Below are 115,343 nucleotides of genomic sequence, written 5' to 3' on the forward strand. Positions count from 1 at the left end.
GATGCCCCCGTCACCACGACCTCCCTCGTCATGGTCACCCATTGATTCAGAACATGATCAAAAACGCAACTGTAATGATAGTCGTCGGCGCCCAGTTCCAGCCCCAGCACACGGTCGATCGCGCTGTCGCGCGCGGTGACCATGATCACGGCTTGCGTAAAGCCCTCGGCGCGCAGCGTCCAGCACAGCGTCAGCCCATCCCCATCGGGGAGATTGAGGTCCAGGACGACCACATCGGCACATTGTTCGGCGAGTGCTTCCCGCGCTTCCGCAACGCTGGCGGCAGCGCGCACGGCATGGCGTTCCCGTTCAAGCTGCTGCACGATCAGCGCACGGAGATCGGCATCGTCATCGACGACGAGAATGTTGCCGGTCGCTCCGACTGGAGTTTGGGTCATCGGGTGCATGTAGCGTTATCCTGCCTGGACGTCCCGCGCCCGATACATATCGATACAGACACCGACCGAGTGTTACGCGCGCCGGCTGCCGAGTACATGAAAAGCTACGCATTGTCGCATGCGCCTGGGGAAGGGGGGCGATAGGGCACGCACCATGCCTGTACCCGCCTCCTGTCGCGCGCTTGCGCTCTGCGTCGCCCTCGCTGCCTGTTCGTCGGGCCAGCCCTCCGGTCTCCCGCCACAGGGGCCGGTGGAGGTTGGCTATGTTACGCTTGCTGGTACGTCCGCGCCGGTTTCGGCCGAGCTGACCGGGCGCGTTACCGCGCAACTGACGGCGGACGTGCGGCCGCAGGTGGACGGCGTGATCCGCCAGCGCCTGTTCAACGAAGGCAGCTTCGTGCGCGCCGGTCAGCCGCTCTATCAGATCGATTCGCGTAGCTACAGCGCCGCTCGGGACCAGATTTCCGCCCAGCTCGAAAGTGCCCAGGCGGCGCTGGCTTCGGCGGACGCAAAGGCAAAGCGCTACGCAACGCTCCACGACGTCGATGCGGTCAGTCGCCAGGACATCGACGATGCCATCGCGAGTGCCAGGCAAGCGCGTGCGAACATTCATCTGTACGAGGCCAACCTCCGTTCCGCGAAGCTCAGCCTTGAATATACGCGCGTGCTGGCGCCGATTTCCGGCCGTATCGGCCGATCGAGCGTGACCCCCGGCGCATTGGTTACCGCCTCGCAGACCACCGCACTTGCGACGATCCAGCAGCTTGACCCGATCTATGTCGATATAACGCAGTCCAGCGATCAGTTGCTCGCCCTCCGCAAGCGGCTCGCCAATGGCAGCCTGAAAAAGGGGGATATGACGGTGCGGCTCAAATTGTCGGACGACAGTTACTACGGGCCTGCCGGCACCATCGAATTTTCCGAAGTGTCGGTGGATGAGAATGCCGGCACGGTAGTGCTGCGTGCGCGCTTCCCCAATCCGGACGGCGTGCTGATGCCTGGCATGTTCGTGCGCGTGGAAACGCCGCAAGGCGTGGTACCCGACGCGGTGCTCGCGCCGCAGCAGGGCATCAGCCGCGATGCCAAGGGCAATGCTTCTGCCCTGGTGCTCGACAGCAGTAACAAGGTTGTGCAGCGGTCCGTGACCACGCTGAAGGCGGTGGGTAATCAGTGGATCGTCACCGATGGCCTTAAGGCCGGCGATCGGCTGATCGTGCAGGGGACCGACAAGGCGATGCCCGGTGCGACGGTGAAGGCCGTCGCCGTGAAGATCGGCGGCTGATCCGATGGGCATCAGTCGCTTCTTCATTGGACGCCCGATTTTCGCCTGGGTGATTGCGATCGCGATCATGCTGGCCGGTATCGGCTGCATCTACAGCCTGCCGATCGCGCAATATCCCGATATCGCCCCGCCTTCGATAAGCATCAGCGCGACCTATCCGGGCGCGTCCGCCGAAACGCTGGAAAACAGCGTGACCCAGGTGCTTGAGCAGCAGCTGACCGGGCTCGATGGGCTGCTGTACTTCTCGTCCACGTCCAGCAGCGCCGGCAGCGTCACCATCACCGCGACCTTCAAGAAGGGCACCAACGCGGATACGGCGCAGGTTCAGGTCCAGAACAAGGTGACGCAGGCAACCTCCCGCCTGCCGACCCAGGTGCAGCAGCAGGGCATCACTGTTCAGAAATCCAATGCCGACTTCCTGATGGTCGTCGCCTTGTATGACACGACGGATCGCGTCACGTCGGCGGACATTGGCGATTATCTCGTCAGCCATTTGCAGGACGATCTGGGCCGCGTGAACGGCGTGGGCAAAACGCAGGTCTTCGGTGCGCAATATGCCATGCGTATCTGGCTGGACCCTGCCAGGCTGGCTGCCGTCAAGCTGATGCCGTCGGACGTAACCAGTGCGATCACTGCGCAGAATGCCGAGGTTTCCGCCGGGCAGATCGGCGCGCTTCCTGCAGTGAAAGGGCAGATGCTGAATGCCGTCGTGAAGGCGAAATCGCGCTTCACTTCGCCCGATCAGTTCCGCAACATTGTCGTCAAGACGCGTAGCGACGGATCGGTCGTACGGCTTTCCGACGTGGCGCGGGTCGAACTTGGGGAGGAGGATTACAGTTCCGACGCGAGGCTGAATGGCCATCCCGCTTCCGGTCTCGCGGTCCAGCTTGCCCCCGGCGCCGATGCGCTCAACACCGCGTCCGCCGTGCGCGCGCGTGTCGAACAGATCGCCAAGGGAATGCCGGCCGGCTTCGCCGTCGCCTATCCGCGCGACAGCACCGATTTCGTCAAGCTCTCGATCAAGGAAGTGGTGGAAACGCTGCTGATCGCTGTCGTGCTCGTCGTGCTGGTGATGTACGTCTTCCTGCAAAGCTGGCGCGCCACGCTGATCCCGGCGATCGCCGTACCCGTGGTGCTGCTCGGTACCTTCGGTGTCCTTGCCGCATTCGACTATTCGATCAATACCCTCACGCTGTTCGGCATGGTGCTCGCCATCGGCCTGCTGGTCGACGACGCGATCGTGGTGGTGGAGAATGTCGAGCGGCTGATGCAGGAGGCCGGATTAAGCCCGCGCGAGGCGACGATCCGCTCAATGGACGAAATCGGCTCCGCGCTGGTCGGCATCGCGCTGGTGCTGTCGGCCGTGATGTTGCCGATGGCGTTCTTCGGCGGTTCCACAGGCGTGATCTACCGGCAGTTCTCGATCACCATCGTCTCGGCGATGCTGTTGTCGGTGGTGGTTGCACTCATTTTGTCGCCTGCGCTGTGCGCCACGTTGCTCAAGGCGCCGCACCAGGATTCGCAGCAGCACGGCCTCTTTGGTCGGTTCAATCGCTGGTTCGAGCGGATGACCAACGGATATCTGCGCAATGTGGAGCGCGTTGTCGGTCGGCGCTTGCTGCACCTGGGTGTCTACGCGGTCATTGTCGTCGCGATGGTTGTGCTGTTCGTCCGGCTTCCCACCGGCTTCCTGCCGACCGAGGACCAGGGCGAGTCGATGGTGATGTTCACCCTGCCGGCGGGAGCCACGGCCGAACGCACCGACGCCGTGCGCGAGCAGATCCAGCAATTCTATCTCGGCAGCGAGCGGAAGAATGTGGCAGCAGCCATGATGCTGACCGGGTTCAGTTTCTCGGGCAGTGGCCAGAATACCGGCATGGGATTCGTTTCGCTGGCGCCCTTTGACGAGCGCACCGACAGCAAGAATAGCAGCACGGCGATCACCGGTCGGGCGATGCGCAGCTTCAGCCAGATTCGCGATGCCCAGGTCTTCGCCATGGTGCCCCCGGCGATCAGCGGACTGGGCCAGTCCAACGGCTTCACCTTTGAGCTGCTGAACACCAGCGGGCTGAGCCGAAGCGCCTTCGAGGCGCTGCGCGACAAGCTGATCGCTGCCGCGAACCAGAGCTCGAAGTTGAAGCAGGTCCGCGCCTCGACCTTGGCGGATTCCCCGCAGTTGCGCGTTACCATCGACGAACCGAAGCTGGCCGTGCTCGGACTGTCCGAAAGCGATGTGAACAGCACGCTCGCGGCTGCTTGGGGCGGCAACTACGTCAACGACTTCATCGATCGCGGGCGCGTCAAGCGCGTCTATGTCCAGGGCGAGGCTGCCGCCCGCATGTTGCCGTCCGATCTGGACAACTGGTTCGTTCGTTCGAGCAGCACCGGCGAGATGGTGCCGTTCTCCGCCTTCGCGACCACGGCCTGGGAGAAGGGGCCGAATTCGGTCTCGCGGTTCAATGGCCAATCCTCCTATGAACTCCAGGGGGAGCCGGCGAGCGGTGTCAGTTCCGGCGCCGCCATGCAGGAAATGATCCGCCTGCAGCAACAGGTTGCACCGGGCACAAGCTATGCCTGGAGCGGGCTCTCCTATCAGGAAAATCAATCGAGCGGGCAGGCGCCATATCTCTACGCAATCTCGGTGCTGGTGGTATTTCTCTGCCTTGCCGCGCTCTACGAAAGCTGGTCGGTGCCGTTCGCAATCCTGATGGTGCTGCCACTCGGCGTGATCGGCGCGGTGCTGGCAGTAAAGCTGCGGGGCCTGGAAAACGACATCTATTTCCAGGTCGGCTTGCTCACCACGATCGGACTTGCCGCCAAGAACGCGATCCTCATCGTCGAATTCGCCGAAGCCGGGCGGCTTGAGGGCAAAAACCTGGTCGAGGCGGCGCTGGAGGCGGCGAAGTTGCGCCTGCGCCCGATTCTGATGACCTCTATCGCCTTTATCGCCGGCGTGCTGCCGCTGGCGGTGGCGAGCGGGGCGGGCGCCCAAAGCCGCATTGCAATCGGTACTGCCGTAGCCGGCGGCATGCTGACCGCCACGGCCATCGCCATCTTCTATGTTCCCATGTTCTTCGTCGTGATCGGCCGGCTGTTCCACCGGAAAGCCGCCCCCCATGGCGAAACGCCCAGCCCCGAGGCCGCATGACCTTTCGCTATCGTCTTCGTACCGTCCTGCTCGCAGCCCCCGTCCTTCTGGCGGGCTGCGACATGGCACCGCATTATGTTCGCCCGGAACCCGCTGTGGCCCCTGCCTGGCCGAGCGGGGCCGCATATGAAGCGCCTGCGCCGGCCGAGCCCGGCTTAGCGTGGCAGTCGCTCGCTACCGATGCCCGGGTCCGCGCGGTGGTCGAGCGAGCGTTGGCGAATAACCGCGATCTGCGTGCCGCGCTCGCCAATGTCGCCTCGGCGCGCGCCCAGTACCGGATCAACCGCGCTTCCCAGTTCCCGACGCTCTCGGCCAGCGGCTCTGACACGATCGTCGAGCAGAAGGGCGGCTCGTCCGAGAGCTACAGTGCCAGTGCGGGCTTCAGCGGGTTTGAGATCGACCTGTTCGGTCGGCTGAAAAACCAGAGCAAGGCGGCGTTCGAATCGTATCTGTCGACCCAGTCGGGGATGCGCTCGACGCGGCTTACCATCGTGTCGGAAACCATCACCGCCTATGTTACCCTCGCCGCCGACCGCGACTTGCTGGCCGCGGCGAAGGAGACAGCGGCGAGCGCGGCCCGCACTGTGGCGCTGAACCAGTCGCTGCTCCAGGCCGGCCTGGGCACCGCCGCCGACCTTGAAAGCGCCAAAACCGTGCTGGCCCAGGCTCAGTCCGACATCGCCTCCTACACCACGCAGGTGGCACAGGACCGCAATGCGCTAGAACTGCTCGTCGGCGCGCCGGTGGAGGAGGCGCTGCTGACCGCGACGCTCCTCGATCTCGACGCCAGCATCGCGGTGCCACCCGCCGGTCTTTCTTCCGACGTCCTGCTGCAGCGCCCCGACGTGGTTGAGGCCGAGCATAGCCTGAAGAGCGCCAATGCCAGCATCGGCGCGGCGCGGGCGGCGTTCTTCCCCAAGATCAGCCTCACGTCGGCCGTGGGCCTCGCGAGCACGGCGCTCTCCGATCTGTTCAAGGGCAGCGCGAGCAACTGGACTACAACACCCAGCGCCAGCATACCGATCCTGGGCGGTGCGAACAGCGGCAACCTCGCTTATGCGCGGGCCCAGCGCGACTATTACTTCGCCAAATACCAGAAGGCCGTGCAGAGCGCTTTCCGCGATGTTGCCGACGCCTTGGCCCGGCGCGGCACGATCACGGATCAACGTGCTGCACAGGCCCGGTTGCTGGCCGCCGCAGAACGCAGTCTGACGCTGGCAGATCGATCCTATCGTGCGGGTATTTCCGCTTATCTGAATGTCCTGACGGCCCAGCGCACGCTCTATGCCGCGCGCCAGGCGGCAATCTCGACGACCTTGGCGGACCTCAGCAATCGCGTGACCCTTTATTCGGCACTGGGATCAGACTCGTCGTTGTGAACCGGTCAAGAAGTGCGTTGGCGGCAATGCATGCTTCCAACGGGGGCCGTTCTGACCAATTTTCTTGACCTCGACGCAGTTTAGGAACGTCGGCTTGCGCGGCAATGTGAGCGGTATGATTGCATGAATCAAATCATGCTTTTGTATATGGAATGGAGCGTATATGGAAATTTGAGCGTGCGGAACGTGGTTTGAGCGGCATCGGCATGCGCTTCTGGGCCATTGAGGGGGCGGCAAAATGATAGGATCCAGACTAGTGCGGTCGCGATTCTGTGGGTGGGCGATCGCCGGTTGCGTGGCATTCGCCACGACGACGACCGCAATGGCCGAAACGGTTACAGTCGCCAGTCCGGACGGAAAGGTTCGAGCGATCCTGTCGGACGACGGCGGGAAGCTGCTGTATCGCGTCACCATGGACGGGCGGTCGATCCTGGACTCTTCGCCGATCGGGATGCGGGTCGACGGTGTCGAGCTTGGCGATAACGCCCATGTCAGAAGGGTGCAGCGAACCAGGGTCGACAGAAGATACCGCTTCTTCGGCGGCAAGGTCGAAGCGATCGACCGCGCCAATGTTGCCAGCGTTGTGCTTGCCACCGGCCGAATGCGGTTCACCGTGGACGTCCATGTCGCGGATGACGGTGTCGGCGTGCGCCTGCGCCTGCCTGCAAAGGCCGGCCGCAGGATCGAAGCGGATCGTTCTGGGTGGAAGCTCGCCGCCGCGGATCCGCGCGTTTGGTCGACCAAGCTCGATCCGGGTTATGAAGAAATCTATGCGGCCACGACGCTGAGCCAATTGACCGGCCAAGCGCTGGGTATGCCGCTGACCGCGAGGATCGACCGCTATTATGTGACGATCAGCGAGGCAGCAGTAGTCCATTACGGCGACATGAGCATCACGCCCAACGCCGCCGGGTTACTCCAGGGCAGTCTCTATGCTGATCCCCAGGGCTGGACGACCGATGACGCAGTAACCCAGCCCTGGCGCGTAACCATTATCGCGCGCGACCTCACCCGGCTGGTCAACACCACGCTGATCCAGAACCTCAACCCGCCCCCTTCGCCGGCGCTCGCCAAGGCGGATTGGATACGGCCCGGCGTTTCCAGCTGGCAATGGCTGGCGATCGGCGCACCGAAAGCAGGCGACCAGCATGACTGGATCGATTGGACGCGGCAGCTCGGCTATCGCTACTATCTGATCGACGACGGTTGGGCCGACTGGAATCGCCCGTGGGAAACGCTGGCCGAGACGATCCGCTACGCAAGGTCGCAGGGTGTCGACATCTGGGTCTGGGTGCACAGTAAGCAGATGTTCGATGCCGCCCAGCGCCGCGCGACGCTGCGCCGCTATGCGGACATGGGGATCGTCGGCGTGAAGGTCGATTTCCCGGAGCAGGCCGACCATCGCTGGGCGACTTGGTATGAGGATTTCGCGCGCGACAGCGCGGCGAACAAATTGATGGTCGACTTTCATGGTGCGATGAAGCCGACGGGCACCGAGCGGACCTGGCCGAACGTCCTGAGCCGGGAGGGCGTGCGGGGGCATGAGTGGCAGATCACCCGCTACAACCGCGTGCTGCCGGGCGACCACGACACGATCCTGCCCTTCACGCGCTACGTGGTCGGGCCGGGCGACTATACCCCCACCGTCTTCGAGCCCAGGGAACTGCAGGGCAATAGCTGGGCGCACGAACTGGCGCAGTCGATCCTGTTCACCTCCCCCTACCTGTCGATGGGCGGGCATCCGCGCAGCTATCTGGAGAACCCGGCGATCGACGTACTGAAGGCCGTTCCGGCCGTTTGGGACGAGACCATCGTCCTGCCGGGCAGCGAGCCGGGCCTAATGGCGGGCTTCGCCCGGCGGCACGGCAAGGACTGGTTCGTCGCGGTCATCAATGGAAAGGAGGCGCGCCCGCTGAAGGTCGATCTCCGCTTCCTGGGCGCGGGCCCCTGGAAGCTCGTCTCGCTGGCGGACGATCAAGGGCGGCAGGATGCGTACGATCGAACCGAGCGTACGGTGCGCGCGAGCGATTCCATCGACGTGAGGCTCCGCGTGCAGGGCGGCTATGTCGGGTGGCTGCGCCCGGCACGCTGACGGCATAACCGATCGCGTGGCGATGTGGCCGCGCGCGTTCGGCATCTCTTTTCTACCCCGTCCTAAACGCGCCGAGGCGGTGCATGGAGGTTCGATCCTATTCGTAGCGCAGCGCGCGGGCGGGTTCGGCGCGGGCGGTGCGCCAGGATTGGCCGATGACGGTCAGCACGGCGATCAGCACGGCGATGGCCGAGGCGAGGAGGAAATAGCCCGGCGACAGCGCGACCCGGTCATCGAAGGTCGATAGCCAGCGCTGCATCGTCACCCAGGCGAGCGGCCAGGCGATCAGATTGGCGAGCAGCACCGGGCGGAGGAACTTGCCGACCAGCAGCCTGAGCACATCGCCGGTGGAAGCGCCCAGCGCCTTGCGGATGCCGATTTCCTTGATCCGCCGTGTCGTGTCGAAGGCGGCCAGGCCGTATAGGCCGATACAGCCGATCAGGATCGCCAGCCCCGCGCCCATGGTGAACAGTCGGGTGCGCTGCACGTCGGCGCGCTGATATTGCTCATATAGTTGCTGGTCTACCGTCACTGCCTGATAGGGCGCATTGGGCGCGATGCGGCGCCAGATCGCTTCAAGCCGGTCAAGCACCGCCTGCCCATCGCCGGTATAACGTGCGGCAAGAACGGGGTTGGCGAGGTGACTGGAACGGGAAGTATAGACCTGCGGCTCGATCGGATCGCGCGGGCTTGTGAAGCGCAGGTCGTCGACGACGCCAATCACCGTAACACTCGCGTCGCCGTCGCGCAGGGTGCTGCCCACCGCTGCAGCCGGGCTCGCAAAGCCAAGCCGCGCGACGGCGGTGCGGTTCAGCAGGACATTATACGCCGTCTTCAGGGCGCCTTCGGGCAGTCCGGGCCCGACGCTGGCATCGTCAGCGGCAAAGCGTTTCATGTCGGGCCAGCGCCCCGCCAGTAGCCTGGCGCCATAGACCTGAAAGAAACCGGGGCCGATTTCATCCTGCATTGCACTCGGGTCGTGGCCGACAGCGCCTTCGCGGTGCATCGTCGCGATGCCGAAGGTGCCGTTGCCTCCCGCTGCTATCGACGACTGGGTGACGGCGGTAACGCCCGGTACACGGGCGAGCGCGGCTGCTAGGTCATGGCGCTGGGCTGCGTCCAGGGCTTCGTCCCCGAACGAAGGCACCATCACCAGCCCATCGCGCCGAAAGCCGAGATCGGCCTGTTGCAGGTGCCGGGCCTGGGCGAAAAGCACTGCAGTACCGATCATCAGCGCAATCGCGATGGCGAATTGCAGCACGACCAGCGTGGTGCGCAGATTTCGGCCCGCGCGCCCGCCGCCCGTGGTTCCGGCTGCGGCCAGCACGGCGGCGGGTTGGAAACGCGACAGCACAAAGGCGGGATAGAGGCCGGCAAACAGACCAACCACGCCAATCAGCGCCAGTGCGGGCGGGACGATCGAGTCACTGCCCCAATAGGCGATGCGCAGATTGGTACCGCCGATGCTGTTGACCAGCGGCAGCGTGATTTCCGCCAGCGCCAGTCCGATCAGCGTGGCCAGTGCAGCAGTTGCGGTGGCTTCGGCAAGAAACTGGCCGATCAGCGCGGAGCGGCTGGCGCCCAATACCTTGCGGACTGCCACTTCGCGTGCGCGCAGTCCGGCGCGTGCCGTGGCAAGGTTCACATAATTGCCGATCGCGATCAGCAGCGCGAGCAGCCCCACCAGACCCAGCGCTGTTACGACCGCCTGGTCGCGGCCCTCGCGGAGGTGCAACGAGTCCAGCGGCAGCAGTTTTTGCCGCAGTCGCAACAGATCGGGCGGGCCGGTGAAATCCGGGTTGGGATGGCGGTTGTTGAAGTCGGTGATCTGCGGACGCAAGCGTTCTGCGGCTGCCTTGTCCGCCAGATGCAGAAAGGTGACGAGCCCCTTCGTCTTGCGGCCGAACAGCGGCGTGTCCGGCATCAGACGGCGATAGATTTCGCTACGGTAGCTGAGGCTGGCCGGCAGGTCGCGGATCACTGCGCCGACGCGGACCACGCTTGTCTTGCCGTCCATCGTCAGGGTCAGCGTCCGCCCGATTGCCGGACCGCCAGGCAGATAGGTGCGGGCGATGCGCTCGGTGATCACCGCGCCGTCAGGCGTGCGCAGCGCCGCCGCGGGATCCCCCGCGACGACGGGCAACGGGAAGAAGATGAAGTAGTTGGCGTCGACATGACCGATCGGTTCGGCGACGCTGCCATTGCCCAGCCGGACGGCGGCCTCGCCCTGAAGCAGCCGGGTGCCCTCCAGCCCCGGATTGTCGGTCTGGAGCATCGCCAGCATTTCGCGCCGATTGGGGATGTTGACCTCCGGCGCACCGGAAAACTGCATGGTCCGCTGGACAATCCAGGTCTTGTCCCAGCCCGGCAACGCATGGTCGAAGGTCGTTTCGTAGTGGACGAACAGATAGAGGATCAGGAATACCGCGACGCCCAGCGCCAGCCCGCCGATATTGACGAGCGTGAACAGCTTGTGGCGCGAGAACGAGCGATACAAAGCGAGCCAGGCGAGGCGATGCATGGAGGTCCGATCCTATTCGTAGCGCAGCGCACGGGCGGGTTCGGCGCGGGCGGTGCGCCAGGACTGGCCTATGACGGTCAGCACGGCGATCAGCACGGCGACGGCGGAGGCCAGCAGGAAATAGCCCGGCGACAGCGAGACCCGGTCATCAAAGGTCGACAGCCAGCGCTGCATCGCCACCCAGGCGAGCGGCCAGGCGATCAGATTGGCGAGCAGCACCGGACGCAGGAACTTGCCGACCAGCAGCTTGAGCACATCGCTGGTGGAAGCGCCCAGCGCCTTGCGGATGCCGATTTCCTTGATCCGCCTTGTCGTGTCGAAGGCGGCGAGGCCATAGAGCCCGATACAGCCAATGAGGATCGCCAGCACCGCACCCATGGTGAAGATGCGGGTGCGCTGCGTGTCCTGCTCGTAATAGCGCTTGTACAAATTCTCTTCGACGGTGCGGCCCTGATAGGGCTCGGCAGGGGCGATGCGCTTCCACGCGGCTTCGACGGCGTCACCGAACTTCCCGGGATCGCCGGCATAGCGGATCGTTGCGAAGGCATTGTCGAACGGCCGGCTGTCATAGCGATAAACGACGCTGCCTGCCGCCTCGCGCGGGCCGCGGAAGCGCAGATCGTCGATGACGCCGATGATCGTCATCGGCCCATTGCCTTCCAGCGGCTTGCCGATCGCATCCTGCGGGCTGCTGAAGCCCAGCGCGCCTACCGAGCTGCGGTCGATCACCACACTATAGGGGTTCTTGCCGCTGATATCGTCGCGCTTGCGCAGCGCCAGGTCGTCGCCGGGATGCGCCTTGTCGAACCAGCGCCCGGCGATCAGCCGCGCACCCATGGTCTCGAAATAGTTTTCGCCGACCGCGACGTGCATCATCGAAGGCTTGCGGATCGCTTCCTGGCCCGGTCGGTTCATCGTGGTGCGGTTGGTCATGTCCTGCGAGCCGGGCGCGTTTTCCGCCATGGTTACGCTGACGGCACCGGGCAGCGTGGCAAAGGTGCGGAGCAGCGCCGTCTTCTGTTCCGGTCGCAGCGAGGAAGAGACGAAAGAGCGGACGACGTACAGTCCGTCGCGGCGGAACCCCAGATCGGCGGTCTGGATGTGCCGGGTCTGGGCGATCATCACCGTGGTGCCGATCGCGAAGGCGATGGCGATCGCGAACTGGAAGATTACCAGCCCGGCGCGAACCCGGGCACCGGCCCGCCCGCCGCCGGGCGCACGGGCCGAGGCCAGCACCGCCGCCGCGCGAAATCCCGCCAGCACCAGCGCCGGGTAGAGGCCAGCGATCCCGCCCACCAGCAGCACGAGGAGGACCAGCGGCAGGACGATGCTCTGGTCGCCCGCATAATGGATCTTCAGCGTCAGGCCGCCGGCGGCGTTGATGAGGGGGAGTGCCAGTTCAGCGAGTGCGAGGCCGATCAGCGCGGCGAGCGCCACCGTCGCCACTGCCTCGATCAGAAACTGTCGGATCAGCGCGCGGTGCGTGCCGCCCAGTACCTTGCGTACCGCCACTTCGCGGGCGCGCAGTCCGGCGCGGGCAGTAGCGAGATTGATATAGTTGACGATGGCGATCAGCAGGGTGAGCGCGCCTACTGCGCCCATCGTCGTCACCACTGTGCGGTCGGCAGGATCGAGCAGGTGCAGATCGGTCAGCGGCAGGAGCGACTGTTCCCAGGCAGTCTTTGGAATATCTGGGCCGTAGACGTGCCGATCGGCGAAACGGTGCAACTCGGTCTGGAACGCACTTGCGGCAGCGGCGTCGGGGAAACGCAGCAAAGTCGTCAGCGACGTACTGCCCCAATGGTCGAACCACTCGCTGGCGAAGCGTCCGCGATTGACCGGCACGAAGATTTCGGAGCGGTAGCTCTGGTCCTTGCGCATATCGGCGATCACGGCGCCGACCCGGTAGTTGTACGTTCTGGAGCCGATTCCGATGGTAAGCGTGCGCCCTAACGGCGACGTGGTGCCGAAATAGGTGCTGGCGACGCGCTGGGTGATTACCATGCTGTCTGGATCGGCCAGCGCCTGGTTGGGATCGCCGGCGATGACCGGCATCGGCATCAGCTTGAAGAAGTTGGTGTCGACGGCGACCAGTTCCTCACCGGCTACCACCGCGCCTTGATGGATAATACCGCCCAGCGGCCAGAAGCGGGTGCCGACCAGTTGCGGATAATCGGCGTGGAGATGGTCCAGCTCCGCACCCATGGTGTAGGGATTCGGATCCTCCGAAACCCCTTCTATATGGTAATGTTCAGTGATGACGTAGAGCTTGTCCGCGCCCGGAATCCACCGGTCGAAGCCGGTCTCGAACCGCACGAACAGGTACAGGACCAAGAATACCGCAATTCCCAGCGCCAGTCCGCCGATATTCAGCGCGGCGAACAGCTTGTGGCGGGTGAGGGAGCGATAGAAGCTGGTGAAGGCAGACGTCATGGCGTCACTCCCGGTTCGCGGGTGTTGGAGAGATGGCGGAGCAGGGCGACGGCAAGGAGCAGCAGCACCAGCACCGTCAGGGCGCGGTCGAGCTTCACGCGGCCCTCCGGACGGCGGACAGAATCCGGCCGTCGAGCATATGCACGGTGCGCCGGGCGATATCGGCGTGGGCGGGCGAGTGCGTCACCATCACGATCGTCGCGCCCTCGGCGTTCAGCCGGGTCAGGATGTCCATCACCTGCGCGCCATTTTCGGTATCGAGATTGCCGGTCGGTTCGTCCGCGAGGATCAGCTTCGGCTCGCTGACGATCGCGCGGGCAATGGCGGCGCGCTGCTGCTGGCCGCCCGATAGCTGGTGCGGGTGATGGTTGCGGCGATGGGCGATGCCGACCCTGTCCATCGCCGCGTCGACCCGCTCGCGCTTCTCGCGGGAGGGCATCGAGCGATAGGCAAGTGCTAGCGCGACATTTTCGGCGATGGTCAGCTCGTCGATCAGGTTGAAGCTCTGGAACACAAAGCCTAGCCGGTCGCGGCGCAGCTTCGCCAATTGTGCCTCGGGCACCTTGGCGATGTCCTCGCCCTCGAACAGATAGGCGCCGCTGGTCGGCCGGTCGATCGTGCCGAGGATGTTGAGCAGCGTCGACTTGCCGCAGCCGGACGGACCCATGATCGCCAGGAACTCGCCCCGCTCCACGTGCAGGTCGATTTCGGCGAGCGCGGTCGTCTCGACCTCATCGGAGCGGTAGGCGCGGTGGATGGACTTCAGTTCGATCATGGCGGGGCTCCTTATCGGATGAGCAGGGTCTGGTAGGGGGCGTAGGTGGCGAGCGGGCTGGTGACGATGCGGTCGCCTGGGGCGAGACCGCTGGTCACTTCGACCTGGTCGGGATTGCGGCGGCCGGTGGTGATCGTCCGTCGCACGGCCCTGGCATCGCTGGTCAGCACGAAGGCGGTTGTGCCGCCGGCGTCGAGCCAGCCACCGGCAGGGGCGACCACGGCGGGGCGGTCGGCACCGAGCGTAAGGCGCACGTCGAGCGTCTGGCCGCGGTTGAGGCCCGTCGGCGGCGCGCCGGCAAAGCCGAGTTCGACGCGAAAGCGCCCTTCCGTGACCTGCGGCAGTACCTTGATGACGGTGAGCGGAATAGCGCGACCATCGAGATCGGCGACGGCGTTGAGGCCGTTGCGGACGCGGCCGAGATAGAACTGGTCGATATCGGCGGTCAGCTTCCAGGCATGTTCGGAATCGACCTGCCCCACCGTGTCGCCGGGCTTCACCATCTGCCCGGGTTGCAGCGTGAAGGCCGTGAGCCGGCCTGCAACCGGCGCGCGCACCACCAGCGCCGCGAGGCCGGCGCGCGTCATCGCGAGGCTCTCGCGCAGCTCGCCGGCCGTCGCGTCGACGCCGGAGGACTGGTCGGCGAGCATCTTGTCGGCTTCCTGCGCGCCCTTGGTGAGCGCGGCGAGGCGGGCGCGCTGATACGCCACTTCGTCGCGCAGCGGCGCCAGCGCGGCGGCTGTGACGATCTGCTTGTCGAACAAGATCTGCTTCTGGCGCAGCAGCGCCTCGGCCTTGGCCAGTTCGTTGCGGGCGGAGGCGATGTCGCGGCCGGTCTGTTGGCGGCTCTGCTGGATCGACAGGCGCTGGGCGCTGATCGAACTGAGCTGGCCGGCGATATTGGCCGAGCGGCTGGCGACATCGAGCGCGAGGTTGGGATTGGCCAGCCGGGCGAGGGGCGCGCCGGCCGCGACGGACTGGCCATCGCTGGCAAGCAGCGCCTCGACCTGACCACCGCTGACCGCCGTGACGTACACGGTCTGGAGCGGTGCCACCTGCGCGCGCAGCGGGACATAATCGGCAAAGGCGGCGCGCGTAACCGGGGCGGTGCGGATCGTCGCGGCATCGACCGCCAGCGATCCGGAGGCGGGCATCCACCACCAGAGCAGCGCCGCCGCCAAAACGACCGCCACACCGATCGCGCCGCGCAGTATCAGCTTGCGGCGACGCGCATGGGGGCGCTCGATCCGGCGATCCATCGCTGCGCCATTGTTCGGGAGAGAGGGGGCTTCCATGTCCGGCAGCGTACAGCAAGCGCACGTTCGCAGCTAAATAGATGATAATTTGTCATAAAATGGAAGTGGCTGGCGCTTTGCCCGAACAGTTGGCAAGCTAGTGTTCGATTCCGAACACTTGTCAGGAGCCGTCAAGCCCGTGTCCTCCGAATCACCGGTCATCCTCGTCATCGACGACGATCCGGATATCGTCCGCGCGGCCACGCTGCTGCTCGAGCGGAACGGCATGCAGGTGATCGGCGCGGCTGATCCCGATGCGGCATGGGTGCGGCTGGCGGAGCGGCCGGTGGATGCGATCCTGCTCGACCTCAATTTCGCGCGTGGGCGAACCAGCGGGGAGGAGGGGTTCCGCCTGCTCGACCGGCTGATCGCGGCCGATCGCAATGCCGTGGTTGTGGTGGTCACCGGGCATAGCGGCATCGCCGTGGCAGTGCAGGCGATGCGCGGCGGGGCGAGCGATTTCGTCATCAAGCCGTGGAGCAACGAGCGGCTGCTTGCCACGGTCGACCGGGCGGTGGCGTTGCGCAGGGCGCGGCTGGCGGCGGCGCCCGCCATGGCCGGGGAAGAGGCGCTGTTGTTGCTGGGTGAGGCGCCTGAGATCGAGGCCGCGCGCGCGCTGATCGCTCGGGTGGCGCCCACTGATGCGGCAGTGCTGCTGACCGGTCCCGCCGGGAGCGGCAAGACATTGGCGGCGCAGATGCTCCACCGCGCCTCCTCGCGCGCCGAACGCCCGCTGGTGACACTCGACGCAGCGGTGGCCGATCTGGCGATGATCGAGGCGCGCGTCGCTGCTGCGGCGGACGCGACGCTGCTGATCGAGGAAGTCGACCGGCTCGCTCCCGCCCTCCAGCCCGAACTGGCGCGGCGGCTGGCGGGTATCCGCGTGCTCGCCACCAGCCGGCTGGACCGCGGCGGCCTGCGTGCGGCGCTGATCGACGATCTGCGCTTTCGGCTCAACACGGTGGAGATTGCGATGCCGCCGCTTGCAGGACGGGACCAGGATGCGGTGCTGCTCGCGCGGCACTTTCTGGCGCTGTTCGCGGGTCGGTACGGCCAGCCCTTGCGGTCGCTGACCGACGAAGCGGCCCGTGCGATTGCCGCCGATGCATGGCCCGAAGGCGTACACGGCCTGCGCCAGGTGATCGAGCGGGCGGTGCTGCTGGGTGGCGGTGCGGTGATCGACGTCGCGGCGCTGGGGCTTGCGCTGGAGGCGGACATGCTGGAGCCGCGCGCGATCAAGGCAGATCTGAACCTCAACCGCAGCGAGGCTGCCCTGGTGGCGGCGGCGCTGAAGCGTCACGCATTCAACGTCAGCCGGGCGGCGGCCGAACTGGGGCTGACAAGGGCTGCGCTCTATCGGCGGATGGCGAAATATGGACTCTAGGCGGTGGGCGGCGCTGCTGCGCGGATTGTTGCTGATGTTGGCCGGCGTGGCGCTGTCGATCGGCTGGCAGCGTGGGCTGTACGCAACGGCGCTGGTGGCTGCGCTGGCGGCACTCTGGGCGCTGGCGACCGGGTGGGCCGATGCGCGCCCGCCCTTGCCGCAACCTGTCGCGGCACCGCCGCCGGTGGACCGCGCCCATCGCGAGCGGCGGCTGACGGCGCTGCTCGACTTGTCGCCGGCGCCGATCGTGACGCTGGACGGCGACCGGCGGCTCTATGCGATCAACCGCGCCGCGCGACGCCTGTTCGGGGCCGAGGATCTGGTGGCGGACCCACCGGCCGGGCTGGTCGAAGCGATCTCAGGCGAGCAGGTCGGACGGGCCGCCACGGTGGCGCTTGGCGGCCGCAGCTATGCCCTTACCAGCAGCGATTTTGCACTCGGCGGGGCGCAGAGCAAGCTCGCGGCGCTGATCGATATCGATGCCGAACTGAAGGCCGCGGAGGCGGCGACATTGCGCGACCTGGTGCAGGTGCTCAGCCACGAAATCGTCAATGCGCTGACCCCGATCGCGTCGCTCAGCCGCACCGCGGCGGATATGCTGGAGGACGATACACCCGCCCTGCCGGCGATCCGAGACGCGGTGGGAACGGTGGCGCGCCGCGCTGCGGGGTTGCAGCGTTTTGGCGATGCCTATCGCTCACTGGCGCGTCTGCCGGCGCCGACGATGGGCAGCGTCGAAGCCAGCGAACTGGTCGCCGATCTCGCCCGGTTGTTTGCCACGCGCTGGCCCGGGGTGGTGCTGAACCTGACGGCGGCGGGACCGCATATGCTGTACGCCGATGCCGATCAGTTGAGCGCCGCGCTATGGGCGCTGTTGCAGAATGCGGCCGAAGCGGTCGGGGACGGCGGGCACGTAGAAATCCGGCTGCTCCGCGAGGCAGGCAGCACGCTATTCCGTGTGGAGGATAACGGACCGGGCATCGCCCTTGCCGATCGTGGTGCGATCTTCCGCCCCTTTTTCACTACCAAGGCGCAGGGTAGCGGCGTCGGTCTCGCGCTCGCCCGGCAGATATTTCTGGCGCATGGCGGCGATCTGCTGCTGATGGAGGGGCAGGGGGCCTGCTTTGAAGCCCGGCTGCCGCAGGTGCCGGCGGGGGGATAAGGGTCGCGCCGGTGTCAGTCGGCCGGTTTCCATCGCAGAAAATAATGGGTTGGAAATTGCGATTCGGATTGGCTGAAGCCGTGACGCAGATAGAGCGCGCAGGCGCGGGGATTGTCGCGTGCGACATGCAGGCCGATCGCTGCCTTTCGTGTCGCTGCATTGCCCTGAATCCAGCCGATCAGCGCGCTACCCAGGCCCTTGTTGCGCGCAGTGGGCAACAGGCTGATTTCCATTAGTCGCCACTCCCTCCCTTGCCGGTCGAGCGATAGCCGGCCGATGGGTTGCGCAGAGTCTGCAGCCGTGATCACCCAATAGTCCGCATGCGGGTGCTCGCGCAGATAATGGCAATGCTGCAGCCGGAACTGATCGGCGACGAAGGCAAGCTTTTCCGCCGACCCCCATGGCACGGCGGCGAGGTCCGGTGCGCGAAGGGCGCTATAGAGCTGAAGCAGGAACGGCAGGTCGGCCGTGTCCGCGTGCCGGAGGCAGAGCGCCGACGGCAGCGGGGCGTCCTCGGCGGATGAGGAATGCTGCGTTGGAAAGGGTGGAAGGCTAAGCGCGTCTGCCTGTTGCGCCATCAGGATTACATCCGTTTCCGTTCCATCGGCTTTTGCTGAAGCGGTGGTTGCGGCAAACTAGTCGCGACTAGCCTATAGAGAAAAGAGGAAGACGATGCGCCTCGCAACGCCCGAGGATTTCGAACCATGGGTGGGGCGTGCGGTGCGGGTGAACACCGCACCGCATCCCGTCGAACTCGTGCTTGCCGAACTGCGGCGGATGCCGCCGATCATCGGCGCCGATTTTCGCGAACCCTTTTTGCTGCTCTTCGAATCGCCGTGGGATGTCGTGTTGCTCGACGAGACCTATGAAATCGATTGTGGCCGTGGCGGCCCGCACGACATCCATTTGTCCCAGTTGCTGCCCAAGGGGCCGACACGCCGTTACCAGGCGCTCTTCACCTGACTTTTCCGCGCGATCGGCGGCGCGTCAGGGCTGTTCAGGCCAGACGCCCGCCGAGGCGATGATCGTGGTAACGGCGAGGAACGGCTGCATCACCGAAATCGGCGCGCTGCTTCCTGCCGGGTTCACCGTAACTGCACCGGTGATGCCCGAAACCTGACCGGAAACGCCGTCCAGCGCCACGGGGGTGAGGCCTGACGCTTTGGCGGCGGGCACATAAAATTTGGGACTGCCGGAGGCCGAGAATACCGAGCCGAGATGTGCTCCCGCCTCCGGGGCGGCCACCTCATTGGCAAGGGTAGAGCCCGCCAGTGCGGTGAGACGCCCGGTAAACTGGGGCGAGCCAGTCGCGGCAAAGGTCGCAGTGTGGTTGTGAGCCGGAAGCTGCGCCTGGCTGAGGGAATATTGCTCAAGGCCTCCTTTTGCGCCGACAACGTGCGGTGTCAGGCCCGGGCCACTTCCGGCGCCGAGGAATACGCGCCCGCGCGCATCCGGCAGCGCATAGTCCGTGACGCCATTGCCGCCAAAACTGTTGCCGAGCAGGGCGAACAGCGCCTGATTCTGGCCGACCTTCAGTATCGTGCCGTCGCAGTTCATCCAGTTGACGGGTGCATATCTGAACCCGACCTGCATGATCTGCCCGATAAATGGATCCATCGTCATCTCCCTCCTAAAAGACACGGGCGACCATAGCCCGCCTGTAGAAGCGTTTGCAGGAAATGTAGAGCCGTAATGGATGTAAAATAAAAAACATCCAGAAATAGCCACTTATGTCACAGTTGTACGAATGAAGCGTGCTTGGATTGTGCTTTGAGTTGTCTTGTGGTGTTGAGGGAAAATCGCCGAAATGGCATGATTAAAGGGGGGTAAATCGGGAATGGTGGTGATTTCCGGACTTATAGGTCTGTAAGTTGTTGTCATCGTTTCGGATTGCCGTGCGTGCATATGGGGGTGAGATGCAGGTTGAGGCCATTGTCGGCGCATATGCGGCGATTTTCGCTCGTGGCTGGCGCATGGGCAGGGCCTTGTTGGTCCCGGCGCTCGCCGCGACATTGCTGGCGCCCGCTGCGGCCCAGGCGCAGAGCACCGGCTGTGCGGCTGTAAATAATGGTCTGATGGATCTTACGGGGAGTATCTCGTCAGGAAATTTTAGCTCCAATAATGCATCTCTTCATGATTCTTCGTATTTGATGAATTTCATGCGGGCGAGTTCTTCGTATCAGTCTATTCTGGATAGTAATAATGGTGGAGTTTTTTCAATTTCATATATTAATGGGTATTCATTTTATTCAGGGGACATTATAAATTATAGCGTTAATGTCAGTAATTTTTCCGGGACGTCCGATCCTGATGTTTTTTATGCTGGCGTGAGAGTGGAGAGCGATCCTCTTCCCAACTACGATGTTAATGACGCTTCGATAGCGAAAATCGGACAGGGCGGCCCCTACACAGGAAGTTACACGCTCGGCAGCGCCGTAAGTCTTCTCGGTGTCGGCGTGTATGATGGCCGCGGTGCCGGTACCGCAACCATCCAGATGACGGTGACCTGCACGCCCGCGGGCTGGACGGCCCCGTCGCTGGGCGTCTCCATGACCCATTCGGGCACGCCCTCGCAGGGCGGGACCGTGGATTATACGATCACGCCCAGCGTGAGCAGCGGCTCCTACACCATCGGCAATCTCACGCTCGCCCTAAGCATTCCCAGCGGCATGAGCTTCAACGGCGGGACGGGCACGGGCTGGAGCTGCACCTCGACCAGTTGCACCTATTCGAACAGCGTCGCGAGCGGGAGCAGCGGCAATCCGCTGACGCTGCGGCTCAATGTTGCCAACAATGCTGCCGCCAGCCTGACGCCGGGCGTCACTTTGTCCGGTGGCAGGGCCAGCAATTCGCCTTCCGCCAGTGACACGACCACGGTAACGCCCCTTGCGAGCGCGCCCACGGTGACCGGGGTGGCGCCCACTTCCGGTGCGACGGCGGGTGGGACGTCGGTCGTGATTACCGGCATGAATTTTACCGGCGCGACTGCGGTGAAATTCGGCGCCACGGCGGCGCCCGGCTTTACGGTCAACAGCGCGACACAGATCACGGCCACGTCTCCCGCACTTGGCGCCGGTACCGTGGATGTGACCGTCACGACTCCGGGCGGTACCAGCGCGACCAGCGCTGCCGACCAGTTCACCTATGTGGCGGTGCCGGCGGTGCCGACGATCACCACCACCCCGCCTTCACTCGCCAATATCGGCAACGCGATCTTCCAGTTCACGCTCCCCAGCGGCACTGCAGAATGCGCGATCGACGGCGGCAGTTTTGCTGCCTGCACCAGCCCCAAGACCTATACCGGGCTGGCCGATGGCACACACAGCTTTCAGGTGCGTGCGACCAACGTTGGCGGAACGAGCACTGCGGCCAGCCATAGCTGGACGGTCGATACCACTGCGCCGTCGGCGCCGGCGATATCGGCGCCTGCAAATGGATCGACCCGGCTGGTCTCGCAGCGGACGGTTTCGGGTACGGCAGAGGCATCGAGCACGGTCACCGTCTATCTCGACGGCAATGCCGACGGCACCGCCGTCGCGAACGGATCGGGCAACTGGAGCTACACCTTGTCCGCGCTCACCGCTGGTAGCCACAGCGTGAAGGCGCGCGCGGCCGATGCTGCGGGCAATGTTTCGGTGGATTCCAGCACCAGCAGTTTCACGGCGGTCGCTGTCTTGAGCGCCACACGGAGCATAAGCGCGGTCGGACTGACGACCGGCACGGCTACGAGCGTCCAGCCGATTTCGCAAACTGGCGGCCAGGCGCCTTTTACCTACGTGATCAGCGGGGGAATTATACCGAGCGGTCTCGCTTTCAACTCCAGCACCGGCTTTCTTTCCGGTACGCCGGAGACGACGCTGGGGGTGACGACCTTTGCCGTCACCATCACCGACGCGCTGTCGCAGACCGCGTCCAACACCTTTACCCTGGAAGTGACCGGTCCGGTGGCTCAGTCGATCAGCTTCACCTCCACCGCGCCCGCTTCTGCAACGGTCGGGGGCGCGACCTATACGCCTGCCGCGACCGCGACGTCGGGCCTGACGGTCGCGTTCTCGGTCGACTCGTCGAGTTCGGGGGTCTGTTCGATCAGCGGCGGCGCAGTGAGCTTCACGGGCGTCGGCACGTGCCGCATCAACGCCAACCAGGCGGGCAACTCAAGTTACGATCCGGCGCCGCAGGTGCAGCAGAGTTTCTCTGTCGGCATCGGCAGCCAGACCATCGCGTTCACCTCGACGGCACCTGCCGGCGCCAAGGTGGGCGGTTCCGCCTATAGCCCTGCAGCTACCGCCAGCTCAGGCCTGGCTGTCAGCTTCACGGTCGATTCAAGCAGCAATGGAATATGTGCGTTGTCCGGCGGTAGCGTTTCGTTCACCGCGCCGGGCACTTGCCGCATCAACGCGGACCAGGCGGGCAACGCCAGCTACGCTGCCGCGACGCAGGCGCAGCAGACATTCACCGTTGCCAAGGGCGACCAGACGATTACGTTCGCGGCCTTGTCCAACGCCGCGCGGTCTGCGTCCCCACTGACGCTCACGGCTACGTCGAGCGCGGCGCTGACCGTCAGCTTTTCGAGCACTACCCCCGGCACCTGCACCGTTTCCGGCACCACCCTGACGCTTGTGGCGCTTGGGACGTGCACGGTCGCGGCCGATCAGGCGGGCAACGGCACCTGGAATGCTGCGCCGACCGTCAGCCGTAGCCTGACCGTAATGCCCGAGACGCTGGTGCTCACGTCAGGCGGCCCGACGGCCAGCAAGGTAGGGACACCCTATATTCAGAACAGCATCGCGACCGGCGGTGTAGCGCCGTACAGCTTTGTGGTGACGGCTGGAACGCTGCCACCAGGTCTCAGCCTCAACAGCGTTACGGGTATCGTGAGCGGAACCCCGACTGCGGCAGGTGCCTTCAGCTACACGATCACCGTATCGGATGCCGCCAGTCCGGCGGTCACTGCAACGGGCGCTGCAGTCTCGGGCACGATGGCGAAGGGCGACCAGACCCTGAGCTTTACTTCGACGCCTCCGTCGCCCGCTGTCATTGGCACCAGCTACACCGTAACCGCGACGTCCAGCGTCAGCCTGCCCGCCAGTTACGCCATCTCGCCTTCGAGCAGCGGCATCTGCACGATCAGTGGCAGCAACGTCAGCTTCACGGCCGGAGGCAGTTGCGTCGTCGTCGCCAGCCAGGCGGGGGACGCCAATCACGAGGCGGCGACGCCGATCAACCAGACGATCACTGTCGCTGCGCCGCCCGTCGCCGCCAACCGCACCGGGGTGGCAGTCGCCTATAACAGCTCGGGAACGGCGATCGATCTTTCCACCAGCATTACCGGCGGCGCCCACAGCGCGATTGCGGTTGCAACCGCGCCTGCGCATGGCACGACCAGCATCGCGGGCGACGTTATCACCTATGTACCTGCCGCCGGCTATTATGGTGCCGACAGTTTCACCTTCACCGCCACGGGCGTGGGTGGCACTTCCGCCCCGGCGACGGTGTCGCTGACGGTGGCGACGCCGGCCGCGCCGACTGCGGCCGCGGTGACCGCGGCTGTGCCCTACAACAGTAGCGGCCAGGCGATTACGCTGCAGCCCGCCGGAGTCTATTCGAGCCTGGCGGTCGTTACGGCCCCCGCGCATGGTGCGGTGACGATCAGCGGCACAACGGCCACCTATGTGCCGACCAGCGGCTATTATGGTGCGGACAGCTTCACCTATACGGCGACGGGCCCGGGCGGTACCTCTTCGCCGGCGACGGCCTCTGTCACGGTCAGCGTGCCCGCCGCCCCGGCTGCAGCGACCGTTACCGCATCGGTGCCCTATAATAGCGGCGGACAGGCGATCACGCTGCAGCCCGGCGGAGTCTATTCCAGCGTGGCGGTCGGTACGGCACCTGCGCATGGCTCCGTTACGATCAGCGGGACGACCGCGACCTATGTGCCGACCAGCGGCTATTACGGCGCCGACAGCTTCACCTATATAGCGAGCGGTCCAGGCGGTAGCTCGGCACCGGCAACCGTTTCGCTTACTGTCGCGACACCGCCGCCGCCGGAACCGAAGCCGACCAGCGCGGCCGCGACAGGCGCGATGGTCGAAGGCGGGTCGAGCGTTGATGTCAATCTGGGGGCGCTGGTTTCGGGCGTGTTCGATACGCTCGAAATCTCCACCCCGCCGGCAAATGGCTCGGTCACGCTGATCGGCCCTGGCACGTCCACCGCCAAAGGCGGACTGCGGGCCCAGGCGGTCAGCGGCTGGACGGCGACCTATCTGCCAAAGGCAGGCTTTGTCGGGGAAGACAGCTTCGAATTCGTTGCGGTTGGGCCGGGCGGCCGATCGGTGCCGGCGACGGTCACGATCACCGTCGCGGCGGTCGCGCCGGTCGCGCAGCCGAAAAAGGCGAGCGTCGGCGATGCGCAGTCGGTTTCGGTCGATCTGACTGCGGGGGCGACCGGCGGCCCGTTCAGCGGCGCGACTATCGTGAGTGTCACGCCGTCTTCGGCCGCCACCACCAGCATCGAGCAGATCGGTGATCCTCTGTCGCCAAGCTATCGATTGAATGTGACGACGAAGCCGCATTTCAACGGCACGATCCTGGTGCGCTACACGCTCACCAATCTGTTCGGCGACTCGCAGCCGGCGGACGTAACCGTCACCGTCACAGCGCGTCCTGATCCGTCGGCCGATCCGGTCGTGCGGGCGCTGTCCGATGCCCAGGCCGAGGCGGCGCGTCGCTTCGCCCGCGCACAGGTAGCGAATTTCATGGCCCGCGCGCAGCAGCTGCACCATGGCGGCGGCGCGACCAACCCGCTGGGCGTGCGGTTCGGTCTGGTCGATCTGCTGCGTGCACGTCGCGAGCCGGACATGACCGGCCATGATGTCGAAATCGCCTTTGCCGACTGGAAGCACGGCCGCACTAGCGACCGTGGCGTCGAGAGCGGCTCGATGGGCGACATGTCCCTAAACGGTCTGCCCGGGGTGCTGCCGGGGCAGCGGGATGCCGCCGGGGGCGACGCTGCAGGTAGCGGAAACCGGTCGCGCCGTGCGTCACGTGGCGGGAGCGGCGAGGAACGGCCGGTCGGTTCGATCGCGCTGTGGTCGGGCGGTTCGGTCGAAATCGGCACGCTCGATCGGCGCAGCAACCGCGCGCGCATCAGCCTGTCGAGCGGCGGCCTGTCGGGCGGTGCCGATGTGCGGATTGCCGAATGGGGCAGTGTGGGTATCGGCGGCGGCTATGGCAGCGACATCAGTCGCATCGATGGCCAGGCAGCCCGCGTCCGCAGCGATACGAAGGTCTATGCCGGCTATGGCAGCTTCGAGCCGCTCGACGGCACCTTTGTCGACACGATGGTCGGCCATGGCACGCTCGATTTCCGCACTCGCCGCACGATCACGGCCGACGGAAGCATCGCTTCGGGCAGCCGCAACGGTGACATGACCTTCGGCGCGCTGTCCTTCGGCGTCGACCGACGCGAGGGCGGGGTGCGCTGGTCCAGCTATGGCCGGGTGGAATTCCTCGACGGTACGCTCAACGCCTATACCGAGACCGGGTCGGATCGGTATGCGCTGCGCTTCGATGCGCGTCGCATCCATTCGCTCACCGGCGCATTGGGCGGGCGAGTCGAGTTCACGCGCGATCTGGGCTTTGCCAAGATCAGTCCGCGGTTGGGTGCGGAGTGGCTGCATGAATTCCGCAGCGCGAGCCTTCAGACGCTGGATTATGCCGATTATGACGGTCCATCGGTCTATGGTTTTTCGACCACTGGCTGGAAGCGCGAGCAATATCAGCTGACGGTCGGCGGGCGATTATCTACGCTGTCGCGCTGGATGCTGGACATGGAGCTCGGCATTCGTGGCGGCGTGGGTGAGCAGACCGGCCAGTTGCGGCTGCGGCTGAGCAAAACCTTCTGAGGAGGGCAGGGCTAGAGCGTTTTCACCTTCAGTGAAGACGCTCCTCCTCTTCGGAGGGGGGCATTTCGGAGGCGTTGACCGTAACGGTCAACTTGAAAATGCTCTAGGCGCCTTCGCTCCCGCTTGCGGCGGGCGGAAAGGCAAGCGTGAAGGTCGCGCCGCGCCCCGGCGTGCTGGAAATCGTGAGCTGCCCGCCATGGACTTCCATGATGCGGCGGACGATCGAGAGCCCCAGCCCGGCGCTGTCGGAACGCTGATGGTCGGCGCGCCAGTATCGCTGGATTGCTGCTTCCGGATCAGCGGCGGCGATACCCGGACCGGTGTCGCGCACGGCAATGCAACCGGGGGCCATCACCTCCACGGTAATTTGCGTGCCGGCCGGGGTGTGGCGGCTGGCATTGGTCAACAGGTTCGACAGGGCGATGCTGGCCAGGGTGCGGTTGCCGCGGATCAGAACCTGCGCGTCGGGCGCTTCCAGCGCGATGCTGTCGCCGGCTGCCAGCACGGCCGGCGCATGCTCTGCTACCAGGGCACGCGCGAAGTCGGTGGCGTCGAACCGCTCGAACCGGTCTTCGGTGATCGTCTCAAGCGTTGCCAGGTCCTGCAACTGGGCAACGACATGCGTCAGCCGGTCAATCGAGCCGCGTAGATGCGCCCGCAATGCGGCATCCTCCACCCCCTCAAGTTCGACACGGTGTGCGGCGAGCGGCGTGCGCAGTTCGTGCGCGACATTGGCAATGAATTCCGACTGCTGGCGAAAGCTCGCCTGCAGTCGCACGAGCAGCGCATTGGTCGCATGGGCAAGCGGTGCAACTTCCAGCGGCAGGCCCTCTTCCTCCAGGCGCAGGTCGAGATTGCCGGGTCCGATCGTTGCTGCCCGGTTGGACGCGGCGCGTACCGCCAGTACCAGCCGCCCGATCAGCACGCTATTGATCAGGGGTAACAGCAAGAGGATGGCGACCAGCAACGGATTGTAGCGGCGCACGAACGCATGGACGACATCGTCTAGGATCGCGCCCGGCCCGGCCTCATCCTGGGTAACGATTACCCAGCCGCGCGTCGTGCCGCGCTCGAACGGCATGCTCACGCCGATAAATGCCCCGGCGCGGAAAGGGGTCAGCCGGTTGAGACGCGGCGCCTGCTGCCATGGCACAAGCTCGACATGCGCGCTGCCCGTGACGAACCGACCCGCCGCGTCCGTTATCACATAGGCGCGGCCATCATAGGGTGAGGCATAGGCGCTGGACAGCCCCGACCCGAGCTGCACGCGCGCTGGCCCTGAATTGTGCCGGATCGCGCCGGAAATGACCCAGGCCTGTTCGGCAAGTGTCTGCAACTGATAGCGGCTGACTTCCTTGTGCAGCAACGAGGCGAGCAGGATCGGCAGCGCGACGGCGGCCACCAGGATGGCGCCTAGCTCCAGAACAAGGATTCGCGCGATCAGTGAGCGCGGCCACCATTTCATGGAATGGCTGTACCGTAAGCTGCCGCGCGCATCCATGCCGTTCGCACGGGCTCAGCGCACGCCCGTGGCAGTCCCGGACCGCAAGATGTAGCCGACCCCGCGGATCGTCTCTATCCGAACCGTCGCACCGGCGCCTTCCAGTTTGCGGCGCAGGCGATGTGCCAGTACCTCGACCGCGTTGGACCCCACCGGTTCGCTCAACCCGTACAGCTGGTCCTCGGCAAGCTGCTTGCTGACCACCTGACCCTCGCGGCGAAGCAGCAGCCCCATGAACTGGCGTTCGCGCGCGGAAAGCTGCACCGGTTGCCCATTGACCGTGCAGTCGCCCGATTGGCTGTCGAACGCGACGTTGCCGGCCTCCAGCGCCAGACCCGCCAGTCCGCCCTGACGGCGCAAGACGGCGTGCAGGCGGGCGATCAGCTCCTCAACGTCGAACGGCTTGATGACATAGTCGTCGGCACCGGCGTTGAGGCCTTCGATCCGGTCGTCCAGGCGCGTGCGCGCCGAAATGGCGAGGATCGGGATGGTATTGCGCTCGGCGCGCAGCGTGCGGAGCAGGGCGAGGCCGTCACCATCGGGCAGTCCCAGATCGAGCAGCATGGCCGCATAATGTGCGGCACCCAGCATCTGCCGCGCATCAGCGAACCCGGCGGCATGGTCGCTCTGGATGGCGCGACGTTTCAACGCGCCCGTCAGCGCTGCGGCAAGCGCCAGATCGTCTTCCACCACCAGCAGACGCAATGCCGCCACCCCGTAAGCTGCCCGTAAGCCAAGGGCGCTACTGCCGCAGCGCACCATGAGCAAGCCATTCTATAATTCCCTGCAGATGATGACCCTGGAGATCCGCGCGTGACCGGCGAAACCCCTGAAAGCGCGCTGCTGCCCGAGCCGCGCCGCTTCGACACTGCAGCCCAGTGGCGGCTTCTGGTGCTGATCGTCGGCGCGGTAATCGCGCTGCTCGTGATCGGCTGGGCGGTGAAGTCCGCGCTGACGCCGAAGCCGGCGCCCGAGGCGCCTGCCTCGCCCGATACGTTCAAGCCGACGGCCGACCAGCTTTCGCAGATCCAGTTCGCCACCGTCTCGGCGGGCGCCAATTCGGAACTGCTGCGCGCCAGCGGCTCGATCGCCGCCGACGCCGATCACAGCACGCCGATCCTGCTGCCCTTTTCGGGCCAGGTGCAGGCGGTGCTGGTCGAGCTGGGCCAGCGCGTGGAGCGTGGCCAGCCGCTGCTCCGCATCGCCTCGCCCGAACTGGTCGACGCGCGCGGAGCGCTGCTGACGTCTGGCGCGCAGGAGGCGAGCGCTGTCGAAGCGCTGCGGCTCGCCCAGGCTAATTTTGAGCGGCAAAAGGCGATCTATCAGAGCGCGGGCGGCGCGATGAAGGATTATCTGCAGGCCCAGGCTGATCTGGTCGCGGCGCAGTCGAACGCGCGCACGGCGGCCTCTGCCGCACGCGCGGCGCGCGACCACCTCGGCCTGTTCGGCAGCGCCTCGGGCGAGACGGGCGCGCAGGGCGGCACCGGCTTCGTGGTCTATCGTGCGCCGGTGGCCGGCGTAGTCGCTGACCGCAGCGTTGCGCCGGGCCAGTTCGTCGCTTCGGGTGGCGGTTCGCCGGTGATGACGATCACCAACCCTGCCCATGTCTGGCTGGTCGCGCAGCTCGCCGAAAGCGATGCCGCCAATATCCAGCTGGGCGACGAAGTGACGGTGACGACGCCGGCGCTGCCCGGTCGCGAGTTTACCGCGAAGATCGACTATATCGCCGCCGCACTCGATCCTGCCAGCCACCGCCTGCCGGTGCGCGCGACGATCGCCAATCCGGACGGCGCGCTGAAGCCGCAGATGTTCGCGTCCTTTGTCATTCGCCGCGCCATCGGCGGTGGAGCGGGGGTGCTGGTTCCCTCCGTGTCGATTATCCATGAAGGCGACAATTCCCGCGTCTGGGTGCTCGGTAGCGACAAGGCGCTGCACAGCCGCATGGTGAAGGTGGGCGCGTCCGAAGGCGGCTTTACGCGCGTGCTCAGCGGCCTGCAGTCGGGCGAGCGGGTCGCCACCAAGGGCGCGCTGTTCGTGAACGAGGCGGGCCTCGAGCAATGAACCGCATCGTCGAACTGGCACTGCGCCAGCGTATGCTGGTGCTGACGGTGCTGATCGGCCTGATCCTGGCCGGCATCCTCGGCTTCATGAACCTCAATATCGAGGCCTATCCCGATCCGGTTCCCCCGATGGTGGAACTGGTGACGCAGAGCGACGGCATCTCCGCCGAGGAGATGGAGCGCAACGTTACCACCCCGATCGAAGTGGCGATCGCCGGCCTGCCGCATCTGACGGCGGTACGCTCGATCTCGCTGTTCGGCCTGTCGGACGTGCGCATCCAGTTCAGCTATGACGTGACGCATATGGAGGCGCAGCAGCTGGTGCTCAGCCGCCTCTCGCAGCTTGGGAACCTGCCCAACAACGCCCAGCCGCTCATCTCACCGACCAGCCCGATCGGCGAAATCTATCGCTATCGTCTTACCGGCCCCTCCGGCTATTCGGTGATGGACCTGAAGACGATCCAGGATTGGGTGCTTCAGCGTCGCTTCAAGCGCATTCCGGGCGTGATCGACGTGACCGGCTGGGGCGGCAAGCTGCGCTCCTACGAAGTCCAGCTCGACCGCGACAAGCTGGTCGCGCATGGCGTGACCGTGCCGCAGGTGCTGCAGGCGATCGGCAAGAGCGACGCCAATGTCGGCGGCCAGACCGTCAATTTCGGCGAGCAGGCGGCCATCGTGCGCGGCGTCGGGCTGATTCAGTCGGTGGATGCGATCCGCAACGTGCTGGTCGGCACCGCCGGCACCACGCCGGTGCTGCTGCGCGACGTCGGCACGGTGAAGGTCGGCAACCTGCCGCGCCTGGGTGTCGCCGGCGAAGGGCAGGACAACGACATCGTCATGGGCATCGTCCTGATGCAGCGTGGCGCCCAGTCGCTGCCGACGATCAAGGCAGTGAAGCAGGAGATCGAAACGATCAACTCCAGCGGTATCCTGCCGCCGGGCGTGAAGATCGAGCGCATCTATGACCGGTCGGACCTGATCGGCGTGACGACGCGCACGGTGATGCACAACCTGGTCGAGGGCGTGCTGCTGATCTTCTTCCTGCAATGGCTGTTCCTGGGCAATCTGCGCAGCGCGCTGATTGTCGCCATCACCATTCCGTTCGCGCTGTCGGTGGCGGTGTTGATCCTGGTGATCCAGGGGGAATCGGCCAATCTGTTGTCGCTGGGCGCGCTCGATTTCGGCCTGGTTGTCGATGCCGCGGTAATCATGGTGGAGGCGATTTATCGCCGGCTTGCAGACCGCTCGCATGCGATTTCGGAAGGTCGCATCCACGCGACCCATGCCAATCGCTTCTCGGCGATCCTCCATGCCTCCAGCGATGTCAGCCGCGGCATTTTCTTCGCCGCCGCCATCATCATCGCCAGCTTCCTGCCGCTGTTCACGCTGACCGGCGTGGAAGGGCATATCTTCGGCCCGATGGCGAAGACCTATGCCTATGCCATCGCCGGCGGCCTGCTCGCCGCATTCACCGTCTCGCCGGTGCTGTCGGCGCTGCTGTTGCCGGACAAGCTGCGCGAAGTGGATACCTGGGTGGTGCGGCAACTGCGCCGCGTGCTGGACCCGGCAATTTCGTTCGCGCTGGCCAACCGCGTGCTCACCTTTGGGCTGGCGACCCTGCTGATCGTGGGCGCCTTTGCCACGGTACGCACGCTGGGCGTCGAGTTCCTGCCGCATCTGGAAGAGGGCAACCTTTATATCCGCGCGACGCTGCCGCCCTCGATCTCGCTCGAGGCGGGCGAAGAGGCGGTGAACGGCATCCGCAAGATCATCGCCAGCTATCCCGAAGTGGACCGGGTGGTTTCCACCCATGGCCGCCCCGATGACGGCACCGATCCTACCGGCTTCTTCAATGCCGAATTCTACACGCCGCTGAAACCGGCCGAGGATTGGCCTTCGGGGGTGACCAAGGAGAAGTTGACGGCGGAACTGCAGGCCAAGCTGGCCGCGCGCTATCCGGGCGTCGATTTCGAATTCTCGCAATATATCGAAGACAATGTCGAAGAGGCGTCGTCGGGCGTGAAGAGCGCCAACTCGCTCAAGATTTACGGCGGCGATCTCGAGACGCTCGAATCGATCGCCAACCAGATCAAGGCGCAGATGGCGCAGGTGAAGGGCATTGCCGATCTGGGCGTGTCGGACTCGCTCGGTCAGCCGACGGTGCGCATCGACATCGATCGCGCAGCAGCCGCACGCTATGGCCTGACGCCGGACGACATCAATTCGACCGTTTCCGCCGCCATCGGTGGCCAGTCGACCGGCGATCTCTACGAAAAGTCGACCGACCGGCACTTCCCGATTGTGGTGCGGCTCGATCCTGCGCAGCGCAACGATATCGAGGCGATCCGCCGCATCCAGATTGGCGCGCCGTCACCGAGCGGCAACGGGCTGGTACAGGTGCCGCTGTCCGAAGTGGCGCAGGTGAAGCTCACCTCGGGTGCGTCGTTCATCTATCGCGAGCATCAGGAACGCTATGTTCCGATCAAGTTCAGCGTTCGCGGCCGCGACCTGGGCGGCGCGATCGACGAGGCAAAGGCGCGCATCGCCCGCAATGTGAAGATGCCGCCGGGCTATCACCTCGAATGGGCGGGCGAACTCGGCAACCTGACCAGCGCCGTCGCGCGACTGGAAGTGGTGGTGCCGATCAGCCTGGCGCTTATCCTGGTGCTGCTGTTCGCCAATTTCGGCTCGGTGCGCGACACGCTGCTGTCGTTCAGCGTGATCCCGATGGCGATGGTGGGCGGCGTGCTCGCGCTGGCATTGACCGGAACGCCGTTCAGCATCTCGGCGGCAATCGGCTTCGTCGCCTTGTTCGGCATCGCGGTGATGGACGGCATTCTGGTCGTCAGCACCTTCAACCAGAATGTCAACGAAGACATGGACCACGAAAGCGCCATGGCAGTGACGGTGCGCCACTGCCTGCGCCCGGTGATCATGACCTGCCTTGCCGCCGCGATCGGCCTGTTGCCTGCCGCTGTCTCCAGCGGCATCGGCAGCCAGGTGCAGAAGCCGCTGGCGCTGGTAGTGGTGGGCGGCATGACGCTGGCCCCGCTGCTGATCCTGCTGGTGCTGCCGCCGCTGATCCTGCGCTTCTCGCGGCATCAGGGTGCGCATGGTCACACCCTACGCCGGCAGCATGCCGATGGCACCCCGATGGAGCAGGCATGATGCGTAGCCAGCCGATTTCTCTTCTGTCGCTGGCGCTGCTCGCCGGCTGCACGGTAGGCCCGCACAATGTGTCGGCGCCGGTGCCGATGCCGCCCGCGCGCGAGGGCCAGACCATCGCGCCGGCCAGCGGGCCAGCGCAGCAGCTGGTCGCCGGCGCGGCGCAGATGCCGCAATGGTGGCACAGCTTCGGCAGCGACAAGCTGGATGCGCTGGTAGCGCAGGCCTTGGCGCACAATAACGACCTCGCCACCGCCGAGGCCAATCTGCGCCAGGCGCAAGAACTGGCGCGTGCCGCCTCGGGCTCGACCGGGCCGCAGGTGGACGCCAATTATCAGGCGCAGCGCACGCGCATCTCGCGCGCGTTGTCCGGCCCGCTCGCCGACCAGAACACCTATACCTACACGCTGCATACGGCGCAGCTGACGGTCGCCTATCCGCTCGACCTGTTCGGGGCGGGGCGTAACCACGTCCGCTCGGCGCGTGCCGCAGCGGAAGTGGCCGCGCACCGGCTGACGGCGGCGCGGGCCACGGCGGTTGCCAATCTGGTGCTGGCGGTGATCCAGCACGCCTCGCTGGAGGCGCAGATCGCGGCGACAGAGGCCGCGATCGAAAACAACCGCCAGCTTGTTGCGCTGCTCGAACGGAGGCGCGTGCTGGGCGATATCGGTGAGGCTGATGTTTCGGCGCAGCAGACGGCGCTGGCCACGGTGGAGGCAACGCTGCCGCCGCTGCAGCGCCAGTTGCAGCATCAGGCCGGGCTGATCGCGCAGTTGCTGGGCGAGGCGCCGGGTGGGGCAGGGACCAGCCTGCCCACGCTGGCCGAGCTGCACCTGCCGGCCAGCCTGCCGCTCGCGCTTCCCGCCGACATCGTCGCCAACCGTCCGGACGTTCGCGCCGCTGAAGCGCAGGTACAGGGGGCCGCCGCCGATCTGGGAAGCGCGATTGCCGCGCGCCTGCCCACGGTACAGCTGACCGGCAATGCCGGCGGTTCTGCAACGCGCTTCCTCGACATGTTCAAGGACGGCAACCCCTTCTTCTCACTGATCGGCGGGATCACCCAGCCGGTGTTCCATTCGGGCCAGTTGCTGCACGAGCAGCGTGCGGCGCAGGCGGCGCTCGACGCGGCAAAGTCCGAATATCGCGCCGCCGCGCTGCAGGCGTTCCTCGACGTCGACGACGCGATTGCCGGCCTGCGTACCGATGGCGATGCGCTGGATGCGGCCGCCCGCGCCGATGCGGCGGCCTCGCGCACGCTGGCGATGACGCGGCGGCAGGTGGAACTGGGCGCGCTGGGTACCCTGCAATTGCTGGGAGCCGCATCGGCAGCATCGCAGGCGTCGGTGCAACTGGTGCAGGCGAAGACCGCGCGGCTGAGCGATACGGTGGCGCTGTATTTGGCTTGCGGTACGGACCCCGCCGCCTTTGCAGCAGTGGCGAAATAGGCCCGGTTACAGGTGGCCGGGCTACATGGGGCCCGGTTACATATGGGTTGTAAGGCCGATGCGGACGTTGAAGGGCCGCAGCGGCGTCGTCTGATCGCGCGACCCCAGGGTGAAGGGGTTACCATAGGCGAACTGGTTCGCGTGGCTGTTGGTCAGGTTATTGGCCGTGATGCTGATTTCCGAGCGGTTGAAGCCCACCGATGCCACCAGCCCGGCCGTCCAGTAATTGCCTTGGCTCACGTCGAACAAGTCGCCCGTGCCCAGCACCGAACGGCCGATATAGTCGAAGGACACGCCAATGCGCGGCGAAACCTTGCCCAGCGACCATTGATAGCTGAGCGCGGCGTGGCCCGCGAAAGGCGGCGTTTCCGCCAGCCGTCGGTTGTTCTTCTTCGACTGGTTGGCAATCGGCCCGTTCACATGATTGTTGGTGAACAGGAAGGATCCTTCGGCGCGCAGCCCGAGAAAGGGTATCCAGTCGACATTGCCTTCCAGCGCAGTGATCTGCGCATCGCCGATATTGGCGGTATAGGGCTGTCCGCTCTTGTTGATCAGGTCAGCCTGGATGTTGGTCCAATAGGCGGTGGAAGCGCTGCCCGAAAAGGCGATGCCGGTCAGGCCGCGGCGCAGCTTGCGCACGCCGATCTCGCCCACGGTAATGTCGTCGGGCGTATAGTCCGCAACCCGCCCGACGCCGGTCGCAACGGCAAGACCGCCGGTGCGATAGCCGGTCTGCACGCGTGCGAATACCGCGAATTGCGGGGCGATGCGCCACGACGTTGCCAGCGTCGGATCGATGCGCCGGGTCCGCCTGCCGTGGATGAAGGTAGTTGGTTTGGGCGCGGCCGAGGGGTCGCCATCGATGCGTGCGGCAGTAAGGCGCGCGCCCGCGGTGATCGACAGATTGCGCGTCAGCGCGAACGTGCCTTCGCCAAAGGCCGAGCCCGCGTTGGTGACGTTGGTGACACCGATGATCGATACGTCATTGTTCGGCGCGCCCAGACTGCGCACCAGCACGTCGCTGTCGCTGATAACGCTGAGCCCAACGACCCAGGAGGTGCCGTTGGGCAGCGAGCGCGACAGCCGTGCCTCCTGCGTGAACAGATCCTTGTGATGATCCGGGCTGTAGATGCGAAGCGGCGTTTTCGGGCTGCGCGGGCTTGCGTCGAACTGTTCCTGGGTGCGCAGGCCGGTGATACCGGTCGCGGTCACGAAGTGCAGGCCGCTGTCCCAGTCCTTCGTTACAACCAGCCGGCCGAACAGCAGGCGCGTATCGAAGGGCTGGTCGATGCGCGAGCGTCGCGCGAGCGGGCCTTCGACACGCTCCGCATATTGGCCGTCTTTCGCCTCGATCCACTGGCCCAGCACGCTGGCATCCACGCGCCAGCCATCGCCGGGGGCGACGCGAAGCGCAAGGCGGCCGCCGCTGGTCTCGACACGGTTGATGTTGGATGCCTTGCGCTCGTTATCGCCGATATAGCCGCCGTCACGGGTGTGATATGCGACCGCACGCAGCGCAACGCGATCGGTAAGGATCGGCAGATTGGCCATGCCGGCGCTGTCGAAACCTGTTTCGCCGCCTGCCGTGGCGGTCACGCCCATGCTGGTCGAAACTTCGGACCGCGCAAGGTTCGGTGCATTGGTGGTGAGGCGGATCACCCCGCCAATCGCCCCGGAGCCATAGAGCGTGCCCTGCGGCCCCTCCAGCACCTCCACGCGCTGCATGTCATACATGCGCAGGCCAGGTTCGGGGCCTGAATAGTTGAGCTGGACATCGTCGAGATAGACGCTGGTCGGCGCTTGCGTGCTGCCGTTGAAGCTGCTGTCGGCGATGCCGCGAATGAATACCTTGTTGCGACCGTCGCCCAGCTGGGTGCTTTGCAGGATCGGAACGCTCTGGGTCAGGTCGCTGATCGTGCCCGCGCCGTGCGAACTGTCGGTGGCCTCGGAAACGGTGGTCAGGCTGCCAGGATAGCGCAGCAGGGTGATGCGCTGCTTGCTCGCGGTGACGACCACTTCATTGGGTCCCGCGGGCGGGGGCGGCGCTGCGCTGGCACGTGCCTGATGCCGGGGGTGCGGCTGCGGTGCCGGCCGCTGTGTGCCGCGGACGATGCGATAGGCGCCGCTTTGGGTGATGATCGCGCGATAGCCGCTGCCTTCCAACAGGCGGGCAAGCGCGACGCTGACCGGAAGATTCCCCTGCACGGCGGGGGTGCGGACGTTGCGCAGGCCATGTTCGGTACTGACGATCTCGGCACCGCTCTGGCGACCGAGGCTGGCAAGCGCGGCGTCCAGCGTCGTTGCCGGAATCGAGACGCTTACCTGCTGGGCGTGTGCTGCAACGGGAAACAGAACCGCAAATGCGGCAAGGCAGTAAAGGCGTCTAGCGGCCGGCGGGCGCTTGCTCCGACAATATCCACTGCCCGCCATTGCGTCGCCACGTCGCCCCAGTCAGTTCGGCCAGATGCGGAACATCCCGATCGGCGGACCCGGAAAAATGGACCATGCCGGTAAATGGCCGGTCCGACAACTCGCCCTTCAGGACAATATCCATGCCATAGAGCCGGTGAAGCGTCGCGGCAACCTCCCGCATTGGTTCGCCGCCGAAACTCAGCGTGCCCTGGCGCCATCCACCCACCAATTCGGGTGCGACTTTGCTACGGATGACGGCGTCCCCGCTTTCGCGCGCCGTCAGCGTATCGCCCGGATGCAGCGCCACCGCCGATTCGCCCGGCTGGAAAAGCACTGCGCCTTCCGACACCGCGACCGACACGCGCCCGCTTTCATGCGCGACGTTGAACACGGTGCCCAGATCGCGCAGCGAGACCCCGCCTGCGGTCACGGTGAACGGATTGGCCGCGTCATGGCGCACATGGAACACGGCCTCGCCCTGCTCCAGCGTTGCAACGCGCGCATTGGCATGGTCGAGCTTCAGCGCGGTGCCGCCGCTCATCTCGATCATCGTGCCGTCGGAAAGCGTCACGACGCGCGATTCGCCCGCCGCCGTCGCAACCTGATAGGCGGAGGCGCGCGGCGCCAGCAGTGCGGGGCCGGCAAGGGCCACCACCAGCGCAGCGGCTGCGCTGATGGCGCCGCCAGCATACCAGCGCCAGCGCCGGCCGGGCGCTGCAACCGGCGCATTGTCGTTTCCGGCCACCACCGGTGCCTCCGGGAAGCGGGCGTCGGCGATCATCCGGTCGTCGGCAGCGACGCGGTCATAGGCCGCCGCATGGGCGGGGCTGGCCTCCAGCCATTCGATGAATGCGCCCCACGCGGCATCGTCCGCCTCTTGCAGGCGGAGGTGCCACGCGATCGCTACATCGATCGTCTCTGCCCCTTCAGATCGCACGGTTAGCATCCCTTTCGATCATCTAACGACGTGCCCCCCCGAAATCCGCACCATCTTCGTCCAATCGGTCACGAATTTTTTTATAGGCGCGTTGCAGCAGCTTCTCGACGCCGCTCACGCTAATTCCGAGCTGATCGGCGATCGCGCGCTGGGAATGGCCCTCCAGGCGGAACATGCGCAACGCCGTCGCCATGCGTTCGGGCATTTCCTCGATGGTTTCCTGCACGGTCTGCCAATCGCTCGCGGCGACCAGCGCCCGTTCCGCATCGGGCAGTTCCTCGGCGCCGGGCTGGCCGTCGAGCCACACCGCGTCGCGGGTGCTGCGGCGATGCGCGGCGATGCGGCGATCGGTCGCCAGATTGGCCGCCACGCGATAGAGAAAGGCGGCCGGCTGGGCGATCGGCTGCTGCGCGAGCTGGTCGATCCGCATCCACATGTCCTGCAATGCGTCTTCGGCATCGTCGCGATTGCCCAGTCGCGCGGCGAGCAGCCGCAACAGCATGGGGCGCTGCGCAAGAAACACCGCCTTTAACCCGGCGTCCGTCACCGAACTCTCGTCTCCCGAGGCCGGTCAGGCGGGAAATGCCAGACCTGCTGCTGCAGCCATGTCCGCGATTGGCAGCGTACGCAATAGGTTGGCCTCGCGAATTCGCGCCGCAGCGATGCTATCGTGCGGGCGAAGCCCCGCGCCGGGATGGCACATCACCAGATGGTGGGCGCCGGGACGCCGCAAAAAGCGGGGGAACAGCACGGCATAGTCGCCGGCGAAATCATAATGACCGGCAAAGCTGTCATTGGTCCGCAGCCCCAGGGCAGCGGCTGCGCGGCGCAGGCGGCGGCAATGCCATGCGCTGCCTATCGCCTTTCCCGGAAACGGCCGCCGGAGCATCGCGCCGATGCGATCGGTGCAATCGCGGATCCAGGCGCGCGGCGCGCGGTCGGCAACTTCGGTAAGCACCAGATCGCGAATGCCGGGCAGCGCATGGGCATGCTGGTGCCCGTCGACAAAATCGGGCGCGCGGCCCATCGCGGCTTCGAAGGCGTCGAACTGGGCGGAAATTTCGATGGCGATTTCGACCAGTTGCAACTGCCAGCGGCCTGCCTTGCGTGTCAGCGGATCGATGTCTGGCAAAATGCCGCCGGGGGCCGTCTCGGCCATGGCCGTGATCGGCGCTTCCCCGGTCAATGTCAGGTGCAGGCCGATTTCGACCTGCGCGGGCAGGTCGGCGAGCAGGCGGCTGTCTTTCCGCCAGCCGGGCATCACCGCCATGCAACTGATGGCGTTGACCTTGCCCGCGCTGGCGAGCCCGGCAATGGCCCGGCTGATTTCGGGGGAATAGGCGAAATCGTCAGCGCACAGCGTGAGACGTGGCAAGAACCGGGCTTTCGATGGTCTGATATTGCCGTTCGCGGATGCGATGGCTGAGCAGGCGGCGCTGGCGCAGGCGGCCGGCCAGAAAGCGATAGAAGAACCAGTCACCGGCCCACGGCGCCACGGCGCTGTACAGCAGCCGCTCGACCAGCGTCCAACGGATGGAATCGCGGTCGCGCTCGCGCAGGGAGGGCATACACCACAGCGCCTCGGCATAGCCCATGCTGCCCTTGCGCATCATGCGGTGGATGACTTCATGGTCTTCCAGCACGAAATTCCAGCGGGCCATGTCAAACCCGCCCGCGTCGCGCAGGCTCTGCGTGCAAAAGGCCTGGCCGGCGCCGCCCGTGTGCGACTGGCGCGGCATCAACCGCGCTGCGGCGAGGATCGTCGCTGCCCGGCGCAAGCGCGCAAAGTCGCTCATCGACGGGTCGATATAATAGGCGCCCGCAACCACATGGCCCGGCCGACGCAGCACCTGCTCGGCCATCGCCAGATAATGCCGGGGGTACCAGGTGTCGGCATCGCAGGTAGCGACCCAGCGCGTGCGGACCCAGCTGAGGCCGGTACGCAGCGCCGCCACCTTGCCGATGGTCCGTTCGGTAATCAGCAGATAGTCGAGGCCATGGGCGCGGCAGGCCGCCTCGGCCACCGCCTTGCTGTCATCGGTCGAGCCATTGTCTATCAGCACCAGCGTGAAGGGCACGCTTTGCCGCGAAAGGCTTTCGATCGTGCTGGCCAGATAGTCACGCTCGTTGAAGAACGGGATCAGCACGGTCCAGTTCGGGGTGAACCGGCCATGGCCATCTCCGAAGCGATCCTCCGAAAGATCCAGATACATGCGCCCAACATCGTCCCAAAGTCATTCGGTCGGGCGGGGCGTTTTAGGCAAAGCGAAGGCGTACGCGGCCGCAAGCGTGTTGCGGCCGCGCGCCTGGTCTCCGGCGCCGATTTCCCCACCCGCTACATTGACGATGCAGTCGCGCGGGAACCGCAGCGGCGGGTGCGAAAAAGTTTTCGAAAAGATTAAGGGCGGGGCCTTCGCCCGTCAGACGCCGCCCCCGCGAGGCGCGTTATCTTACGCCGAAATCATAGACCCGGGCGGTCATTGCGCCACCCGGTGCGCCGGCCAGCGAGTAGAGAAAGCCATATTGCCCCTTGCCCAGCGGCGCCTTGGGCGTGACGCGATAGACGCCCGGGCGGACCATTTCATAGCCGAAGGCGATGCGGTCCTTGTCCATAACGCCGGTCTTGGCGCCGGCGATATTGGCACTGCCGACCCGTGCTTCGCGGCGGCCCTTCTTCTCCATCAGCGCGACCAGCGAGAATTCGGCCGGGCTTTTCACGACCGACGCACTGCCCGCCAGCCAGGTCGAGGATTGCATCGCCGTGCCGGGATTGGAGTCGTCGAAGAAGAAATAGAAGACCGGGTTGCCGACCGTCGTAACGGGTGCTTCGCTGCCCGGGATAGCCGCCTTGATGCTCATCGAGGCGATGCCGCCCGTCAAGGCATAGCCGAAAATACCGCCGGTTTTGGCCTGGTTCGACACCGTCGCCTGGATCGGCATCATCTTCGCGCCCGCGCCTTCGCCGGAAAGAACATATACGCCCGACGGGTGCGCCACCATCGGATCGGGCGAATCGAGCGACATGCTGGGCGTCGCCGTGGCGCCCGATGCGCTGACCATCGCGGCGATCACCGGGCCGGACAGCCCCTTCTGCTTCAGCGCGAGGATGGTCGCGGTCGAGGTGTCGAAGCGCGACGGCGACGTCTTGATCTTCGCGACCAGGACTTCATCGGGAAGTCCCGCTGCAGTCAGTGCCAGAATCGTGTCGTTGGTCAGCACTTCCTGCGTGGCAGCAGCGGTTTGCGCCATTGCGGCGGGCGCCGCGGCGAGCGTCAGCGCACTGGCGAGCAGTCGAACGAAATACATGTGTAAAAAATCCCCCTGTTGCGAGCGATAATTGCCTCCCCCGAGGCAATCCGGTTCACCATCGGTACGATTAAACGGCCCATAGCGCGCTGTCGATACTTGGAATGCGCCCGTTTTGATGCTTCCGGTCAGCGATCCTGATGTGTCGATGCTTCGCTCGTTGCGGCACGGAGCAGCTCGCCGACCAGTTTATTGGGGAAGCGCCGGTCGAGCGTGACTGCGTAGAAGCTCTCCGACAATTGCGGCAACCGCACCAGTTCCACCAGTGTTCCCGCCGCCAGCTCGTCGCGCACCACGATCGGCGGCAGCACCGCGAGCCCCACGCCCGCGCGCGCCATCAGGCGGAGCATCGCCATGTCCTCGACTTCGGCGGCGATCTGCGGCCGCACCTCCAGCCCGGCGGCAAGTGCGTCGAAGCCGGTGCGCACGCTGCTGTCTGCGGTCGGCAGCACCAGCGGGTGGCGGCCTAGCAGGGTCGCAAGGGAAGCATCGCCTTGCGCCATGCCCGGGCGGGCGACGAGGCTGACCGGCTGCTCCGCCAGCTTGTGGGCAAGAAAGGGCGTGATCGCATCGCGGGCCGGGGGCTGGTTTGCGAGCACCACGTCAAGCTGCAGCGCCGCCAGCGCCTGCATCAGCTCTGCCGCGCTGCCCGAGCGCAGGATGAGCTCGACATCCGTGCGATGGAGCAGCGGCTGGACAAAACCGATCTGGAAGTTGCGCGACAGCGTCGCGAGCGCGCCGATGCGGACCGCCTGGCGCGCGCGCCCGGTTTCGCGCAGCACGTCGAGCAATTCGTCGCCGGTCGCGAAAATCGCATCGGCATGGTCGAGTGTGATCCGCCCCGCCTCGGTTAGCACCAGGCGGCGCCCTTCACGCTCGAACAGCGGGTGTCCCAACCGGTCCTCCAGCTTGCGAATCTGGGTCGACAGCGCCGATTGCGAGACATTGAGCCGCGCCGCCGTGCGGGTGAGGTTCCCGTCATGCGCCACCGCCCAGAAATAGCGGAGGTGGTTGTAGTTCAGCTCGCTCATTCGTTCTTTTAAACAGAACGAAAAAGCACAAACAATGAATTTTTATCGCGCATTGCCGGTCGCTACCTGCGGTTTGTTGCCAGGGAGAAATGATCGCGTGATGCAGTGGATGATACTCGATGCCGGACCGCTGGCGCTGCTGGGTGCGGCCATAGCGGCAGGGCTGGGGCCGCAGCAGCGGCCGCGCCTTACACTGGGGCTGGTTTCGGGCGCGACGCTGGTTGCCCTGGCGGCGGCGCTGGCGGGGCTGGTGATGCTGGTGCTGCATGGCCCGGCAACGCTGCCATTGCCCGGCGGGGCTGGCAGGGTCTTCGCTGCGCGCGTCGATGCGGTGAGCGTCACCATGGCGCTGCTCGTCGCCTTTGTCGGCTGGGTCGTGGTGCGGTACGCCCGCACCTATCTGGATGGCGAGGCGCGGCAGGGCGCCTTTGCCGCATGGCTGGCGGCGACGCTGGCCAGTGTGCTGCTGCTGGTGACGGCGGGCACGCTGATCCAGCTGGTGCTGGCCTGGATCGCCACGGGGCAAGGACTCCACCGGCTGCTGCTCTTTTACGCCGAGCGCCCGGCTGCACGGCGCGCGGCGCGTAAAAAGGCGCTGAGCGGCGGTATTGCCGACCTGTTCCTGATCGCCGCGGTCGTGCTGCTTTGGCAAGGCCATGGCACGGTCGACATCGCGACGATCCTCGCCGATCTGCGCGCCGGGAACGCGCCCCATGGCACCGCGCTTGCGGCCTGGGCAGTCGCCATCGCGGCGATGATCAAGTCGGCGCAATTCCCGCTCCATGGCTGGCTGACCGAAGTGATGGAAGCGCCGACGCCGGTGTCCGCGCTGCTCCACGCCGGAGTCATCAATGCCGGCGGCTTTCTGCTGATCCGCCTGGCCGATCTGGTGCTGGCGGCGCCGTCGGCAATGGCGCTGCTGGTGGTGGTGGGCGGCTTCACGGCGCTGTTCGGCAGTCTCGTGCTGCCGACCCAGCCGGCAGTGAAGACGTCGCTGGCATGGTCGACGATCGCCCAGATGGGCTTCATGGTCATGCAATGCGGGCTCGGGCTGTTCGCGCTCGCGCTGCTGCACATCGTCGCGCATTCGCTCTACAAGGCGCATGCCTTCCTCGCCTCGGGCGGGGCGGTGGAGCGGATCGCGGCGGCGCGGCGACTGGGCCCCGTCGCCCGTCCGGATGGCACGGCCGTGCTGCTGTCGCTGTTCGGCGCGAGTGTGATCTATGGCGCGCTCGCGATCGCGTTGCAGGCGTGGAACAAGCCGCCCCAGGCGGTGGCGCTGGGTGCAGTGCTGGTGTTCGGCGTCGCCTATCTGATCGTGCAGGGCATGAGCCCCGCTGCGCCCCGGCCGCTGATGCAGCGGACGCTGGGTTTCGCCATCATCGCCACGGCCGCCTATTTCTCGCTGCACACGATCGCGGATCACATGACGTCGGCAACGCTGCCGCCCGTGCCGGCGCCGGGGCCGCTCGGCTGGGTGCTGCTGGTGGGCATGCTGGTCAGCTTCGGCGGCATCGCTGTCGCCCAGGCGCTGCTGCCGCTGTGGCGCGAGCATCCGCTGGCCCGGGTGGTCCGCGTCCATCTTGCCAACGGACTTTATGTCAACGCGCTGGTTGACCGGATTACCGGCGGCCGCAAGCTTCGGAAGGCCTGATCCATGTATCGTCCCGCTTTTGCGCCCCCCGCCGAAGTCACGGCGCCCTATATCGCCCGGGTCCATGCAGCGGCCGACGCTGCTGGCCGAGCCATTCCGCCGCTCTGGCCGCTGGCCACCAGCGTCGCGGTCAACCCCTTTCTCGGCCATGGCGACCGCGGCCTTGCGGCGACATCGGCATGGCTGGCCCGCACCGGCGGTGCGGCGGCGACCATGCCGCTCGACTGGTATCGGGCACAGCTGGCGAGCGGCGCGATCACCGAAGCCGATCTGCGCGCGGCCTGGGCGGCAACGCCCGAGGATGCGCGGCCGGCGGCGCCCGACGCACTGATGGCGATGCTCGACGCGCCGCAGGCGCCGGCCTCGGCGCTTCCCACGCTCGCCGATCTTGCCGCGAATGCGACCGGCACCGACTGGCCCGCGATCCTCGCCGATGCGATCGGCGGCTGGGCGGGCAGCTTCTTCGATGCGGGACAGGCGCTCTGGGCGTTGCCGCACGGGCAGAGCGCCTATGTGAGCTGGCGCGAGGTGGCGGTGCATGACCGCACGCCCGAGCTGCACGGTCTCAAGGGCTTTCGCAGCTTCGTCGCCGCGGCGCCGGCCCATGCGCAGGACGCCCTGGCCGTCAGCGCCGCCCGGCTGGGCGTGCCGGCGGAGGGGCTGCAGCTCTATTTCGAACGGCTGTTGATGGGGATGGGCGGCTGGAGCCAGCTGGCCCGCTACCAGCAGTGGCAGGCCGAACTGGCCCGCGAGCGCAAGGACGTGCTGGCCGAACTGCTCGCTATCCGCCTGCTCTGGGAAGAGGCGCTGTGGACCTTGGGCAGCGACGGCTTGCGCGAAGGCTGGGCGGAAGCCGTTGGCGGCTATGCTGCGCCGATCGTTCCGACGCGCGAGCAGAACCTTGCCGCGCTGCTGCAACACGCCAGCGAGCTTGCCGAGCAGCGGCGCCTTGCGGAAACGCTGGCCGCCGCGCCGGCCCGGCCCGCACCGGCCGTGCCCGGCAGCGCCCAGCTGGTATTCTGCATCGATGTGCGGTCCGAAGTGATCCGCCGCGCAGTCGAGCAGGTTGCGCCCCATGTTCGCACCAGCGGCTTTGCCGGCTTTTTCGGCCTCGGCACCGCGCATCGCCCGCACGCCGCCTGCGATGCGGAACCGCGCCTGCCGGTGCTGTTGCAGCCGGCAGTCTCCAGCCGGGACGGCGGCGACGCAGCCGAGGAACGGCTGGCACAGGCGCTGGCGCGCGGCGACCGTGCCTGGGGACGGTTCAAGCAGGCGGCGGTTTCGTCCTTCGCCTTTGTCGAGGCGGCCGGGCTCGCCTATGCGGCCAAGCTGGTCAAGGACTCGCTGGGCTTGACCAAGCCCGCGTCGGGCGCCGCGCCGGTGCCGCAGTTCGATCCGCCGCTGCCGCTGGGGGCGCGCGTCGATGCGGCCGAGCGCATCCTGCGCGCGATGTCGCTCACGCACGATCTCCCGGACCTGCTGGTGCTGGTGGGGCACGGGGCGGGCGTGACCAACAATCTCCACGCCAGCGCGCTGCAATGCGGCGCCTGTGGCGGCCATTCGGGCGCGGTCAATGCGCGGCTGGTCGCGGGGCTGCTGGAGGACAGGGCGGTGCGGGTCGGGCTTGCCGAACGCGGCATCGTGCTGCCGGCCAACCTGCGCGTGCTGGGCGCGGTGCACGACACGACCAGCGATGCCGTCCGCCTGTTCACCGAAGATGTGCCGGGTGCTGCGGACGACCCGCGCGTGACTGGCTTGCAGGACGCGCTGGCGCAGGCGTCGCTGCTGGCGGGCACCGAGCGGGCAGTGCGCCTGCCGCATGCAGCCGGTGCGAGCGATCTTGCCGCGCGCGGTCGCGACTGGGCAGAGGTTCGGCCCGAATGGGGGCTCGCGGGATGCAGCGCCTTTCTGGCAGCGCCCCGCGCGCGCAGCCGGGGACGCTCGCTGGGTGGCCGCTGCTTCCTCCATGACTATGACTGGCGGCAGGACCGTGACGGCAGCGTGCTCGAACTCATCCTCACCGCCCCGGTCGTGGTGGCGAGCTGGATCAGCCTGCAATATTATGGCTCCAGCGTCGCCCCCGAGCTGTTCGGCGCGGGCAACAAGCTGCTCCACAACGCCGTTGGCGGCGTGGGAGTGCTGGAGGGCAATGGCGGCGTGCTGCGGGGCGGGCTGCCCTGGCAATCGGTGCATGACGGCAATGCGCTGATGCACACGCCCTTACGGCTGACCGTGTGCATCGAGGCGCCCCGCGAGGCGATTGCTGCCGTCCTTGCCAGGCATGACGGTGTCCGCGGGCTGCTCGACAACCATTGGCTGCACCTGCTGGTGCTCGACGATATGGGGCGGCCGGCGTGGCGCTATGCGCGCGGCCTGCAATGGGTGGCGGCATGAAGATCCGCAGCGATCTCGACGTGCGGCTCCGCGCCGCGCGCGAGCCCGAAGTCGAACTGGCGGCGATCGAGCGCCGGATCGACTGGCTGCTGGCACATCCTGGGACAAGCGCTTGGCTGCGACAGGCACTCACCAGCGCAAAGGCGGAAGACCCGGTTGCCGTATCGAACGATGTCGAACTGCTCCGCCATCTGCTGGTCCCGCGGGCGGTGGCCCATGCGATCCTTGCGGCGCGCTGAAACCCCTCAGGCCGGCTCAGGCTGTTTCGCCGCCAGCGCTTCGGTGAAGCGTCTGAGCCACCACATCACATCCTGTTCGTCGACGCCGGCCTTCAGCGCCTGCCAGCGGGCGATGCGTTCTTCCAGCGGCATGGTGAGCGCCTGGCAGATCGCGTCTGCCAGTTCCTCGGCGCTATAGGGATTGACCAGCAGCGCCTGCTCCATCTGTATCGCCGCGCCGGCGAATTTCGACAGGATCAGCACGCCGGGGTCTTTGGGGTCCTGCGCCGCGACATATTCCTTCGCCACCAGGTTCATTCCGTCGCGCAGGGGCGTGACCAGCCCGATCCGCGCGGCGCGATACACGCCCGCCAGCACGTCGCGCGGATAGCCCTGGTTGACATAGCGCAGCGGCACCCAGTCGAGATCGGCATGGGCGCCGTTGATCTTGCCCGACAGTCCCTCCAGCGTGTTGCGGATGCGCTGATAGCTTTCCACCGACGCGCGCGAGGGCGGCGCGATCTGCAGCAGAAACACTTCCTTGCGCTGTTCGGGATAGGTGGTGAGAAACCGCTCATAGCCCTGGAACCGCTCTTCCAGCCCCTTGGAATAATCGAGCCGGTCGACGCCGACGATCATCGCCCGGTCGCCCGCGCTGCTGCGCATCTGGGCATAGCTTTCCTGCGCCCGCTCGCTTTGCGCCAGCGCTTCGAACGCCTTCGCATCGATGCCGATCGGGCAGGCGATCAGCTGCACGCTCTTCAGCCCGATGCGCAGCACGCCATTGGGCGCCACCACCGCTTCCATCTCGGCGCGGGCGAAGTCGATGAAGGACTCCATCCACTCCTCGGTATGGAAGCCGATCACGTCATAGGCGAACAGCGTTTCGATCAGCTCGTGTGCCTGGGGCAGGCTGGAGAGCAGGCGGCGCGGCGGCCACGGAATGTGGAGGAAGAAGCCGATGCGGTTTTCCCTGCATCCGCGCCGGCGCAGTTCCTGGCCCAGCGGGAACATGTGGTAATCCTGCACCCACACCACATCGTCGGGTTCGATCAGCGGGCGGACGGTCTCGGCGAAGCGTTCGTTCACGCGCTGATAGCCCCCGGCAAAGCCGCGCTCATATTCCGCCAGGTCGATGCGGTAATGGAACAGCGGCCACAGCGTGCGGTTGGCGTAGCCGTTATAATATTCCTCGATATCCTGTTCCTCGAGGTCGACCGTGGCGGTGGTGACGCCTTCGCGGCGCTGCATGCTGATCTGGCCGGTGAACTGGTCGGTCTGTTCCCCCGACCAGCCGAACCAGATGCCGCCATTTTCGCGCAGCGCCGCCGCCAGCGCGACGGCAAGCCCGCCCTGCGCGCCGGAGTTGGAGCCATCGGGCGCGCTGACGCGGTTGGAAATGACGATCAGGCGGCTCAACGGATGGCACTCCAGGGCTTGCTCAGCAGGACGGCACAATTGATCATGCCCACCAGCGAATAGGTTTGCGGATAGTTTCCCCACAGCACGCCGCTTACGGGATCGATGTCTTCGGAAAGCAGGCCCGCGGCGGTGCGGCGCGTCAGCATTTCCTCGAACAATTGGCGCGCATCATCGGTGCGGCCGGTAAAGTGCAGCGCCTCGATCAGCCAGAAGGTGCAGACATTGAACGCCGTTTCGGGCAGCCCGAAATCATCCTCGGTGTCGTAGCGCAGCATCGTCGATCCGCGCCGCAGCCCCGCTTCCACTGCCGACAAGGTTCCGAGAAAGCGCGGGTCGTCCGGCGCGAGGAAGCGCATCTCCAGCAGCTGGATCAGGCTGGCGTCGAGATCGTCGCCGGAAAAGGTGGCCGAAAGCCGCTCGCTGTCCGGCCGCCAGGCGCGCTCGATAATGGTCGCGCGGATGCGGTCGGCGCGGTCCTGCCAGAAGGTGCAGCGCTCCTCCAGCCCCAGCGCCTGCGCGGCATTGGCCAGCCGGTCGCATGCCGCCCAGCACATCGCCACCGAATAGGTGTGGACGCTCTGCCGCGTGCGCAGCTCCCAAAGCCCGGCATCGGGCTGGTCGTGCATTGCCCAGGCGCGCTCGCCGATCCGTTCGAGTGCCTCGAAATCCTCGGTGCCGGCGACGCGGTAGAGCCGCTGGTCGAAAAAGGCCTGGACGTTCGACAGGATGATCTGGCCATAGGCGTCGTGCTGGACCTGTTCATAGGCCTGGTTGCCGACGCGCACCGGCCCCATGCCGCGATAGCCCGCAAGGCCGGGTGCCACGCGCTCTTCCAGCGTCGCTTCGCCCAGCACGCCGTACAGCGGCTGGATATGGCCGCCGCGCGACTGGTCGACGATGTTGCGCAGATAGCCGAGATAGGCCTCCAGCACATCGAGCGCGCCGAGCCGGTTGAGCGCCTGCACCGTGTAATAGGCATCGCGGATCCAGCAGTAGCGATAGTCCCAGTTGCGCTGGGAATCGGCATGTTCGGGGATCGAAGTGGTCAGCGCGGCAACGATCGCGCCGGTTTCTTCATGCTGGCACAGCTTCAGCGCAATGGCCGAGCGGATCACCACTTCCTGCCATTCGAGCGGAATGGCGAGGCCGCGCACCCAATGCTGCCATTCGCCCAGCGTGTGCCGCAGCATCGCCTCGATCGTCTCGGCAACGTCGCCGCTGAAGCTTTCGTCCGGCCCAAGGAAGAAGTGGAGCGGCCGCTCCACGCGGAACGGCCGTTCCTCGTCCACCATCCCCACCGGCGCGGTGGTGGTGAGCCGCAGCGCCAGCGGCTCGACCAGGAAGCGGAGATGGTTCGACCCGCCGATCCGCCGCGTGCAGGCATCGCCCCAGCCGCAGGTCGGGCGCAGCTTCACCCGAATGCGCGGACTGCCCGATACCGGCCTGACGATGCGCGCGAACGCGACCGGGCGATAGACGCGGCCCATCCGCTGGAAGCGCGGGCAGAAATCGATCACTTCGATCGCGTTGCCCGCGCCGTCGCTGTGGCGGCTGATAAGGACGGGGGCGTTGCGGGCATAATGCTGCTCGACCTGCGTGCCGCCTTCGAGCTCGATCGCCCAATAGCCGATCTCCGGTTCATCGCCGCCGACCAGCGCCGAGAACAGCGGATCGCCATCGACACGCGGAACGCAGCCCCACACGAACCGACCGGCGCGGTCGACCAGCGCGCTCACCTGGCAATTGCCGATCGGCCACAGGTCCAGATCGTTCATGCGTCGACCCCGGCGGCGGTGGCGAGCCAGTCGAGCACGGCACCGACATCGTCGATCCGGTAGCGCGCATGGGTGGGGCGGGGCGGGCCGACCAGCACGCCGGCACCGCCCAGCGCAGCCACGGCGGCAAAGCCGGGTTCGTCGGTCACGTCATCACCCAGGAATATGGGACGGCCGACGGCGAAGTGGGGATCGGCCATCAGCGCGCGGATCGCATTGCCCTTGTCGCCGCCGGGCGCGCGGACCTCGACCATCATCTTGCCGTGCTGAAGATACAGGCCATGCGCCGCCGCCAGCCGCGCGCCCAGCGCGATGGCGTCGGCTTCGTGCTCCGGCACCGTGCGATAGTGCAGGCCCGCTCCCAGCGGCTTGTCTTCCAGCAGGATGCCGGGCCGACTGGCGGCGAAGGCGTTCATTTCCGCCAGTGCCTCGGCAAGGGCGGCAGGGCGCTCGACGATCTGGCGTCGCCCGTCGGACCAGCGAAACTCCATACCGTGGCTGCCCACAACCAGCGGCGGCCGTTCGCCGAACAGCGCCGCCAGCGGCTCGGCAGGGCGTCCGCTGACCAGCGCGACCCGGCCGTCCAGCCGTTCCTCTATCGCGCGGGTGAGCGCCACCAGCGCCGCATCGACGACAACGGCGTCCGGGCTGTCGGCAAGTTCGACCAGCGTTCCGTCGAAATCGAGGAACAGGCTGGCATGGTCGAGCAGGTCCGCCGACGGCGGCATCAGCAGGTTCTGGTCCCGATCGGGCATGAATCTCCTCGCCACGGGCGCGAGAAGAAGCGTGCGCCCGGCGAGGTTCGTTACGCGCGCACGCCCGTTCCGTTCCCCGGCCCGTCGCTTTCTTGCTGCACCTGCTCAGCCGGCGGAGCGGGGGAGAAGCGCAGCGACAGGCCGTGATACAGCCGTTCCTTCGACACGAGCTGGGCCGTGAAATCGGCGATCAGCGCGGCAGCGAGCAAGGGCAGCATCAGCCCGCGGCTGCCGGTCGTCTCGGCAATGATGATAACGGCGGTCAGCGGCGCGCGGACCACGCCGGTGAAGTAGGCGACCATGCCCAGCAGCACGATCGCGCCGCCGGCCGCGTGCGGGAAGAGCGGCCGTACCAGGTCGCCCACGCCCGCCCCAACCGACAGCGATGGCGCGAAAATGCCACCCGGTATGCCGGCAATGGCGGTGGAAAGCGTCGCGGCGAATTTGGCGGGGGCGTACCACCAGGGGATGTCCGCCCCCGCGATTGCCATCCGCGCAGTGGTATAGCCGGTGCCCCAGGTGAGCCCTGAGGCGACGCCGAGCAGTGCCACCATCAGCCCGCAGGCGGCGGCAAAGGCCAGCTTGCGCCGCCGTATCGCGACCAGCGGCCGCCAGTCCGATCCGCCTGCCGCCAGCATCAGTCGCGCGAACAGCCCGCCGGTCAGGCCCCCCAGCACGCCCGCCACCGGTGCCGCCACCACCGCCTGTGCCAGCGGCAGCGTATCGCGCATCACGCCGAAATAGACATAGTCGCCGGCCAGCCCCAGGCTCGTCATGCCGGCGATCAGCACCGCGGCCATCACCAGCACGGCCATGCGCTGCTCATAGGCGGCGGCGAGTTCCTCGATGGCGAAGGCGACGCCGGCCAGCGGCGTGTTGAACGCCGCCGCCACGCCTGCCGCGCCACCGGCAATAAAGACGGAGGCGCGCAGCGGAACCCGCGTCAGCCGGTGCGCATAGCCCATGATCGCCGCCGCGACCTGCACCGTCGGCCCCTCGCGGCCGGTGGAGGCGCCCACCAGCACTGCGCCGATCGTAAGCACGAGCTTGAGCAGCACGGTGCGCGCCGAGGTAAGGCTCGCCATTGCCCGATCGGGGTCGCGCGTCGCCGCCATCACCTGCGGGATGCCCGATCCGGTCGCGTCAGGGGCGAAGCGGCGGGTCGCCCAGGCAAACAGGGCGAAACCGGCCGGTGTCAGCAGCAGCGGCAGCCACCACCAGCGATGCTCGATTTCGGCAAATCGCCGCGCCGCCCAGTCGGCCGCTCCGGCAAAGGCCAGCGCCACCAGCCCGATCACGATCGCGCCGCCCATAAAGGCAACGCGGCGGCGCCATACCGGCGCAGTCGGCCCGTGGCGTCGCAGCATCGTGCGCATACGGCGGGTGGTCTGTTGGTTCATGCGCGTCCTCAGCCTGTCCCCCGGCGGCGTCTGTAGGGGGGCCGGGTCGAAAGCGCCAGCCGCTCCGGATCAGGCGAGCGGCGCCGCCCGCCGTTCGTCGCCGCGCAGGGTCAGCACTTCCACGCCGCCGGCCGTGACCGCCACCGTATGCTCGAACTGTGCCGAAAGCTTGCGATCGTTGGTCACCACCGTCCAGCCGTCGTCGAGCGTCGTCACCTTGCGGGTGCCCTGGTTGAGCATCGGCTCGATGGTGAAGACCATGCCCTCGCGCAGCATCATGCCCGTGCGGGCGCGGCCGAAATGCAGGACCGAGGGTTCCTCGTGCATCTCGCGGCCGATGCCATGGCCGCAGAACTCGCGCACCACCGTGTAGCCGTTGCGCCGGGCATGTTGCTCGATCGCATGGCCGATATCGCCCAGATAGGCGCCCGGGCGCACCTGCTCGATGCCCTTCCACATCGCTTCCTGCGTCACCCGCACCAGCCTGCGCGCGTCGGCGGAAACCGCGCCGACCATATAGGTCTTGCTCGAATCGGCGATGAAACCGTTCTTTTCCAGCGTGATGTCCAGGTTGATAATGTCGCCGTCGCGGATCACTTCGTCGGCGGCGGGGACGCCATGGCAGACGACATGGTTGATCGAGCAGTTGAGCACATAGCGAAAGCCATATTGCCCCTTGCTCGCGGGACGCGCGGCAAGATCGTGGGTGATGAAGCGCTCGACCAGGTCGTTGACCGCCATGGTGGACATGCCGGCCAGCGGCTGGCGATCGAGCATTTCGAACACCGAGGCGAGCAACTTGCCCGAGATACGCATCAGCGCGATCTCGTCGGGAGTCTTGACCATCTCAGGCGATTGCCAGCCGGGGCGGCAGCGTGTCGATTGCGGCGATCTGCTGGCGGACGATTTCGTGGAACGACAGGGTGGGGTTGGCCTCTGCGAGCATGCCGATCTTCATCCAGAACTCGGCCTGCGCGTTGATCGAGCGGCACATTACCGCGCTCGCGCGGCGCACTTCTTCATGCAGGTCGTCGGCGATTTTCACGATGCCCAAGGCAAGTCTCCAAGGTGGATATATGGATCATATACATTCCATATATCGCCGGATCAACGGAGCCTGCGATCGACGAAGCGACCGAAAGGATGATCGAACCCCGCGGCGGACGAGAAATCCGATCCCGCAAAGGTTGCCGAGGATGGCGGGCGCGGGCGTGCTGCCGCAGTCGATGACCGCCAAGCAGCACCGCAAGCTCGCGGCGCCCGGCAGCGGCGAATAGGCAAGATTCCCCGGGCGGTTGCCAGTCTCCATGCGCAGTGCGAAGGGAACGGAAACGGGTCCGGGGGAGACGCCAGAGTGAAATTGCGATCGCTGCTGTTCGTGCCGGGGGATCGGCCGGAGCGTTTCGCCAAGGCGGCGGCGAGCGGAGCCGATGCGCTGATTCTCGATCTGGAAGATTCGGTCGCGCCGGAACGGAAAGCGGCGGCGCGCGCCGCGATTCGCGAGTGGCTGGAGTCGCCTGATCGCCCGGCGGTCAGTCTCGTGCGGGTGAATCCGTTAGACAGCGATGCAATTGCAGCCGATCTCGATGTAATTCTCGATGCGTGTCCCGACGGGCTGGTGCTGCCCAAGGCTGCCGGTGCCGCGTCGGTGACAGCGCTTCGCGAGCGGGCGGGGGCGGAATGCCCGCCGATTTTGCCGATCGCGACCGAGACGCCGGCGGCGTTGTTCCATCTGGGCAGTTATGGGGCGGTGGCGGAGGCGCTGCTGGGCCTGACCTGGGGCGCCGAGGATCTGCCCGCTGCGATCGGTGCCTCCAGCTCGCGGAACCCGGATGGCAGCTTCACGCCGCCCTATGAAATGGTGCGCGCGCTGGCATTGTTCGGTGCGCATGCGGCTGGCGTGGCGGCGATCGAGACGGTCTATCCCGACATCGCCGACTCGGACGGGCTGGCGGCGTACGTGGCGCGCGGGCGCCGCGATGGCTTTACCGGCATGATGGCGATTCATCCCGTCCAGATTGCCGTCATCAATGCCGGTTTCACCCCCAGTGCCGCCGAAATCGCGCACGCACAGGCAGTGGTTGCGGCCTTCGCGGCGAACCCCGGGGTCGGCGCATTGCGGCTGGCCGGACGGATGATCGATCGGCCGCATCTCGCGCAGGCGCAATCCGTACTCGCCCGCGCCGACGACTGAACCGCCGCGGCCGTTCGAATTTGCTGCAACTGCGAAGGCAGGAAGCATTGGCAGAACTCTGCCAATGTAACCGTTTTTAGTCTGACTGATTTTGTTGCGCCGCACAGTTGCGCAAAGGTTTTCTCTTCTGGCAAATATGGGATTTTTGCTGTTACATGGACAACACACCTTCCCTGTAAATCAAACCTGTCCAACAGATTTTACGCTGTCCGGTTGACAACAAGTACAGTCATGATAGCGATCACAGTGGCAGGGCAGCATTTCTGCTCGCATTGAGAACAGGCTCCAGCACGAACTGGTGCTGGCAGAGGAGGGGACATGAAAAGCTTCGGGAAATCGCAGGCGTTGGTGCGTTCGGCTTCGGTCATCGCAGTGGCTGCCTGCATGTTGGTTCCGGCTGTTGCCTTTGCGCAGGCCGACAACGCTGACAGCGGCGCGCAGGACGCGTCGCAGGAAATCGTCGTGACCGGCATCCGCGCCAGCCTCGAGCGGTCGATCGCGATCAAGCGCGACTCGCCGGGTATCGTCGACGCGATTTCGGCCGAAGACATCGGCAAGTTCCCCGACACCAACCTGGCGGAATCGCTGCAGCGTATCCCGGGTGTGTCGATCAACCGCACCAATGGCGAAGGCTCGCTGGTGACGGTGCGCGGCTTCGGTCCGCAATATAACATGGTCACGCTGAACGGTCGCCAGCTCGCGGCCTCGAACGTGTCGGTGGTCGGCGGCGACGAAAATGCCGACGGCGCGCAGGGCACGCAGCGTTCGTTCGACTTCTCGAACCTCGCGACCGAAGGTGTCCGCACGCTTGAGGTGTACAAGACCGGCCGCGCTGCCGTGCCGTCGGGCGGCATCGGCGCGACGATCAACGTCGTCACGCGCCGTCCGCTCGATCCCGGTGCCAAGGCGGGCTTCACCGGCAGCATCGGTGCCAAGGCGGTGTACGACACCAGCGTCGACGGCTGTCTCAATTGCGGCTCGAAGGTGACGCCGGAACTCTCGGGCGTCGTGAGCTGGACCGATGCGGAGCAGCGCTTCGGTGTCGAACTGTTCGGCAGCTACCAGAAGCGCAACTACACCTCGATCAGCGCGACGTCGAACGACTGGAACATCATTCCGTACAGCACCTTCGTGTCGGGCGGCTTTACCCGCAACAATACGGTGTGCCCGTCGAGCCAGACGACGCTGAGCGCGAGCTGCACCATCGTCAAGAACGCGCCGAGCGATCCCAACCAGCTCGTCGCGATCCCGAACGACAGCCGCTACCACTATGCCGAAGGTACGCGCGAGCGGATCAACGGCCAGGCCGTCGTCCAGTTCAAGCCCAGCGACGCACTGACGCTGACCGCCGACGCGCTGTTCGCGCAGAACCGCCAGCGCGAAACCCGTTCGGACCTCTCCAACTGGTTCAGCCGTCCGTTCGACGAAGTGCATTTCGACGGCAACACCACCGTCGCCACGGCCACCTATCTGCACGAGACGATCAACGGGGTGAAGGACGAGGGCTTCGAGGCCCAGAGCCGCGCGCAGAAGAGCCGGCTGCAGGATTATGGCCTGAATGCCGACTGGCAGCTGGCCAGCAACTTGTCGCTGCGCCTCGACGGCCATTACTCCAAGTCGGAAAGCCTGCCGGACAACCCCAATGGCGTCAGCTCCACGCTGGTCGGCATGGGCGCCAATGTCGTCGCCGCGCACTCGGTGGATTACAGCGGCGGCATTCCGCAGCAGGACATCACCATCGGTTCGACGCCGCTGACGGTGAATGCGGTGGGCAGCCAGGTGGGCCGCACCTATCGCTCGACGCAGGATCAGTCGGTCAAGGAACTCCGCGCCGATTTCGGCTGGGATCTGGGCGGCGGCAGCAAGTTCGACTTCGGTGCGAACTACCGCAAGACCGACATGCGCCAGACCTTTGTCGGCACGCAGCAGACGCTGGGCGACTGGGGTATTTCCAACCCGGGCGACGTGCAGCAGCTGGCGCCGGGCGCGCTCCAGTCCTTCTGCCTCGAATGCAAGTTCGACCAGTATAACCCCGGCAACGACCCGGATTCGAAGGTCGCCTTCCGCGGCGATGCTGCGAAAATCTATCCGATCCTGTCGTCCTATTATGCCGGCCGCGGCAATGCGGTGGGCATCACCAGCAACAACAACAACCGGGTGCGCGAAGACATCTGGGCCGCCTATGGCCAGCTGACCTGGAAGGGTGAAGTCGGCAATGCGCCGGCCCGCCTGGTTGCCGGCGTGCGCTACGAACATACCAAGTCGCGCTCGACCTCGCTGGTCGCGGTGCCGTCGGCGATCAACTGGGTTTCGGACAACGACTTCACCGTCGTGGTGTCGCTGACCAACACCACCCAGTTCGACCAGTCGCACTCCTATGACAACATCCTGCCGCAGGTCGACTTCCAGGTCGAACTGCAGCGCAACCTGCTGGCCCGACTGTCGTACAGCAAGACGATCGCGCGGCCGGATTACAGCAGCCTGTTCAGCGCCACCACGGTGGGCGGTCCGCCGCGTCCGACCAACAATGGCGGCGTTCCCAGCGCTTCGACCGGCAACCCCAATCTGTCGCCGCTCATCTCGGACAATTTCGACGCTTCGCTGGAATGGTATTTCAAGCCGGACAGCTATGTGTCGGTCGCGTTCTTCGACAAGCGGGTGCACAACTTCGTGGGCACCGGCCAGTTCAACTCGCCGCTGTTCGGCCTGCGCGATCCCAGCTCGGGTGCGGCAGGGTCGCGTTCGGGCGATGCGAAGAATGCGCTGAACGGGCTGGGTGCAGACATCAGCGACGTGAACTTGTTCGTCATGTCGGCGCTGATCCAGAACCGCGGATCGGTGGCGGCGGCGACTTCCGAGTTCCAGTCGCACTATAACAACACCACCCGCTCGCTCGACGACGCCTATGTCAAGGCGATCAACAACGCCTATGACCTGAGCGGCAATTCGGCCGACCCGCTCTACAACTTCCAGGTGTCGCAGCCGATCAACAACAAGGACGCCGAAATCTATGGCGTCGAACTGGCCGGCCAGTACTTCCTGGGCAAGACCGGCTTCGGCATCGCGGCCGCCTACACGCTGGTGCGCGGCGATGTCGGGTTCAACCTGGGCGCCAGCCCCGCACAGGACCAGTTCGCGCTGCTGGGTCTCAGCGACACGTTCAGCACCACGCTGATCTACGACAAGAACGGCATCTCTGCCCGTCTCGCCTATAACTGGCGCGACAAGTTCCTGTCGGGCATCAACCGCCAGGGCTCGCGTAACCCCGAGTTCACCGCGCCCTTCGGCCAGCTCGACATGAACATCAGCTACGAGATCACGCCGCAGATTGCCGTCACGCTGGAAGGCATCAACCTGACCAAGGAGAGCGTACGGACCTATGCCCGCGCGAAGAGCGAGCTTTGGTACGCACAGGAACTGGATCGCCGCTTCCTGCTCGGCGCGCGCTTCAAGTTCTGATGGGTTGCTAGAGGCAGGAGAGGGGGAGGGCCGTTGCCATGTGCAGCGGCCCTTTCCGCCTCCGCCAGTCGCTTCGCCGATCGCTTCCGGTTGAGGGGCGCCGGGCTTTCCGCCATGGTCGCTCCGCACGCCGCCGCAGGGGCGCGGCGGTAATGGGTGAAAGTTCATGACTAATCGGGTCGCGCTCGACAATGTGGCGCATCACGACCTCAAGGTGGCGCTGCGCCACGGCGCCGATTTTGGCGACTGCGTCAACCAGATGCTGCTGTTCCCGACCGAGTTCGTCGAGGCGCAGCGCGAATTTCCCATCCTGTTCCGCGACGATCCCGAAGAGGGGCTGCATGCCGTGGCGCTGCTTGGGCTCGACCGCGACGAAAATCTGTTCTTCGACGGGGAGCGCTGGACCAGCCGCTATGTCCCCGCGATCCAGCAGCGCGGACCGTTTTCGATCGGCGTGTCGGCCGACGGCAATACCGATGCCGGCCCGGTGATCCATATCGATCTCGACGATCCCCGCACCGGCGCGCCCGACGGTACGCCGCTGTTCCTGGAGCATGGCGGCGCCGGCCCCTATCTCGACCATATCGTCCGGGTGCTCCAGCGCATCTTCACCGGGATCGAGGACGCGAAGGCGCTCTATGCCAATTTCCAGGCGCTGGGCCTGCTGGAGCCCAATGTCATCGAAGTGCGGCTGAACGACGAGGAAGCCTATCGCATCGACGGTTTCCTGATGCTCTCATCGGAGAAGCTGGCCAGCCTTTCGACGGGTGCGCTGGAGCAGCTTCACGCTGCCGGCCATCTGGGCCTTGCCTATTTCGTCGCCGGCTCGCTCGGCAATATCAGCGGGCTGATCGAGCGCAAGAACGCGCGGCGCGCCGGCCAGTGAACGCCGCGGCGGCGATCGCTAGGCCCGTGCGCACGCTGGAAGGCGTGGCGCCGGATGCGATCCCGTACGACGCGCTGATGGCGGACCAGGCGCCGGTGATCCTGAGGGGCGTCGCCCGCCACTGGCCGCTGGTCCGCGCCGGGATCGCCTCACCCGTCGCCGCGATGGCCGAACTGCGCCGCTTCGATGGCGGCAAGCCGGTCGTCACTTTTACCGGCGCGCCCGAAATCGGCGGCCGTTTCTTCTATGACGCGGACCTGCGCGGCCTGAATTTCGAAGGCCGGCGGATGCCGCTGGCTGCCGTACTCGACCAGATCGTGGCGCAGGGCGAGGGTGGGGATGCGCCCTCGCTCTATGTCGGCTCGACCGATCTCGACCAGTATCTGCCGGGTTTCCGCGCAGAGAATGACGTGGTGCTCAACCACCCGATGTTTGCCGCGCATCCGCCGCTGGCGAGCATCTGGATCGGCACCCGCACCACCGCCACCTGCCATTACGACATGTCGCACAACATGGCGGTCTGCGCGGTCGGCCGCCGCCGCTTCACGCTGTTCCCGCCCGATCAGATCGCCAATCTCTATCCCGGCCCGCTCGAGCCCACGCCCGGCGGGCAGGTGGTGAGCATGGTCGATTTCGCCGCCCCGGATTTCACGCGCTTCCCCGGCTTTCGCGACGCCATGGCGGCGGCGCAGGTGGCGGAGCTGGAGGCGGGCGACCTGCTCTTCTACCCGGCGATGTGGTGGCACCATGTCGAGGCGCTCGCCCCGTTCAACATACTGGTCAATTACTGGTGGAACACCAGCCCGGCCTTTCTCGACACGCCGCAACTGACGTTGCTCCACGCACTGCTCAGCCTGCGCGACCGGCCGGCGCCGGAAAAGGCCGCCTGGCGGGCGCTGTTCGATTATTATGTCTTCGGCCCCGCCGAGCGCGCCGGGGCGCACCTGCCGGATCATGCCAAGGGGCCGCTCGCCCCCATCGACGCGGTGCAGGCGCGGCGGCTGCGCGCGCAATTGCTCAACAGACTCAATCGATAAGGCGAGGAGAGGGACAGTGCGGGACAGGCCGGTGAAGCGCGTGGTGGTCGCGGGCGGGGGCACTGCCGGCTGGATTGCGGCGGCGGCGCTCGCGCGGCTGATCGGCCCGCTGATCGAGATAAGCCTGATCGAATCCGATGAAATCGGCACGATCGGCGTCGGCGAAAGCACGATCCCGACCGCGCGCACCTTTCACCAGTTGCTCGGCATCGACGAGCAGGCGTTCCTGAAGGCGACCGGCTCCAGCTTCAAGCTGGGTATCCGCTTCGAGGACTGGGCGCGCGTCGGCGACCGCTATTTCCACAGCTTCGGCCAGATCGGCCAGGGCAACTGGATGGGCGATTTCCACCATTTCTGGCTGCAGGCACGGACCGAGGGCTGGGGCGGCGAACTCGACGATTATTGTTTCGAACTGCAGGCCGCGCTCGCCGAAAAATTCGCGCTGCCGACCGACGGCAAGAGCCAGATCAACTATGCCTATCATCTGGATGCCGGCCTCTACGCCCGCTTCCTCCGCCAGTTTGCCGAGCCGCTGGGCGTCACCCGCATCGAGGGGCGGATCGACGGCGTCGAGCAGGATGGCGAAAGCGGCTTCGTCACGGCGCTCACGCTCGCCTCGGGCCAGCGGATCGAAGGCGATCTGTTCATCGACTGCACCGGCTTTCGCGGTCTGTTGATCGAGCAGACGCTCAAGGCCGGCTATGAGGACTGGCGCCACTGGCTGCCGACCGACAGCGCGCTGGCGGTGCAGACGAGTTCGGTCGGCCCCGCGGTGCCCTATACCAAGGCGGCGGCACATCGCGCCGGCTGGCAATGGCGAATCCCGCTGCAGCACCGGGTGGGCAACGGCCTCGTCTATGCCAGCAGCCATATGGAGGATGACGCGGCGCGCGCCCTGCTCGAAAGCCGGATCGTCGGTGAAAAATTGATCGAGCCGCGCATCATCCGTTTCCGGGCGGGCCAGCGGCGCAAGCTGTGGGACAAGAATGTCGTCGCGCTGGGGCTGTCGAGCGGGTTCGTCGAGCCGCTGGAGTCGACCAGCATCCATCTGGTGATGATCGCGGTCACGCGGCTGGTCCAGCTCTTCCCGTTCGATGGCGTGGGGGAAGGCGTGGCCGCACGTTTCAACGCGCTGGGACAGGCGGAGATCGAGAAGATCCGCGATTTCATCATCCTCCATTATCATCTGAACCAGCGAAACGATGGCGGCTTCTGGGATCAAGTGCGCACGATGGCGATTCCGGACAGCCTCACCACCCGGATCGAGGCGTGGCGTGATGGCGCCATTGCCTGGCAGGCGGCCGACGATCTGTTCCGCGTCGATAGCTGGGTGCAGGTGATGCTGGGGCAGCGACTGATGCCGCGCGGCCATCACCATATGGCGGCGCTGTTGCCGGACGGGCAGCTGCGCGACGCGATGGCCGAACTGAAGGGCAAGATCGCAACCGCCGTGGCGAGCCTGCCGCCGCATCAGGCGTTCCTCGATCGCTATGCCGCCACGGATATGCCGGAGCCGGTCGCGGTATAGCCTATTGCCCGTGGCTCGCGGCCAGGCCGAGGTCCAGCACGACTGCGTTCAGCCGCCGGTTCAGCAGGTCCGAAAGCCCGGCATCGTGGCTGCGCAGATGGTCGATCCAGACGGAGCTGTCGACCAGGATCAAGCGGCGTCACTTTCGGGGTGACGACGGGGCGGGAGCGCGGCATCCGGCTCGCTGCCGCCCAGACGCGCAAGGCGGCGGGCGCTTTCGCGTTCGATCAGGGCGCTGAGCGCTTCCCGGACGAGGGAAGACTTTTCCTTGAGGCCGGTAAATGCCTGGGCCTTGGCGACGAGCGCATCGTCGAGAGCAATTGTGGTTCGCATCGGCGTTTTTCCTCGCAGGCACGATAATGGCATCAATTGATGCATATTCCAATGCCGGTTTGTAGCATGGGGGAATAGGCGAGGCCGGCGGGGCGGCCGAGCTCTTCCGGTACCGCGCGGGCGCCCGTACACGCTTTCAGGCAGAGGCTGCACCGTTCGTCGCAAATGGGCCGGGTGCGGCTTTACGGAAATGATGGTAAATCAGTGATTTACGATCATCAGCGGGCGGGCCGCCCGATTTGCGCGGCGGCCTGCGGGAACACCCCTGCAGAGGGCGCGCTTTGGCCATGCCCTCGCGAAGGGCTCACTCCCGTGCAGTCGCGATGGCGGAACCAACAGTTGAGAGGGAAGTCATGCGTACACTCACTACAACCTGTTTGACGGCGTTGGCAGCGTCCCTGCTTGCACCCGCCGCGGCTTCTGCCGCTCCGATCCTGGGCGGGGGGACCGCCGTTGACCTGACGGCCGCGCAGACCTTTGCCAGCCTTGGATTGTCGCTGTCTTCCTGGGGAACGGCCAGCATCACCCGGACCAGCAATACCAGCAATCCGGTCGCTACCTTCCTTGTCACCGGCGGCAGCCGCAATGACGCTACCAATGCGCTGCTGGTGGAACATGCCGGCTCTGGCCTGAACTTCAGCTCCGGCAGCAACCTGCTGCAGATCGGCAATTTCGAAATCGATACCGCCGCCGGTCTGGTGCGCGGCACGGCGACGGCCAACGGCACGGCGCTGGGCGTGGTGCCGCTGTTCACGCTGGGCTCCAACCTGTCGCTGGCGCTGACCAGCCAGGCGGCGGGCGCGTTCACCACCGTATTCGGTGCGCCTGACCTGACCGGAACCACGATCGGCAATGCCACGGTGAACGTGGTGCTCGGCGCCTCGGGCGTGCCGGAGCCGGCGAACTGGGCGCTGATGATCGGCGGGTTCGCCATTGTCGGCGCGGCGGTTCGGCACCGGCGTTCGGTGCGCGCAGCCATCGCCTGAGCTGTCGGAACCATGCTGCTGTCCTGCGGGAGGGCAGCACGGTGTGCGGCCGGGCTATTCCATGCCCGGCCGCGCGTTTCATTTTGTTGCAGCGCGGAAAATTTTCGCGATGTGTATTGTTGTATTATATCATAGATGTTAGGCGCTGACGGCAACGCATTAGAAACGCAGCCGGGGTTGCCCTTCATGTTCCGTACCGCTTTGCTTGCTTCCGCCGCTCTCCTCGCTTCTCCGGCCCATGCTGCCCTCGCAGACCCGGACAATGCAGCCGCTCCCCAGACCCCGCAGCAGAACAAGGAGCAGGATGCGGCGATCATCATCACCGCGCCCTATCGCCAGAGCGAGGCCGATGTGCTTTCGGGCACCTCGGTCGTCCGCGGCGAGGAACTGACGCGGGATTTGCGGCCCACCATCGGTGAGACGCTGGCGCGGCAGCCGGGCGTTTCCGCCAGCTCCTTCGGCCCCAGCGCGTCGCGGCCCATCCTGCGCGGCTTTCAGGGCGAGCGCGTGCGCATCCTCACCGACGGGATCGGCTCGATCGACGTGTCGAACACCTCGGCCGACCATGCCGTTATCATCGACCCGCTGCTCGCCGAGCGCGTGGAGGTGCTGCGCGGCCCCTCGGCGCTGCTGTTCGGGTCATCGGCGATGGGCGGGGTGGTCAATGTGATCGACAACCGCATTCCCCGTTCGGTGCCGGAAAAGGGCTATCGGCTCAACACCATTGCCACCTATGGCTCGGCCGCGAACGAGCGTTCGGTGGGAGGTGCCGGCGATGTTGCCGTCGGCAAGCTGCTCGTCCTCCACGCCGACGGCTCCTACACCAAGACCGATGACCTGAAGATCGGCGGCTATGCGCTGACCGATGCGAAGCGCGCCGAAGCGCTGGCCAGTGCCAAGGCCGCGCCGGCCGATCCGATCGACTTCGCCGCCAATGCGGCGGTGCGCGGCACGCTGCCGAATACCGCTTCCAAGACCTGGACTGCCGGTGTCGGTGCGGCGATCATCACAGATCGCGGCAATCTCGGCCTGTCCTACAGCCATTATGACAGCCTGTACGGCGTGCCGATCCGCTTCGCGACCCGGCCCGGCGACGGCCAGGAATCGCCGAGACTCGACGTGGTGCAGAACCGGCTCGATCTGCGCGCCGAAGTCGATGCCGACGGTGCCCTGCTCCAGAAGGTGCGCTTGCGGGCGGGCTTCGCCCAGTACCGCCATTTCGAGCTGGAACCCGATGGCGCGATCGGCACCGCCTTCTACAACAAGGGGCTGGAGGGCCGGCTGGAGCTGGTCCAGGCCGATCATGGCGCCTGGAAGGGCGCGTCGGGCGTGCAATATTTCAGCCGCAACTTCGACGTGAAAGGCGACGAGGCGTTTCTGCCCAAGAGCCAGACCAGCCAGATCGGCCTGTTCACGCTCCAGCAGCTCGATCTCGGCCGGGTGAAGGCGGAGGCGGGCGTCCGCTATGAGCGCACCGACCTGTCTGCCGACACACCTACCGGCGACGCGCGCTTCTTCGCTGGCAAGCGGCAGTTCGATGCAGTGTCGGGCTCGGTCGGCGCCTCGTACGGTATTTCCAGCGCGGTGCGGATCGGCCTGAACCTGTCGCATACCGAACGCGCGCCGTCGGCCGAGGAACTGTTCGCCAACGGCCCGCATGGCGGCACCGAAGCCTATGAGCTGGGCAGCCCCGGCTTCCGGCTGGAAAAGAGCTGGGGGATCGAAGCGACGCTGCACGCGCATGGCGACGGCTACAGCTTCGACAGCTCGGCCTATTATAACTGGTTCTCCAACTATATCTCCGACGCCCAGACGGCGCAGTCGGTGTGCGCGGCGGCTGCGGCGCCCAGCGGGCGAACGGTGGACCTGCCGTGCTTCCAGTTCACGCAAGCCGATGCGCATTATTACGGGTTCGAGGCCGAAGGATCGCTGCGGCTGGCACAACTGGGCGGCTATACGCTCAACGCCGACCTGCTCGGCGACTATGTCCACGCCAATATCGTCGATCAGGGGCCGGCACCGCGCATTCCGCCGGCGCGGGTGCTGGGCGGTATCGAGGCGCAGTCGGACCGGCTGAGCGGCCGGTTCGAGGTCGAGCATGTCTTCACCCAGAACCGCATCGCCGCGTTCGAGACGCGCACCAGCGGCTATACGATGGTCAACGCATCGGTGAACCTGAAGCCCTTCTCCGCCATGCCGGGGACGAGCATCATGCTGTCGGCGAACAATCTTCTGGACGTGAACGCGCGGCGGGCAAGCAGCTATCTGAAGGATTATGCCCCGCTTGCCGGCCGCGACATTCGCGTCACGTTGCGCTTCAGCCTGTAGGCGCGTCGAGCAGGTCGCCGATCGACCCGGCCGGGCTGGCTTCCGGGATGGCGCCCATCGCTGCGCTGATCCGGGCGGGATCGATCTTGGTGGCGGGCTGGGTCAGCATGTCGAATGCCTGCGCGCTGGGCAGCAGCTTGAATGCCGCGCCGTAGCGGGCACGCAGCGCCGTCAGCTTGTCCTCGCGCCCCAGCATCGCCAGCGCCACTGCCTGCCGTAGCACAGCGGCCTGGCCGGGGGCGGTAAGCCCCTTGGGCGAAGGCAGGGCGGGCTCGCTTTCGGTGACGAATGCGCCCCAGTTGCGGTTGCGCCAATGGATTTCGGCGCGGACGCTCGCGGCATCGGGCACGCCGTCCAGCGCGGCGACGGCGGCATCGTCGCGGCCCAGCCGGTGCAGCGCCACCGCCTCGATCCGCTTGCGGTCCCAGCGCATCGCGTCGGTATAGCTGGGCTGTTCGGTATTGCGCAGCGTGTCGAGCGCGCGGTCCGGCCGCCCGGCGAGCACATGCAGCGTCGCCACCTTCACCGAAAGCGGCCCCTGCGCCACGTCCTGCCGCCGCTGCATCAGCTGATATTCGAGCAATTCGGCGGAGCGGGCATAGAGCCCCACGGCCTCCAGCCGCCCGGCCAGTCGCAGCGCCAGCGCGTCGCCCTCCGCACCCGATGGCGCGAGTTCCTTATAGTCCCAGTAGAGCCCCGCCGCCTCGGGCAGGGGCACGCCGCTGTCCGGCGCCAGAATCGCCGACAGCCAGCCCTGGACTTCCGCCAGCATCTGCGCTGCCTCGGGGCCGGGCCGGAAATAGCGGAACAGCGTCGCCGCACAGCGCAGCGCTGCGCGCATATTATGCTGCTCGCGCGCCAGCCCATACTCGATGCGCAGCGCGGTTTCCTCGATCGTGCCGCCGCGCCAGCCGAAGCGCAGATCATCGAGCCGCTTGATCGCCTCGTCCGGGCCGACACGGTGCAGCGCCAGATCGGCCTGGATGCGCGCCAGTTGTGCGCCGGCAATCACTTCGGGGGTGCCGCTGCGCTCGGCCCGGGCAAAGCGCAACTGGCCGCCTTCGGGATCGCCCAGCACCATCAGCGCGCGGCCGCGCAGCAGATTGGCATTGGGGTCGGTATCGGGGAACAGCTTCAGCCAGGCGAGCGCCGGGCGGGCCTGGCCCACGGCGATGGCGGCCTGTGCCGCCGCGAGGGTGAACGGGCGACGTTCATAGCCGGGCCGGCCATTGATTGCCGGGATCGCGCAATTGATCTCGCGCGCGGCGGCGGCATCGTTGCCGCTATGCGCCAGCGCGCGCATCCGCCACGCACAGCCTTCTGCATTGCCCGAAAGTTCGTCGAGCGCCAGCGCCTGCACCGCTTCCTTGTCGCGCGCCATCAGCGTCAGCGCCGCGCCGGTGGCGAGTTGGAACTGGGCGACCAGCGCCAGATCCTCGTCGTCGCCGCGCATCGTCTCCAGCACGCCAAAGGCATCGGCGCCGCGCCCCTGGCGGATCAGCGACCCGGCATAGCGCCAGCGGGCGAGCTGCCGCGTTTCCGGCGTGGCGGAAATGAGCGCGGCCCAGGCCGCATCGTCGGTCAGCTCGGGCCAGTCGCCTTCGCCCTCGATCATGTCCATCTGCGCCAGCTCGGCGGCGAAGGGTGGCAGCGCGGTGGGACTCTTTACAGGCGCTGGTTCGGCAGCCGGCGCTGCCGCCGCGCTGGCGGCAGGCGAGGGCGCGGGTTCGGGCGGCTTGGGATCGGCGGCAATCGCCGCGCCGCTCGCGAGCAGCGCAACCAGCAGGGCGCGCATCACAGACCCCGCGTCAGCAGAAATGCCCCCAGCCCACCACCGATCGCGCAGGCGATCAGGAACAGCAGGGCAGGGACGATCGGCAGGCCGGCCGGCTTGGCCGGCGCAGCATTGCCTTCGATAACGGCATTGGCTGCGCCGGAGGCGCCGGCGCCCGCCGAAGCGCCACCGTTCGCGGCGGCGGCGCCGGTTCCGCCCGGGCGGCGATCGTCCTGGACGACACGAATCTTACCGGGGCGTTGATCGTGACTCATTGGTAATCCGTTAAGCGGTTCACCCCTATTATAGGATGAGTGCGGCCCGGAATCGGCGTGGCCCCAGCAACTTGCGGAGGAATAATCGGTGCGGCACACGCGAACCCTTGCGATGTTCGGCATGGCACTGGCGCTTGCGCCCCTGCCTGCGGGAACGGCACGGGCCTCGGGCGGCGGCGAGGGCGGGGGCGACCTGCATCTGGTGCCGATGGACAAGATGACCGTGCCGATCGTCGATGCCGCGCGCGTCAGCGGCAGCCTCAATTTCAAGATCGTGCTCGACGCCGGCAATGCCGAAACGCAGCAGAAGCTCGGCCAGACCATGCCGGAAGTGCGCGCCGCGATCGTGGCGGCGGGGCTCGAATTCGCCCGGCTCGATGCGTCCAGCCTGCGCGCGGTGGACGTCGCGCAACTCGATCACGACCTGACCGAGGCGGCGAAGGCCGTCGAACCCGGCATCGCCCGCGTATTGATCGTCGAGGTCAGCGCCTCGCAACAGTGAGGTACATATCGCCCCTTCCTGCTTCGCAAGGAGGGGAACACCCCCTCAGGCGTCGATAACTTCCTCGTCCAGCCGTGCCGCATTTTCCTGGATGAAGGCGAAGCGGTGCGCCGGGTTGTTGCCCATCAGCCGGTCGACCAGATCTTTCACGCCTGCCCGCTCCTCATATTCCTGGGGCAGCGTCACGCGCAGCAGGCCGCGGGTGGCGGGGTCCATGGTGGTTTCCTTGAGCTGGTTGGGGTTCATCTCGCCCAGCCCCTTGAACCGGCTGACTTCCACCTTCTTGCCCTTGAACGCGGTTGCCTCGATCTCGGCGCGGTGGGCGTCGTCGCGGGCGTAGAGGCTCTTCGATCCCACGGTCAGGCGGTAGAGCGGCGGTTGCGCCAGATACAGATGCCCCTTGCGCACCAGATCGGGCATTTCCTGGAAGAAGAAGGTCATCAGCAGCGTCGCGATATGCGCGCCGTCCACGTCCGCGTCGGTCATGATGATGATGCGTTCGTAGCGCAGTTGGGCCGCGTCGCAGTCCTTGCGGGTGCCGCAGCCCAGCGCCAGGATCAGGTCGGCGATTTCCTGATTGGCCAGGATCTTCGCCGAAGTCGCGCTGGCGACGTTCAATATCTTGCCGCGGATCGGCAGGATCGCCTGCGTCTTGCGGTCGCGCGCCTGCTTGGCCGACCCGCCGGCCGAGTCACCCTCGACGATGAACAGCTCGGTGCCCTCGGGGCTGTCGGCCGAACAGTCGGTCAGCTTGCCCGGCAGGCGCAGCTTGCGGCCCGAAGTGGCGGACTTGCGCTTGACCTCGCGCTCCTGCTTGCGGCGCAGGCGATCGTCCATCCGCTCCAGCACATAGCCGAGCAGCGCCTTGCCGCGTTCCATATTGTCGGTGAGGAAATGGTCGAAATGGTCGCGCACCGCCTTTTCGATCAGCGCGGTCGCCTCGGGGCTGGTCAGGCGGTCCTTGGTCTGGCTCTGGAACTGCGGCTCGCGGATGAACACCGACAGCATCAGCTCGGAGCCGGTCATCACGTCGTCGGGGTTGAGATCCTTGGCCTTCTTGTTGCCGACCAGATCGCCGAAGCTGCGCAGGCCGCGCACCAGCGCCTGGCGCAGCCCCTGTTCATGGGTGCCGCCATCGGGCGTCGGGATGGTGTTGCAATACCAGCTATAGCTGCCGTCGCTCCACAGCGGCCAGGCGACTGCCCATTCGACACGCCCCTGGCTGTCGGGAAACTCCTGCGCGCCCGCAAAGAAATCGGCCGTCGCGCATTCGCGGCCCGCCACCTGTTCCTTCAGATGGTCGGCGAGGCCGCCCGGGAACTGGAACACCGCCTCGGCCGGGGTATCGTCGGTGATCAGTGCGGGATCGCACTTCCAGCGGATTTCCACGCCCGCGAACAGATAGGCCTTGGACCGGGCGAGCTTGTACAGTCGCGCCGGCTTGAACAGCATGTCGCCGAAGATTTCGGTGTCGGGCGTAAAGGCCACGCTGGTGCCGCGCCGGTTGGGCGTGCCGCCCAGATGCTCCAGCGGCCCCAGCGTCTTCCCCTGGCTGAAGCGCTGGCGATAGAGCTGGCGGTCCCGCGCCACCTCCACCACCGTATCGACCGACAGCGCATTGACCACCGACACGCCCACGCCGTGCAGGCCGCCCGAGGTGGCATAGGCCTTGCCGGAAAATTTGCCGCCCGAGTGGAGCATCGACAGGATCACTTCCAGCGCCGACTTGTCCGGAAAGCGCGGATGCGGATCGACCGGCATGCCGCGGCCATTGTCGGTGATGGTGATGCGGTTGGGCGCGGCCAGCGTCACTTCGATGCGGTTGGCATGGCCGGCGACCGCCTCGTCCATCGCATTGTCGAGGATTTCGGCCGCCAGATGATGCAGCGCCCGCTCGTCGGTGCCGCCGATATACATGCCCGGCCGACGGCGGACGGGCTCCAGCCCCTCCAGCACTTCGATCGAGGACGCATCATAGCTGTTGGCGCCGGGCGCGGCGCCGGCGTCGAAAAGGTCGTCGGACATGCGGAACGTATAGGGGGCGCCGGGCAGGGCGCGCAAGGCGGGTGGAATGCGGACGGTGGTGGGAGGGCAGTAGGAAAAATTTGCCTAGATCGGCCCGCGCCGTTCCGCCGCGCCTAAAATGGGGAGAAGCCCAGCGGAGTCTTTGATGTCCTATCTTCCCGGAACCAGCGAACAGCAGCAGGCGCAGGAAACGGCGGCCCCCGTCGATCCGGCGCAGAGCCCGTTCTTCCCGATCCTCAGCAATCTGGTCGATCGCCTGGCCGACGGGCTCGACCATCCGGAAGTATGGCCCTTGCTGGCGGACGCCGCGCAGCATGACGACGTGGCCGATCTGCGCGACCTGATCGTCCTGCTCGAACCGCAGCAGACGGGCCTGGTGCGCAAGACGCTGAACCTGCTCGGCGGCATGCTCTATGCTCTGTCGGTGGACCGCAATCGCGGGACGACCTTCCTGCGCGAGCTTCTCGCCCAATATCCGCATTGCGCGCAGACGGCGGGCGCGATCTTCTTCGTCGAGCGGTTCGGCACCGAAAAGTCGCCGGACCTGTCCGCCCGCTTCTGCGAGGCGCCGTTCGTCAAGTTCGAAACGCTGATGGACGGTACCGTCGCGCCCTGCTGCTCGATCTGGACGCAACAGCGGCTCGGTCATCTGGAAGGGCAGACGTTCGAGGAAATCTGGAACAGCCCGGCCTCGCAGGCGATGCGCGCCAGCATTCTCGACGGCTCCTATCGCTATTGCAACAAGCAGCGCTGCACGCTCATCAACGAAGACGCGCTGCCGCTGCGCGACGACATCACCGATCCGGTGCTGCGCGCGGCGATCGACGAGAACCGAACCCATATGGCGGAAGCGCCCCGCTGGCTGTTCCTCGCGCATGACGTGACCTGCAACCTTGCCTGCCCGTCGTGCCGGGGCGGCATTCTGGCGGCGGACGAGGCGCAGGAACGGCGCTTCGAGATCATCGAGCAGCAGGTGTTCCAGCCGCTTCTGAATGCCGAGGGGCGTATCCGGATTTCAGTGTCGGGTCAGGGCGATCCCTGGTCGAGCCCGCATTATCGCTCGATCCTGCGCTATCTCGCCGACAACGAACTCGATGTCGATCTGAACATCCACACCAACGCGCTGCTGATGGGCGAAATGCGCTGGGCGCAATATGCCGGGCTCGATCGCTATCGCCCGCTGGTCGACGTCTCGATCGATTCGTGCACGCCCTGGGTCTACGACGTGGTTCGCCGGCCGGGGAAGTGGGACAAGCTCTACCCGAACCTGCAGTTCATCGCCGCCAAGCGCGCCAAGGGCGATTTCTGCGAGTTCCACCTGAACGCGACGATCCAGCTCGACAATTATCATGAAATGCCGGCGCTGGTGCAGCTGGCGCAGACGCTCGGCGCCGACTCGATGCGGCTCTACATGATGCAGAATACCGGCGGGCATCTGGCGGCCGATTTCCCGCGCAAGAATGTCGGCGATCCCGGCCACCCGCTGTACCGCGCGTTCCTCGAAACGCTGCGCCACCCGATTCTGGGTGACCCGCTGGCGCACCTCTATGACGTGGCAAGCTGGCGCAAGCTGGCGTTCGAAACCGAGCTGCCTTCGGACGGACTGGGCACCGAATATAGCCGCGAGGAGTGGGCGGAGGCGATCCGCGATGCCGCGGCCGACCCTGCGCGCCGCGTCGCGCTATGTGCTGCCGGGCGCATCCGCTTTCCGCAGGATGTGGATCTGCTGCGTATCGAAGCCGCCAGCCTGCGCGAACTCGGCTTTGAAGAACAGGCGGGCTATCGCCTGTCGGAAGCCGCCGCACTCGGCGGCGAGGCGGTGCTGGCCGCCTGATGTGAATCCTCCCCCAGGCGGCTGGGGGAGGATTTTGAGGGCTTACCGCGCGCGCGGCGTGCCGAACGGCATCGGCGGGGCCGGGCGACGGTCGCGGCGGGGCAGCTGCGCCTGATAGGCGTGGCCGCAATGCTCGACGCAATAGGGGAAACCCGGGTTCACCTTCTCGCCGCAGAAATGGAAGTCCGGCTCGCCCGGATGGCCCAGCGGCCATTTGCAAATCTTGTCATTCAGGTCGAGCAGCGTCGTCTTGCCCGCAATCGCGTCGCTGGGCTTGGCGGGAACCAGCCGGCGCGGCGGGGCCGGGGCGATCGGCGGAGCCTGCTCGCCCGGATTCTGGCGGATGAAGCCGCCGGGGCCGACCGAGCGGAGCACCGGCTGCGGCGCGCGCGGCTCCGCATCGGCGGCGGCTGCCGGTTCGGCCGGGGCGGCGGGCGCTGCGGGCGCGGGTGCTGCCGGGCGCGGTGCAGGCGCTTCGGCCTGAACGCGCGGCGCGGGCGCCGGCTTGGGCGCGGGTGCCGGTTTCGGTTCGGCCGGCGCAGCGGCCTTGGCTTCGTTCGGCTTCACTGGCGACGGGCGCGAGGGCAGGCCAAGGCGATGGGCCTTGCCGATCACGGCATTGCGCGACACGCCGCCCAGTTCCTCGGCGATCTGCGTGGCGGTCAGGCCGCTGTCCCACATCTTCTTCAGCGTCTCGATACGCTCGTCGGTCCAGCTCACTTCGTTTCCTTCGTCTTGCGGGCGGCTGCGTCAGCGGGTACGCGATCGCGCCATGAGCAGCCACCCCGAAATCGGTTCACAGCTTCCCGAGCCGGGCGTTCCGGTGATTCGCAACGTCAACTGGGGAGGCTTGCGCACCCTCTATATCAAGGAGGTGCGCCGTTTCTTCAAGGTGCAGCTCCAGACGGTGTGGGCACCGGCGGTCACCACGCTGCTCTACCTCGTGATTTTCACGGTCGCGCTGGGCGGCGGCGGGCGGATGCTGGTGCTGGATGGCCGGCCGATTCACTATGCCGATTTCATTGCCCCCGGCCTGATCGTGATGGGGATGCTCCAGAACGCCTTCGCCAATGCCAGCTTCTCGCTGCTGGTCGGCAAGATCCAAGGCACCATCGTCGATTATCTGATGCCGCCGCTGTCGACCGGCGAGATGCTGGCGGCGCTGGCCGGCGGATCGGTGACGCGCGCCTTCTGCGTCGGCGGCACGGTGTGGCTGGCGATGGCGCTGTGGGGCGTGCATGTCTTCCCGGCGCATCTCTGGGCGGTGCTGTGGTTCGGGTTCCTCGGCTCGCTGTTCCTGGCGCTGATGGGGGTGATGACCTCGATCTGGGCGGAAAAGTTCGACCATGCCGCTGCGATCACCAATTTCGTGGTGGCGCCGCTGTCGCTCTTGTCGGGCACTTTCTATTCGGTCGAGAATCTGTCGCCGCTGTTCCGGGCGATCAGCCATGCCAACCCGTTCTTCTACATCATCTCGGGCTTCCGCTACGGCTTTCTGGGCGTCGCCGATTCGCCGATCCTGCTGGGCAGCGGCGTGATCCTGGCGCTGGACGTGGTGCTTGGGCTGGCCTGCTACACGCTGTTGCGGCGCGGCTGGAAGATCAAGAGCTGAATCGCGCGGCGCGAAAAGCGCCACAATGGTTTCACTAGACCGGGCGCCGGCGCGCGCGCTGGTCTATGTTGTTCCCGCAACGAAATGTTCTAGCGGGGGCGGGACTATGCGGATCGTGCGGATGGCGATGGCTGTCGCGCTGGCGGGCTTGATGCTGGCGGGGTGCAGCCAGTCGCGGCCCAAGCCGATTGTCGGCTGCAACTATCAGACGATTCCCCTCAGCGTCGGGCCCGGCGACTGGAACGGGCCGAATGGCCGCAAGGCCGCACGGCTGGCGATGCTCGCCGCGACGCAGAACGATCCCGTCGGGCAGCGGCTGGAACAGCGCCTTGCCGAGCGCCGCGCGCTGAAGGCGTCGCTGCCCAATTCGGCGCCGGGAGACCAGTTTCTGGTGCTCAGCGGCGGTGGTCCGCACGGCGCGTTCGGCGCGGGCTATTTCTATGGGCTCGGCACGCTGCCCAGCTACGATATCGTCACCGGCGTCAGCACCGGCTCGCTTCAGAGCAGCCTGTTGTTCCTCGCCAACCAGCCGGTGCCCGCCGACCGCACCGATTACCGCTGGGTCGACGGGCCGCTTTCGAAGCCCGGGCAGTTTCAGGTAAAGCCGGGCGTCTCGAATGTCGGCGATCTGGTGCTTGCCTATTCGATCGACAAGGAAGCCAATCTGATGCGCGTGCGCACCGGCGGCGCGGTGCTCGGCGCGGTGCTCGACGGGTCCAGCGCCAGCTTCGCGCCGCTGCGCAAGCGGCTGCTGGCGATCATGACGATCGGCACCTTGCGCGAAATTGGTCAGCAATGGACCGAGCAGAAGCGCCAGCTGTTCGTCGGGGTGAGCAATCTCGACGACGGCCATGGCTATGGCATCGACATGACCGAACTGGCGGCGCGGACGCTGTCGACCAACGATCCGGCCACGCTCCAGCAATTGCAGGGCTGTTACGTCGATGCGCTGCTGGCCTCGTCCTCGGTGCCGCCGGGGGTGCCGCCGGTAACGCTGCAGACTGCGAAATCGACCGACATGTATATGGATGGCGGGGCGCGTTTCGGCGTGTTCCTCGATCCGGTGCTGCGCGCGCTGCGGGAGGATGCGCGCGGCACCAACATTACGCTGATGGTCAATACCACGCTCGATGCGGGCACGTGGAGCGGCACCGATCAGCCGATGCAGCGCTGGAGCGCGCCGAGCGCGGCGCTGCGTGCCGTCGATCTGCTCGAAACCCAGGTTTATCTGTTCTCGGTCGCGGATGTCGAACGGCTGAAGGATGTCGCCAATTCGCTCCACATGGCCTATCTCAGCAATGCCTTCATTCCCGGCGGGGAAAATCCCAACGACCATGTGTTTGAGGGGAAGACCTGTTCGCAGTGGCAGGCGATCGACGCGAAATCGCATCCGATACAGTTCGATCCCTGGTACATGGCCTGTACTGCCGATTATGGCCGCTCGCGGGGCGTGCGTCAGATGTGGAATCATGTTGCGCCGTAATCGGGGGCGGCCGGCTGCACACCTTGTCTTAATCCGCGCCGTCTAGCGTCCGCCGCTCCTTTCCGGAGTGTCGCGATGTTTCATGCTTCCCCTGACCAGTTCGACATTGCGCAGGGCGACACCACCTCGCTTGCCGAAATCCTCGGCGCCTTTTCCTACGCGCTCGATCTGACCGAGGGGCAGCCGGCCGGCCATTCGCTGCGCGCCTGCTGGATCGCCAGCCGGATGGCGCTGACGTTGGGGCTGGACGCGGGCGAGCGCCGCACCGTCTATTATGCCACGCTGCTCAAGGATCTCGGCTGCAGCAGCAACGCCGCGCGCATCGCCGAGCTGTATCTGGCCGATGATCGCAGCTTCAAGCACGACTTCAAGCTGGTGGGCGAGGGGCTCGGCCCGACGCTCCGCTTCGTCTTCACCCGCACCGGGCGGGGCGAGGGGCTGGGCGCGCGGGCGCGGGCGATCCTCACCATCCTGCGCGACGGCAGCGCGATCGCGCGCGACCTGATCCAGACGCGCTGCACGCGCGGCGCCGACATCGCCCGCCAGCTCCGCTTCCCCGAACCGGTGGCACTCGCCATCGCCGCGCTCGACGAGCATTGGGACGGCAGCGGCAAGCCGCTCGGCCTTGCCGGCCCCGCCATTCCGCTGGCGGCGCAGCTCGCGTTGCTCGCCCAGATCGCCGATGTGTTCCACGCCGCTGCGGGGCCCGATGCTGCGTGCGAGGAAGTGCGCCTCCGCTCGGGCAGCTGGTTCGATCCCGCGCTGGTGCAATGCTTCCTGTCGCTCGCGGTCGAGCCCGGCTTCTGGGCCGATGTCGCCCATCCCGACCTCGAGGCGCGCGTCCGCGCCTTCGAGCCGGCCGAGGACCGGGTGGCCGTCGATGAAGACTATCTCGACGACATCGCCGCTGCGTTCGGCGCAGTGATCGATGCCAAGAGCCCTTATACCGGCGGCCATTCGGGCCGCGTCGGCCATTATTCGGAACGGCTCGGCGCGGCGCTGGGCTTCACTGGTGGGCAGCTCCGCACCCTCCGGCGTGGCGCGATGCTGCACGATGTCGGCAAGCTCGCGGTCAGCAGCCGGGTGCTCGAAAAGCCCGGCAAGCTCGACGACGCCGAGTGGGAGGAGATGCGCAGCCACGCCGCGCACACCACCGCCATCCTTTCCCGCATCGGCCCCTTGCGCGACATGGCGGCGGTGGCCGGGGCGCACCATGAACGGCTCGACGGGCGCGGCTATCCGCTCGGGCTAGACCGGATGCTGATCGCGCGGGAAGCGCGGATCATCACCGTGTGCGACTTCTACGACGCGCTCACCGCGGACCGCCCCTATCGCGCCGCCATGCCGGTCGAGCAGGCGCTGGCCATCATAGCGGGCGAAGTCGGCAAGGCGATCGACGGCGATTGCTTCGCCGCGCTGCAGGCGCTGGTCATGCATGGCTGAAAGGGCAGGTGTTGACCCTGTCTGGCGGCGGCACTAAACATCCGGTCCGGGCGGTCCGGTAGGCCGCCCTTTTGCGTTTCTGGAGTTTCACCCAGCTTTTTGCTCTCTTTTCAGGAGGTACAGTTCCCATGGCCATCACTCCGCTCATGCCCGTTTACCCGCGGTGCGGTGTGCGGCCGGTGCGAGGCGAGGGCTGTTACCTGATCGGGGAACGAGGGGAACGCTATCTCGATTTCGCCGCCGGCATTGCGGTGAACGCGCTCGGCCATGGCCATCCGCATCTGGTGAAGGCGATCGCCGATCAGGCCGCCACGCTGATGCATGTGTCGAACCTCTACGGCTCGCCCCAGGGCGAGGCGCTGGCGAAGCGCATCGTGGAGCACAGCTTTGCCGATACGGTGTTCTTCACCAATTCGGGCGTCGAGGCGATCGAGTGCGCGATCAAGACCGCGCGCCGCTATCACTTCGCCAACGGCAACCCGCAGCGGCACAAGCTGATCACCTTCAAGAACGCCTTTCACGGCCGTTCGCTCGGTGCCATTTCGGCGACCGACCAGCCGAAGATGCGCGACGGGTTCGAGCCGCTGCTGCCCGGCTTCGCCTATGCGAAGTTCAACGATCTCGACGCGGCGCTGGCGCTGATCGACGACGAGACCGCCGGCTTCCTGGTCGAAACCGTGCAGGGCGAGGGCGGCATGACCGCCGGTACGCCGGAATTCATCCAGGGCCTGCGCAAGGCGTGCGACGAGCACGGCCTGCTGCTGATCCTCGACGAAATCCAGTGCGGGTACGGCCGCACCGGCAAGATGTGGGCCTATGAGCATTACGGCATCACGCCCGACATCATGACCTCGGCCAAGGGCATCGGCGGCGGCTTCCCGCTCGGCGCCTGCCTGGCGACCGAGGAAGCGGCCAAGGGCATGGTCGCCGGCACCCACGGCTCCACCTATGGCGGCAACCCGCTGGCGATGGCGGCCGGCATGGCGGTGCTCGACGTGATGGAGGAGCCCGGCTTCCTCGACCATGTCACCGCGATGGGCGAGCGGCTGCGCCAGGCGTTCGAGCAGATGATCCCCAACCACGACCATCTGTTCGAGGAAATCCGCGGCAAGGGGCTGATGCTCGGCATCAAGATGAAAGAGCCGGCGGTCAGCCGCGACTTCGTCGCCCATCTGCGCGACAATCACGGGTTGCTGACGGTCGCGGCGGGCGAAAACGTCTTCCGCGTCCTGCCGCCGCTGGTGATCGACGAAAGCCACATCGCCGAAGCCGTCGAAAAGCTGAGCGCCGGCGCGCGCAGCTTTGCGGTGCAAGGCCAGAACTGACGCATCGGGGGCCTTCCAGTCCCCCTCACCCTTCCGCCGCTTCGCGGCTCCCTCCCTCTCCCACAAGGGGAGAGGGAGCGGGGATCGAAACTCCCTCTCCCCTTGTGGGAGAGGGAAGGGGCCCGCCGCCAAAGGCGGTGGGAAGGGTGAGGGGGACATGCGAAGGTCTCGCTTTCTTTCAGCATGCTGCCCGACGAGGACCGTATGACCCGCCACTTTATCGATCTCACCGATGCCGGACCTGATGCCATCGCGGCGATGCTGAACGACGCGATGGCCCGCAAGGCTGCCCGCGCCGGCTGGCCCAAGGGCAAGGCCGACGCCGACGCCCCGCTCGCCGGGCATGTGCTGGCGATGATCTTCGAGAAGAACTCCACCCGCACCCGCGTTTCGTTCGACATGGCGATCCGCCAATTGGGCGGCACCAGCATCGTGATGGACGCCGGCTCGATGCAGCTCGGCCGCGGCGAGAGCATTGCGGACACCGCGCGCGTGCTCTCGGGCTATGTCGATGCGATCATGATCCGCACCGACGATCACCAGAAGGTGATCGACATGGCGAAATACGCCAGCGTGCCGGTCATCAACGGCCTCACCGACGCCTCGCACCCCTGCCAGATCATGGCGGACCTGCTGACCATCCTGGAGAATGGCAAGGCGCTGCCGGGCCTGAAGGTGGCGTGGCTGGGCGACGGCAACAATGTGCTGGCCTCGATCATGGAAGCCGGCGGGCTGATGCAGTTCGATGTCGTCGCCGCCTGCCCGCAGGGCTATCAGCCGAGCGACGCCGATCTGGCGCGGGGCAAGGGCCGCGCCCGCGTCGTCGGCACTGCGCGCGAAGCGGTGGAAGGCGCCGACATCGTCGTCACCGACACCTGGATTTCGATGGGCCAGGCCCATGCCGAAACCAAGCTCAAGGCGATGATGCCGTTCCAGGTCGACGAGGCGCTGATGGCGGCGGCCAAGCCCGACGCGAGGTTCCTCCACTGCCTGCCTGCGCATCGCGGCGAGGAAGTGACCGACGCGGTGATCGACGGCCCGCAATCGCTGATCTGGCCGGAAGCGGAAAACCGCCTCCACGCCCAGAAATCCGTCCTGCGCTGGTGCTTCGGCCAGATTTGAATGCGGAAATAATCCTCCCCCGCGAGGGGGAGGTGGCGCCGAACGCGACGGAGGGGGAGGATGCCAGAAACGCTCCAGCCGTCGTGCTGCCGCCCCCTCCGTCAGGCTGCGCCTGACACCTCCCCGGGGGAGGATGACATTCCGACCGTCGCCGCTCGCGCGCCATATCCCCCTCCCGCTTGCGGGAGGGGCCAGGGGAGGGGATGACCCTTGCGGTCGGGCGAATGTTCCCCATATGTGCCGAGTAAAATCAGCAACCACGCTCTTTGTCATCGTCGGCTCAGTTCTGTTGCCTGTCGCCAGGTCGGATGGTCGCCCGCGACGCAATCAGCTAGAACACCCTCCGATTGGAGACGCCTGTGTCGATTCCTGAACCCATTGGTGCCTTCGCGATTGTCCCGCACAATGACCTTCCTGCCGCCATCCCCTTCTGGGAGCGGCTCGGGTTCGAGCGGACGGGCGGCGATACGCAATATGCGATCATGACCGGCTGGGGCTGCGAAGTGCATCTGACCCAGGCCGGCGCCGGCCCCTGGCAGGTGCCCGCCGATCACAACCCGTTCGGCGTGTTCATCCGGACGCCGGAGGTGGACGCCATCGCCGCGCGGGTGGACGATCTGGTTATCCGCCCCGGCGGCGTGCTGCGGCATCGCGAATGGGGGATGTATGAAGTCGGCATTGCCGGACCCGATGGCATGCTGGTCCGGGTCGGCTGGCCGTCGGAGCTGATGCCGGCTTAGGCGGTTCCCATCGCCCGTTGCGGATCGGCCCGGACCCGCAACTTCGATCACCAAAAACGATGTTCGGGCCTAAACTTCCTAAACTTCGCCGCCGCCGGGCGTGCTGCCATCGCGATCACCCGGGGGCTGAGAAGTTTCGAGAAATCAAGCAAATGCAGGCATTTCCGGCAACAGCTTGTCCAGCGTAATGGGATAATCGCGCACCCGCACCCCGCAGGCATTGTAGATTGCGTTCGCCACTGCCGCGCCGACGCCGCACAGGCCCAGTTCGCCCACGCCCTTGGCCTTCATCGGCGAGGTGGTCGGGTCCGTCTCGTCGAGGAAGATCACGTCCTGGTGCGGGATGTCGGCATGGACCGGCACTTCATAGCAGGCGAGATCGTGGTTGACGAAGAAGCCGAAGCGCTTGTCGACCGCGAGCTCTTCCATTAGTGCGGCGCCAACGCCCATGGTCATCGCACCGATCACCTGGCTGCGCGCCGATTTGGGGTTGAGGATGCGCCCGGCGGCGCACACCGCCAGCATCCGCCGCACGCGCACCTCGGCGGTGGCGGCATCGACGGCAACTTCGACGAAATGCGCGCCGAAGGTCGATTGCTGGAACTTCTCGGCAAGGTTGCCATAGTCCATGCTGTCTTCGGCGACGAGTTCGCCGCCCCGGGCGGCCTCGGCAAGCGGCACGGTGCGGTTGCCGGCACGGACCTTTCCGTCCTCGAACACGGCATCGGCCGAATTGAAGCCCAGCGCCGTCGCCACCTTGGCGCGCAGGGCAGTGCAGGCGGCATAGACGCCGGCCGCCGAACTGTTCGCGCCCCACTGACCGCCCGATCCGGCCGAGATCGGGAAGCTCGAATCGCCGAGATGCACCACCACCTTGTCGAGCGGCACGCCCATCATCTCCGCCGCGGTCTGGGCCAGGATGGTGTAGGTGCCGGTGCCGATGTCGGTCATGTCGGTTTCGACCGTCACCACGCCCTGGCCGTTCAGCCGCACCCGCGCGGCGGACTTGCCGTTGAGGTTGTTGCGGAACGCAGCCGCCATGCCATGGCCGATCAGCCAGCGGCCTTCGCGGTGCCGTCCGGGCACGGGGCTGCGCTTTGCCCAGCCGAATTTTTCGGCGCCGATGCGCATGCATTGCACGAGTTGCCGCTGCGAAAAGGGGCGGTTCGGCGCTTCGGGATCGACCTGGGTATCGTTGATCGCGCGGAACTCGATGGGGTCCAGACCCAGCTTTTCCGCCATTTCGTCCATGGCGATTTCCAGCGCCATCATGCCCGGCGCCTCGCCCGGCGCGCGCATGGCATTGCCCTCGGGCAGGTCGAGCACGGCCAGCCGCATCGCGGTCAGCCGGTTTTCGCCGGCATAGAGCAGCCGGGTCTGGCTGACCGCCGTTTCCGGCCCGCCGCCCGGCAGGTCGCCCGACCAGCTTTCATGGCCGATCGCGGTGATCTTGCCTTGCTTCGTCGCGCCGATGCGGATGCGCTGGATCGTAGCCGGGCGGTGGGTGGTGTTGTTGGCGATCAGCGGCCGCTGCAGCGCCACCTTGACGGCCCGGTCGCAGGCGCGGGCGCCCAGCGCGGCCAGAATGGCATCGGCGCGGACGAACAGCTTGCCGCCGAATCCCCCGCCGACGAAGGGCGACATCAGCCGCACCTTGTCCTTGGCGATGCCGAGCGTCCTGGCGACATCGCCCTTGCTCCAGTTGATCATCTGGTTGGAGGTCCAGAGCAGCAACTGGTCGCCTTCCCATTTCGCGGTGGAGGCGTGCGGCTCCATCATCGCGTGCGAATGGTCCGGCGTGGAATAGCGGGTGTCGAGCGTGACCGGCGCGCTGGCAAAGGCGCCGTCGAAATTGCCGACTTTGCTCTCGGCCGGGCCGCCAAAGTCCGGGTTGGGCAGGACGGCATCGGCCATTTCGGCTGCAAGGTCGAAGCGGCCCTTGGTGCGGGCATAGTCGACGCGGATCTGCGCGGCGGCGGCGCGCGCCTGTTCGAAGCTCTCGGCCACCACCAGCGCGATGGCCTGGTGGTAATGCTCGATCTCCGGTCCGCCGAGCAGCTTTGCCGTGTTGAAATTGCCCTTGGTCAGCTTGCCGGCATTTTCTGCGGTGACGATCGCGAGGACGCCCGGCGCAGTCTTGGCGGCGCTGAGGTCCATGCCCGTGATCCGGCCCTTGGCGATCGCCGCGCCCAGCACATAGCCATAGGCGGCCCCCGGCGCGACATCATGCCGCTCATAGGCATAGGGCGCGCGGCCGGTGGTCTTGAGCGGGCCGTCGATCCGGTCGGTGGCCTTGCCGACCACTTTCAGCCGGTCGATCGGATTGGTCGTGGCGGGGGTGTCGAACTTCATGGCTCAGCCCCTTGCGTCGTGCAGTACCGCCGCGAGCGTGCGCTCGGCCAGCGGCAGCTTGAAGGCATTGTCGTGCGTCGGCGTGGCACCGGCGAACGCGATCTTGGCGGTGGCGGCGGCGCCCCTGGGCAGGGCGGCCTCGGCGGCTTCCACGCGCCACGGCTTGTGCGCCATGCCGCCAAAGGCGACGCGGCCGGTGCCGTCCTTCTGGACCACCGCCGCTACCGACACGAGCGCAAAGGCATAGGAGGCGCGGTCGCGGACCTTGTGGTAGAAATGCTTGCCGCCCAGCGGCCTGGGCAGGGTGACCGCCGTAATCAGCTCGCCGGGCTGCAGCGTGTTGTCGATCTGCGGCGTATCACCGGGCAGGCGGTGAAAGTCGGCGATGGGAATGGCGCGGGTGCTGCCATCGGGCTTCACCGTTTCCACCGTCGCGTCGAGCAGCCGCATCGCGATGGCCATATCGCCGGGATAGGTGGCGATGCACGCCTCGCTGGTGCCGATCACGGCGAGCTGGCGGCTGAACCCGCCGACCGCGGCACAGCCACTGCCGGGCTTGCGCTTGTTACACGGCTGGTTGGTGTCGTAAAAATAGGGGCAGCGGGTGCGCTGGAGCAGATTGCCGGCGGTCGTCGCCTTGTTGCGCAACTGGCCCGAGGCGCCGGCGACGATCGCCCGGGACAGCACCGCATAGTCGCGCCGCACCCGGCTGTCGGCGGCGAGATCGGTGTTGCGGACCAGCGCGCCGATGCGCAGGCCGCCCTCCGGCGTCTCCTCGATCTTGTCGAGCGCCAGCCGATTGACGTCGATCAGGTGCGCCGGCGCCTCGATCTCCAGCTTCATCAGGTCGAGCAGGTTGGTGCCGCCCGCGATGAACTTCGCCCCGGGCTTGCTGGCGGCCTGGGCTGCGGCATCAGCCGGGCTGGTCGCGCGGCTATAGGTGAAAGGCTTCATGCCTGCCTCCGCCCGGCGACTTCGCGGATCGCCTCGACGATGTTCGAATAGGCACCGCAGCGGCAGATATTGCCGCTCATCCGCTCGCGAATTTCCATCGCGCTGAGCGTCGGCGCGTCGGTCAGGTCGCCGGTGACGTGGCTGGGCACGCCGGCCTTGATCTCGTCGAGCACGGCAACCGCCGAGCATATCTGTCCGGGCGTGCAATAGCCGCACTGGTATCCGTCATGCTTCACAAAGGCGGCCTGCATCGGGTGCAGGTCTTCGGGCGAACCCAGCCCCTCGATGGTGGTGATGCTGTCGCCGTCATGCATCACCGCCAGGCTGAGGCAGGCGTTGATCCGGCGCCCGCCCGCGATCACCGTGCAGGCGCCGCACTGGCCATGGTCGCAGCCCTTTTTGGTGCCGGTCAGGTGCAGATGTTCGCGCAGCGCATCGAGCAGCGTCGTGCGGCCGTCGAGCTTCAGGCTGTGCGGCGTGCCGTTGACCGTCAGGGATACGGGCAACGGTTCGGGATCGGACGCCATGATGCGGGGGTGCTCCTTTGCGGCAGACGCGGCGGGTAAGGTCGTGGCGGCGGCAGCAGCGCCGCCAACCAGCATGTCGCGACGCGACAGCGCGAAATCGCGTGGTGTTGCCATCGGCTTCCTTCCCTGGGCGTGCGCGCGCCTAAAGCACTGAGTTCCTGAAGTGGTTTCCCAAGCCTGATGGTAGCGGCCGATCGCGGCGTCGGCAAACCTGTCTGTGGGAGCAGGCGCTGATGCCGCAATGCAACAGGTTGCGATTTTGTGTCGCTTGACTTCAGTTGTGTGACGTTTTGTTTCTGGACATGTCCAAAAGGTTGCATTCAATAGCAGCCAGTGCACCTTGACCGCACCACAAGCCCGGCAAGCGGGCGGGCGCGTCAGCTGCGTCCAGAACATCAAAGGGGACAATCATGTCTTTCTCCATGCGACACATATTGCTCGCCTCGACCGTGCTGGTCGGCGCCTTCGCAGTGCCCGCTTATGCGCAAGAGGTTCCGGCCGAGTCGGCCGCCAAGCCGGCCGAGGAAGCGACCGAGGTCGTCGTTACCGGTTCGCGCATCGTGCGCCCCGATCTCGCGCTCGCCAGCCCGGTCAGCGTCATCGGTCAGCAGGAAATCCAGTTTCGCCAGCCGGGCACGGCCGACGATCTGCTGCGCAACCTGCCGGCGATCCGCCCCTCTATCGGTGCGGGGGTCAATAACGGTTCGGACGGCTCTTCGACGCTGAACGTCCGCGGCATCGGCGAACAGCGTACGCTGGTGCTGCTCGACGGCCGCCGACTGGTGCCTTACGGTCTCGACGGCCTGACCGACACCAACAATATTCCGGTCGCGCTGCTCCAGCGTGTCGAGCTCCTGACCGGCGGCGCGTCTTCAACCTATGGTGCAGACGCGGTTGCGGGCGTCGTCAACTTCATCACCAAGCGCGACTTTTCGGGCTTCGATGTTTCGGCCAGCTACCGCATTTCTGAACGTGGCGACACGGCGCGTTTCAAGGCCGATCTCGTCGTCGGCGGCAATTTCGCGGAAGATCGCGGCAACGTGGTTTTCAGCGTCGGCTACACCAAGGCCGATCCGCTGCTGCACCTCGATCGCAGCATCAGCCAGGTGCCGATCAGCTCGACGACCGGGCTGTTCAGCGGCGCCGCCACGGCCCAGGTAACGATCTTCGCGTCGCCCACCAATGCAGCCCTGGGCCTGCCGGCGAGCAGCTTCGGCGCAGTGGTGAACCCCACGACCGGCCTGCTCCAGGCGGCGACCGCGGCGGACACGTTCAACACCAATATCGGCACCTATTTCCAGACGCCGCTCGACCGCATCAACGCCTATTCGGCGGCGCGCTACAAGATTGCCGACGGCATCGAATTCTATGCGACCGGCATGTACAGCCGCAATGAAGTGGCGACCCAGCTCGCTTCGTCGGGCACGTTCGGCAACACCTATCAGCTGGCGCTGAACAACCCGTATCTGCCGGCCGGCATCCGCAACCAGCTTTGCAACGCGCGCAGCATCTCGGCGGCCAATTGCTCGGCTGCAGCGGCAGTGCAGGGCGGCCCCGGCACGCCCGGCTATATCGAAGTGCCGGTGATCGCGCAGCGCCGCTTCACCGAATATGGCCCGCGCGGCAACACCTTCGAATCGCAGATGTTCCAGGTGCAGGCCGGGTTCCGCGGCGACATCGTCAGCGGCCTGAAATATGACGTCTCGGCGCAATATGGCGAGACCAACCAGCATCAGACCCGCATGAACTGGGGGTCGTTCAGCAAGGTGCAGCAGGCCCTGCGCGCCTATCGTACGCCCTCGGGCACCGTGCGTTGTGCCGACACCAGCAACAACTGCGTGCCGCTCAACCTGTTCGGTCCGAACGGTTCGATCACGCAGGACCAGCTGGCGTTCATCGACCTCGACGCGATCATCGACCGCAAGGTGCGCCAGACGGTGGTGACGGGCAGCCTGTCGGGCGACCTGTTCACGCTGCCGTTCGCCACGCACAAGGTCGCGTTCGCGGTCGGCGGCGAATATCGCAAGATCACCGCCGCCAGCCAGCCGGACGGCCCCTCGCAGATCCAGGGCGAGGTGCTCGGCACCGGCGCCCGTACGCCGCCGGATACCGGCCGCTACAGCGTCAAGGAAGTGTTCGGCGAAGTCATCGCGCCGCTGGTCGAGGATCGTCCGTTCTTCTATCGCCTGACCGCGGAAGCGGGCATCCGCTATTCGGACTATACCACCACCGGCGGCAGCACGACGTGGAAGGCCGGCGGCTCGTGGGAGCCCTATCAGGGCTTCAAGCTGCGCGGCACCTATCAGGTCGCGGTTCGCTCGCCCAACATCCAGGAACTGTTCCAGTCGCCGGTGCAGGGCCTGGGCAACCTGACGGTCGATCCGTGCCAGGGCGCGGTGTCGGGGGGGCTGGCACAGCTCTGCATTGCGACGGGTGCGCCTGCAAACACGATCGGCTCGATCCCGGCGCCGACCTCGGGCCAGATCAACAACACCACGTCGGGCAACCGCAATCTGGGTGTGGAACGCGCCAAGACCTTCACGCTGGGCGGTGTCTTCACGCCGCGCGCGCTGAAGGGTTTCTCGGCCAAGATCGACTATTTCAACATCCGGGTGCGCAATGCGATCACCCAGCCGGCGCAGGCAGACATTCTGAATGGCTGCTATTCGGCGGCGCTGAACCCCAGCTTCAGCTACAACGCCTTCTGCCAGCTGATCGGCCGCAATCCGCTGACCGGTAGCCTGAATGGTGCGGGTGAAACGCCGGGCGTGATCCTGTCCTATTCGAACCTGGGTGTTATCGAAACGGCGGGCGTCGACTTCGGCATCAACCAGTCGACCCGGCTCGACGATCTGGGCATCAAGGATTCGGGCACGGTCTCGATCGGCTTCGAAGGCACGCGCCTGAGCTATTACCACTTCCAGGCAACGCCGAACGCGATCAACCGCGATTGCACCGGCTATTACAGCGCCAGCGGTTGCACCAATCCGCGCGCCAAGTGGCGCTGGAACGGTCGCCTGACCTATGGCCGCGAGCTGTTCGACATCTCGCTGCTGTGGACGCACTATAGCAGCGTGAAGCTGGAGCCGTATCTCGCGACGCGCCTGCCGGGCAATGTCGCCCAGCCGGGCGGGCCCAACCCGTCGACCATCCTCACCCAGTTCCAGCGCATCAAGGCCTATGATTATTTCGATCTGTCGGCGCGGGTGAGCCCGACCAAGGTCTTCGACCTGACGCTGACGGTGAACAACCTGTTCGACCGCCAGCCGCCGCTGGTCGGTTCGGGCGTAGGCGGTACCTCTTACAACAGCGGTAACACCTTCCCGACGATCTATGATCCGATCGGCCGCTCCTACACGCTGGGTGCACGGCTGAAGTTCTAAATAAAACAAGTGTCTCCGAAACTGGGGCGGCGTACCGATGGTGCGCCGCCCTTTTTCGTATGACGGGCATCAACCAGCGTCGGAAAGGTCCATGAAGTTGCGGGCGGCTTCGCGATCGGCTTCGTCCTCGAAGGTCGCGTCGAGGTCCGGCGCGCTGCCCAGCATGAACAGCAGCGCCCATAGCGCAAAGCGGCGGCCGCGATCGGTCTCCAGTCCCAGATCGACTTTCATCCGGTCGATCCCCGTCGCCAGCGCGGGCGGGGTCAGGGAGCCGAGGTCGGTGGTACCGAAATAGCGGAGCAGCTGGTCGTCGAGTTGCATCGGCGCTTCCTACGCCCGAAATGCAATTCAGGCGAGCGGCATCCGGATCGCAAAGGCGAGGCCGGTGTCTGTCTCCAGCGGCTCGATCGTTGCCCGCGCGGCATCCAGCAACGACCGGGCGATCGCAAGCCCCAGCCCGGTACCGCCTTCGGCGCGGCGGGTGGTGAAGAAGGGCTCAAACAGCCGGGCGCGGTCGGCAGGGGCCATGCCGGGGCCGTCGTCCGCGATGATAAGCGTCATCGTGTCTGTTTCCAGCTTGGCCGAAACGGTCAGCCGCCGGGCGCCGGCCTGGATGCTATTCTCGCACAGGGTCGCCAGTACCGCCTCGATCGTCGATGCCGGCACCGCCACCGGCTGCGTGGGCAGCGGCTCTATCGCAACGACGAAATCGTCGCGGCGATGGGCGTCCGCCACGCGCGCGAGCGCCGGTGCGAGCAGTGTCGCGGCATCGGGGGCGGCTGCGGTCATGTCGGCACGGGCAAGGTCCAGCAGTCGGGTGACGAGCTGGGTCAGCCGGCCCGCATCGGCATCGGCATTGGCGAGGAAGCGGTGGCGCTCGTCGGGCCGCATGTCCGCGTCATGATCCTGCAGCAGTTCGATTGCGCCGCGTATCCCCGCCAGCGGTGTCTTGAATTCGTGGCTCACGGCATAGGCAACGTCGCGCAGATAGCGCGAGCGACGCTCGATCTCCGCGGCCATGACGGCGAAATCGGCATAGAGGCCCTGGATCTCGATTGCGGCGGTGGTCGGGGTTTCGGGGATCGTGCCGTGTCCGGCTGCCACTGCCCGCGTTGCCGCGCCGAGCTGTTCGATCGGGCGCGTGATGCCGCGCGAAATCATGCCGCTCAGCACGATCAGCAGCCCGAAGATGACCAGCACGCCCAGCGCGATCTTGCCGCGGTCCTGATACAAGCCCTTGAACAGTGCGCGCGCCGAGCGGGAGAGGAGCAGTACGCCGACCACCTTGCCGTTCACGACGATGGGCCGCGCATGGTGCACCCGGATCGCGGCGGCGCGCGAGAGCCACTCGAAATAATATACCGCGCGATAGCCGCCCTGCGCGCGCAGCACCGTTGTTGGTTGACCAGCAAGTGCGGTGCGCACTTCCGGCAGCATCGCGAGGCTGGAATTCGCCTCCGGCCCGGCGACGACTACCCCGGCATGGTCAAGCAGCACCATGCCAGCAAGCGTACTACGCTGGGTTTGCATCAGGATGGGCGACAGCCGGCGCGCGACGGCCAAAGCGCCCGGATCGGGCGGGCCGGCGGGCAGGGCAGCGGGGCGCTCGGGCAGAATCGGCGAGGCGCTGAGGTCGATGGTCGGCGCTTCGGCTTGGAAGGGCGGGAGCGGGGTTGGCGACGCGCCCGGCCACAGGGCCTGCGCGGTGGCTGCAAGGGCGGCTCCCTGCGCAACCAGTTCGCTTTCCGTTTGCCGGACCAGCGTGTTTTCATAGACGCGCAGGAACACCGCGCCGATGCCGGGCATCGCCGCCACCGCAAATAATGTGGCGAACAAAATGGTGCGCAGCCGCATCCGCGGCCAGCGGCGCTTTACCCATTCCTTCGCCGCGCGGATCACGCGCAGCTGCCGAGCCGATAGCCGATGCCGGCGCGGGTCTCGATCAGGTCGCCGCAACCTGCCTTGGCGAACTTGCCGCGCAGATTGCGGATATGGCTGTCGATCGTCCGGTCGGTGATGGCAAAGCCGGGACCATGCAGCCGGTCGATGATGGCATCGCGGCTGAACACCTTGGACGGCATCGCCGCCAGCGTGCGCAGGATCGAGAATTCGGTGACGGTCAGCGGCACCTCGGCACCCGCCCATTCGGCGCGCCACCCTTCCAGATCGAGCCGCAGCCGGCCCTGCACGATCGCGCCGGCGGGCTCGGCGACCGGGGGGCGGCTGGCGGTGCGGCGCAGGATCGCCATCACCCGCGCCACCAGTTCGCGCGGCGAGAAGGGTTTGACCACATAATCGTCGGCGCCCAGCTCGATGCCTATCACCCGGTCGATCTCGTCGTCGCGGCTCGAAAGGAACAGGATCGGGGTCTCGCCTGCGGCGCGGAGCCGTCGGCAAACCTCCAGCCCGTCCATGCGCGGCATGTTGATGTCGAGCACCACCAGATCGGGGGCATGGGCGGCCGCGAGCGCCAGCGCGGCCTCGCCATCGCCGGCCTCGATCGCGTCGAGACCGGCCTTCCCAAGGGCGAAGACAAGCAACTGGCGGATATGCGGATCGTCGTCGACGATCAGGATCGTGCGGGGCATGGGACACAGGATCATCGCTGGCCCTCCGCCGTCAATGGCGAACCGTCGCAGTCGCGCGTGACATTGGGTGCCGCGGTGTATCCGGGGCGTTCCTTCAGCATCGCTTCGGCCTGTGCCAGCCGCCGGGCGCCGCGCCAGGTCCAGCTATGCCAGTCGGCCTGTTCCTGAAGCAGTCGCGTTTCAGCTTTGGCGCGCAGCCAGGCGACCTGCTGTTGAAATTGGGGGCCCGCGGCACGGCGCTCCAGTTCAATTAGCGGGATCAGTGCCGATGGGCCTAACCGGTTGAGATAGCAGAGGTCGAGATCGGCCGAGGTGCGGGCGTGACGAACATTGTAGGTCGCAGCGATCGCCCCCGCGTCGAACAGGCAAAATCCGACGAGCACGCCAAGTGCCGCGGCGGCATTGGCGTTGATCAGCCACGCCGCCGACATGCCTGTCAGCAATCGCCAGCAAATCAGCACCAGTCCACCGCCGACCAGCGCCATCCAGGCCAGCGCCTCGATGCGGAAGGCAGTGAGCGAGAAGGCTTCGACATAATCGAGCGTCCGCACCATGCTGGAGGCGACCAGGATCAGGTTCTGCGCAACCCATAGCACCACCAGCCAACGGATCGCCGGGTTCTTCGCGGCAGGGCTGCCGGGGCGCAAGGCAAGCAGCACGAACAGAGCTGCGAGCAAGGCCGTGACGATCAGCACATAGGCACCCTGATGCGCATAGTCGGCCAGCGTGACGTTGCCGGGCAGCGGGGCGCCGCTCCAAAGAAACGCGATGTCGAGGGCGTTCTGCACGGCGAAAACAAGGTTGAAGGCAGCGAGCGACAGCAACATGGTTGGGACCGGTAGCGCTGGCAACGCTGGCGGCGCTGGAAGCGACGGATCTTGAAAGCGGGATAGCAGGCCGATGTCGGGTGCTGCCGGACGCAGGCTGGGCCACACCATTAGCAGCAGGAAGCACCAGAAGAGGCAATGGACGATCAGCGTGTCGATCTGGGGAATCCGGATTGCTTCGACCCAATTGCCGATCACCGGATTGGCGTTGGCGAACAGCAGCGCGAACAGCGCACTGCCGATCAGTGGTAGCGTGACAAGCCCAAGCAGCCGTGCGACCTGTGCACCGCCGCCAGCGCGCAACAACCGGCACAGGTCTCGCACCGGGGCCGCGATGCCGATCAGGCCATAGCCCATCAGCCGGGCGCACCAGAGCAGCGCCTGATCAAAACGGTGCCCGGGAAGCAGTACCGCGCTGGATAAGGCGGCCCAGAACAGCACCCATGTCGCCATCGTGGGCCGTTCGATCAGCAGCAATGCGAGCAGGGCCGCAAAGGTGATGGCCAGTGCCGGCTTGCCGCGCTGCAGGGCAGGATTCAACAATACCAGCGTGGCTGTCCAGATCAGCGCAAACATCCCGAGCGTGGCGCCTACCCTGTGAAACAGGAACAGCCAGTCGGCCAGTCCGACCAGAATGATGGTGGCGAGCACTTTGGCCAGCAGGCTGGGCGGGTAGCGGCGTGCGATGGTCATGCGGATCCCCTTGCGTGGTTCGGGGAATGCACATGCAACGCCGTGGCGCAGGCCATGCCGCGCGCATCGCGCGATATCTGCGCAGGTGCGATGCAGTTTCGGTGCAGACCGTCTTTACGCAAACACCCGTAGGGAGGTTGCCCAATACAGCGCGAGCGCTCGCGCTGGCAAACGGCCCATGCCGCGGTGCGGCCCGGATTCTTGACTCTGCGCAAGGCGGCGCAAGGCCATATTCGGGACAGCCCGGCAATCGTTTTGACGGGCAGGGGCACAATGGACAATGCAGTAACCGCAGCAGGAGGCTGGTTTCTCCTTGCAGTCGCGGCGATCTTCGCCGCCGTGCTGGCCGTGGATCACGGCTTTGCGATTCACATGGCCATCGCCGCCGTCGCCGCGCTTGCCGCCGCTTTCTTCGCCATGAAGAAGGTGACGCAGGAGCCGGTGCCGGCCGCGCAGGCACAGTCGCGCTACTATGACGACGTCATCCGATGGGGGGTGATCGCCACGGTCTTCTGGGGCGTGGTGGGCTTTCTGGTCGGCATCGTCATCGCCAGCGAACTTACGTTTCCGTGGCTCAATCTGGGTGAGTACGTCAATTTTGGCCGTATCCGCCCGCTGCACACGTCGGCGGTGATCTTTGCATTCGGTGGCAACGCGCTGATCGCGACGAGCTTCTATGTCGTGCAGCGCACCTGCCGCGCGCGACTGGCGCTGCCGGCGCTCGCCCGGTTCGTGTTCTGGGGATACCAGCTGTTCATCGTGCTGGCCGCGACCGGCTATGTCCTGGGCATCACCGAGGGCCGCGAATATGCCGAGCCCGAATGGTATGTCGACATCTGGCTGACGATTGTCTGGGTTGCCTATATCGCTGTCTATGTCGGCACGATCCTGAAGCGGTCGGAACCGCATATCTACGTCGCCAACTGGTTCTATCTCGGCTTCATGCTGACGATTGCGATGCTGCACATCGTCAACAACTTGTCGATGCCGGTGTCGCTGCTTGGCTCGAAATCCTATTCGGCATTTTCGGGCGTGCAGGACGCGCTGACCCAGTGGTGGTACGGCCATAACGCGGTCGGCTTCTTCCTGACTGCCGGCTTCCTGGGCATGATGTATTATTTCGTGCCGAAGCAGGCCGAGCGCCCGATCTACAGCTATCGGCTGTCGATCATTCACTTCTGGTCGCTGATCTTCCTCTATATCTGGGCCGGCCCGCACCACCTCCACTATACCGCGCTGCCCGACTGGGCGCAGACGCTGGGCATGGTGTTCTCGGTCATGCTGTGGATGCCCAGCTGGGGCGGCATGATCAACGGGCTGATGACGCTGAACGGCGCCTGGGACAAGGTCCGCACCGATCCGATCATCCGCATGATGGTGTTCGCGCTCGCCTTCTACGGCATGAGCACCTTCGAAGGCCCGATGATGTCGGTGAAGACCGTCAACTCGCTGAGCCACTATACCAACTGGACGATCGGCCACGTCCATTCCGGCGCGCTGGGCTGGAACGGCATGATCACCTTCGGCGCGATCTACTATATGGTGCCGCGCCTGTGGGGTCGCGAGCGGCTCTATTCGCTGCGGATGGTCAACTGGCACTTCTGGTGCGCGACTTTGGGCATCGTGCTCTATGCCTCCTCGATGTGGGTGGCGGGCATCACCCAGGGCCTGATGTGGCGCGAATATGGTCAGGACGGGTATCTGGTCTATTCTTTCGCCGAAGTCGTGGCCGCGATGAAACCCTATTATTTCATACGCGTACTGGGCGGTCTTCTCTACTTCGCCGGCTCGCTGCTGATGGTCTGGAACGTCTGGATGACGATTGCCGGCCGCGTGCGTGACGAAGCCCCGATGTCGAGCGCGCCCTACGATCCGGCGAAGGATCGCCCGATCGTCGCCGAACCCGCGCAATCCAACGCCATTGCTGCCGAGTGAGGAGCTGACATCATGGCTTTTAGCATCCTCGATCACAAGAAGATCGAACGAAACGTCACCTTCCTCGGCGCACTGGCGCTCGTCACGGTCGCGATCGGCGGCATCGTCGAGATCGCGCCGTTGTTCTGGATCGACTCTACCATCGAGAAGGTGGAGGGCGTGCGACCCTACACCCCGCTCGAACAGGCTGGCCGCGACATCTATATCCGCGAAGGCTGCTATGGCTGCCACAGCCAGATGATCCGGCCGTTCCGCGACGAAGTGGAACGCTATGGCCATTACAGCCTGGCGGCCGAGAGCATGTACGACCACCCGTTCCAATGGGGGTCGGAGCGGACCGGGCCGGACCTGGCTCGCGTCGGCGGCCGCTATTCGGACGAATGGCACGTCCAGCACCTGAAGAACCCGCAGGCGGTGGTGCCGGAATCGATCATGCCGCATTACGGCTTCCTCGCGGATCGCGACCTCGACACAAGCCTGACCACGGCGAAGTTGCGGGCACTGCGCAAGGTCGGCGTGCCCTATACCGACGCCGACATCGCGCAGGCCGATGCCGATCTGAAGAATCAGGCCGATCCCAATGCCGATCACAGCGATCTGCAGAAGCGTTATCCGAAGGCGCAGGCCCGCGACTTCGACGGCAATCCCGGTCGCCTGACCGAGATGGATGCGCTGGTCGCCTATCTTCAGGGTCTTGGCACCCAGGTCGATTTCAAGTCGGCTGCCCCGCAGGAGCAGGCGCGATGAGCTACGATGTCCTGCGTGAGATCGCCGACAGCTACGGCCTGATCGCCATGGGGGTGTTGTTCGTCACCTTCACCGGCTGGACCTTCCGGCGCGGATCGCATGTCCACAATGCGCGCGCCGCCCACAGCATCTTCGAAGACGAGGACCGGAACGATGGCTGAGAACAAGCGCATCGACGAAAAGACCGGCACCCAGACGGTCGGCCATGAATGGGATGGGATCGAGGAACTCGACACCCCGATGCCCCGTTGGTGGCTCTATATCTTCTACGCCACGATCCTGTTCGCGATCGTCTATACGGTACTCTATCCGGCCTGGCCGATGCTGCACCGGGCGACCACGGGCACGCTCGGCTGGTCGAGCCGATCGTCGCTGGCCAAGGAGATGAAGGCCGAGGAGGCGCGGCAGGCGCCGATCCGCAACGCCATCGCCGCCACACCGGTCGACCAGCTTGCCCGTAACCCGCAGCTGCTGAAGGCGGCGGTCGAAGGTGGCCGGGCTGCATTCAAGGTCAATTGCGTCCAGTGCCACGGCTCGGGCGCGACCGGGGGCAAGGGCTATCCGAACCTTAACGACGACGACTGGCTGTGGGGCGGTGACATCAATACCATCCACCAGACGTTGGAACACGGCATCCGCTATCCGGGTGACGACGCCACCCGGATGTCCCAGATGCCGGCCTTTGGCCGTGACGGCATCCTGACACCGGCCGAAGTGAATGATACGGTGTCCTATGTCCGCTTCATTTCACATCAGGAGCCGGCGAGTGCCTCGGCCAAGCGCGGCGCGGTACTGTTCGCCAACAACTGCGCGGTGTGCCACGGTGCAGATGGAAAGGGCGGTCGCCAGTTTGGCGCCCCGAACCTTACCGATGCGATTTGGCTTTACGGCGGAGATCGCGCGACCCTGACAGAAACAGTGACCAATGCTCGTGCCGGGGTGATGCCTGCCTGGAGCGGACGCCTCGATCCGGTGACTATCAAGATGCTTGCGGCCTATGTCCACTCGCTGGGCGGCGGCGAAGCCGACCCGGCACCGGTTGCCCAGGCGGCCGCGGCTCCGGTGAAGACTGATGGTCAGCCCTGAAGACCTCATCAATGGCGGGCGCTTCTTTGAAGCGCGCCGCAAGATCTTCCCCAAGGCGGTGGATGGCAGTTTCCGCCGCCTGAAATGGGCGATCATGGCCGTGACGTTGGCAATCTACTACGTCACGCCATGGTTGCGCTGGCATCGCGGGCCCTATGCCCCCGACCAGGCCGTGCTTGTCGATCTCGCACATCGTCGCTTCTATATGTTCGGCATCGAGATCTGGCCGCACGAATTCTATTACGTCACCGGGCTGCTGGTGATGGCGGGGATCGGCCTGTTCCTTGTCACCTCGGCAGTCGGTCGCGCCTGGTGCGGTTATGCCTGCCCGCAGACGGTGTGGACGGACCTGTTCGTCCATGTCGAGCGCTGGATTGACGGCGACCGCAATGCCCAGATGCGGCTGCTCCGCGCGCCCTGGGGGCCGAAGAAGATCGCCAAGCGCGTTGTCAAGCACACGATCTGGCTGGCGATCGGTGTGGTGACCGGCGGCGCCTGGATCTTCTATTTCGCCGATGCGCCCACCCTGTTCCGTCAGGTCGTGACGGGCCAGGCACCGATGGCCGCCTATGCGACGATCGGCATTCTCACCTTCACCACCTATTCGCTGGGCGGACTGATGCGCGAGCAGGTCTGCATCTATATGTGCCCCTGGCCACGCATCCAGGCGGCGATGCAGGACGAGACTTCGCTGGTCGTCACCTACAAATATTGGCGTGGCGAACCCCGCAGCCGCGGCCTGAAGCGCAGCACCGCCCATCATGCCGATGCCGGCACGCCGTCGCTGGTCGCGCTGGCGAATGGCGAGGAAGTGCCCAGTTTCGGCGATTGTATCGACTGTTCGGCCTGTGTGGCCGTGTGCCCGACCGGGGTGGACATTCGCGAAGGGCCGCAGATCGGCTGCATAACCTGCGGCCTTTGCATCGACGCCTGCGACGAAATCATGACGAAGATCGACCGGCCGACCCGGCTGATCGGCTATTCGACGCTGGCCGACGAGGCGCGCGCAAAGCGGGGCGAACCCGAGGTGTCGGTGATGAAGCGGCTGTTCCGGCCGCGCACTCTCATCTATTTCCTGCTCTGGGGCGGTATCGGCTGCGGCATGTTGTTCGCGCTGGGGACGCGTACGCATCTGGGCCTGAGCGTGCTGCAGAACCGCAATCCGCTTTATGTCCGCCTGTCCGACGGCGCGGTGCGCAACAATTACGTCGTCAAGCTGCGCAACATGGAGGGCCGGTCGCGCCGGTTCGAAGTGTCGATCGACGGCGTACCGGGGGCAGTGCTGTGGAACGGCGATAGCGGCGAGCGCGCCGGTGCCGCGCGCAGCGTGATTGTGCCGGTAGCTCCCGATCAGGTGGCCAAGGTGCAGATGTTCGTCGCCGCCCCGGCACAGGGTGCTCAGCGCAGCGACCTCGTTTTCACCGTGCGCGCGCTCGATGCCGAAGGCGGCAGCGCCACCGATCGCAGCTTCTTCGAACGTCCGGGAGAGGGCCAATGATCCGTCGTTTCACTGGCTGGCACATGGCCGGCATCTTCGTCGCGATGTTCGGAGTGATCATCGCCGTCAACGTGGCCATGGCAAATTATGCCGTGCGCACCTTCGGCGGCGTGGTCGTCGAAAACAGCTATGTTGCCAGCCAGCGCTACAATGGCTGGCTGGAAGCGGCGCGGGAACAGAAAGCACTCGGCTGGAAGGCGGACGCGACGCTGACGGCCGACCGCGCCATCGCCATCCAGGCCGATGCACCCGAGGGTCCGCTGGACGGCGCCGAGGTGACAGCCATTGCCAGCCATCCGTTGGGTCGCGCGCCCGACCATCTGGTCCGCTTCGCGCCCATGGGCCATGGCAAGTTCCTGTCCCGTGACGATCTGCCGGCCGGCCGCTGGCTACTCCACATTCGTGTCCGGCGCGGCAGCCATGAAGCGCGGTTCGAGGACGAGATCAGTCGGTGAACGCAAGCCTGCACCCGAGCGAAGGCGAAGTCTGCGCCGAAAGCCTGTTCAACGTGCCCGCGCTGCATTGCGCGGGGTGCATTGCCAAGCTGGAGAATGGGCTGGCGGTGGTGCCGGGCGTGGTGCAGGCGCGCGTGAATTTTGGCCAGAAGCGGGTGCGGATCGCGCATGTGGCCGCATTGGGAGATGCCGATCTGCAGGCGGCGATCGCGTCGATCGGTTTCGAATCCTATCCCTTTGTTGGCGAGACCGACGCCCGCGTCCATGCTGAAAGCCGCATGCTGGTAAAGGCGCTGGCGGTGGCCGGCTTCGCGGCGATGAACGTGATGCTGTTGTCGGTCTCGGTCTGGTCCGGGGCCGAAGGCGCGACACGAGCGCTATTCCATTGGTTATCGGCGCTGATAGCACTGCCGGCGGTTGCATATGCTGGCCGGCCTTTCTTCAAAAGCGCCTGGGCGGCACTGCGCCATGGCCGCACCAACATGGACGTGCCGATTTCGATCGGCGTAGTCCTCACCTGTGCAACCAGCCTGTATGAAACCGCCATTGGCGGCCCGCATGCCTATTTCGACGGCGCGATCATGCTGTTGTTCTTCCTGCTCGCGGGCCGCTTTCTCGACAGTGTAATGCGCGCGCGGGCCGAGGACGGCGTCGCCGCGCTGCTGCGTCAGACTGCGCCCGGCGCGCTGGTACTGCGTCCCGATGGCACAACGCAGTGGCGGGCGGCGGGGGAACTGGCGCCGAACATGCGCATGTTGGTCGCGGCTGGCGAGCGCTTCGCCGCGGACGGTGTGGTCGAAACAGGCACCAGCACGGTCGATCGCGCACTCGTCACCGGTGAGAGCGCCCCCGAACCGGTGTCGCCGGGCGGGGCCGTGCTCGCCGGTACGATCAACCTTGGAGCGTCGCTGACGGTCAAGGTGACGGCGGCGGGTGATAGGACCGTGATTGCCGACATCGCCCGAATGATGGAGGCGGCGGGCGGCAGCAAGTCGCGCTATGTCCGCATCGCCGATCGCGCCGCGCGGTTATACGCGCCGTCAGTCCATACGCTCGCGGCGCTCAGCTTTGCCGGCTGGATGCTGGCCGGGGCAGGGCTGCACCAGTCGATCCTGATCGCGGTGGCGGTGCTGATCATCACTTGTCCGTGTGCGCTGGGGCTGGCGGTGCCGGTGGCGCAGGTCGTCGCGGCAGGGGCGCTGATGCGCGCAGGCGTACTGATCAAGGACGGTGCGGCGCTCGAGCGGCTGGCCGAGGCCGACGTCGCGCTGTTCGACAAGACCGGCACGCTCACGCTCGGTCGCCCGCAGATCGAAGGCGGCGTCGAGATATTAAGCGAAGACGAGCAGGGCGTTGCGCTGGCGCTGGCGCGTGCCAGCCGCCACCCGCTGTCGCGTGCGCTGGCGGGTGCGCTGGAGGGCGCGGGTATCGCGCCTGCCGACGTGACGGCGATTGCGGAGCAGCCCGGCGACGGTGTTGTAGGCGAATGGTTGGGGCGGACGGTGCGACTGGGGCGCCCCGCCTGGTTGGGGGTGGAGGTTGCCGCGGCCGACGGGCTGGCGGTGGCGCTGGCGGTGGGGGATCGACCGGCGCACCTCCTCCACTTCCGCGACGCGCTGCGCGCCGATGCCGGGCCGGTATTGGCGCGGATCAAGGCGCTCGGCATCGATCCGATGATCGTGTCGGGCGACCGGATGCCGGCGGTGCGTGCTGTGTCGCTGGCCTTGGGCGTGCCGGGGATCGGCAATATGCGCCCGGGTGACAAGCTCGAGCGGATCGAGGCGCTGCAGCGTCAGGGGCACCGCGTGCTTATGGTCGGCGACGGGCTGAACGACGGGCCGGCGCTGAAGGCGGCCTATGTGTCGATCGCACCCGCTTCGGCGAGCGATGTAGGCCAGACGGCCGCCGACCTGGTGTTTCTGGGCGATGCGCTGGCGCCGGTGCCGACGGTCGTGGTGGCGGCGCGGCGGACGATGCAGGTAGTGCGGCAGAATTTCGCGATGGCGATCGGTTACAACCTGCTCGCGGTGCCGCTGGCGATTGCCGGGCTGGTGACGCCGCTGGTGGCCGCGCTTGCCATGTCCGGGTCTTCCCTCATGGTGGTGGCCAATGCGCTGCGGCTAAGGCGTGCAGCACGATGAACGGACTCGCCTTCCTGATCCCCGCCGCACTCACCCTGGGCCTTGCCGGGCTGGGCGCCTTTTTCTGGTCGATTCGGTCGGGCCAGTTCGATGATCTCGACGGCGCTGCGCTGCGCATCCTGATCGATGACGACGACGCTTCGGGACCGAAGCAGGGGTGATGGCGATGTGGACCTACCATCCCGAACTGCTGGCGACGCCGGTGCCGCGCTACACCAGCTATCCCACGGCGGCGGAGTTCGGCGACGCGATCGGCCATGACGACATGGCCGAGGCGCTGGATGCGGTGGATGAAGATGCGCCGCTGTCGCTCTATCTCCACATCCCCTTCTGCCATGAGATCTGCTGGTATTGCGGCTGCAACACCGGCGCAGCGAACAAGGTAACGCGTCTCAACGCCTATCTCGACCGGCTGCACGAGGAGATCGAACTGGTCGCGCGGCGGTTGGGCGGGCGCGGACGGGTGGGGCGGATTGCGTTTGGTGGCGGCAGCCCCAACGCGATCACCCCCGAAGCGTTTGATGGACTGGCCGCGCATTGCCGCACTGCCTTCGGGGCGGCAGCGCCAGTATTGTCGGTCGAAGTCGATCCGCGCGGGTTCGATGGCGCCTGGGCCGACGCGCTGGGGCGTGCGGGCGTTTCGCGCGTGAGCCTGGGTGTCCAGACCTTCGATCCCGCGACCCAGACGGCGATCGGCCGGGTGCAGCCGCGCGAGAGCATCGCCGAGACGGTGGCGTTGTTGCGTGGCGCCGGGGTGGAATCAATCAATTTCGACCTGATGTATGGCCTTCCGGGTCAGACGACCGAAAGCCTGCTGGCGTCGCTGGACGAAAGCATGGCGATGGGAGCCGATCGCCTTGCGGTGTTCGGCTATGCGCATGTGCCGCACCTGATCCCCCGCCAGCGCCGGATCGACGCCAGCGCCTTGCCCGATGCCGCCGCACGCTTCGCCCAAGCGTCGCTGGCGCATTCTACGCTGATTGCGGCGGGCTATGCGCCGGTGGGCTTCGACCATTTCGCGCGGCCCGGTGACGCGATTGCCATTGCCACCCGCGAGGGCAGGCTGCGGCGCAATTTTCAGGGCTTCACCGAAGATCCGGCCGATATTCTGATCGGGCTCGGTGCGACGGCGATCAGCGCCTTTCCCGACCGGCTCATCCAGAACGAGAAGAATAGCGGCCGCTGGCATCTGGCGGTGGGGGCGGGGCGCTTCTCCGCTGCGCGCGGCCTGCACCGCAGCGCCGAGGATCAGCGCCGCGCTGCTGCAATCGAGGCATTGCTCTGCCAGGGGCGCGCCGATCTGTCGGCGATTTTGGGCCGGCCCGCGATCATCGCGCGGCTTGCGCGGTTCGAGTCACTGGGGTTGATCCGCTGGGAGGGCACCGCGCTGGTTCTGGGCGAGGGCGCGCTGCCTTATGCACGGGTGATTGCCAGTGCGCTTGATGCCTATCGCGGTCCGGAAGCAGCGCGGTTCAGCAATGCGGTTTGACGCCGCCCTTGCCGCCGCTGCGGTGCTGATGCTCGCGGCCGCCCCGGTGCTGGCTGTGCCGGTGGAGCCTGGGCTGCGGCTCGGCTATTGCGGCATAGGCGGCGCTTCGGGCGAGATTCCGATCCCCGGCAAGCCCCGGCATCCGCGCGACGAGAAATGCGCGCTTGCCTGCCACGCGGCCGCGCTACGCAAAAAATATCGCAGCGAAAAGCGCTGCCGCTGAGAGGAAAACGCCTCTCTTTCCCCGGATTTTTCCCGGTATAGCCAAGGTTCAGTGAGACACTGTAGAGAGGCCGTCGTTGTTACGCGGCCGGGCATGATTCCGGCTGCTTGGGGATTCCTGCATGTCGCGTCCGGTTTTTTTCGATCCAACAGGTAGTCGCAAGCGCTGGACGTTCCGCGCCGTTATCGCGCTGATCATCGTGGTGTTGCTGACGGCCGTAGTGTTCGCCGCGACGATTTTGAGCGTTACGCCGGCACAGGATCTGGCGGTCCGCTGGGAAAATGCGCGGCCGGCCGCGATCCGCTCGCTCAATGCCCGGGGCCAGCAGCGTACGGCCCGCTGGCTGCCTGCGGCATCGAACCGGACGCCGGGTGCGCCGCTGACTGTGGGCTTCTATGTGCCCGACGATCCCGCCAGCGCGGATTCGCTCAGGCGCAACATTCGCGATCTCGACTGGGTGGTACCCGCGTTGGTGACGGTGACTGGGCCGGACCACAAGATGCAGATCGTCGATGATCCCAAGTTCAGCAGCATCATGGCCAATGCGCGCCGGCCTTCGCGCGTGCTGCCGATGGTGCAGAACGTGACCGATGCGGCGTGGGACACGGCCGGCACCGTAAAGCTGCTGGCCAGCCCGGCAGCACGCAAGAAGCTGGCAAGCGACCTTGCCGCTATGGTGAAGGCGAAGAATCAGGCCGGCGTCGTACTCGACTTCGAGAGCCTGCCCGCCAGCGCCTTGTCGGGCTATATCCAGCTACTCGGCCAGATCAACGCGGCGCTTCCCAAGGACAAGGTGGTGGCAGTGACGGTCCCGGCGGGCGATCCGGACTGGAATCTGAAGCGTTTCGCAGCCGCCGCCGATCGCGTGATCCTGATGGATTATGACGAGCATTGGGGCGGTGGCACCGCCGGCCCGATCGCCTCGCAGCCGTGGTTCGTCGAGCAATTGCGCAACGCCGTGCGTGAAGTCGGCACCAGCAAGCTGATCGTCGCGCTGGCCAGCTATGGCTATGACTGGCACGGCAAGGACGTCGACCCGCTGAGCATCGAAGAAGCATGGCAGGCAGCACGGGATAGCGACGCGACCGTGACCTTCGACAAGGTCAGCGGCAACAGCGCCTTCGCCTATGACGAAGACGGCGAGCATCACGAAGTGTGGATGGTCGATGCGGCCGCGACCTGGAACCAGTTGCAGGCCGTGCGCGCCATGGGCGTGGGCAGCGTCGCTGTCTGGCGGCTGGGTCGTGAAGATGCTGGCATCTGGCCGGCGCTGATCAGTTTCCGAAACGGCGGCGTTCCCGACCTTACGCGCATGGTGCCCGCCAGCGAGCCCGAAGTGGACGGCAATGGCGAAATCCTGCGCGTTGTCGCCACGCCTGCCGTTGGCCGCCGCGAACCGGTGTTCGACAAGGCCCAGATGATCCGCGACGTCACCTATCCGGTGTTGCCCACGCCCTATCGTGTGGTGCGGACGGGCGCCTCCAAGAATCTGGTGGCGCTGACGTTCGACGACGGACCCGACCCGAACTTTACGCCGCAGATCCTCGATATTCTGAAGCGGAATCAGGTTCCCGCGACCTTCTTCATCATCGGCGAAAATGCACTGCAGCATCCGCTGCTGCTGCGGCGGATGGTGGCGGAGGGGCATGAGCTGGGCAACCACACCTATACCCACCCCAATCTGGCGCTGGTTTCCGACCAGAGCACCCGGATCGAGCTCAATGCCACGCAGCGGCTGGTACAGGCTTATACCGGGCGCGGCATGCGGCTGTTCCGTGCGCCCTATTTCGGAGACGCCGAGCCGACCACCGCGGACGAACTTGATCCGGCGCTGGCTGCACAGAAGCTGGGCTATACCGTGGTCGGCCTGCACGCCGACCCGGACGACTGGAAGCGGCCCGGTACGCAGGAAATCATCGATAGCGCCGTCAATCAGGTTCTGAGCGCCACGCCCGACCGATCGGCGAACATCGTCCTTCTCCATGATGGCGGCGGTGACCGTAGCCAGACTGTCGCGGCTTTGCCGGTGATCATCCAGAAGCTGCGGGCGGCGGGCTATCGCTTCGTACCCGTGTCGCAGCTCGCCGGCCTTTCCTATGACGCGGTGATGCCGCAGATTCAGGGCGAGGATCTACTGGCGGTGCGGGCGGATATTGCCATCTTCATCGTGCTTGCCGCGCTCGCTTCGGGCCTGCGCTGGATGTTCTTCATTGCCATCACACTGGGGATCGCCCGGGCGCTGATCCTGGCAGCACTGGCGCTCCGCCAGCGGCTGCGCGAGCGTGGCACCCCGCCCGCTTTTGTGCCCAGCGTCTCCGTCATCATCCCGGCCTATAACGAGGAGCGGGTGATCGAGGCCTCGGTGCGCCGCGTGCTCGCCAGCGACTATCCCTCGATTGAGCTGATCGTCGCCGATGACGGATCGAAGGACCGGACCAGCGAGATCATCGCGGCGGCGTTTGGTGACGATCCCCGCGTGACGCTGCTCACGCTGGAGAATGGCGGCAAGGCCTCGGCGTTGAACCGGGCGCTGCAACAGGCCAAAGGCGAAGTGATCATCGCGCTCGACGCCGACACCCAGTTCGAGCCCGAGACGATCGGCCGCCTTGCGCGCTGGTTCGCGGATCCGAAGCTGGGCGCAGTCGCCGGCAGTGCGCAGGTGGGTAACCGCGTCAATCTGGTCACGCGCTGGCAGGCGGTCGAATATATCACCGCACAGAATTTGGAGCGGCGCGCGCTTGCCGGTTTCAATGCGATCACGGTTGTGCCCGGCGCGGTCGGTGCTTGGCGCCGCGTGGCGCTCGACGCGGTGGGCGGCTATCCCGAAGATACGCTGGCCGAGGATCAGGACCTGACCATCGCGATCCAGCGTGCGGGCTGGCGGGTAAGCTATGACCCCGACGCCGTGGCCTGGACCGAGGCGCCGGAGAGCTTCAAGGCGCTGGCAAAGCAGCGCTATCGCTGGGCATTCGGCACGCTGCAGTGCCTGTGGAAGCATCGCGGGCTGTATCGTGAGCGTACCGCCCTCGGCCTCGCCCTGATCGGCCTCCCCCAGGCATGGGTGTTCCAGATCCTGTTCGCCGCCATATCGCCGCTGATCGACCTGGCGCTGGTGACGGCGATCATCGCAACCGGCGTGCGCATCTGGCAGCATGGCTGGGAACAGACCCAGGGCGATGTCGGCACCATGGGCATCTATTGGCTGGCGTTCACCTCGATCGACGTGGGCTGCGGCTGGGTGGCGTACCGGCTCAACAGCCGGCGATTGCGTTACCCGGCGATCCTGCTGGTGATGCAGCGCTTCGTCTATCGTCAGCTGATGTACTGGGTGGTGCTGCGGGCCATCAGTTCGGCACTGGGCGGCTGGTGGGTCGGCTGGGGCAAACTGGAGCGGACCGGCCGGGTCGGGGCGGGTGCGGGGACGCAGGCGGGCTGAGTCGGTCTGTTTAGCGATCGCTTGCAGACAGTCGACATCGCAAGTGCTGACCCCGCTGTTCTCGGCTTTGCTTGCGGCCGCCTGCGCAACAAGACGCATTTTTCGGATGCGACTTGCAACAAACTTGATATATGTTTCTAAAATTCCTTTCCTTTCCGCGCGATAGCGGCTTGCATGCAGAGGCAGACGGGCATAGCCATTGCCGGGTGAAGAACGAACTGATCGAAGTAATCGACCGCGCTTCGCTATTCCTGAAGGCGCTGTCGGGACGTAGCCGGCTTTTGCTGCTGTGCCACCTGCTGGACGGCGAAAAGTCGGTAGGAGAACTCGCGCGGCTTACCGGCGCACGGGATACAGCAGTGTCGCAGCAGCTCGCACTGTTGCGGCGCGAGGGCATGGTATCCGCACGTCGCGCCGGGCAGATGATTTTCTATTCGCTGGCGAGTGCGGATGCCCGGCAGATGCTGGAGTCGCTGCACGGCCTGTTCTATCCACGCGAGCCCGATGCGCCCTTTGTGGCTGCCAAAGGGGAATCGGAAACCGTCTGAATCGTTCGGCCCCGGCGATGCGAACTAGCGCCGCGCACGATCGATAACGCTGCGGGCGGCGGGGACCAGCAGATCGGTTGCGCGGTTCGAGCGCATCCGGTGCCAGCCGAACAGGTCGCCGATGGGACGCTTTGCCTGTTCGCGCGCCACTTCCTCGGTCGCGTCGGAGGCATCGCCCTGTCGTGCCGCCACGCGGGCCAGGCGATCGCGCTCGGGCGCTTCCAGCCAGATCCCGGTAAAAGGCACGCGCGCCTGCGCCGCGAGCGCCTCCGCCACCTCGCGCTCGCTGCGATTGAGAAACACTGCTTCCAGGATGACGGCGTTGCCGCAGCGCAGATGGTCGTCCGCCGATTCGAACAGCGCTTCGTAGGTCTCGGCATCGTTGCGGCGCGTATAATGCGACGCGGGCAGGCGAGTTTCTGGCGGCAGGCCCGCCAGCCGCTTGCGGAACACATCCGATCGCAGCACGCGCGCGCCGGGGCGTTGCCCGATATGGCCGCCGAGCAGCCGGGCGAGCGTGGACTTGCCTGCGCCGGACAAACCGCCGATCACGACGAGTTGCGGCGGGGCGGGGGCGAGCATCGCGTCGATGGCCGCCGCATCCTCCAGATGGAGCGACAGGAACAGCGGGAGCAACGACCAGCCCGTCGCCCCTTGGGGAGAAATGTCGAGATAGCGATTGGCGACGATATTCGCGTCGCCCGGTCCGGATTCGCTGAGCGTCGCCGCCAGATGGCGGGCGAGCGCGTACAATATATCTTCCTCGCGCCCGTCGATCCGGCGAACGCGGCCGGCGCGGGCGCGGCGTTCAATGTCGGCGGCGTGGATGGTGACGGCTTTATGCTGGGCCGGGGTCCGTGCCGCCTGGAGCAGCGCCTGGCGAAAGGCAGCGGAACTGGCGACCCGGTCCGCAGCGGCATGGCTGCGGCTAAGCGCATCGGCCTGTTCGTGCAAAGACCGGGGATCGGGCGCAACCTGCAAGGGAGCGCTCCTGAAAAGTCCTGTCCATCTTGCGGCCGCTGCCGCCATAGGTCTGCTCCCTGGAACGCAGACCGTTCATCCGGCCTCGCGCGCACTCTTTTTTATAGGCGTCAAACCTGAACGGGAGCGTACCGATCAGGCCCTTTTGCGTTGTTGTCGCGATAAGGCGCGCGGCAACAGCTTTGAACGACGGCTTTGCGACGAAAGGCGAGCGCTACGCATCCGGCACATTGCCTGTCGCCCGCAACCGGCATTGCGCCTGCCCGCAGAGGCTAGGTCCGAAAATGGGGGCGGGACCGGGCGATTTCCAGAGGTCGAACGGATGATAATCCACCGCGTGGTACAGCGATGGTAGCGGTATCATCTCTGTCCTGCTAGAAATGCTGCAAGGCGGCGGCGACCGCGATGGAGAGCAGGTGCATGAAGCGATTCGGACTCACGATGCTGTTGGTGCTGGCGGTGCAGTTGCTGCCGAATCGGCTGCACGCCGAAACGGGCTATGATCTCTGGCTCCGCTATGCCCCGCTCGATCCATCGGCGCGCGCCTCGCTGGTCCGGCAAGTGCGCTATGTCGTGCTCGAGGGCGACAGCCCCACCTTCCGGGCGGCGGAGGCGGAACTGACCCGCGGCCTGGGCGGCATGCTGGGCGCCGCCCCCGAGCGGCACCGCGCCGTGGACGGCGACGGCGCCATCGTCGTGGCGACGAAGGGGGCTCCGCTGCTGCGCGGCATGAACCTCCCGCTCGCGCCACTGGGCCGCGAAGGCTTTCTGCTCCGGTCGGTCACCATGAACGGGCACCGCGTGACGCTGGTTGCGGCGAACAGCGACGTGGGGGCGCTCTATGGCGTCTTCCGTCTGCTGAAGCTGGTGCAGACCCGGCAGCCGATCGCCGCACTCGACCTGGCCGATGCGCCGCGGCTGCAACTGCGGGTGCTCGACCATTGGGACAATCTCGATCGCACGGTCGAGCGCGGTTATGCGGGCCAGTCGCTGTGGGACTGGCAGAAGCTGCCCGGCTATCTCGACCCGCGCTACACTGATTATGCCCGCGCCAATGCGTCGATCGGCATCAACGGCATGGTGCCGAACAATGTGAACGCCAGCGCCGACAGCCTGACCCCGCTGTATCTGGCCAAGGCGCGGGCGCTGGCGGGGGTGTTCCGGCCCTATGGCATTCGCCTGTACCTGACCGCGCGCTTTTCGGCGCCCATCGAAATCGGCGGGCTGAAGAGCGCCGATCCGCTCGACCCGGCCGTCCGCGCCTGGTGGAAGGCGAAGGTCGACGAAATCTACGCGCTGATTCCCGATTTCGGCGGGTTTCTGGTGAAAGCCAATTCGGAAGGCCAGCCCGGCCCGTCCGACTACAAGCGCAGCCATGCCGATGGCGCCAACATGCTGGCCGATGCGCTGGCGCCGCATGGCGGCGTGGTGATGTGGCGGGCCTTTGTCTATTCGGCGACCAACGACGCCGACCGCCACAAACAGGCCTATGACGAGTTCGTGCCGCTCGACGGCAAGTTCCGCGACAATGTGCTGCTCCAGGTCAAGAACGGCGCCATCGACTTTCAGCCGCGCGAGCCTTTCCATCCGCTGTTCGGCGCGATGCCGAAGACGCCGCTGATGATGGAAGTGCAGATCACCAAGGAGTATCTCGGCTTCGCCACGCACCTCGCCTATCTGGGGACGATGTGGGAAGAGGTGCTGCGGAGCGACACTTTCCGCCCGGCACAAGGCAGCACGGTCGCCCGCACGCTGGAAACGCCCGTCGCGCCGGGCGCGCCGACCGGCATGGCGGGGGTTGCCAATATCGGCAGCGACTTCAACTGGAGCGGATCGCAGTTCGACCAGGCGAACTGGTACGCCTTTGGCCGGCTGGCGTGGAACCCGGAGGACAGCGCCGCCGACATTGCCCGCGACTGGGCGCATCTCACCTGGAGCAACGATCCGGCCGTGGCGGACCCGATCGTCGCGATGATGCTCGAATCGCGCGAAGCGGTGGTGAATTATATGACGCCGCTGGGGCTGGGCCATCTGATGTCCACCGACCATCATTACGGCCCGGGGCCGTGGGTATCGAACCTGACCCGGCCCGAATGGAACCCGGTCTATTATCACCGCGCCGATGCGCAGGGGATCGGCTTTGACCGCACGCCAAGCGGCAGCAACGCGCTCGGCCAATATGCGCCGGAACTGGCGAAGCGCTGGGGCGACCTGAAGACGGTGCCGGACAGCCTGTTGCTGTGGTTCCACCATGTCCCCTGGGACTATCGCATGCGCTCCGGCGCAACGCTGTGGGACAGCCTGATCGCGCACTATGACACCGGCATCGCCACGGTGGAGGACATGCAGCACCGCTGGGCCGGGCTGGAGGGCAAGGTGGACGCGCGGCGCTGGGCCGAGGTCCGCGATTTCCTGGCGATCCAGCGCGAGGAGGCGCAGTGGTGGCGCGATGCCTCGATCGCCTATTGGCAGTCGATCGCGAAGCGCCCGCTACCGGCCGGCCACGCCGCACCGCCGCAGCCGCTCAGCTATTACGAGGCGATCCGGAGACCGCACGCACCGGGGAGCAAGGATTGAGCGAAACGGGGGCGGCGCCGTGAAGGGGCCGCCGACCGAAGTTTAGGAAGTTTAGGCTCGCGCGTGTTTCGGCGCGGGCTCGCGGCGGGGCCGGTGCGGGGGTGCTAAGTTTAGGAAGTTTAGGGCCAGTTGCATGGACGGCGACCCGTCCCCAGCGTCATGCCAGCGCACGCTGGCATCTCTGGCAGTAGCGCTGTGCCGTTGCCGCCCAGCCTCGCGGAGACCCCAGCTTTCGCTGGGGTGACGGCTGGTGGAGAGGACTGCAGCACGCGACGGGACGGTGCGGGGGTGCGAAGTTTAGGAAGTTTAGGCTCGCGCGCGTTTCGGCGCTGGCTCGCGACGGGCTGGTGCCGGGAGGCGAAGTTTAGAAAGTTTAGGCCCAGTCGCATGGATGGCGACCCATCTTCAGCGTCATGCCAGCGCACGCTGGCATCTCTTGCAGTAGTGCTGTGCCGGTGTCGCCCAGCCTACCGGGGACCCCAGCTTTCGCTGGGGTGACGGCCGATGGAGAGGACCGCGACACGCGGATGTGAAGTTTAGGAAGTTTAGGCTCGTGCAGCTTCGGTGCGTGTTGCCCGCCGAAACACGGATCGCGGCCGCGAAGCGTGTCGCTCCGCGCGCAGGAGGGGGGAGCAAACGAGATCAAAGAGCGGCCGGCTGACACCAGCATTTGTGGAACATATGGGGATCGTCGCTGCGGGTGCAAGACGGCGGCTGCTACGTTTGATGGTGCGGGTGGCGATCGCTGCGTATGCCTTGGGTTGGGACAGAGCCGCCATTCCCGTATCGCCAGCGAAGCGGCGGTTTTCGGCCCAAAACCAGATATTTGAAAAGGTCGCAAGCGACGGCAAGGAACCAAAAGGGCTGTGGCGGAATGCATCTGCCCGCACATCAACGAATGTGGCCTGACGCAGTTCGCTCTTTATCAGCGAGGCACAAAAGTAGTGACGTGGTTCGACTGGAAGGGTTTCCCGTCCGGTGGCGTCACCTGTGCCCGCACGTCTTCACTCAGACGCGTCGTTGATGGCAAAGGCCAGCTATGTAAATGATTGTTGCGGGCCGAGAGGGTGAGGAAAGGATGTCCAAAAGCGAACGACTGAAAGCCCTATTGGGGGCAGGGTATTTTCCGGAGGAACTGCCACCTGCATTCACGACTGCCGATTTTGCGAAGTATCGCCGAGCCATCGGCGATGCGTGGGCTAGGTTAGAAAATTATCCCAAGTATCCAAGGACAAATGCAGAGCGATTTAGCATCCCCAAGATCACGGATTGGCGACGGGAATTGGCGATTGTTAATCCGGTCGCGCAGTACCACGTGGCAAAGCTCATTGCGGACGGCTGGCAGCAAATCAGCAAGCATCTCACGTCTTGTAGCTTCGGTGTCGAGGATGTGATCATAAAATCGGGCGAGAGCCGAGCTGTGCCCACGCCAGATTTCCGGCTTGTAGCTCTTCGGCACTCAGAAATTTCGGCGTTGCACAACCACGCCCTCGTAGCAGATATCTCTCGCTTCTACGGAACACTCTACACCCATGCCATCGCTTGGGGATTGCACACTAAGGCTTGGGCTAAATTGCATGTAAATACTCCCGCTCTTAAGAATTCTCTAGGCGGGCGCCTTGATGAGGCAGTACGAAAAGGGCAAGATAATCAGTCAATAGGTATTCCTATCGGGCCAGATACCTCCCGTATTATCGCCGAAATCATAGCAGTTGCCATTGATGCCAGAGTGCAGGCGGAACTTAAATTTTCAGCGGACAGCATCGTGCGAAATGTCGATGATTGGTACATCGGTTTCGACAATGCTGGGCAGGCAGAAGAAGCAGTAGCCGTGCTGGCAACGGCCGCTCGCGACTACGAGTTGGAGATTCATCCAGAGAAAACGAAAGTGGTGCATGCACCAACTGAGGTGCAGCCGGTTTGGCCTACCGCGCTACGCCAAACCGCCATTTCTGGAGATTTTTCTGAGCAATCGAAGGATATTGATCATTATTTTGCTCAAGCATTTCGTTATTCAGCTGAAAACAAAGGTTCCAATGTCCTGCGATTTGCTGTCAATCTATTAAGAAGCTCGGACATCCTGAAGGTCAACTGGCCGCAGTTTGAAACGTACCTATTGAAGGCCGCGCGAGCGAACGCGACCACTATACCAATGGTGGTACACCTTCTGGCCTCTTACAACGCCAAAGCCTTCCCAGTTAACAAAGCGCGTGTCGCAAAGTTCATTAAGGATACCATCGCAAAGTGCGGGCCTTCGGCTGCCCACTATGAAATCGTGTGGACCTTGTTCCTCGCCAAGATTCTAAGGATCAAGCTTCCAGCGGACTGGGTGCAACCTGTAACGAAGCTGGAGAGCTCAGCTTGTGCCTTAGTCCTGCTTGACCTGCGCCAAACGGGCCTCATTGAAGGAGCGATCGACGTGTCGCTGTGGACTCAAGCGATGACCGTAAAAGGCCTCGAGTCCAATCTGTGGCTCGTGGCCTACGAAGCCGACTTGAAAGGCTGGCTTACGCCTCCCACTGCTGGCTTTGTTCAGAACCATCCCTACTTCGCCGAACTCCGACGGCGGAACGTATCATTTTACGATAAGGAGCGGCGTCTTAACAATGTTCGGCGCAGCAAGCCTAAGAAACCGTCTGATGCGTTCGTGCGACACATGGCTGCACTTCGCAGCTGGAAAATGGAAGAGATAGACGATCAGGAATTGCTGGAGGCGTGGGAACTGCCCACCAACGATTACCGGACCTATTAGATGACAACTGGGATCACAGCCAATCGGTTTGGCTGATTCGAGACAGCCTATGATGGCGCCGTATAGCTGATGAGACGGTCATGGCGGTTCTCGGCAAGAACCGCCGCCTTGGCTTGGAGCGTGCAATGTCTTGAGTTGGTCCCCACCCGACAAGCGGCCTCCTCAACCCCCGCATCCCCTCTCGCATCCCGCCTCACCGCAAGGCAGGGCGGTAACCCAAGCCACCGCCCCGGCCCAAATCATCGCACCGTCAGCGTCGTGCTCTTCAGCGTCGCGGAGTCCGGCCCGGCTGAGATGGTGAAGGTGCCGGGCTCGACGACATGGCGCATCTGGCTGTTCCACAGCGCCAGATCGTCGGGGGTCAGGGTGAACCGCACGGTCTTCTTCTCGCCCGGCTTCAGCGTCACGCGCTCGAAGCGCTTGAGTTCGATCACCGGGCGCGTCACCGATGCCTCGTCGTCATGGACATAGAGCTGGACGACCTCGTCGCCGGCCACCTTGCCGGTGTTGGTCACGTCCACTTCGACCGTCGCCTTGTCGGCAATGCCGATCACGGGCGTGCCCAGCCGCGGTGCCGCGATGTCGAAGCTCGTGTAGCTGAGGCCATAGCCGAACGGGTAGAGCGGGCTGGTGTCGCCGAACAGATAGCCGCGCCGCGCGCTCGGCTTCTTGTTGTAGTAGATTGGCAACTGGCCGACATTGCGGGCGATCGACACCGGCAGCTTGCCGCCCGGATTGTACCGGCCGAACAGCACATCGGCCAGCGCGTTGCCGGTCTGCTCGCCCAGATACCAGCCCTCGATCAGCGCCGGCGCCTTTTCCGCCAGAGTGTTGACCGAATAGGGGCGGCCGTTGAGCAGGATGACGACCACCGGCTTGCCGAGCGCGAAGATTTCCTTCGCCAGCCTGTCCTGCGGCCCCGGCAGGTCGAGCGTCTCGCTGTCGCCCAGATGGTTGTCGGCCCATGCCTCGCGGCTGACCGCTTCGTTGCCGCCGAGCACCAGCACGACGACATCGGCGTTCTTCGCGGTTTCCACGGCCTGTGCGCGGAGCTGGTCGTTCACCGAATCGGGCACCAGCGCGACATCGTCCTGCGACCAGTTGCGGTGCGTGGTGATGCGGATGCCCTCGGCATAATCGACGCCGAACTTGCCCTTGCCCTCGGCCTGCATCGCTTCGAGCACGCTGACGACATGGTTGGGCAGGTCCGAATAGCCGCCGATCGGCGTGTCCTTCGCGTGGGTGCCGATCACCGCCATGCGCTTGATGCCCTTCGCGTCGAGCGGCAGCAGGCCCTGCGCGTTCTTCAGCAGCACGATCGATTCCCGCGCTGCCTGACGGGACAGGGCGATCGCTTCGGGCGTGTTGGTGCGCGCGGCGGCCAGCTTCACGTCGGGATAGGGATTTTCGAACAGCCCGCCTTCGAACTTCATGCGTAGTACGCGGCGCACGGCATTGTCGATCTCGCCCTGGCTGATGCGGCCCGCCTTCACCAGCTCGACAAGGTGGGTATAGGCCTCGCCATCGGGGGTTTCGACATCGACCCCGGCGTCCATCGCGCGCTGGGCGGCGTCCTTGGGATCCTTGAACATGTGGTGGCGGGTGATGAGCTCGCGGATCGCGAAATAATCGCTGACCACGGCGCCCTGGAAACCCCATTCGCCGCGCAGCACATCGGTCAGCAGCCATTTGTTGGCGTGGCTGGGGATGCCGTCGATCTCGTTATAGCTGGCCATCACCGACAGGACCGGCAGCGTCTTCACCGCCGCTTCGAAGGGCGGGAAGAAATCCTCGCGCAGCGTGCGTTCGCCGAGCGAGGCGGGGCCGACATTGGTGCCGTTTTCCGGCTGGCCATGGCCGGTCATGTGCTTCAGCGTGACGAACACCTTGTCGGGCGCCAGCGGCAGGGTGGTGCCCTGAAAGCCCCGGATCGCCGCGAGACCCATCTGGGTGACGAGATAGGGATCCTCGCCATAGGTTTCCTCGATCCGGCCCCAGCGCGGATCGCGGGCGACATCGACCACGGGGGCGAGGACGAGATTGGCGCCGCGCGCGCGGGCTTCCTTTGCGGCCATCGAGAAGATGTTCTCGACCAGCCCGGGATTCCAGCTGCTCGCCAGCGCGATCGACTGCGGGAAGCTGGTGGCGCCGGGGGCGACGAGGCCGTGCAGCGACTCCTCATGCATCAGCATCGGGATGCCGAGCCGGGTCTTTTCCACCGCCCATTTCTGCGCGGCGTAGATGTAGCGCGCGGTTTCTTCCGGGCTGCGGTTGATGTCGCCTGCATTGGCGCCGGCGGCGGTCGTCTGGCCGGCCGCGACGCCGCGCCGGTCATAGGGGCGCGAGATCATGCCGAGGCCGTTGGGGAAGTTGGCGCTCGCCTTGGCGGGATCGAACTCGCCCTTCACGTCCTGGATCAGGCCCTTGTTCAGCCATAGCGCCTGAAGCTGCTGGACCTTTTCCTCCAGCGTCATCCGCGCGAGCAGATCGTCGACGCGGGCTTCGACCGGTGCGCTCGCATCCTTGTAGAGCGGCTTTGCAGGGCGGCTGGCCTGCGTCTGTGCCAATGCCGGCACGGCCAACGGGCTTAGCGCAGTTGCCGCGATGGCAAGCGCAGCGAAGCGGCGGCGGAATGAGCGCATGTTCCTCTCCTTCAGGGTCCCCGGCGACGCTGCGACACGCGTCGTTCTCGATATGGTAGCGCTATCAGCTATACGGTTGTCCGCGCGCCACGGTCAACCGTTACGGTATTGAGGTGCAACGATTGCATTCCTGTGTCCCTGAACCTATGCCCGCAGCAGGGAGGGGCGATGCGCAGACCGAGCCGGCGTAGCCGGGGCACGATTACCGTACAGGATGTGGCGCGCGAAGCCGGCGTGTCCGCAATGACCGTGTCGCGCGTCGTCAACGGCGGCGCCAATGTCCGCGAGGCGACGCGCGAAGCGGTGCTCGCGGCGATCGAAAAGCTCAATTACTCGCCCAACAGCGCCGCGCGCAGCCTGGCGGCCGGGGCCGCGACGCAGATCGGCCTGCTCTATTCGAATCCGTCTGCCGCCTATCTCTCGCAATTCCTGATCGGCGCGCTGGCGGCGGCCCGGCGCGCGGGGTGCCATCTCGTGCTCGAGGCGTGCGAAGGCGAAAGCCCCGAGGAACAGGCCGAGGCGACCCGCGGCTTCGTGCAGACGCATGTGCAGGGCGTGATCCTGCCGCCGCCCTTGTCCGAGTCGACCGCGGTCCGCGCCGAGCTGGAAGCGGCCGGCATTCCCTGGGTGTCGGTCGCGATGGGGCTTGCACCCGAAGGCAGCCTGAACGTGCGGATCGACGATTGCGCGGCGGCGGCGGCGATGACGCACCATCTGATCGATCTGGGGCATCGCACGATCGGCTTCATTCGCGGCAACCCGAACCAGACCTCCAGCGCCGAACGCTATCGCGGCTTCGTGACTGCGATCGGCGAGGCCGGGCTGAACCTTGCCGACATGCCGGTGGAGCAGGGCTATTTCACCTTCCGCTCGGGCATCGACGCGACCGAGCGGCTGCTCGATCGGCCGGTGCCGCCGACTGCCATCTTCGCGAGCAACGACGATATGGCCGCCGCCGCCGTGGGGGTGGCGCATCGGCGCGGGCTGCATGTGCCGCAGGATCTGAGCGTCGTCGGGTTCGACGACACCCAGCTCGCGACGACGATGTGGCCCGAGCTGACCACGGTACGCCAGCCGATCGCGGCGATGGCGGAGGCGGCGCTGAAGATGCTGCTCGATACGCTGCGCGATGCAGCCATGCCCGAAGAGCATGAGCAGGTGCTGGCGCACCAGCTGATCCTGCGCGAATCCTCCGCTGCGCCCGGCAGCCGATAGCCCCGGCCAACCCCTCTCGCGCGGCGGGCACGACAACGCTATCATGGCGGCAGGAAAGACGCTTGCTTTTCTCGGTTGCACAGGCCAGCGTTACCGCTAACAACACCGCACATCCGGGGTGAGGAGAGGGATTACATGAATCAGACGGCGGAGCGGGCCAATTTCGGCCTGATCGGCGCCATCGTGGCTGTGGCCACGATCGGGGGCCTGCTTTTTGGATATGACAGCGGCGCGGTAAACGGCACCCAGCCGGGGCTGAAGGCCGCCTTTGCGCTCGACGAGGCGGGGCTGGGCTTCACCGTCGGTTCGCTGCTGATCGGCTGCTTCATCGGCGCCTTCTTCGCCGGCACGCTGGCCGATGCGATCGGCCGCCGCAACGTGATGCGGCTGGCGGCCTTCATCTTCCTTGTCGGCGCGCTGGCGCAGGGCTTTGCGCACCTCCACGGCGTGTTCGTCGTCGCGCGGATCGCCGGCGGTATCGCGGTGGGCGCCGCCTCGGTACTGTCGCCGGCCTATATCTCCGAAGTCGCGCCCGCGAACATTCGCGGCCGGATGACGACGGTGCAGCAGATCATGATCATTTCCGGCCTGACCGCCGCGTTCGTGGTCAACTATTACCTCGCGGCGGCTGCCGGCGCCTCGACCCAACCCTTCTGGGGCGGGCTGGAAGCGTGGCGCTGGATGTACCTGATGCAGGCGATTCCGGCGGCGGTGTTCCTGATCGCTTTGTTCTTCATTCCGGAAAGCCCGCGCTATCTGGTCGCCAAGGGCCATACCGAGCAGGCCACCAAGGTGCTGACCGACCTGTTCGGCCCGGTGACGGCGCGCACCAAGCTGGAGGAAATCCGCGCCAGCTTCACCGCCGATCACCGCCCGAGCTTCCGCGACCTGATCGACCCGCGCACCGGCGGCATCCGCCCGATCCTGTGGGCGGGGCTGGTGATCGCGGTGTTCCAGCAGCTCGTCGGCATCAACGTGATCTTCTATTACGGCTCGACGCTGTGGCAGCTCGCCGGGTTCACCGAAGCGGACTCGCTGCTCATCAACATCGTGTCGGGTGCGGTTTCGATCGCGGCCTGCCTCGTCACCATCGGCCTGGTCGACAAGATCGGCCGCAAGCCGTTGCTGCTGATCGGTTCGGCGGGCATGGCGGTGACGCTGTTCGTGCTGGTCTATGCGTTCGGCCATGGCTCGCTCGATGCCTCGGGCAAGCTGGTGCTGTCGCCCGAACTGGGCAAGATCGCGGTGGTGGCGGCGAACCTCTACGTCATCTTCTTCAACGTCAGCTGGGGCCCGGTGATGTGGGTGATGCTGGGCGAGATGTTCCCCAACCAGATCCGCGGATCGGCGCTGGCGGTGTGCGGTTTCGCCCAGTGGTTCGCCAACTATCTGATCGCGCAGAGCTTCCCGGTGATGGCCTCGAAGCTGGGCCTTGCCGTCAGCTACACCTTCTACGCCGTCTGCGCGGTGGTCAGCTTCTTCCTCGTCCTGAAGTTCATCAAGGAAACCAAGGGCAAGGAACTGGAGGCGATGGAGGGGTAAAGGCCCTTCGCCCTCCTCCTGTGCTCCCCTCCCGCTTGCGGGAGGGGCTGGGGGAGGGGAGGCGCGATCCTGGCGGGAGGTGAGTATTCCAGCCCCTCCCCCGACCCCTCCCGCAAGCGGGAGGGGAGTTTGTTTAGGGAGCTCCAATCGTGACCCGCACGCCCGTCCGTCCGTTCCGATCGCGCGAATGGTTTGCCGCGCCCGGCCGTGCCGATATGGCCGCGCTTTATCTCGAGCGGTTCATGAACTACGGCATCACGCCCGCGGAGCTGACCTCGGGCAAGCCGATCATCGGCATCGCCCAGTCGGGCAGCGACATCGCGCCGTGCAACCGCATCCATCTGGAAACGGTGAAGCGCGCCCGCGAAGGCATTCTCGCGGCGGGCGGCATCCCGATGGAGTTCCCGCTCCACCCGATCTTCGAGAATTGCCGGCGCCCGACCGCCGCGCTCGACCGCAACCTTGCGTATCTCGGCCTGGTCGAAATCCTCAACGGCTATCCGATCGACGCGGTGATCCTGACCACCGGCTGCGACAAGACAACGCCCTCGTCGCTGATGGCGGCTTCCACCGTCGACATTCCGGCGATTGTCCTGTCGGGTGGCCCGATGCTGGACG

84 protein-coding genes (1 of these 84 running past the window's edge) are annotated in these 115,343 nt (G+C 66.0%); 47 read left to right on the plus strand and 37 right to left on the minus strand.

The features are described from left to right. Positions 1-407, minus strand: a 407-nt coding sequence (locus ACT53K_RS11310; RefSeq protein ID WP_476228750.1) for a response regulator, incomplete at its 3' end; no start/stop codon positions are given. 145 nt (positions 408-552) lie between these two features. Between ACT53K_RS11310 and ACT53K_RS11315 the strand changes: the two genes are divergently transcribed. From ACT53K_RS11315 to ACT53K_RS11330, 4 genes are all read left to right on the plus strand, one after another. Beyond that, entirely contained in the window at positions 553-1,680 is a 1,128-nt protein-coding gene (locus ACT53K_RS11315; RefSeq protein WP_476228751.1) for an efflux RND transporter periplasmic adaptor subunit, read from the plus strand. Positions 1,681-1,684: 4 nt separating this feature from the next. After that, positions 1,685-4,828, plus strand: coding sequence for an efflux RND transporter permease subunit (locus ACT53K_RS11320; RefSeq protein ID WP_476228752.1), 3,144 nt, complete (start codon positions 1,685-1,687; stop codon positions 4,826-4,828). Continuing rightward, a complete protein-coding gene (locus ACT53K_RS11325; protein ID WP_476228753.1) occupies positions 4,825-6,207 on the plus strand; it encodes an efflux transporter outer membrane subunit in 1,383 nt (460 codons plus the stop codon). The genes ACT53K_RS11320 and ACT53K_RS11325 overlap by 4 nt, the downstream gene beginning before the upstream one ends. A gap of 322 nt (positions 6,208-6,529) precedes the next feature. Next, entirely contained in the window at positions 6,530-8,299 is a 1,770-nt protein-coding gene (locus ACT53K_RS11330; RefSeq protein ID WP_476228754.1) for a glycoside hydrolase family 97 protein, read from the plus strand. Between the two features lie 97 nt (positions 8,300-8,396). Here the strand turns inward: ACT53K_RS11330 and ACT53K_RS11335 are convergent, their stop codons facing one another. The 4 genes from ACT53K_RS11335 to ACT53K_RS11350 form a co-directional block, all read right to left on the minus strand. After that, positions 8,397-10,820 carry an ABC transporter permease gene (locus ACT53K_RS11335; RefSeq protein ID WP_476228755.1) on the minus strand — a complete coding sequence of 808 codons (2,424 nt, stop codon included), beginning with the start codon at positions 10,818-10,820 and terminating at the stop codon, positions 8,397-8,399. 12 nt (positions 10,821-10,832) lie between these two features. Next, entirely contained in the window at positions 10,833-13,253 is a 2,421-nt protein-coding gene (locus tag ACT53K_RS11340) for an FtsX-like permease family protein (protein WP_476228756.1), read from the minus strand. 94 nt (positions 13,254-13,347) lie between these two features. Next, entirely contained in the window at positions 13,348-14,028 is a 681-nt protein-coding gene (locus ACT53K_RS11345) for an ABC transporter ATP-binding protein (RefSeq protein WP_476228757.1), read from the minus strand. A gap of 11 nt (positions 14,029-14,039) precedes the next feature. After that, complete coding sequence (locus ACT53K_RS11350) at positions 14,040-15,287, minus strand: efflux RND transporter periplasmic adaptor subunit (protein WP_476228758.1); 1,248 nt, start codon at positions 15,285-15,287, stop codon at positions 14,040-14,042. Between the two features lie 175 nt (positions 15,288-15,462). Here ACT53K_RS11350 and ACT53K_RS11355 point away from each other — a divergent pair, with 175 nt between their 5' ends. Beyond that, on the plus strand, positions 15,463-16,707 hold the full coding sequence (locus tag ACT53K_RS11355) for a sigma-54-dependent transcriptional regulator (protein WP_476228759.1): 1,245 nt from the start codon (positions 15,463-15,465) through the stop codon (positions 16,705-16,707). After that, positions 16,697-17,869 carry a sensor histidine kinase gene (locus ACT53K_RS11360; protein WP_476228760.1) on the plus strand — a complete coding sequence of 391 codons (1,173 nt, stop codon included), beginning with the start codon at positions 16,697-16,699 and terminating at the stop codon, positions 17,867-17,869. Before ACT53K_RS11355 ends, ACT53K_RS11360 begins: the two co-directional genes overlap by 11 nt. A gap of 14 nt (positions 17,870-17,883) precedes the next feature. Here the strand turns inward: ACT53K_RS11360 and ACT53K_RS11365 are convergent, their stop codons facing one another. Beyond that, a complete protein-coding gene (locus ACT53K_RS11365) occupies positions 17,884-18,447 on the minus strand; it encodes a GNAT family N-acetyltransferase (RefSeq protein WP_476228761.1) in 564 nt (187 codons plus the stop codon). A gap of 94 nt (positions 18,448-18,541) precedes the next feature. On the opposite strand from ACT53K_RS11365, the gene ACT53K_RS11370 reads away from it, so the two are divergent. After that, on the plus strand, positions 18,542-18,832 hold the full coding sequence (locus ACT53K_RS11370) for a DUF6916 family protein (protein ID WP_476228762.1): 291 nt from the start codon (positions 18,542-18,544) through the stop codon (positions 18,830-18,832). Positions 18,833-18,856: 24 nt separating this feature from the next. On the opposite strand, the gene ACT53K_RS11375 is transcribed toward ACT53K_RS11370, so the two are convergent. Next, a complete protein-coding gene (locus ACT53K_RS11375) occupies positions 18,857-19,486 on the minus strand; it encodes a phage tail protein (RefSeq protein WP_476228763.1) in 630 nt (209 codons plus the stop codon). Positions 19,487-20,202: 716 nt separating this feature from the next. On the opposite strand from ACT53K_RS11375, the gene ACT53K_RS11380 reads away from it, so the two are divergent. Beyond that, on the plus strand, positions 20,203-25,773 hold the full coding sequence (locus tag ACT53K_RS11380; protein WP_476228765.1) for an autotransporter domain-containing protein: 5,571 nt from the start codon (positions 20,203-20,205) through the stop codon (positions 25,771-25,773). Positions 25,774-25,876: 103 nt separating this feature from the next. On the opposite strand, the gene ACT53K_RS11385 is transcribed toward ACT53K_RS11380, so the two are convergent. Both ACT53K_RS11385 and ACT53K_RS11390 read right to left on the minus strand, forming a co-directional pair. Next, positions 25,877-27,238: a sensor histidine kinase gene (locus tag ACT53K_RS11385; RefSeq protein ID WP_476228767.1), complete on the minus strand. Its 1,362-nt coding sequence runs from the start codon at positions 27,236-27,238 to the stop codon at positions 25,877-25,879. Between the two features lie 51 nt (positions 27,239-27,289). Continuing rightward, positions 27,290-27,988 carry a response regulator transcription factor gene (locus tag ACT53K_RS11390; RefSeq protein ID WP_476228768.1) on the minus strand — a complete coding sequence of 233 codons (699 nt, stop codon included), beginning with the start codon at positions 27,986-27,988 and terminating at the stop codon, positions 27,290-27,292. 99 nt (positions 27,989-28,087) lie between these two features. Here ACT53K_RS11390 and ACT53K_RS11395 point away from each other — a divergent pair, with 99 nt between their 5' ends. From ACT53K_RS11395 to ACT53K_RS11405, 3 genes are read left to right on the plus strand one after another with little or no spacing between them, the layout of a single operon-like run. Next, entirely contained in the window at positions 28,088-29,335 is a 1,248-nt protein-coding gene (locus ACT53K_RS11395) for an efflux RND transporter periplasmic adaptor subunit (protein WP_476228769.1), read from the plus strand. Continuing rightward, positions 29,332-32,502, plus strand: a complete 3,171-nt coding sequence (locus tag ACT53K_RS11400; protein ID WP_476228770.1) for an efflux RND transporter permease subunit — start codon at positions 29,332-29,334, stop codon at positions 32,500-32,502. The genes ACT53K_RS11395 and ACT53K_RS11400 overlap by 4 nt, the downstream gene beginning before the upstream one ends. Beyond that, positions 32,499-33,944: an efflux transporter outer membrane subunit gene (locus ACT53K_RS11405; RefSeq protein WP_476228771.1), complete on the plus strand. Its 1,446-nt coding sequence runs from the start codon at positions 32,499-32,501 to the stop codon at positions 33,942-33,944. The genes ACT53K_RS11400 and ACT53K_RS11405 overlap by 4 nt, the downstream gene beginning before the upstream one ends. A gap of 36 nt (positions 33,945-33,980) precedes the next feature. Here the strand turns inward: ACT53K_RS11405 and ACT53K_RS11410 are convergent, their stop codons facing one another. From ACT53K_RS11410 to ACT53K_RS11440, 7 genes are all read right to left on the minus strand, one after another. Continuing rightward, complete coding sequence (locus ACT53K_RS11410; protein ID WP_476228772.1) at positions 33,981-36,374, minus strand: TonB-dependent receptor; 2,394 nt, start codon at positions 36,372-36,374, stop codon at positions 33,981-33,983. Further along, entirely contained in the window at positions 36,328-37,302 is a 975-nt protein-coding gene (locus ACT53K_RS11415) for a FecR family protein (protein WP_476228773.1), read from the minus strand. The genes ACT53K_RS11410 and ACT53K_RS11415 overlap by 47 nt, the downstream gene beginning before the upstream one ends. 13 nt (positions 37,303-37,315) lie before the next feature. Next, positions 37,316-37,840 carry an RNA polymerase sigma factor gene (locus tag ACT53K_RS11420; RefSeq protein ID WP_476228774.1) on the minus strand — a complete coding sequence of 175 codons (525 nt, stop codon included), beginning with the start codon at positions 37,838-37,840 and terminating at the stop codon, positions 37,316-37,318. A 24-nt stretch (positions 37,841-37,864) separates the two neighbouring features. Further along, positions 37,865-38,668 carry a ChbG/HpnK family deacetylase gene (locus ACT53K_RS11425; RefSeq protein ID WP_476228775.1) on the minus strand — a complete coding sequence of 268 codons (804 nt, stop codon included), beginning with the start codon at positions 38,666-38,668 and terminating at the stop codon, positions 37,865-37,867. After that, a complete protein-coding gene (locus ACT53K_RS11430; protein ID WP_476228776.1) occupies positions 38,643-39,506 on the minus strand; it encodes a glycosyltransferase family 2 protein in 864 nt (287 codons plus the stop codon). The genes ACT53K_RS11425 and ACT53K_RS11430 overlap by 26 nt, the downstream gene beginning before the upstream one ends. Positions 39,507-39,738: 232 nt before the next feature. Continuing rightward, positions 39,739-40,599, minus strand: a complete 861-nt coding sequence (locus tag ACT53K_RS11435) for a hypothetical protein (protein WP_476228777.1) — start codon at positions 40,597-40,599, stop codon at positions 39,739-39,741. A gap of 128 nt (positions 40,600-40,727) precedes the next feature. After that, positions 40,728-41,630 (minus strand): LysR family transcriptional regulator, encoded by a 903-nt coding sequence (locus tag ACT53K_RS11440; RefSeq protein WP_476228778.1) that lies wholly within the window; start codon positions 41,628-41,630, stop codon positions 40,728-40,730. 100 nt (positions 41,631-41,730) lie between these two features. Between ACT53K_RS11440 and ACT53K_RS11445 the strand changes: the two genes are divergently transcribed. The 3 genes from ACT53K_RS11445 to ACT53K_RS11455 are packed head-to-tail and all read left to right on the plus strand — an operon-like array spanning position 41,731 to position 45,917. After that, positions 41,731-43,284 (plus strand): NADH-quinone oxidoreductase subunit L, encoded by a 1,554-nt coding sequence (locus ACT53K_RS11445; protein ID WP_476228779.1) that lies wholly within the window; start codon positions 41,731-41,733, stop codon positions 43,282-43,284. 3 nt (positions 43,285-43,287) lie between these two features. Next, positions 43,288-45,678, plus strand: a complete 2,391-nt coding sequence (locus tag ACT53K_RS11450; protein WP_476228780.1) for a YbcC family protein — start codon at positions 43,288-43,290, stop codon at positions 45,676-45,678. Further along, entirely contained in the window at positions 45,675-45,917 is a 243-nt protein-coding gene (locus ACT53K_RS11455) for a hypothetical protein (protein ID WP_476228781.1), read from the plus strand. Before ACT53K_RS11450 ends, ACT53K_RS11455 begins: the two co-directional genes overlap by 4 nt. A 6-nt stretch (positions 45,918-45,923) precedes the next feature. On the opposite strand, the gene ACT53K_RS11460 is transcribed toward ACT53K_RS11455, so the two are convergent. From ACT53K_RS11460 to ACT53K_RS11485, 6 genes are all read right to left on the minus strand, one after another. Then, a complete protein-coding gene (locus ACT53K_RS11460) occupies positions 45,924-47,315 on the minus strand; it encodes an alpha,alpha-trehalose-phosphate synthase (UDP-forming) (protein WP_476228782.1) in 1,392 nt (463 codons plus the stop codon). Further along, the gene (locus tag ACT53K_RS11465; RefSeq protein WP_476228783.1) at positions 47,312-49,093 is read right to left on the minus strand and encodes a glycoside hydrolase family 15 protein; all 1,782 of its coding nucleotides are present in this window, start codon (positions 49,091-49,093) and stop codon (positions 47,312-47,314) included. Before ACT53K_RS11465 ends, ACT53K_RS11460 begins: the two co-directional genes overlap by 4 nt. After that, a complete protein-coding gene (otsB, locus tag ACT53K_RS11470; RefSeq protein WP_476228784.1) occupies positions 49,090-49,848 on the minus strand; it encodes a trehalose-phosphatase in 759 nt (252 codons plus the stop codon). Before otsB ends, ACT53K_RS11465 begins: the two co-directional genes overlap by 4 nt. Before the next feature lie 50 nt (positions 49,849-49,898). Further along, positions 49,899-51,248, minus strand: coding sequence for a chloride channel protein (locus tag ACT53K_RS11475; RefSeq protein WP_476228785.1), 1,350 nt, complete (start codon positions 51,246-51,248; stop codon positions 49,899-49,901). 69 nt (positions 51,249-51,317) lie between these two features. Beyond that, positions 51,318-52,094 (minus strand): type I methionyl aminopeptidase, encoded by a 777-nt coding sequence (gene map / locus ACT53K_RS11480; protein WP_476228786.1) that lies wholly within the window; start codon positions 52,092-52,094, stop codon positions 51,318-51,320. A gap of 1 nt (position 52,095) precedes the next feature. Continuing rightward, positions 52,096-52,302 (minus strand): ParD-like family protein, encoded by a 207-nt coding sequence (locus tag ACT53K_RS11485; protein ID WP_476228787.1) that lies wholly within the window; start codon positions 52,300-52,302, stop codon positions 52,096-52,098. Positions 52,303-52,602: 300 nt separating this feature from the next. Here ACT53K_RS11485 and ACT53K_RS11490 point away from each other — a divergent pair, with 300 nt between their 5' ends. The 5 genes from ACT53K_RS11490 to ACT53K_RS11510 all read left to right on the plus strand — a co-directional run bounded on the left by ACT53K_RS11490 (position 52,603) and on the right by ACT53K_RS11510 (position 60,352). Beyond that, a complete protein-coding gene (locus ACT53K_RS11490; RefSeq protein WP_476228788.1) occupies positions 52,603-53,442 on the plus strand; it encodes an HpcH/HpaI aldolase/citrate lyase family protein in 840 nt (279 codons plus the stop codon). 318 nt (positions 53,443-53,760) lie between these two features. Then, positions 53,761-56,901 carry a TonB-dependent receptor gene (locus tag ACT53K_RS11495; protein WP_476228789.1) on the plus strand — a complete coding sequence of 1,047 codons (3,141 nt, stop codon included), beginning with the start codon at positions 53,761-53,763 and terminating at the stop codon, positions 56,899-56,901. A gap of 166 nt (positions 56,902-57,067) precedes the next feature. Beyond that, a complete protein-coding gene (locus ACT53K_RS11500) occupies positions 57,068-57,787 on the plus strand; it encodes a SapC family protein (protein WP_476228790.1) in 720 nt (239 codons plus the stop codon). Then, positions 57,784-58,824, plus strand: coding sequence for a cupin-like domain-containing protein (locus tag ACT53K_RS11505; protein WP_476228791.1), 1,041 nt, complete (start codon positions 57,784-57,786; stop codon positions 58,822-58,824). Before ACT53K_RS11500 ends, ACT53K_RS11505 begins: the two co-directional genes overlap by 4 nt. A 16-nt stretch (positions 58,825-58,840) precedes the next feature. Beyond that, positions 58,841-60,352, plus strand: a complete 1,512-nt coding sequence (locus tag ACT53K_RS11510) for a tryptophan halogenase family protein (protein WP_476228792.1) — start codon at positions 58,841-58,843, stop codon at positions 60,350-60,352. Between the two features lies 1 nt (position 60,353). On the opposite strand, the gene ACT53K_RS11515 is transcribed toward ACT53K_RS11510, so the two are convergent. Both ACT53K_RS11515 and ACT53K_RS11520 read right to left on the minus strand, forming a co-directional pair. After that, positions 60,354-60,485: a hypothetical protein gene (locus ACT53K_RS11515; protein ID WP_476228793.1), complete on the minus strand. Its 132-nt coding sequence runs from the start codon at positions 60,483-60,485 to the stop codon at positions 60,354-60,356. Continuing rightward, positions 60,482-60,685: a type II toxin-antitoxin system VapB family antitoxin gene (locus ACT53K_RS11520; RefSeq protein WP_476228794.1), complete on the minus strand. Its 204-nt coding sequence runs from the start codon at positions 60,683-60,685 to the stop codon at positions 60,482-60,484. The genes ACT53K_RS11515 and ACT53K_RS11520 overlap by 4 nt, the downstream gene beginning before the upstream one ends. A gap of 353 nt (positions 60,686-61,038) precedes the next feature. On the opposite strand from ACT53K_RS11520, the gene ACT53K_RS11525 reads away from it, so the two are divergent. Further along, on the plus strand, positions 61,039-61,671 hold the full coding sequence (locus ACT53K_RS11525; protein ID WP_476228795.1) for a PEPxxWA-CTERM sorting domain-containing protein: 633 nt from the start codon (positions 61,039-61,041) through the stop codon (positions 61,669-61,671). Positions 61,672-61,857: 186 nt separating this feature from the next. After that, positions 61,858-63,999: a TonB-dependent receptor gene (locus tag ACT53K_RS11530; RefSeq protein WP_476228796.1), complete on the plus strand. Its 2,142-nt coding sequence runs from the start codon at positions 61,858-61,860 to the stop codon at positions 63,997-63,999. On the opposite strand, the gene ACT53K_RS11535 is transcribed toward ACT53K_RS11530, so the two are convergent. Together ACT53K_RS11535 and ACT53K_RS11540 are read right to left on the minus strand one after the other, a co-directional pair. Beyond that, positions 63,989-65,794: a hypothetical protein gene (locus ACT53K_RS11535; protein ID WP_476228797.1), complete on the minus strand. Its 1,806-nt coding sequence runs from the start codon at positions 65,792-65,794 to the stop codon at positions 63,989-63,991. The two genes, ACT53K_RS11530 and ACT53K_RS11535, sit on opposite strands and share 11 nt — an antisense overlap. Continuing rightward, positions 65,794-66,048 carry a hypothetical protein gene (locus ACT53K_RS11540; RefSeq protein WP_476228798.1) on the minus strand — a complete coding sequence of 85 codons (255 nt, stop codon included), beginning with the start codon at positions 66,046-66,048 and terminating at the stop codon, positions 65,794-65,796. Before ACT53K_RS11540 ends, ACT53K_RS11535 begins: the two co-directional genes overlap by 1 nt. 88 nt (positions 66,049-66,136) lie before the next feature. Here ACT53K_RS11540 and ACT53K_RS11545 point away from each other — a divergent pair, with 88 nt between their 5' ends. Continuing rightward, positions 66,137-66,550, plus strand: a complete 414-nt coding sequence (locus ACT53K_RS11545; protein WP_476228799.1) for a hypothetical protein — start codon at positions 66,137-66,139, stop codon at positions 66,548-66,550. Between the two features lie 45 nt (positions 66,551-66,595). On the opposite strand, the gene parE is transcribed toward ACT53K_RS11545, so the two are convergent. After that, entirely contained in the window at positions 66,596-68,575 is a 1,980-nt protein-coding gene (gene parE, locus ACT53K_RS11550) for a DNA topoisomerase IV subunit B (protein ID WP_476228800.1), read from the minus strand. A 145-nt stretch (positions 68,576-68,720) separates the two neighbouring features. Here parE and ACT53K_RS11555 point away from each other — a divergent pair, with 145 nt between their 5' ends. Further along, the gene (locus tag ACT53K_RS11555; RefSeq protein WP_476228801.1) at positions 68,721-70,409 is read left to right on the plus strand and encodes an SPASM domain-containing protein; all 1,689 of its coding nucleotides are present in this window, start codon (positions 68,721-68,723) and stop codon (positions 70,407-70,409) included. A 42-nt stretch (positions 70,410-70,451) separates the two neighbouring features. On the opposite strand, the gene ACT53K_RS11560 is transcribed toward ACT53K_RS11555, so the two are convergent. Continuing rightward, entirely contained in the window at positions 70,452-71,129 is a 678-nt protein-coding gene (locus tag ACT53K_RS11560) for a GcrA family cell cycle regulator (protein ID WP_476228802.1), read from the minus strand. Between the two features lie 52 nt (positions 71,130-71,181). Here ACT53K_RS11560 and ACT53K_RS11565 point away from each other — a divergent pair, with 52 nt between their 5' ends. The 6 genes from ACT53K_RS11565 (at position 71,182) to ACT53K_RS11590 (ending at position 78,134) form a co-directional block, all read left to right on the plus strand. After that, positions 71,182-72,021 carry an ABC transporter permease gene (locus tag ACT53K_RS11565; RefSeq protein WP_476228803.1) on the plus strand — a complete coding sequence of 280 codons (840 nt, stop codon included), beginning with the start codon at positions 71,182-71,184 and terminating at the stop codon, positions 72,019-72,021. A 106-nt stretch (positions 72,022-72,127) separates the two neighbouring features. Continuing rightward, on the plus strand, positions 72,128-73,504 hold the full coding sequence (locus ACT53K_RS11570) for a patatin-like phospholipase family protein (RefSeq protein WP_476228804.1): 1,377 nt from the start codon (positions 72,128-72,130) through the stop codon (positions 73,502-73,504). A gap of 75 nt (positions 73,505-73,579) precedes the next feature. Further along, positions 73,580-74,947 (plus strand): HD-GYP domain-containing protein, encoded by a 1,368-nt coding sequence (locus ACT53K_RS11575; protein WP_476228805.1) that lies wholly within the window; start codon positions 73,580-73,582, stop codon positions 74,945-74,947. Between the two features lie 128 nt (positions 74,948-75,075). After that, a complete protein-coding gene (locus ACT53K_RS11580) occupies positions 75,076-76,272 on the plus strand; it encodes an acetylornithine transaminase (protein WP_476228806.1) in 1,197 nt (398 codons plus the stop codon). Positions 76,273-76,476: 204 nt separating this feature from the next. Continuing rightward, complete coding sequence (gene argF / locus ACT53K_RS11585; RefSeq protein WP_476228807.1) at positions 76,477-77,394, plus strand: ornithine carbamoyltransferase; 918 nt, start codon at positions 76,477-76,479, stop codon at positions 77,392-77,394. Between the two features lie 359 nt (positions 77,395-77,753). After that, positions 77,754-78,134: a VOC family protein gene (locus ACT53K_RS11590; protein WP_476228808.1), complete on the plus strand. Its 381-nt coding sequence runs from the start codon at positions 77,754-77,756 to the stop codon at positions 78,132-78,134. A gap of 144 nt (positions 78,135-78,278) precedes the next feature. Here ACT53K_RS11590 and paoC read toward each other — a convergent pair whose 3' ends face one another. The 3 genes from paoC to paoA are packed head-to-tail and all read right to left on the minus strand — an operon-like array spanning position 78,279 to position 82,081. Continuing rightward, the gene (gene paoC, locus ACT53K_RS11595; protein WP_476228809.1) at positions 78,279-80,486 is read right to left on the minus strand and encodes an aldehyde oxidoreductase molybdenum-binding subunit PaoC; all 2,208 of its coding nucleotides are present in this window, start codon (positions 80,484-80,486) and stop codon (positions 78,279-78,281) included. Between the two features lie 3 nt (positions 80,487-80,489). Then, positions 80,490-81,440 (minus strand): FAD binding domain-containing protein, encoded by a 951-nt coding sequence (locus tag ACT53K_RS11600; protein WP_476228810.1) that lies wholly within the window; start codon positions 81,438-81,440, stop codon positions 80,490-80,492. Beyond that, on the minus strand, positions 81,437-82,081 hold the full coding sequence (paoA, locus tag ACT53K_RS11605) for an aldehyde dehydrogenase iron-sulfur subunit PaoA (RefSeq protein WP_476228811.1): 645 nt from the start codon (positions 82,079-82,081) through the stop codon (positions 81,437-81,439). The genes ACT53K_RS11600 and paoA overlap by 4 nt, the downstream gene beginning before the upstream one ends. 296 nt (positions 82,082-82,377) lie before the next feature. Here paoA and ACT53K_RS11610 point away from each other — a divergent pair, with 296 nt between their 5' ends. After that, complete coding sequence (locus tag ACT53K_RS11610) at positions 82,378-85,350, plus strand: TonB-dependent receptor domain-containing protein (protein WP_476228812.1); 2,973 nt, start codon at positions 82,378-82,380, stop codon at positions 85,348-85,350. Between the two features lie 69 nt (positions 85,351-85,419). Here ACT53K_RS11610 and ACT53K_RS11615 read toward each other — a convergent pair whose 3' ends face one another. From ACT53K_RS11615 to ACT53K_RS11630, 4 genes are read right to left on the minus strand one after another with little or no spacing between them, the layout of a single operon-like run. After that, positions 85,420-85,671, minus strand: a complete 252-nt coding sequence (locus ACT53K_RS11615; RefSeq protein WP_476228813.1) for a hypothetical protein — start codon at positions 85,669-85,671, stop codon at positions 85,420-85,422. Positions 85,672-85,698: 27 nt separating this feature from the next. Further along, the gene (locus ACT53K_RS11620) at positions 85,699-87,249 is read right to left on the minus strand and encodes a sensor histidine kinase (RefSeq protein ID WP_476228814.1); all 1,551 of its coding nucleotides are present in this window, start codon (positions 87,247-87,249) and stop codon (positions 85,699-85,701) included. Further along, complete coding sequence (locus tag ACT53K_RS11625; RefSeq protein WP_476228815.1) at positions 87,246-87,953, minus strand: response regulator transcription factor; 708 nt, start codon at positions 87,951-87,953, stop codon at positions 87,246-87,248. The genes ACT53K_RS11620 and ACT53K_RS11625 overlap by 4 nt, the downstream gene beginning before the upstream one ends. Next, positions 87,950-89,458 (minus strand): DUF4153 domain-containing protein, encoded by a 1,509-nt coding sequence (locus ACT53K_RS11630; RefSeq protein ID WP_476228816.1) that lies wholly within the window; start codon positions 89,456-89,458, stop codon positions 87,950-87,952. The genes ACT53K_RS11625 and ACT53K_RS11630 overlap by 4 nt, the downstream gene beginning before the upstream one ends. Positions 89,459-89,731: 273 nt before the next feature. Between ACT53K_RS11630 and ccoN the strand changes: the two genes are divergently transcribed. The 12 genes from ccoN (at position 89,732) to ACT53K_RS11690 (ending at position 103,016) form a co-directional block, all read left to right on the plus strand. Further along, positions 89,732-91,393 carry a cytochrome-c oxidase, cbb3-type subunit I gene (ccoN, locus tag ACT53K_RS11635; RefSeq protein ID WP_476228817.1) on the plus strand — a complete coding sequence of 554 codons (1,662 nt, stop codon included), beginning with the start codon at positions 89,732-89,734 and terminating at the stop codon, positions 91,391-91,393. 12 nt (positions 91,394-91,405) lie between these two features. Continuing rightward, positions 91,406-92,140 (plus strand): cytochrome-c oxidase, cbb3-type subunit II, encoded by a 735-nt coding sequence (gene ccoO, locus ACT53K_RS11640; RefSeq protein WP_476228818.1) that lies wholly within the window; start codon positions 91,406-91,408, stop codon positions 92,138-92,140. After that, positions 92,137-92,301, plus strand: a complete 165-nt coding sequence (locus ACT53K_RS11645; RefSeq protein WP_476228819.1) for a cbb3-type cytochrome oxidase subunit 3 — start codon at positions 92,137-92,139, stop codon at positions 92,299-92,301. The genes ccoO and ACT53K_RS11645 overlap by 4 nt, the downstream gene beginning before the upstream one ends. Further along, on the plus strand, positions 92,294-93,226 hold the full coding sequence (gene ccoP, locus ACT53K_RS11650) for a cytochrome-c oxidase, cbb3-type subunit III (RefSeq protein WP_476228820.1): 933 nt from the start codon (positions 92,294-92,296) through the stop codon (positions 93,224-93,226). Before ACT53K_RS11645 ends, ccoP begins: the two co-directional genes overlap by 8 nt. After that, the gene (gene ccoG / locus ACT53K_RS11655; RefSeq protein ID WP_476228821.1) at positions 93,213-94,724 is read left to right on the plus strand and encodes a cytochrome c oxidase accessory protein CcoG; all 1,512 of its coding nucleotides are present in this window, start codon (positions 93,213-93,215) and stop codon (positions 94,722-94,724) included. Before ccoP ends, ccoG begins: the two co-directional genes overlap by 14 nt. Next, positions 94,721-95,179 carry a FixH family protein gene (locus tag ACT53K_RS11660; RefSeq protein ID WP_476228822.1) on the plus strand — a complete coding sequence of 153 codons (459 nt, stop codon included), beginning with the start codon at positions 94,721-94,723 and terminating at the stop codon, positions 95,177-95,179. Before ccoG ends, ACT53K_RS11660 begins: the two co-directional genes overlap by 4 nt. Further along, positions 95,176-97,320: a heavy metal translocating P-type ATPase gene (locus ACT53K_RS11665; protein WP_476228823.1), complete on the plus strand. Its 2,145-nt coding sequence runs from the start codon at positions 95,176-95,178 to the stop codon at positions 97,318-97,320. The genes ACT53K_RS11660 and ACT53K_RS11665 overlap by 4 nt, the downstream gene beginning before the upstream one ends. Beyond that, positions 97,317-97,481 (plus strand): cbb3-type cytochrome oxidase assembly protein CcoS, encoded by a 165-nt coding sequence (ccoS, locus tag ACT53K_RS11670; RefSeq protein ID WP_476228824.1) that lies wholly within the window; start codon positions 97,317-97,319, stop codon positions 97,479-97,481. The genes ACT53K_RS11665 and ccoS overlap by 4 nt, the downstream gene beginning before the upstream one ends. A 5-nt stretch (positions 97,482-97,486) precedes the next feature. Continuing rightward, complete coding sequence (gene hemN, locus ACT53K_RS11675; RefSeq protein ID WP_476229049.1) at positions 97,487-98,809, plus strand: oxygen-independent coproporphyrinogen III oxidase; 1,323 nt, start codon at positions 97,487-97,489, stop codon at positions 98,807-98,809. Beyond that, the gene (locus tag ACT53K_RS11680; protein WP_476228825.1) at positions 98,799-99,032 is read left to right on the plus strand and encodes a hypothetical protein; all 234 of its coding nucleotides are present in this window, start codon (positions 98,799-98,801) and stop codon (positions 99,030-99,032) included. The genes hemN and ACT53K_RS11680 overlap by 11 nt, the downstream gene beginning before the upstream one ends. A gap of 121 nt (positions 99,033-99,153) precedes the next feature. Next, positions 99,154-102,468 carry a trifunctional glycoside hydrolase family 18/polysaccharide deacetylase/glycosyltransferase family 2 protein gene (locus tag ACT53K_RS11685; RefSeq protein WP_476228826.1) on the plus strand — a complete coding sequence of 1,105 codons (3,315 nt, stop codon included), beginning with the start codon at positions 99,154-99,156 and terminating at the stop codon, positions 102,466-102,468. Between the two features lie 206 nt (positions 102,469-102,674). After that, positions 102,675-103,016, plus strand: coding sequence for a helix-turn-helix domain-containing protein (locus tag ACT53K_RS11690; RefSeq protein ID WP_476228827.1), 342 nt, complete (start codon positions 102,675-102,677; stop codon positions 103,014-103,016). Between the two features lie 24 nt (positions 103,017-103,040). Here the strand turns inward: ACT53K_RS11690 and ACT53K_RS11695 are convergent, their stop codons facing one another. Beyond that, positions 103,041-103,997, minus strand: coding sequence for a P-loop nucleotide/nucleoside kinase family protein (locus ACT53K_RS11695; protein ID WP_476228828.1), 957 nt, complete (start codon positions 103,995-103,997; stop codon positions 103,041-103,043). Between the two features lie 420 nt (positions 103,998-104,417). Between ACT53K_RS11695 and ACT53K_RS11700 the strand changes: the two genes are divergently transcribed. Further along, positions 104,418-106,574 carry an alpha-glucuronidase family glycosyl hydrolase gene (locus ACT53K_RS11700; protein ID WP_476228829.1) on the plus strand — a complete coding sequence of 719 codons (2,157 nt, stop codon included), beginning with the start codon at positions 104,418-104,420 and terminating at the stop codon, positions 106,572-106,574. 1,078 nt (positions 106,575-107,652) lie between these two features. After that, positions 107,653-109,326, plus strand: coding sequence for an RNA-directed DNA polymerase (locus ACT53K_RS11705; protein WP_476228830.1), 1,674 nt, complete (start codon positions 107,653-107,655; stop codon positions 109,324-109,326). Between the two features lie 239 nt (positions 109,327-109,565). On the opposite strand, the gene ACT53K_RS11710 is transcribed toward ACT53K_RS11705, so the two are convergent. Beyond that, on the minus strand, positions 109,566-111,968 hold the full coding sequence (locus ACT53K_RS11710; protein ID WP_476228831.1) for a glycoside hydrolase family 3 N-terminal domain-containing protein: 2,403 nt from the start codon (positions 111,966-111,968) through the stop codon (positions 109,566-109,568). A gap of 168 nt (positions 111,969-112,136) precedes the next feature. Between ACT53K_RS11710 and ACT53K_RS11715 the strand changes: the two genes are divergently transcribed. The 3 genes from ACT53K_RS11715 to ACT53K_RS11725 all read left to right on the plus strand — a co-directional run. Beyond that, complete coding sequence (locus tag ACT53K_RS11715) at positions 112,137-113,183, plus strand: LacI family DNA-binding transcriptional regulator (RefSeq protein ID WP_476228832.1); 1,047 nt, start codon at positions 112,137-112,139, stop codon at positions 113,181-113,183. A gap of 135 nt (positions 113,184-113,318) precedes the next feature. Then, positions 113,319-114,725, plus strand: coding sequence for a sugar porter family MFS transporter (locus tag ACT53K_RS11720; protein WP_476228833.1), 1,407 nt, complete (start codon positions 113,319-113,321; stop codon positions 114,723-114,725). Between the two features lie 146 nt (positions 114,726-114,871). Continuing rightward, positions 114,872-115,343, plus strand: the 5' end (the start) of a protein-coding gene (locus ACT53K_RS11725; protein WP_476229050.1) for an IlvD/Edd family dehydratase. Its footprint extends 1,307 nt past the window's final position; only the first 472 of its 1,779 coding nucleotides appear in the window; it begins with the start codon at positions 114,872-114,874; its stop codon lies beyond the right edge, outside the window.

The sequence above is a fragment of the Sphingomonas sp. DMC8 genome (assembly GCF_056314185.1).

Bases quoted from the DNA above. Each gene is read 5' to 3' on its own strand.
- ACT53K_RS11555 (WP_476228801.1), top strand. From the start codon at position 68,721: ATGTCCTATCTTCCCGGAACCAGCGAACAGCAGCAGGCGCAGGAAACG.
- ACT53K_RS11530 (WP_476228796.1), top strand. From the start codon at position 61,858: ATGTTCCGTACCGCTTTGCTTGCTTCCGCCGCTCTCCTCGCTTCTCCG.
- ccoN (WP_476228817.1), top strand. From the start codon at position 89,732: ATGGACAATGCAGTAACCGCAGCAGGAGGCTGGTTTCTCCTTGCAGTC.
- ACT53K_RS11330 (WP_476228754.1), top strand. From the start codon at position 6,530: ATGGCCGAAACGGTTACAGTCGCCAGTCCGGACGGAAAGGTTCGAGCG.
- ACT53K_RS11435 (WP_476228777.1), bottom strand. From the start codon at position 40,599: ATGTATTTCGTTCGACTGCTCGCCAGTGCGCTGACGCTCGCCGCGGCG.
- ACT53K_RS11370 (WP_476228762.1), top strand. From the start codon at position 18,542: ATGCGCCTCGCAACGCCCGAGGATTTCGAACCATGGGTGGGGCGTGCG.
- ACT53K_RS11360 (WP_476228760.1), top strand. From the start codon at position 16,697: ATGGACTCTAGGCGGTGGGCGGCGCTGCTGCGCGGATTGTTGCTGATG.
- ACT53K_RS11325 (WP_476228753.1), top strand. From the start codon at position 4,825: ATGACCTTTCGCTATCGTCTTCGTACCGTCCTGCTCGCAGCCCCCGTC.
- ACT53K_RS11500 (WP_476228790.1), top strand. From the start codon at position 57,068: ATGACTAATCGGGTCGCGCTCGACAATGTGGCGCATCACGACCTCAAG.
- ACT53K_RS11430 (WP_476228776.1), bottom strand. From the start codon at position 39,506: ATGTATCTGGATCTTTCGGAGGATCGCTTCGGAGATGGCCATGGCCGG.
- ACT53K_RS11415 (WP_476228773.1), bottom strand. From the start codon at position 37,302: ATGCTAACCGTGCGATCTGAAGGGGCAGAGACGATCGATGTAGCGATC.
- paoC (WP_476228809.1), bottom strand. From the start codon at position 80,486: ATGAAGTTCGACACCCCCGCCACGACCAATCCGATCGACCGGCTGAAA.
- ACT53K_RS11540 (WP_476228798.1), bottom strand. From the start codon at position 66,048: ATGAGTCACGATCAACGCCCCGGTAAGATTCGTGTCGTCCAGGACGAT.
- ACT53K_RS11465 (WP_476228783.1), bottom strand. From the start codon at position 49,093: ATGAACGATCTGGACCTGTGGCCGATCGGCAATTGCCAGGTGAGCGCG.
- ACT53K_RS11685 (WP_476228826.1), top strand. From the start codon at position 99,154: ATGTCGCGTCCGGTTTTTTTCGATCCAACAGGTAGTCGCAAGCGCTGG.
- ACT53K_RS11535 (WP_476228797.1), bottom strand. From the start codon at position 65,794: ATGCGCGCCCTGCTGGTTGCGCTGCTCGCGAGCGGCGCGGCGATTGCC.
- ccoS (WP_476228824.1), top strand. From the start codon at position 97,317: ATGAACGGACTCGCCTTCCTGATCCCCGCCGCACTCACCCTGGGCCTT.
- ACT53K_RS11615 (WP_476228813.1), bottom strand. From the start codon at position 85,671: ATGCAACTCGACGACCAGCTGCTCCGCTATTTCGGTACCACCGACCTC.
- ACT53K_RS11710 (WP_476228831.1), bottom strand. From the start codon at position 111,968: ATGCGCTCATTCCGCCGCCGCTTCGCTGCGCTTGCCATCGCGGCAACT.
- ACT53K_RS11705 (WP_476228830.1), top strand. From the start codon at position 107,653: ATGTCCAAAAGCGAACGACTGAAAGCCCTATTGGGGGCAGGGTATTTT.
- ACT53K_RS11630 (WP_476228816.1), bottom strand. From the start codon at position 89,458: ATGACCATCGCACGCCGCTACCCGCCCAGCCTGCTGGCCAAAGTGCTC.
- ACT53K_RS11700 (WP_476228829.1), top strand. From the start codon at position 104,418: ATGAAGCGATTCGGACTCACGATGCTGTTGGTGCTGGCGGTGCAGTTG.
- hemN (WP_476229049.1), top strand. From the start codon at position 97,487: ATGTGGACCTACCATCCCGAACTGCTGGCGACGCCGGTGCCGCGCTAC.
- ACT53K_RS11405 (WP_476228771.1), top strand. From the start codon at position 32,499: ATGATGCGTAGCCAGCCGATTTCTCTTCTGTCGCTGGCGCTGCTCGCC.
- ACT53K_RS11680 (WP_476228825.1), top strand. From the start codon at position 98,799: ATGCGGTTTGACGCCGCCCTTGCCGCCGCTGCGGTGCTGATGCTCGCG.
- ACT53K_RS11315 (WP_476228751.1), top strand. From the start codon at position 553: ATGCCTGTACCCGCCTCCTGTCGCGCGCTTGCGCTCTGCGTCGCCCTC.
- ACT53K_RS11625 (WP_476228815.1), bottom strand. From the start codon at position 87,953: ATGATCCTGTGTCCCATGCCCCGCACGATCCTGATCGTCGACGACGAT.
- ACT53K_RS11720 (WP_476228833.1), top strand. From the start codon at position 113,319: ATGAATCAGACGGCGGAGCGGGCCAATTTCGGCCTGATCGGCGCCATC.
- argF (WP_476228807.1), top strand. From the start codon at position 76,477: ATGACCCGCCACTTTATCGATCTCACCGATGCCGGACCTGATGCCATC.
- ACT53K_RS11350 (WP_476228758.1), bottom strand. From the start codon at position 15,287: ATGGATCGCCGGATCGAGCGCCCCCATGCGCGTCGCCGCAAGCTGATA.
- parE (WP_476228800.1), bottom strand. From the start codon at position 68,575: ATGTCCGACGACCTTTTCGACGCCGGCGCCGCGCCCGGCGCCAACAGC.
- ACT53K_RS11645 (WP_476228819.1), top strand. From the start codon at position 92,137: ATGAGCTACGATGTCCTGCGTGAGATCGCCGACAGCTACGGCCTGATC.
- ACT53K_RS11565 (WP_476228803.1), top strand. From the start codon at position 71,182: ATGAGCAGCCACCCCGAAATCGGTTCACAGCTTCCCGAGCCGGGCGTT.
- ACT53K_RS11440 (WP_476228778.1), bottom strand. From the start codon at position 41,630: ATGAGCGAGCTGAACTACAACCACCTCCGCTATTTCTGGGCGGTGGCG.
- ACT53K_RS11345 (WP_476228757.1), bottom strand. From the start codon at position 14,028: ATGATCGAACTGAAGTCCATCCACCGCGCCTACCGCTCCGATGAGGTC.
- ccoG (WP_476228821.1), top strand. From the start codon at position 93,213: ATGGTCAGCCCTGAAGACCTCATCAATGGCGGGCGCTTCTTTGAAGCG.
- ACT53K_RS11375 (WP_476228763.1), bottom strand. From the start codon at position 19,486: ATGGATCCATTTATCGGGCAGATCATGCAGGTCGGGTTCAGATATGCA.
- ACT53K_RS11525 (WP_476228795.1), top strand. From the start codon at position 61,039: ATGCGTACACTCACTACAACCTGTTTGACGGCGTTGGCAGCGTCCCTG.
- ACT53K_RS11365 (WP_476228761.1), bottom strand. From the start codon at position 18,447: ATGGCGCAACAGGCAGACGCGCTTAGCCTTCCACCCTTTCCAACGCAG.
- ACT53K_RS11495 (WP_476228789.1), top strand. From the start codon at position 53,761: ATGAAAAGCTTCGGGAAATCGCAGGCGTTGGTGCGTTCGGCTTCGGTC.
- ACT53K_RS11400 (WP_476228770.1), top strand. From the start codon at position 29,332: ATGAACCGCATCGTCGAACTGGCACTGCGCCAGCGTATGCTGGTGCTG.
- ccoP (WP_476228820.1), top strand. From the start codon at position 92,294: ATGGCTGAGAACAAGCGCATCGACGAAAAGACCGGCACCCAGACGGTC.
- ccoO (WP_476228818.1), top strand. From the start codon at position 91,406: ATGGCTTTTAGCATCCTCGATCACAAGAAGATCGAACGAAACGTCACC.
- ACT53K_RS11660 (WP_476228822.1), top strand. From the start codon at position 94,721: ATGATCCGTCGTTTCACTGGCTGGCACATGGCCGGCATCTTCGTCGCG.
- ACT53K_RS11455 (WP_476228781.1), top strand. From the start codon at position 45,675: ATGAAGATCCGCAGCGATCTCGACGTGCGGCTCCGCGCCGCGCGCGAG.
- ACT53K_RS11570 (WP_476228804.1), top strand. From the start codon at position 72,128: ATGCGGATCGTGCGGATGGCGATGGCTGTCGCGCTGGCGGGCTTGATG.
- ACT53K_RS11340 (WP_476228756.1), bottom strand. From the start codon at position 13,253: ATGACGTCTGCCTTCACCAGCTTCTATCGCTCCCTCACCCGCCACAAG.
- ACT53K_RS11385 (WP_476228767.1), bottom strand. From the start codon at position 27,238: ATGAAATGGTGGCCGCGCTCACTGATCGCGCGAATCCTTGTTCTGGAG.
- ACT53K_RS11575 (WP_476228805.1), top strand. From the start codon at position 73,580: ATGTTTCATGCTTCCCCTGACCAGTTCGACATTGCGCAGGGCGACACC.
- ACT53K_RS11335 (WP_476228755.1), bottom strand. From the start codon at position 10,820: ATGCATCGCCTCGCCTGGCTCGCTTTGTATCGCTCGTTCTCGCGCCAC.
- otsB (WP_476228784.1), bottom strand. From the start codon at position 49,848: ATGCCCGATCGGGACCAGAACCTGCTGATGCCGCCGTCGGCGGACCTG.
- ACT53K_RS11715 (WP_476228832.1), top strand. From the start codon at position 112,137: ATGCGCAGACCGAGCCGGCGTAGCCGGGGCACGATTACCGTACAGGAT.
- ACT53K_RS11445 (WP_476228779.1), top strand. From the start codon at position 41,731: ATGCAGTGGATGATACTCGATGCCGGACCGCTGGCGCTGCTGGGTGCG.
- paoA (WP_476228811.1), bottom strand. From the start codon at position 82,081: ATGGCAACACCACGCGATTTCGCGCTGTCGCGTCGCGACATGCTGGTT.
- ACT53K_RS11610 (WP_476228812.1), top strand. From the start codon at position 82,378: ATGTCTTTCTCCATGCGACACATATTGCTCGCCTCGACCGTGCTGGTC.
- ACT53K_RS11580 (WP_476228806.1), top strand. From the start codon at position 75,076: ATGGCCATCACTCCGCTCATGCCCGTTTACCCGCGGTGCGGTGTGCGG.
- ACT53K_RS11410 (WP_476228772.1), bottom strand. From the start codon at position 36,374: ATGGCGGGCAGTGGATATTGTCGGAGCAAGCGCCCGCCGGCCGCTAGA.
- ACT53K_RS11320 (WP_476228752.1), top strand. From the start codon at position 1,685: ATGGGCATCAGTCGCTTCTTCATTGGACGCCCGATTTTCGCCTGGGTG.
- ACT53K_RS11475 (WP_476228785.1), bottom strand. From the start codon at position 51,248: ATGAACCAACAGACCACCCGCCGTATGCGCACGATGCTGCGACGCCAC.
- ACT53K_RS11600 (WP_476228810.1), bottom strand. From the start codon at position 81,440: ATGAAGCCTTTCACCTATAGCCGCGCGACCAGCCCGGCTGATGCCGCA.
- map (WP_476228786.1), bottom strand. From the start codon at position 52,094: ATGGTCAAGACTCCCGACGAGATCGCGCTGATGCGTATCTCGGGCAAG.
- ACT53K_RS11450 (WP_476228780.1), top strand. From the start codon at position 43,288: ATGTATCGTCCCGCTTTTGCGCCCCCCGCCGAAGTCACGGCGCCCTAT.
- ACT53K_RS11520 (WP_476228794.1), bottom strand. From the start codon at position 60,685: ATGCGAACCACAATTGCTCTCGACGATGCGCTCGTCGCCAAGGCCCAG.